105 protein-coding genes, 2 tRNA genes, 1 other RNA gene, 3 pseudogenes and 1 riboswitch (1 of these 112 running past the window's edge) are annotated in these 113,055 nt (G+C 59.3%); of the genes and pseudogenes, 67 read left to right on the top strand and 44 right to left on the bottom strand.

The features are described 5' to 3' along the window. Window positions 1-33 precede the first annotated feature (33 nt). The 4 genes and pseudogenes from AC07ZE_RS25060 to ddlA form a co-directional block, all read left to right on the top strand. Window positions 34-762: pseudogene (locus tag AC07ZE_RS25060) on the top strand (PAS domain-containing protein); the annotation flags it as partial. Next, entirely contained in the window at window positions 742-1,350 is a 609-nt protein-coding gene (locus AC07ZE_RS25055; protein WP_404940903.1) for a methyl-accepting chemotaxis protein, read from the top strand. The pseudogene AC07ZE_RS25060 and the gene AC07ZE_RS25055, both read left to right, overlap by 21 nt. 97 nt (window positions 1,351-1,447) lie before the next feature. Beyond that, complete coding sequence (locus AC07ZE_RS25050) at window positions 1,448-2,047, top strand: flavin reductase family protein (RefSeq protein WP_207267055.1); 600 nt, start codon at window positions 1,448-1,450, stop codon at window positions 2,045-2,047. Between the two features lie 47 nt (window positions 2,048-2,094). Then, window positions 2,095-3,189 (top strand): D-alanine--D-alanine ligase, encoded by a 1,095-nt coding sequence (gene ddlA / locus AC07ZE_RS25045; protein WP_207267054.1) that lies wholly within the window; start codon window positions 2,095-2,097, stop codon window positions 3,187-3,189. A gap of 65 nt (window positions 3,190-3,254) precedes the next feature. Here the strand turns inward: ddlA and ggt are convergent, their stop codons facing one another. Further along, window positions 3,255-5,087, bottom strand: a complete 1,833-nt coding sequence (gene ggt, locus AC07ZE_RS25040; protein ID WP_207267053.1) for a gamma-glutamyltransferase — start codon at window positions 5,085-5,087, stop codon at window positions 3,255-3,257. Window positions 5,088-5,252: 165 nt separating this feature from the next. Here ggt and AC07ZE_RS25035 point away from each other — a divergent pair, with 165 nt between their 5' ends. Then, window positions 5,253-6,362: a DUF2817 domain-containing protein gene (locus AC07ZE_RS25035; RefSeq protein WP_207267052.1), complete on the top strand. Its 1,110-nt coding sequence runs from the start codon at window positions 5,253-5,255 to the stop codon at window positions 6,360-6,362. 83 nt (window positions 6,363-6,445) lie between these two features. Here AC07ZE_RS25035 and AC07ZE_RS25030 read toward each other — a convergent pair. Continuing rightward, window positions 6,446-6,522, bottom strand: a tRNA-Met gene (locus AC07ZE_RS25030). 115 nt (window positions 6,523-6,637) lie between these two features. Beyond that, window positions 6,638-7,966, bottom strand: a complete 1,329-nt coding sequence (locus AC07ZE_RS25025; RefSeq protein ID WP_404940902.1) for a methyl-accepting chemotaxis protein — start codon at window positions 7,964-7,966, stop codon at window positions 6,638-6,640. A gap of 1,062 nt (window positions 7,967-9,028) precedes the next feature. Between AC07ZE_RS25025 and AC07ZE_RS25020 the strand changes: the two genes are divergently transcribed. After that, a complete protein-coding gene (locus tag AC07ZE_RS25020; RefSeq protein WP_207267050.1) occupies window positions 9,029-10,246 on the top strand; it encodes an MFS transporter in 1,218 nt (405 codons plus the stop codon). Window positions 10,247-10,350: 104 nt separating this feature from the next. Here the strand turns inward: AC07ZE_RS25020 and ychF are convergent, their stop codons facing one another. From ychF to AC07ZE_RS24980, 8 genes are all read right to left on the bottom strand, one after another. Continuing rightward, window positions 10,351-11,451: a redox-regulated ATPase YchF gene (gene ychF, locus AC07ZE_RS25015; protein ID WP_207267049.1), complete on the bottom strand. Its 1,101-nt coding sequence runs from the start codon at window positions 11,449-11,451 to the stop codon at window positions 10,351-10,353. A 22-nt stretch (window positions 11,452-11,473) separates the two neighbouring features. Then, entirely contained in the window at window positions 11,474-12,058 is a 585-nt protein-coding gene (gene pth / locus AC07ZE_RS25010) for an aminoacyl-tRNA hydrolase (protein WP_095192917.1), read from the bottom strand. 169 nt (window positions 12,059-12,227) lie between these two features. After that, on the bottom strand, window positions 12,228-12,827 hold the full coding sequence (locus AC07ZE_RS25005) for a 50S ribosomal protein L25/general stress protein Ctc (protein WP_207267048.1): 600 nt from the start codon (window positions 12,825-12,827) through the stop codon (window positions 12,228-12,230). A gap of 141 nt (window positions 12,828-12,968) precedes the next feature. Then, the gene (locus AC07ZE_RS25000) at window positions 12,969-13,910 is read right to left on the bottom strand and encodes a ribose-phosphate pyrophosphokinase (protein WP_003171603.1); all 942 of its coding nucleotides are present in this window, start codon (window positions 13,908-13,910) and stop codon (window positions 12,969-12,971) included. Window positions 13,911-13,957: 47 nt separating this feature from the next. Then, window positions 13,958-14,032, bottom strand: a tRNA-Gln gene (locus AC07ZE_RS24995). Window positions 14,033-14,068: 36 nt separating this feature from the next. Then, window positions 14,069-14,920, bottom strand: coding sequence for a 4-(cytidine 5'-diphospho)-2-C-methyl-D-erythritol kinase (gene ispE, locus AC07ZE_RS24990; RefSeq protein ID WP_207267047.1), 852 nt, complete (start codon window positions 14,918-14,920; stop codon window positions 14,069-14,071). A 1-nt stretch (window position 14,921) separates the two neighbouring features. Beyond that, the gene (gene lolB / locus AC07ZE_RS24985; protein WP_207267046.1) at window positions 14,922-15,539 is read right to left on the bottom strand and encodes a lipoprotein insertase outer membrane protein LolB; all 618 of its coding nucleotides are present in this window, start codon (window positions 15,537-15,539) and stop codon (window positions 14,922-14,924) included. Between the two features lie 4 nt (window positions 15,540-15,543). Continuing rightward, window positions 15,544-17,268 (bottom strand): tetratricopeptide repeat protein, encoded by a 1,725-nt coding sequence (locus AC07ZE_RS24980; RefSeq protein ID WP_207267045.1) that lies wholly within the window; start codon window positions 17,266-17,268, stop codon window positions 15,544-15,546. Between the two features lie 235 nt (window positions 17,269-17,503). Between AC07ZE_RS24980 and hemA the strand changes: the two genes are divergently transcribed. The 6 genes from hemA (at window position 17,504) to AC07ZE_RS24950 (ending at window position 22,873) form a co-directional block, all read left to right on the top strand. Next, complete coding sequence (hemA, locus tag AC07ZE_RS24975) at window positions 17,504-18,793, top strand: glutamyl-tRNA reductase (RefSeq protein WP_095192922.1); 1,290 nt, start codon at window positions 17,504-17,506, stop codon at window positions 18,791-18,793. After that, a complete protein-coding gene (prfA, locus tag AC07ZE_RS24970; RefSeq protein WP_095192923.1) occupies window positions 18,790-19,872 on the top strand; it encodes a peptide chain release factor 1 in 1,083 nt (360 codons plus the stop codon). The genes hemA and prfA overlap by 4 nt, the downstream gene beginning before the upstream one ends. Further along, a complete protein-coding gene (gene prmC, locus AC07ZE_RS24965; RefSeq protein ID WP_207267044.1) occupies window positions 19,873-20,703 on the top strand; it encodes a peptide chain release factor N(5)-glutamine methyltransferase in 831 nt (276 codons plus the stop codon). Next, the gene (locus AC07ZE_RS24960) at window positions 20,697-21,452 is read left to right on the top strand and encodes a molybdopterin-synthase adenylyltransferase MoeB (RefSeq protein ID WP_207267043.1); all 756 of its coding nucleotides are present in this window, start codon (window positions 20,697-20,699) and stop codon (window positions 21,450-21,452) included. The genes prmC and AC07ZE_RS24960 overlap by 7 nt, the downstream gene beginning before the upstream one ends. Then, a complete protein-coding gene (gene murI / locus AC07ZE_RS24955; protein WP_207267042.1) occupies window positions 21,445-22,236 on the top strand; it encodes a glutamate racemase in 792 nt (263 codons plus the stop codon). Before AC07ZE_RS24960 ends, murI begins: the two co-directional genes overlap by 8 nt. Window positions 22,237-22,354: 118 nt before the next feature. After that, window positions 22,355-22,873, top strand: coding sequence for an acyloxyacyl hydrolase (locus tag AC07ZE_RS24950; RefSeq protein ID WP_207267041.1), 519 nt, complete (start codon window positions 22,355-22,357; stop codon window positions 22,871-22,873). Window positions 22,874-22,987: 114 nt separating this feature from the next. Here AC07ZE_RS24950 and AC07ZE_RS24945 read toward each other — a convergent pair whose 3' ends face one another. From AC07ZE_RS24945 to AC07ZE_RS24920, 6 genes are all read right to left on the bottom strand, one after another. Beyond that, window positions 22,988-23,293, bottom strand: coding sequence for a YkgJ family cysteine cluster protein (locus AC07ZE_RS24945; RefSeq protein ID WP_207267040.1), 306 nt, complete (start codon window positions 23,291-23,293; stop codon window positions 22,988-22,990). Window positions 23,294-23,399: 106 nt separating this feature from the next. After that, window positions 23,400-24,176 (bottom strand): SDR family NAD(P)-dependent oxidoreductase, encoded by a 777-nt coding sequence (locus tag AC07ZE_RS24940; RefSeq protein ID WP_207267039.1) that lies wholly within the window; start codon window positions 24,174-24,176, stop codon window positions 23,400-23,402. 42 nt (window positions 24,177-24,218) lie between these two features. Continuing rightward, a complete protein-coding gene (phrB, locus tag AC07ZE_RS24935) occupies window positions 24,219-25,664 on the bottom strand; it encodes a deoxyribodipyrimidine photo-lyase (protein ID WP_207267038.1) in 1,446 nt (481 codons plus the stop codon). A gap of 11 nt (window positions 25,665-25,675) precedes the next feature. Next, on the bottom strand, window positions 25,676-26,617 hold the full coding sequence (locus AC07ZE_RS24930; protein ID WP_207267037.1) for a MerR family transcriptional regulator: 942 nt from the start codon (window positions 26,615-26,617) through the stop codon (window positions 25,676-25,678). Beyond that, window positions 26,617-27,576: a YbgA family protein gene (locus AC07ZE_RS24925; RefSeq protein ID WP_207267036.1), complete on the bottom strand. Its 960-nt coding sequence runs from the start codon at window positions 27,574-27,576 to the stop codon at window positions 26,617-26,619. Before AC07ZE_RS24925 ends, AC07ZE_RS24930 begins: the two co-directional genes overlap by 1 nt. 197 nt (window positions 27,577-27,773) lie before the next feature. Continuing rightward, window positions 27,774-28,760 (bottom strand): NAD(P)/FAD-dependent oxidoreductase, encoded by a 987-nt coding sequence (locus AC07ZE_RS24920; protein ID WP_137803742.1) that lies wholly within the window; start codon window positions 28,758-28,760, stop codon window positions 27,774-27,776. Between the two features lie 197 nt (window positions 28,761-28,957). Between AC07ZE_RS24920 and AC07ZE_RS24915 the strand changes: the two genes are divergently transcribed. Both AC07ZE_RS24915 and hemH read left to right on the top strand, forming a co-directional pair. Further along, window positions 28,958-29,860, top strand: a complete 903-nt coding sequence (locus tag AC07ZE_RS24915; protein WP_207267035.1) for a TIGR01777 family oxidoreductase — start codon at window positions 28,958-28,960, stop codon at window positions 29,858-29,860. A 13-nt stretch (window positions 29,861-29,873) separates the two neighbouring features. Next, on the top strand, window positions 29,874-30,899 hold the full coding sequence (hemH, locus tag AC07ZE_RS24910) for a ferrochelatase (RefSeq protein WP_207267034.1): 1,026 nt from the start codon (window positions 29,874-29,876) through the stop codon (window positions 30,897-30,899). Window positions 30,900-31,010: 111 nt separating this feature from the next. On the opposite strand, the gene AC07ZE_RS24905 is transcribed toward hemH, so the two are convergent. Together AC07ZE_RS24905 and upp are read right to left on the bottom strand one after the other, a co-directional pair. Then, the gene (locus tag AC07ZE_RS24905) at window positions 31,011-32,285 is read right to left on the bottom strand and encodes a uracil-xanthine permease family protein (protein WP_137803745.1); all 1,275 of its coding nucleotides are present in this window, start codon (window positions 32,283-32,285) and stop codon (window positions 31,011-31,013) included. A 2-nt stretch (window positions 32,286-32,287) separates the two neighbouring features. Beyond that, the gene (upp, locus tag AC07ZE_RS24900) at window positions 32,288-32,926 is read right to left on the bottom strand and encodes a uracil phosphoribosyltransferase (RefSeq protein WP_008060213.1); all 639 of its coding nucleotides are present in this window, start codon (window positions 32,924-32,926) and stop codon (window positions 32,288-32,290) included. Window positions 32,927-33,102: 176 nt separating this feature from the next. Here upp and AC07ZE_RS24895 point away from each other — a divergent pair, with 176 nt between their 5' ends. From AC07ZE_RS24895 to AC07ZE_RS24885, 3 genes are all read left to right on the top strand, one after another. Further along, window positions 33,103-33,660: a hypoxanthine-guanine phosphoribosyltransferase gene (locus tag AC07ZE_RS24895; RefSeq protein ID WP_095192937.1), complete on the top strand. Its 558-nt coding sequence runs from the start codon at window positions 33,103-33,105 to the stop codon at window positions 33,658-33,660. Window positions 33,661-33,775: 115 nt separating this feature from the next. Continuing rightward, window positions 33,776-34,261, top strand: a complete 486-nt coding sequence (locus tag AC07ZE_RS24890; protein ID WP_207267033.1) for a hypothetical protein — start codon at window positions 33,776-33,778, stop codon at window positions 34,259-34,261. Window positions 34,262-34,323: 62 nt separating this feature from the next. Further along, window positions 34,324-34,611 carry a PA4642 family protein gene (locus tag AC07ZE_RS24885; protein ID WP_137803747.1) on the top strand — a complete coding sequence of 96 codons (288 nt, stop codon included), beginning with the start codon at window positions 34,324-34,326 and terminating at the stop codon, window positions 34,609-34,611. Between the two features lie 73 nt (window positions 34,612-34,684). Here the strand turns inward: AC07ZE_RS24885 and mqo are convergent, their stop codons facing one another. Together mqo and AC07ZE_RS24875 are read right to left on the bottom strand one after the other, a co-directional pair. Next, on the bottom strand, window positions 34,685-36,193 hold the full coding sequence (gene mqo / locus AC07ZE_RS24880; RefSeq protein ID WP_137803748.1) for a malate dehydrogenase (quinone): 1,509 nt from the start codon (window positions 36,191-36,193) through the stop codon (window positions 34,685-34,687). Between the two features lie 739 nt (window positions 36,194-36,932). After that, on the bottom strand, window positions 36,933-37,166 hold the full coding sequence (locus AC07ZE_RS24875) for a hypothetical protein (RefSeq protein WP_207267032.1): 234 nt from the start codon (window positions 37,164-37,166) through the stop codon (window positions 36,933-36,935). Between the two features lie 207 nt (window positions 37,167-37,373). On the opposite strand from AC07ZE_RS24875, the gene AC07ZE_RS24870 reads away from it, so the two are divergent. After that, window positions 37,374-37,958, top strand: a complete 585-nt coding sequence (locus AC07ZE_RS24870; protein ID WP_207267031.1) for a YajG family lipoprotein — start codon at window positions 37,374-37,376, stop codon at window positions 37,956-37,958. A gap of 110 nt (window positions 37,959-38,068) precedes the next feature. Here the strand turns inward: AC07ZE_RS24870 and AC07ZE_RS24865 are convergent, their stop codons facing one another. Further along, complete coding sequence (locus tag AC07ZE_RS24865) at window positions 38,069-38,275, bottom strand: hypothetical protein (RefSeq protein WP_095192943.1); 207 nt, start codon at window positions 38,273-38,275, stop codon at window positions 38,069-38,071. Between the two features lie 193 nt (window positions 38,276-38,468). On the opposite strand from AC07ZE_RS24865, the gene AC07ZE_RS24860 reads away from it, so the two are divergent. Next, a complete protein-coding gene (locus tag AC07ZE_RS24860; RefSeq protein ID WP_207267030.1) occupies window positions 38,469-38,747 on the top strand; it encodes a hypothetical protein in 279 nt (92 codons plus the stop codon). Between the two features lie 70 nt (window positions 38,748-38,817). Here AC07ZE_RS24860 and AC07ZE_RS24855 read toward each other — a convergent pair whose 3' ends face one another. Further along, window positions 38,818-39,984 (bottom strand): 1-acyl-sn-glycerol-3-phosphate acyltransferase, encoded by a 1,167-nt coding sequence (locus AC07ZE_RS24855; RefSeq protein WP_207267029.1) that lies wholly within the window; start codon window positions 39,982-39,984, stop codon window positions 38,818-38,820. Between the two features lie 139 nt (window positions 39,985-40,123). Here AC07ZE_RS24855 and AC07ZE_RS24850 point away from each other — a divergent pair, with 139 nt between their 5' ends. From AC07ZE_RS24850 to AC07ZE_RS24840, 3 genes are read left to right on the top strand one after another with little or no spacing between them, the layout of a single operon-like run. After that, window positions 40,124-40,306, top strand: coding sequence for a CPXCG motif-containing cysteine-rich protein (locus AC07ZE_RS24850; protein ID WP_095192946.1), 183 nt, complete (start codon window positions 40,124-40,126; stop codon window positions 40,304-40,306). Window positions 40,307-40,314: 8 nt separating this feature from the next. Beyond that, window positions 40,315-40,575: a putative signal transducing protein gene (locus AC07ZE_RS24845; protein WP_207267028.1), complete on the top strand. Its 261-nt coding sequence runs from the start codon at window positions 40,315-40,317 to the stop codon at window positions 40,573-40,575. Window positions 40,576-40,611: 36 nt separating this feature from the next. Then, window positions 40,612-41,235 (top strand): SOS response-associated peptidase, encoded by a 624-nt coding sequence (locus AC07ZE_RS24840; RefSeq protein WP_207267027.1) that lies wholly within the window; start codon window positions 40,612-40,614, stop codon window positions 41,233-41,235. Window positions 41,236-41,365: 130 nt separating this feature from the next. On the opposite strand, the gene AC07ZE_RS24835 is transcribed toward AC07ZE_RS24840, so the two are convergent. Together AC07ZE_RS24835 and AC07ZE_RS24830 are read right to left on the bottom strand one after the other, a co-directional pair. Further along, a complete protein-coding gene (locus AC07ZE_RS24835; RefSeq protein ID WP_404940901.1) occupies window positions 41,366-42,109 on the bottom strand; it encodes a methyl-accepting chemotaxis protein in 744 nt (247 codons plus the stop codon). 111 nt (window positions 42,110-42,220) lie between these two features. Next, window positions 42,221-42,418: pseudogene (locus AC07ZE_RS24830) on the bottom strand (HAMP domain-containing protein); the annotation flags it as partial. 1,361 nt (window positions 42,419-43,779) lie between these two features. Here AC07ZE_RS24830 and AC07ZE_RS24825 point away from each other — a divergent pair. Beyond that, a complete protein-coding gene (locus AC07ZE_RS24825; protein ID WP_207267025.1) occupies window positions 43,780-44,595 on the top strand; it encodes a M48 family metallopeptidase in 816 nt (271 codons plus the stop codon). A 128-nt stretch (window positions 44,596-44,723) separates the two neighbouring features. Here AC07ZE_RS24825 and AC07ZE_RS24820 read toward each other — a convergent pair whose 3' ends face one another. From AC07ZE_RS24820 to AC07ZE_RS24810, 3 genes are all read right to left on the bottom strand, one after another. Next, entirely contained in the window at window positions 44,724-45,308 is a 585-nt protein-coding gene (locus AC07ZE_RS24820; protein WP_207267024.1) for a TMEM165/GDT1 family protein, read from the bottom strand. An 89-nt stretch (window positions 45,309-45,397) separates the two neighbouring features. After that, a riboswitch (yybP-ykoY riboswitch) is annotated at window positions 45,398-45,522 on the bottom strand. A gap of 39 nt (window positions 45,523-45,561) precedes the next feature. Beyond that, entirely contained in the window at window positions 45,562-46,560 is a 999-nt protein-coding gene (locus AC07ZE_RS24815) for a methyltransferase (RefSeq protein ID WP_207267023.1), read from the bottom strand. A 33-nt stretch (window positions 46,561-46,593) separates the two neighbouring features. Beyond that, entirely contained in the window at window positions 46,594-47,559 is a 966-nt protein-coding gene (locus tag AC07ZE_RS24810) for a 2-hydroxyacid dehydrogenase (RefSeq protein ID WP_207267022.1), read from the bottom strand. Window positions 47,560-47,650: 91 nt separating this feature from the next. Between AC07ZE_RS24810 and AC07ZE_RS24805 the strand changes: the two genes are divergently transcribed. From AC07ZE_RS24805 to AC07ZE_RS24775, 7 genes are all read left to right on the top strand, one after another. Then, window positions 47,651-48,280, top strand: a complete 630-nt coding sequence (locus AC07ZE_RS24805) for a LysE family translocator (RefSeq protein ID WP_207267021.1) — start codon at window positions 47,651-47,653, stop codon at window positions 48,278-48,280. Between the two features lie 151 nt (window positions 48,281-48,431). Then, complete coding sequence (locus AC07ZE_RS24800; protein WP_207267020.1) at window positions 48,432-50,114, top strand: fatty acid--CoA ligase; 1,683 nt, start codon at window positions 48,432-48,434, stop codon at window positions 50,112-50,114. Window positions 50,115-50,453: 339 nt separating this feature from the next. Next, window positions 50,454-52,340 carry a DUF1302 domain-containing protein gene (locus tag AC07ZE_RS24795; protein ID WP_207267019.1) on the top strand — a complete coding sequence of 629 codons (1,887 nt, stop codon included), beginning with the start codon at window positions 50,454-50,456 and terminating at the stop codon, window positions 52,338-52,340. A gap of 28 nt (window positions 52,341-52,368) precedes the next feature. Then, a complete protein-coding gene (locus tag AC07ZE_RS24790) occupies window positions 52,369-53,733 on the top strand; it encodes a DUF1329 domain-containing protein (RefSeq protein WP_207267018.1) in 1,365 nt (454 codons plus the stop codon). Between the two features lie 225 nt (window positions 53,734-53,958). After that, the gene (locus AC07ZE_RS24785) at window positions 53,959-56,697 is read left to right on the top strand and encodes a winged helix-turn-helix domain-containing protein (RefSeq protein WP_207267017.1); all 2,739 of its coding nucleotides are present in this window, start codon (window positions 53,959-53,961) and stop codon (window positions 56,695-56,697) included. An 87-nt stretch (window positions 56,698-56,784) separates the two neighbouring features. After that, complete coding sequence (locus AC07ZE_RS24780) at window positions 56,785-57,426, top strand: MBL fold metallo-hydrolase (RefSeq protein WP_095192959.1); 642 nt, start codon at window positions 56,785-56,787, stop codon at window positions 57,424-57,426. Window positions 57,427-57,529: 103 nt separating this feature from the next. Beyond that, on the top strand, window positions 57,530-58,258 hold the full coding sequence (locus tag AC07ZE_RS24775; protein ID WP_207267016.1) for a YiaD family glycine zipper/OmpA-like lipoprotein: 729 nt from the start codon (window positions 57,530-57,532) through the stop codon (window positions 58,256-58,258). A gap of 66 nt (window positions 58,259-58,324) precedes the next feature. Here the strand turns inward: AC07ZE_RS24775 and ehuA are convergent, their stop codons facing one another. From ehuA to ehuB, 4 genes are all read right to left on the bottom strand, one after another. After that, window positions 58,325-59,200, bottom strand: coding sequence for an ectoine/hydroxyectoine ABC transporter ATP-binding protein EhuA (gene ehuA, locus AC07ZE_RS24770; protein WP_404940875.1), 876 nt, complete (start codon window positions 59,198-59,200; stop codon window positions 58,325-58,327). Then, on the bottom strand, window positions 59,197-59,856 hold the full coding sequence (gene ehuD, locus AC07ZE_RS24765) for an ectoine/hydroxyectoine ABC transporter permease subunit EhuD (protein ID WP_095192961.1): 660 nt from the start codon (window positions 59,854-59,856) through the stop codon (window positions 59,197-59,199). The genes ehuA and ehuD overlap by 4 nt, the downstream gene beginning before the upstream one ends. Further along, window positions 59,853-60,512 (bottom strand): ectoine/hydroxyectoine ABC transporter permease subunit EhuC, encoded by a 660-nt coding sequence (gene ehuC / locus AC07ZE_RS24760; RefSeq protein ID WP_095192962.1) that lies wholly within the window; start codon window positions 60,510-60,512, stop codon window positions 59,853-59,855. Before ehuC ends, ehuD begins: the two co-directional genes overlap by 4 nt. Window positions 60,513-60,581: 69 nt before the next feature. After that, the gene (gene ehuB / locus AC07ZE_RS24755) at window positions 60,582-61,439 is read right to left on the bottom strand and encodes an ectoine/hydroxyectoine ABC transporter substrate-binding protein EhuB (RefSeq protein ID WP_207267015.1); all 858 of its coding nucleotides are present in this window, start codon (window positions 61,437-61,439) and stop codon (window positions 60,582-60,584) included. A gap of 291 nt (window positions 61,440-61,730) precedes the next feature. Between ehuB and ehuR the strand changes: the two genes are divergently transcribed. From ehuR to AC07ZE_RS24715, 8 genes are all read left to right on the top strand, one after another. Then, on the top strand, window positions 61,731-63,125 hold the full coding sequence (gene ehuR, locus AC07ZE_RS24750) for a MocR-like ectoine utilization transcription factor EhuR (protein WP_207267014.1): 1,395 nt from the start codon (window positions 61,731-61,733) through the stop codon (window positions 63,123-63,125). Window positions 63,126-63,231: 106 nt separating this feature from the next. After that, on the top strand, window positions 63,232-64,203 hold the full coding sequence (eutB, locus tag AC07ZE_RS24745; RefSeq protein WP_207267013.1) for a hydroxyectoine utilization dehydratase EutB: 972 nt from the start codon (window positions 63,232-63,234) through the stop codon (window positions 64,201-64,203). Window positions 64,204-64,238: 35 nt separating this feature from the next. Then, window positions 64,239-65,231, top strand: a complete 993-nt coding sequence (gene eutC, locus AC07ZE_RS24740) for an ectoine utilization protein EutC (protein WP_207267012.1) — start codon at window positions 64,239-64,241, stop codon at window positions 65,229-65,231. A gap of 56 nt (window positions 65,232-65,287) precedes the next feature. Continuing rightward, window positions 65,288-66,478, top strand: a complete 1,191-nt coding sequence (gene doeA, locus AC07ZE_RS24735; RefSeq protein ID WP_207267011.1) for an ectoine hydrolase DoeA — start codon at window positions 65,288-65,290, stop codon at window positions 66,476-66,478. A 3-nt stretch (window positions 66,479-66,481) separates the two neighbouring features. Next, window positions 66,482-67,483, top strand: coding sequence for a N(2)-acetyl-L-2,4-diaminobutanoate deacetylase DoeB (gene doeB, locus AC07ZE_RS24730; RefSeq protein WP_207267010.1), 1,002 nt, complete (start codon window positions 66,482-66,484; stop codon window positions 67,481-67,483). Window positions 67,484-67,618: 135 nt separating this feature from the next. After that, entirely contained in the window at window positions 67,619-68,080 is a 462-nt protein-coding gene (locus AC07ZE_RS24725; protein WP_207267009.1) for an Lrp/AsnC family transcriptional regulator, read from the top strand. 237 nt (window positions 68,081-68,317) lie between these two features. Next, window positions 68,318-69,790, top strand: a complete 1,473-nt coding sequence (locus AC07ZE_RS24720) for an NAD-dependent succinate-semialdehyde dehydrogenase (protein WP_207267008.1) — start codon at window positions 68,318-68,320, stop codon at window positions 69,788-69,790. A gap of 23 nt (window positions 69,791-69,813) precedes the next feature. After that, complete coding sequence (locus tag AC07ZE_RS24715) at window positions 69,814-71,199, top strand: aspartate aminotransferase family protein (protein ID WP_207267007.1); 1,386 nt, start codon at window positions 69,814-69,816, stop codon at window positions 71,197-71,199. Window positions 71,200-71,416: 217 nt separating this feature from the next. Here the strand turns inward: AC07ZE_RS24715 and AC07ZE_RS24710 are convergent, their stop codons facing one another. Beyond that, the gene (locus AC07ZE_RS24710) at window positions 71,417-71,851 is read right to left on the bottom strand and encodes a Z-ring associated ZapG family protein (RefSeq protein WP_047533043.1); all 435 of its coding nucleotides are present in this window, start codon (window positions 71,849-71,851) and stop codon (window positions 71,417-71,419) included. 144 nt (window positions 71,852-71,995) lie between these two features. Here AC07ZE_RS24710 and AC07ZE_RS24705 point away from each other — a divergent pair, with 144 nt between their 5' ends. From AC07ZE_RS24705 to zapE, 3 genes are all read left to right on the top strand, one after another. Then, a complete protein-coding gene (locus AC07ZE_RS24705) occupies window positions 71,996-72,625 on the top strand; it encodes an alpha/beta hydrolase (protein ID WP_207267006.1) in 630 nt (209 codons plus the stop codon). A gap of 24 nt (window positions 72,626-72,649) precedes the next feature. Next, entirely contained in the window at window positions 72,650-74,005 is a 1,356-nt protein-coding gene (locus AC07ZE_RS24700) for a tryptophan--tRNA ligase (RefSeq protein ID WP_207267005.1), read from the top strand. A 90-nt stretch (window positions 74,006-74,095) separates the two neighbouring features. Then, window positions 74,096-75,190 (top strand): cell division protein ZapE, encoded by a 1,095-nt coding sequence (zapE, locus tag AC07ZE_RS24695; protein ID WP_056853221.1) that lies wholly within the window; start codon window positions 74,096-74,098, stop codon window positions 75,188-75,190. 83 nt (window positions 75,191-75,273) lie between these two features. On the opposite strand, the gene AC07ZE_RS24690 is transcribed toward zapE, so the two are convergent. The 5 genes and pseudogenes from AC07ZE_RS24690 to AC07ZE_RS24670 all read right to left on the bottom strand — a co-directional run bounded on the left by AC07ZE_RS24690 (window position 75,274) and on the right by AC07ZE_RS24670 (window position 81,742). Further along, window positions 75,274-76,269, bottom strand: coding sequence for an asparaginase (locus AC07ZE_RS24690; protein ID WP_207267004.1), 996 nt, complete (start codon window positions 76,267-76,269; stop codon window positions 75,274-75,276). Between the two features lie 77 nt (window positions 76,270-76,346). Next, complete coding sequence (locus AC07ZE_RS24685; RefSeq protein ID WP_207267003.1) at window positions 76,347-77,546, bottom strand: threonine/serine exporter family protein; 1,200 nt, start codon at window positions 77,544-77,546, stop codon at window positions 76,347-76,349. A 17-nt stretch (window positions 77,547-77,563) separates the two neighbouring features. After that, a complete protein-coding gene (locus tag AC07ZE_RS24680) occupies window positions 77,564-78,451 on the bottom strand; it encodes a nitrilase family protein (protein WP_207267002.1) in 888 nt (295 codons plus the stop codon). Window positions 78,452-78,655: 204 nt separating this feature from the next. Continuing rightward, window positions 78,656-80,601: pseudogene (locus AC07ZE_RS24675) on the bottom strand (flavin monoamine oxidase family protein). Between the two features lie 220 nt (window positions 80,602-80,821). Then, window positions 80,822-81,742: a GlxA family transcriptional regulator gene (locus AC07ZE_RS24670; RefSeq protein WP_207267888.1), complete on the bottom strand. Its 921-nt coding sequence runs from the start codon at window positions 81,740-81,742 to the stop codon at window positions 80,822-80,824. Between the two features lie 220 nt (window positions 81,743-81,962). On the opposite strand from AC07ZE_RS24670, the gene AC07ZE_RS24665 reads away from it, so the two are divergent. Then, a complete protein-coding gene (locus AC07ZE_RS24665) occupies window positions 81,963-83,099 on the top strand; it encodes an acyl-CoA dehydrogenase family protein (protein ID WP_207267001.1) in 1,137 nt (378 codons plus the stop codon). A 102-nt stretch (window positions 83,100-83,201) separates the two neighbouring features. Here the strand turns inward: AC07ZE_RS24665 and AC07ZE_RS24660 are convergent, their stop codons facing one another. Next, window positions 83,202-84,242: an NADP(H)-dependent aldo-keto reductase gene (locus AC07ZE_RS24660; protein WP_207267000.1), complete on the bottom strand. Its 1,041-nt coding sequence runs from the start codon at window positions 84,240-84,242 to the stop codon at window positions 83,202-83,204. A 245-nt stretch (window positions 84,243-84,487) separates the two neighbouring features. Here AC07ZE_RS24660 and rplM point away from each other — a divergent pair, with 245 nt between their 5' ends. The 7 genes from rplM (at window position 84,488) to AC07ZE_RS24625 (ending at window position 89,377) form a co-directional block, all read left to right on the top strand. After that, window positions 84,488-84,916: a 50S ribosomal protein L13 gene (gene rplM, locus AC07ZE_RS24655; protein WP_003228062.1), complete on the top strand. Its 429-nt coding sequence runs from the start codon at window positions 84,488-84,490 to the stop codon at window positions 84,914-84,916. Between the two features lie 14 nt (window positions 84,917-84,930). Next, entirely contained in the window at window positions 84,931-85,323 is a 393-nt protein-coding gene (gene rpsI, locus AC07ZE_RS24650) for a 30S ribosomal protein S9 (RefSeq protein ID WP_003228056.1), read from the top strand. A 269-nt stretch (window positions 85,324-85,592) separates the two neighbouring features. After that, window positions 85,593-86,186, top strand: coding sequence for a ubiquinol-cytochrome c reductase iron-sulfur subunit (gene petA / locus AC07ZE_RS24645; RefSeq protein ID WP_207266999.1), 594 nt, complete (start codon window positions 85,593-85,595; stop codon window positions 86,184-86,186). Further along, complete coding sequence (locus AC07ZE_RS24640) at window positions 86,186-87,397, top strand: cytochrome b (RefSeq protein ID WP_095192982.1); 1,212 nt, start codon at window positions 86,186-86,188, stop codon at window positions 87,395-87,397. Before petA ends, AC07ZE_RS24640 begins: the two co-directional genes overlap by 1 nt. Further along, on the top strand, window positions 87,397-88,179 hold the full coding sequence (locus AC07ZE_RS24635; protein ID WP_207266998.1) for a cytochrome c1: 783 nt from the start codon (window positions 87,397-87,399) through the stop codon (window positions 88,177-88,179). Before AC07ZE_RS24640 ends, AC07ZE_RS24635 begins: the two co-directional genes overlap by 1 nt. A 150-nt stretch (window positions 88,180-88,329) precedes the next feature. Next, entirely contained in the window at window positions 88,330-88,947 is a 618-nt protein-coding gene (locus AC07ZE_RS24630) for a glutathione S-transferase N-terminal domain-containing protein (protein WP_007972581.1), read from the top strand. 16 nt (window positions 88,948-88,963) lie between these two features. Beyond that, window positions 88,964-89,377, top strand: a complete 414-nt coding sequence (locus tag AC07ZE_RS24625; RefSeq protein WP_095192984.1) for a ClpXP protease specificity-enhancing factor — start codon at window positions 88,964-88,966, stop codon at window positions 89,375-89,377. Window positions 89,378-89,455: 78 nt separating this feature from the next. Here the strand turns inward: AC07ZE_RS24625 and AC07ZE_RS24620 are convergent, their stop codons facing one another. The 4 genes from AC07ZE_RS24620 to AC07ZE_RS24605 all read right to left on the bottom strand — a co-directional run bounded on the left by AC07ZE_RS24620 (window position 89,456) and on the right by AC07ZE_RS24605 (window position 92,899). Then, window positions 89,456-90,034, bottom strand: coding sequence for a BON domain-containing protein (locus tag AC07ZE_RS24620; protein ID WP_095192985.1), 579 nt, complete (start codon window positions 90,032-90,034; stop codon window positions 89,456-89,458). Beyond that, window positions 90,031-90,624: a phosphoheptose isomerase gene (locus tag AC07ZE_RS24615; protein ID WP_095192986.1), complete on the bottom strand. Its 594-nt coding sequence runs from the start codon at window positions 90,622-90,624 to the stop codon at window positions 90,031-90,033. The genes AC07ZE_RS24620 and AC07ZE_RS24615 overlap by 4 nt, the downstream gene beginning before the upstream one ends. 101 nt (window positions 90,625-90,725) lie before the next feature. After that, window positions 90,726-91,088: a YraN family protein gene (locus AC07ZE_RS24610; protein WP_207267887.1), complete on the bottom strand. Its 363-nt coding sequence runs from the start codon at window positions 91,086-91,088 to the stop codon at window positions 90,726-90,728. Further along, window positions 91,088-92,899 carry a penicillin-binding protein activator gene (locus tag AC07ZE_RS24605; RefSeq protein ID WP_207266997.1) on the bottom strand — a complete coding sequence of 604 codons (1,812 nt, stop codon included), beginning with the start codon at window positions 92,897-92,899 and terminating at the stop codon, window positions 91,088-91,090. The genes AC07ZE_RS24610 and AC07ZE_RS24605 overlap by 1 nt, the downstream gene beginning before the upstream one ends. A 209-nt stretch (window positions 92,900-93,108) precedes the next feature. Between AC07ZE_RS24605 and rsmI the strand changes: the two genes are divergently transcribed. The 18 genes from rsmI (at window position 93,109) to lpxC (ending at window position 112,664) form a co-directional block, all read left to right on the top strand. Next, the gene (gene rsmI / locus AC07ZE_RS24600; RefSeq protein WP_207267886.1) at window positions 93,109-93,981 is read left to right on the top strand and encodes a 16S rRNA (cytidine(1402)-2'-O)-methyltransferase; all 873 of its coding nucleotides are present in this window, start codon (window positions 93,109-93,111) and stop codon (window positions 93,979-93,981) included. A 75-nt stretch (window positions 93,982-94,056) separates the two neighbouring features. Further along, an RNA gene (rnpB, locus tag AC07ZE_RS24595) (RNase P RNA component class A) lies at window positions 94,057-94,410 on the top strand. A gap of 446 nt (window positions 94,411-94,856) precedes the next feature. Next, window positions 94,857-95,312 carry a division/cell wall cluster transcriptional repressor MraZ gene (gene mraZ / locus AC07ZE_RS24590; RefSeq protein ID WP_003205355.1) on the top strand — a complete coding sequence of 152 codons (456 nt, stop codon included), beginning with the start codon at window positions 94,857-94,859 and terminating at the stop codon, window positions 95,310-95,312. Continuing rightward, window positions 95,309-96,256: a 16S rRNA (cytosine(1402)-N(4))-methyltransferase RsmH gene (gene rsmH / locus AC07ZE_RS24585; protein WP_404940874.1), complete on the top strand. Its 948-nt coding sequence runs from the start codon at window positions 95,309-95,311 to the stop codon at window positions 96,254-96,256. The genes mraZ and rsmH overlap by 4 nt, the downstream gene beginning before the upstream one ends. Then, window positions 96,253-96,546 carry a cell division protein FtsL gene (ftsL, locus tag AC07ZE_RS24580; protein WP_207266996.1) on the top strand — a complete coding sequence of 98 codons (294 nt, stop codon included), beginning with the start codon at window positions 96,253-96,255 and terminating at the stop codon, window positions 96,544-96,546. Before rsmH ends, ftsL begins: the two co-directional genes overlap by 4 nt. Then, window positions 96,546-98,285, top strand: coding sequence for a peptidoglycan D,D-transpeptidase FtsI family protein (locus tag AC07ZE_RS24575; RefSeq protein WP_207267884.1), 1,740 nt, complete (start codon window positions 96,546-96,548; stop codon window positions 98,283-98,285). The genes ftsL and AC07ZE_RS24575 overlap by 1 nt, the downstream gene beginning before the upstream one ends. Continuing rightward, on the top strand, window positions 98,285-99,748 hold the full coding sequence (locus tag AC07ZE_RS24570; RefSeq protein ID WP_207266995.1) for a UDP-N-acetylmuramoyl-L-alanyl-D-glutamate--2,6-diaminopimelate ligase: 1,464 nt from the start codon (window positions 98,285-98,287) through the stop codon (window positions 99,746-99,748). The genes AC07ZE_RS24575 and AC07ZE_RS24570 overlap by 1 nt, the downstream gene beginning before the upstream one ends. Further along, window positions 99,741-101,108, top strand: coding sequence for a UDP-N-acetylmuramoyl-tripeptide--D-alanyl-D-alanine ligase (locus AC07ZE_RS24565; RefSeq protein ID WP_207266994.1), 1,368 nt, complete (start codon window positions 99,741-99,743; stop codon window positions 101,106-101,108). Before AC07ZE_RS24570 ends, AC07ZE_RS24565 begins: the two co-directional genes overlap by 8 nt. After that, entirely contained in the window at window positions 101,108-102,190 is a 1,083-nt protein-coding gene (gene mraY / locus AC07ZE_RS24560) for a phospho-N-acetylmuramoyl-pentapeptide-transferase (RefSeq protein ID WP_008016698.1), read from the top strand. Before AC07ZE_RS24565 ends, mraY begins: the two co-directional genes overlap by 1 nt. A gap of 6 nt (window positions 102,191-102,196) precedes the next feature. After that, window positions 102,197-103,543, top strand: coding sequence for a UDP-N-acetylmuramoyl-L-alanine--D-glutamate ligase (gene murD, locus AC07ZE_RS24555; protein WP_207266993.1), 1,347 nt, complete (start codon window positions 102,197-102,199; stop codon window positions 103,541-103,543). Then, window positions 103,540-104,757: a putative lipid II flippase FtsW gene (gene ftsW / locus AC07ZE_RS24550; RefSeq protein ID WP_207266992.1), complete on the top strand. Its 1,218-nt coding sequence runs from the start codon at window positions 103,540-103,542 to the stop codon at window positions 104,755-104,757. Before murD ends, ftsW begins: the two co-directional genes overlap by 4 nt. After that, window positions 104,747-105,817, top strand: a complete 1,071-nt coding sequence (murG, locus tag AC07ZE_RS24545; protein WP_207266991.1) for an undecaprenyldiphospho-muramoylpentapeptide beta-N-acetylglucosaminyltransferase — start codon at window positions 104,747-104,749, stop codon at window positions 105,815-105,817. The genes ftsW and murG overlap by 11 nt, the downstream gene beginning before the upstream one ends. Further along, entirely contained in the window at window positions 105,810-107,270 is a 1,461-nt protein-coding gene (gene murC / locus AC07ZE_RS24540; RefSeq protein ID WP_207266990.1) for a UDP-N-acetylmuramate--L-alanine ligase, read from the top strand. Before murG ends, murC begins: the two co-directional genes overlap by 8 nt. Beyond that, window positions 107,267-108,223 carry a D-alanine--D-alanine ligase gene (locus AC07ZE_RS24535; protein WP_095192997.1) on the top strand — a complete coding sequence of 319 codons (957 nt, stop codon included), beginning with the start codon at window positions 107,267-107,269 and terminating at the stop codon, window positions 108,221-108,223. Before murC ends, AC07ZE_RS24535 begins: the two co-directional genes overlap by 4 nt. 4 nt (window positions 108,224-108,227) lie before the next feature. After that, window positions 108,228-109,094 carry a cell division protein FtsQ/DivIB gene (locus tag AC07ZE_RS24530; RefSeq protein ID WP_207266989.1) on the top strand — a complete coding sequence of 289 codons (867 nt, stop codon included), beginning with the start codon at window positions 108,228-108,230 and terminating at the stop codon, window positions 109,092-109,094. Between the two features lie 14 nt (window positions 109,095-109,108). Then, window positions 109,109-110,368 (top strand): cell division protein FtsA, encoded by a 1,260-nt coding sequence (gene ftsA / locus AC07ZE_RS24525; RefSeq protein ID WP_095192999.1) that lies wholly within the window; start codon window positions 109,109-109,111, stop codon window positions 110,366-110,368. Window positions 110,369-110,446: 78 nt separating this feature from the next. Continuing rightward, on the top strand, window positions 110,447-111,640 hold the full coding sequence (gene ftsZ / locus AC07ZE_RS24520) for a cell division protein FtsZ (RefSeq protein ID WP_095193000.1): 1,194 nt from the start codon (window positions 110,447-110,449) through the stop codon (window positions 111,638-111,640). Window positions 111,641-111,752: 112 nt separating this feature from the next. Further along, window positions 111,753-112,664, top strand: a complete 912-nt coding sequence (lpxC, locus tag AC07ZE_RS24515) for a UDP-3-O-acyl-N-acetylglucosamine deacetylase (RefSeq protein ID WP_027619572.1) — start codon at window positions 111,753-111,755, stop codon at window positions 112,662-112,664. A gap of 174 nt (window positions 112,665-112,838) precedes the next feature. On the opposite strand, the gene AC07ZE_RS24510 is transcribed toward lpxC, so the two are convergent. After that, a protein-coding gene (locus AC07ZE_RS24510) for a sensor domain-containing diguanylate cyclase (protein ID WP_207266988.1) crosses the window boundary here: on the bottom strand, window positions 112,839-113,055 show its end. It continues 1,283 nt past the right edge of the window; 217 of the gene's 1,500 nt are visible here — the last part of the coding sequence; its start codon lies off the right edge, out of view — the gene reads right to left on this strand; the stop codon is at window positions 112,839-112,841.

The raw sequence follows: 113,055 nt of genomic DNA, 5'->3' as shown, positions 1-113,055 counted from the left end.
TGCATATCGCTTTCTATCCCATCGGTGCGTCCCATGTTCAATAAACGCTTGAAGCAGGAGCTGTCGGCTCTTCGTGAAGAACTCTCCAGCCTTCAGCAAGTGAAGGAAAGTCTGGAAAGCGAGATGCTTGTGCTGACTCTCGATCCTGAAGGGCGGGTGCAATCGGTCAACCAGAACTTTCTCAGTGAGATGCACTACAAGAGCAACGAGTTGATCGGGCGACACATCGAAGACATCGTTCCGGATCATGTGAGAACCGACGAATTCCAGCAGCGTTTCAAAACTGCAATGAGCCGTGGCGAGCACTTCGCCGGTGCCGTGCGCCTGTTGCGTGGTACGGGTCAGGAGGCATGGTTGCGTTCGATACTGCAACCCGTGCGCTCGGCGGACGGCCGGATCAAGCATTTCTCGATATTCTCCAGCGACCTGACTCGCACCATCGAAGCCTCCCGCGAACATGAAAACCTGATTGGTGCGTTGGTGCGTTCAACCGCAGTGATCGAGTTCGACCTCAATGGCAACGTGCTGACAGCCAATGACCGTTTTCTCTCCGGCATGGGTTACAGCCTGGCGCAAATCAAGGGCAAGCATCACCGTACCTTCTGCCTGCCGGAGGAGTACAACAGTTCTGAGTACCAGAATTTCTGGCGTCGCCTGAATGCGGGTGAGTACGTGGCAGGCCGGTTCAAGCGTATCGACAGTCATGGTCGTACGGTTTGGCTGGAGGCGTCCTACAACCCAGTGGTCGATGCCAACAACAAACTCTACAAAGTAGTGAAGTTCGCCACAGTGATTACTGATCAGGTCAATCAGGAACAAGCCGTCGCCGACGCCGCGAATATTGCCTACAGCACGTCGCAGCAAACTGACCAGAGCGCCCAGCGTGGCAACGCCGTGGTGACGCAGGCTGTGAACGTGATGCGTGATCTGGCCAAGCATATGCAAACCGCCGGCGACGGTATCGAAGCCCTGAACGAACAGTCGCTGGTGATCGGCACCATCGTCAAAACCATCAGCGGCATCGCCGAACAAACCAACCTGCTGGCGCTCAATGCCGCCATCGAAGCCGCGCGCGCCGGTGAGCAAGGGCGAGGTTTTGCGGTGGTGGCGGACGAGGTTCGGCAACTGGCCTCGCGCACCAGCCAGGCCACCGATGAGATTGTGCTGGTGGTGCGTCAAAACCAGGACATGGCCCGCAACGCCGTGGCCCTGATGACCGACGGCAAGCTCCAGGCGGAGCAGGGGCTGGCGCTGGCAGCGGAAGCGGGCACGGTGATCGTCGAAATCCAGGACGGCGCTCAGAAAGTCGTGAATGCGGTAGGACAGTTCGCCAATCAGTTGTCGACTTGAGTCAGCGCTGCGATTCCCTGTGGAGCAGCATCGCTCCTATAGGTTTTTTGGGTTTTCATGCCGCTACAATCGGCTCTTTTCCCAGGAGCAGACATTCATGAGCGTTTCCCACCGCCGCCCGGTCCCTTTGCCCAAGGCTTATCGTCTGCTCAATCACGGGCCAACCGTGCTGGTCAGCGCAGCCCATGGCGGCGAGCGCAATATCATGGCGGCGGCCTGGGCCATGCCGCTGGATTTCGAACCACCGAAAATCGCCGTGGTGCTGGACAAGTCCACCTGGACCCGCCAATTGCTGGAAGCCTCGGGCACCTTCGTGCTGAACGTTCCTTGCGCCGCACAGGCCGATATCGTGCAAACGGTCGGTTCGACGTCCGGTCTGGAGCTGACTCGGGATCAGGGACGTGACAAGTTTCAGACGTATGCCTTGCAGACCTTCAATGCCGAGTTGATCGATGCGCCGATGCTTGAAGGCTGCGTCGCCTGGCTGGAATGCCGACTGCTGCCGGAGCCTGATAACCATCAGCAATACGATCTGTTCCTGGCCGAAGTAATTGCCGCTCAGGCCGACGAGCGTGTGTTCAGTGACGGGCGTTGGCACTTTGAAGGCCAAGACGCGTTGCGCACCTTGCACCATGTAGCGGGTGGGCACTTTTTGACTATCGGCGAGCCGGTGGACGGCAAGACGTTGCAACCGTAAGGTGGCGAAGACGAGAGCCGTTAGCACAATCACATCGAGGCTTGGCAATGAGTAAATTGCGTGTAGGCATTATCTTTGGCGGTCGCTCGGCAGAGCATGAAGTGTCGCTTCAGTCGGCGAAAAATATTGTCGATGCCCTGGATCGCTCGCGTTTCGAACCGGTGTTGATCGGCATCGACAAACAGGGTCATTGGCACCTCAACGACCCTTCGAACTTCCTTCTGAACCAGGAAAATCCGGCCCTGATTGCCCTCAATCAATCGAACCGCGAGTTGGCGGTCGTACCGGGCAAGGCAAGTCAGCAGCTGGTGGAAACCTCCAGTCAGGAGCTGCTGGGACACGTCGATGTGATTTTCCCGATTGTCCACGGCACCCTTGGTGAAGACGGTTGCCTGCAAGGCCTGCTGCGCATGGCTGATCTGCCGTTTGTCGGCTCCGATGTGTTGGGTTCGGCGGTGTGCATGGACAAGGACATCAGCAAGCGCTTGTTGAGGGACGCCGGGCTGGCGGTCACGCCGTTCGTGACCCTGACCCGCAGCACCGCGGCGCGCAGCCGATTCGATGAGGTGGTGGGCAAATTGGGCCTGCCACTGTTTGTCAAACCGGCAAACCAGGGCTCATCCGTAGGCGTGAGCAAGGTCGCCGACGAAGCCGAATATACGGCGGCGGTCGAACTGGCACTGGGCTTTGATGAAAAAGTGCTGGTCGAGTCCGCCGTCAGTGGCCGCGAGATCGAATGCGCAGTACTCGGCAATGACGACGCCATCGCCAGCGGTTGCGGCGAGATCGTCGTGCATGGCGGGTTCTACTCCTACGACAGCAAGTACATCGACGACAAGGCTGCTGAGGTGGTGGTCCCGGCCAATATCAGCGCAGAGGCCAGCGAGCGCATACGTGCCATGGCGGTCGAGGCGTTTCAGGTGCTGGGATGTTCGGGGCTGGCGCGGGTCGATGTGTTTCTGACCGACAACGGCGAGGTGCTGATCAACGAAATCAACTCGCTGCCGGGCTTCACCCGCATCAGCATGTACCCGAAACTGTGGCAGGCCACTGGAATGACCTACAGTGAATTGGTCACACGGCTGATCGAACTGGCCCTGGAAAAACATCAGGTCCGACGAGCGCTGAAAATCAGTCGTTAAAGGCTGTGTGATTTCGGGTCATTGATAAGAGGGCTTGCCACGCTGCAGGCCCTTACATTGATTGCTCAATCCCCCAACGCTTCACCCTCACGCCGAGGGTCGGCGCCTCCTGCCAGTGATGCGTTGCCCTGCGCGTCCTTGACCCGAACGATCGCCTGGGTGCCGCTGGTCATGTCGATCTCGCTTATGCTGTGGCCTTTTTCCTTCAAGGTCCGGATCAGTGCCGGGCTAAACTGCCCGCGCTCCAGTTCGGTCGGGCCGTTGCGGCTGCCGAAATTGGGCAGGTTGATGGCCGCTTGCGCATCAAGGCTCCAGTCGAGCAGGCCGACGGCGGTTTTGGCGACGTATTCGATGATTTGCGAGCCGCCGGGTGAGCCGACGCTGGCGACAAACTCGCCGCTCTGACGGTCGAAAATCAATGTTGGGGCCATAGACGAACGAGGGCGCTTGCCCGGTTCGATGCGGTTGGCCACTTTTTGCCCATTCTCTTCGGGGATGAACGAAAAGTCAGTCATCTCGTTATTGAGCAGGAAGCCTTGAACCATCAGGTGTGAGCCGAAGGCGGATTCGATGGTGGTGGTCATGGAGACGGCGCCGCCCTGCTCATCGACAGCCACCACTTGCGAGGTGGAGATTCGCAGCGGCGACCGATCCGGTGCGTAAGCCACCTGAATGCCCGGTGGCGTACCCGGTTGAGCCGTGCCCATGCTGCGCTCACCGATCAGAGCGGCGCGACTCGCCAGATAAGTCGGGTCGACCAGACCCTTGACGGGCACTGGCACAAAGTCTGTATCGGCCACGTATTGGGCGCGATCGGCATAGGCCAGGCGCTCGGCTTCCGATATCAGGTGCACTGCTTCGGCGGTCGGTTCGATGCCGGCAGGGGCATTGGTCTTGACCGGCTTCATGGGCGCCAGGCCAAAGCGTTTGTCGCGTGTCTCCAGGGCTTGCAGCGTGCCGAGTATCTGAGCGACGGCAATCCCGCCCGATGACGGCGGCGGCATGCCGCAAACCTGCCAGCGCTTGTAGTCGGTGCACAGGGGCGCGCGCTCCTTGGCACGGTAGTTTTGAAGGTCGCTCAGCGACAGGCTGCCCGGGTTGGCGTGGCCCTGAACCTTGGCCACGATCTCTTGGGCGATAGCGCCTTTGTACAAAGCATCTGCGCCCTCTTTGGCAATGCGCTGGAACACGACGGCCAAAGCCGGGTTTTTCAAACGTGTGCCTATGGCTTTCGGGCTGCCATCGGTATTCAGGAAGTACGCCGCCATCTCGGGTGAATTGCGCAACTTGGAGTCTGAGGCGATCAGTAAGTGAAGGCGCGGCGAGATGGCGAAGCCTTGCTGGGCGAGTTCGATGGCCGGTTCAAACAGCTGCGCCCATGGCAAGCGTCCGTGTTTTTGATGGGCCAGTTCGAGTGCGCGCAATACCCCTGGCGTACCCACCGAACGCCCGCCAATCTGCGCCTGGGTGAACGGCATCGGTTGCCCGTCGGCTTGCAGGAAAAGTTTCTCGGTAGCGCCGGCCGGCGCGGTTTCGCGACCATCGTAAGTGCGTACGGACTTGCCATCCCAGAGCACGATCAATGCGCCACCGCCAATGCCTGACGATTGCGGCTCGACCAGCGTAAGCACCGCCTGCATCGCAATCGCCGCATCGATGGCCGAACCACCGCGACGCAGCATCTCTCGTCCGGCTTCGGCCGCCAGTGGGTTGGCCGCTGCCGCCATGTGTTTGGTGGCGTGTCGGGTCTGCAGATCGGAGCGATAGCCGGAAGCGCTTTCCGGTGCGAGCGGCAGCGTCGACGACGGCGGGGCGCTGCAGGAAGCCAAGGCTAAAGCAGTGGCGATCAGCGACAGCGCTGTCAGGCGAAAGCGGCTCAAGTGGAAGGCTGAAAGCACGTTGGGCACTCCGTCCGTTGGATAAAGGGTCAGCGGACTTTATCGACCCCTACGGAGTGACGCAAACCGGGTCCCGTTACAAGACGCTTTTGTCCTTCATGAATGAGTGGAATTTCTGTAGGGTCGTTGCCAATAGTCAGGCCAGAAAATCAACACGAGGTAACCATGCAGACCGAGTTTCCGACTCAGCCAAGCTACCGTTCCCAGCGCGAACAATTCCTTGCCGCGGCGACTGCGGCCGGGGCGACGCTGACCGAGTATCCGCATCCGCTCAGAGGGCCGTTCGGCGAGCACTTGAGCACCGATGTGGCGGTGCTTGGCGATCCTGCTGCCAAACGCTTGCTGGTTGCGTTGAGCGGCACCCATGGTGTCGAGGGCTTCTATGGCTCGGGGTGTCAGGTCAAATGGCTGCAGGAGCTGGGTAAGCGCTCGCTGCCGGCCGATGTCGCCGTGGTGATGATCCATTCGATCAATCCTTGGGGCATGGCCTGGTTGCGCCGGGTCAACGAAGACAATATCGACCTGAACCGCAATCATCTGAACTTCGACGGTCCGTTGCCGGACAATGAGGCCTATGACGCGCTGCACGAAATCTATGCGTGCGCAAAATTGCACGGTCCTGAGCGTGATCGCGCCGATGCCTTGCTTGATGCGCAGATCCGCGAGCATGGCTGGCCGGCGGTGATGTCGATTGTCGAGGGCGGGCAGCATGCCCATCCCGATGGGTTGTTTTACGGCGGGCTGGCGCCAAGTTGGTCGAATCGCACCTTGCACCGGATCGTTCAGAAGCATGTAGCGCATGCCGATGTCGCCATGTGCTTTGACCTGCACACCGGTGCTGGCGAGTATGGTCATCCCATGTTGCTGACAATCGCCGAAGCGGCATATCCGGCGCTGGCCGATGCCCAGGCAATTTATGGTCCGTGGCTCTACACCTTACACACCGGTGCCGACACCCTGAGCGAAACCGGCGTTGCGGCCACCGCCACCGGTTATACCTCGCAGGCGTTGATCAATGCGTTGCCGCAAGTGCGGTTGATGCCGTTCGTCATTGAGTGCGGGACCTACCCAGGGGCGGATGTGCATCGTCATTTGCGTGACGACCACTGGCTGCATTTGCATGGCAACCCAAATGATGCCGCAGGGCGTGAAATCAAACTGAATCTGCTTGAGCAATTCTACCCGGCCGACAGCGATTGGCAGGCGATGGTCTGGCTGCGGACCTGGCAGATCTGGGAGCGGGCGTTGTCGGCACTGCCGGCGGTTCGTGGCTGAGGCTGTTTGGTGCAGGAGCGATCAGTCGCTTTTTTCGAGGCATAAAAAAACGGCCTACCTTTCGGTAAGCCGTTTTTAGTACTTGGTGGCTACACAGGGACTTGAACCCCGGACCCCAGCATTATGAATGCTATGCTCTAACCAACTGAGCTATGTAGCCAAGTGGCGCGCATTATTCACCGGTAATGCAGATGCGTCAAGCGTAAATCTAAAATATTTCTCTACACTTTCAACCGCTTATCATCCTGAACCGAAAAAAGGCTCAGGGGAGGGCGTCAATTGAGCTGAAACCTGCCGGTATTGGCACTCAAGGCCTTGCTGCCCTGGCTCAAGGTGTCGGCTGCAAGGTTCACTGCTCGTGCGCCTTCGAGCAAGCGGAGCGCCGCCTGATCGACTTGCTGGATGTTGCCGCTGACTTCGTCGGCGGTGCTCGCCTGTTCATCGACCGCCGTGGCGATCTGCGCGAGGGTGTCGGTGACACCCTGAACGGCGCTCGCAATTTCACCCAGGCGTTCACCGAGGCCGGTGACGGCTTGCGCATCGGATTGTGCCTGGCCGCAAGCCGCTTGCATCAAGCTCACCGCTTCGTTCACGGTACTGCGCAGGCTATCGACCGTTCCGGCGATCTGCGCGGTCGAGGACTGGGTGCGTTGCGACAGGCTGCGCACTTCGTCGGCCACCACCGCAAAGCCGCGACCCTGTTCTCCCGCGCGAGCGGCCTCGATCGCAGCGTTGAGCGCCAACAGGTTGGTCTGCTCGGCGACGCCGCGAATGGTGTCGACCACCAGTTGAATCTGCTGCCCTTGTTCACTGACTCGGCCCAGGGCCGCAGCAGTGTCGTTCAAGCGCTGATTGAGCTGCTGAATGCTCGCTGTCGTACGTTGGCTGTCACGACTGCTGTCGGCGGCAATGCGCTGGGTGTGCTGAGCGCTGCCAGAGGCCCGTTCACAGCTCGCGGCCACCCCTTGGGAGGTGGCGGCCAATTGCGTCGCTGCCGCGGCGATCTGACTGATCTGCAGTTGCTGCGCTTCAACTTCGCCAAGGGCGTCGCTGGAATGATGATTGAGGGTTTGCACCGCATTGCTCAGTTGCAAGGTTTCGTGATCGACACCCAGCAGGCTGGTGCGCAGTTGCAGGACGGCGACATTGAGGGCGGTGCTGATGGCCGCCAGTTCGTCCCGCCCTTGCACCGGCACTTGCAGGCCGAGATTGCCGTCGCGCAGGGCTTCAGCAAGCAAAGTGATACCGCTGGCACTGCGACGGATCGACGCCTGCAAACAGATGAACAGGTACAGCGCGGCCAGCAGCAGGACACCGAAAATACTTGCTACGATGATCAACTGGCGAATCGCCGAGTCATGGTAGTAATCCAGGCGCTGATCCAGCGACACCAGCGATTGCTGGCGCAGTGCGGCGAGGTTGGCGAGCAGGGCGTCCAGGCTACGCTCGAAGTCTTCCGGCTTGAGGTTGATGCTGCCGCCGAACACGCCGTCATCAAGGACTTTCAAACCGGCATCAAGGTGCTTGAGGCTGTCATGGTACTGCCCGGCCCAGGCTTGCAGGGCGCTGGGCAACCGCGCTTCGAGCAGCCCCGCGGTTTTCATCAACTGCTCCCGCGCGTCGCCGATCCGGCTACGCAAGTCGCGCAATTGCAGACGGCTTTGCAGCGTGAATTGCCCGGACACCACCGAGGCCTGGCCGACACTCGCCAGGCGGCCGACCCGTTCAATCAAATCGGGCGCATGTTGGGTGGAGATTTGCGTCAGTAAATAAGTCTCCAGCCACGGTGCCAGCGTCAAGCGGTTGTCCATGGCGATCTGTTCGCGCAAGGCTTGTACGGCGCTCAAGGCGCTGGTGAAGCGGTCATAGCCGTCCGGCCACCAGCCGACGCTGCTCAGACTCTTTGAGTCCAGACCGTTGAGGGCATTTTGTAGCGCTTGATAGCGGGCCAGGGTTTCGCCCTCGGAGCCTTCTTTTTGCAGAGCGTTGTTCAGATCCGAGATGGCCTGGGCGACAGCAGGCTGGACCGCATCGAACGCGGCCATGGCGGCAAGGGTCGCCGGGGTTGGCTGGCGATTGGTTTCGGTCGCGCGCCAACGTGCTGCACGATCACGCTGTGCCGCCAACAGGTTGTCGAGCGCATCAAGGGCAAGCAGTTGGCGAACCCCGGCACGTTCGCCGGAGATCAGGTTTAATTTGTCGCGATAATCCTGACTAATCATCCACAGGCTGCCGGCCAGCGGCAGGATAAACAGCAGAAACAACAGCTGGAATTTACGCGCAAAGCCAAAACGCCCCAGCAGTCCGATCCCCGGTGATAAAAACGCCTGCATGCCCCATGACTCCTTTGGACACCACGCACCATCGGCGTGCGTCGAGGTGCTTGCGACCTCGACTTGTGCCCTTTTAAAAGGCCTCGAAAGTTCACCTTTGCCAGCTCTGTAGGCCGACTCTGTAGCGAAACTTCCCATTCTCGGCCCCCTTTGTAAGGCGGCCGCGTTGAAGCGGATAAGCAAGGCAAGATTCAGACCATGGCCATGCGCTATCACCTGTTCGGCGATGAAAGTCGAGGTCGTTAGCAGGCTAAGGGGATGGCGTAGTTGCACTGAAAAATGGCACATTGGCGCACCTGCCCGTGTGCACCTCTCTGTTGTCCGGAATTTTTCATGGCTATCAGCAACGCTCAGTCCGTCCCTGCGTCGGCGCCCGTCACTTCCCAAAGCAGTCCGCTGGTCATGCGCATCATCGGCGCGGTGGCGCTGGCGCACTTGATCAACGACCTGATTCAATCGGTGCTGCCGTCGATCTATCCGATGCTCAAGGCCAGCTATGGCTTGACGTTCACCCAGGTCGGCCTGATCACCCTGACCTTTCAACTGACGGCCTCGTTGCTGCAACCCTGGGTCGGTTATCACACGGATCGCCATCCCAAGCCCTGGTTGTTACCCGCCGGCACGGTCTGCACCTTGATCGGGATTCTGATGATGTCGGTGGTGGGGAGCTTTGCGCTGATTCTGTTGGCGGCGGGGCTGATCGGTATCGGTTCGTCGACATTTCACCCGGAAGCCTCTCGCGTCGCAAGACTGGCCTCGGGTGGACGTTTCGGGCTGGCACAGTCGACCTTTCAGGTCGGCGGCAACGCGGGTTCGGCTTTTGGTCCGTTGCTGGCGGCGGCGATCATCATTCCCTACGGTCAGGGGCACGTGGCCTGGTTCGGATTGTTTGCGGTGTTCGCGCTGTTCGTGCTGTACCGGATCAGTCGCTGGTACGCCAACCACTTGAACCTGTTCAAGCTCAAACAAGGCCAAGCGGCGACTCACGGCTTGTCCAAGGGGCGGGTGATCGGCGCACTGGTGGTTCTCGGGCTATTGGTGTTTTCCAAATACTTCTACATGTCCAGTATCACCAGTTACTTCACCTTTTACCTGATCGAGAAATTCGATCTCTCGGTGGCCAGTTCGCAGTTGCACCTGTTCCTGTTTCTCGGCGCGGTAGCGGCGGGGACCTTCTTTGGCGGGCCGATCGGCGACAAGATCGGGCGCAAGGCGGTGATTTGGTTCTCGATCCTTGGCGTTGCGCCATTCACCCTGATACTGCCGCACGTTGACCTGTTCTGGACGAGCATTCTCAGCGTGGTCATCGGCTTCATCCTGGCGTCGGCGTTCTCGGCCATCGTGGTGTACGCCCAGGAACTGGTGCCGGGTAATGTCGGGATGATCGCCGGGGTGTTCTTCGGCCTGATGTTCGGCTTCGGCGGGATCGGTGCTGCACTGCTGGGACATCTGGCGGATATTCACGGCATTGAATACGTGTACTTCCTGTGTTCGTTCCTGCCGTTGCTGGGCGTGCTGGCGATCTTTTTGCCGCGCACCAGAAAGGCCTGAGCTCACACAAAACCCTTGTGGGACGTGGAAGTTAAATGTCAGGCACAAAAAAGCCGCGTATCAAACGCGGCTTTTTCTTGGGCGGGTGCTTCGCTTTGCAAAACTTAGACGTTGAAGCGGAAGTGCATCACGTCGCCGTCTTTAACGATGTAGTCCTTGCCTTCCAGACGCCATTTACCGGCTTCCTTGGTGCCGGCTTCACCCTTGTACTGGATGAAGTCGTTGTAGGCGATGACTTCGGCGCGGATGAAGCCTTTTTCGAAGTCGGTATGGATCACGCCAGCAGCCTGTGGTGCGGTGGCACCGACGCGAACGGTCCAGGCGCGGACTTCTTCGACACCGGCGGTGAAGTAGGTCTGCAGGTGCAGCATCTCGTAGCCGGCGCGGATCACGCGGTTCAGGCCTGGTTCTTCAAGGCCCAGGGCCTCGAGGAACATGTCCTTTTCTTCGCCATCGTCGAGTTCGGCGATTTCAGCTTCGATCTTGTTGCACACTGGTACAACCATTGCGCCTTCTTCTTCGGCGATGGCCTTGACCACGTCAAGGTGCGGGTTGTTCTCGAAGCCGTCTTCAGCCACGTTGGCGATGTACATGACCGGCTTGGTGGTCAGCAGGTGGAAGCCCTTGATCACCTGCTTCTCGTCAGTACTCATGTTCTTCATCAGGCTGCGTGCAGGCTTGCCTTCGGAGAAGTGAGCGATCAGTTGTTCCAGCAGGCCTTTCTGAACCACGGCGTCCTTGTCACCGCCCTTGGCGTTGCGCGCGACTTTCTGCAGTTGCTTCTCGCAGCTGTCGAGGTCGGCGAAGATCAGTTCCAGATCGATGATTTCGATGTCGCGTTTCGGGTCGACGCTGTTGGAGACGTGAATCACGTTCTCATCTTCGAAGCAGCGGACCACGTGGGCGATGGCATCGGTTTCACGGATGTTGGCCAGGAACTTGTTGCCCAGGCCTTCACCTTTCGAAGCACCGGCTACCAGGCCGGCGATGTCGACGAATTCCATGGTGGTCGGCAGGATGCGCTTTGGATTGACGATGGCTGCCAGGGCATCCAGACGTGGATCCGGCATCGGCACGATACCGCTGTTGGGCTCGATGGTGCAGAAGGGGAAGTTTTCGGCCGCGATACCGGATTTGGTCAGGGCGTTGAACAGGGTGGACTTGCCGACGTTAGGCAAGCCGACGATGCCGCAATTGAATCCCATGGTGTTTCCCCTCGGGTAAAAGTCAGGCCTTCTGGCTGTGCAGGTTTTTCATCGCGCGGTTCCATTCCCCGGCGAGGATATCCGGCAGCACGCCGAGGGCAAAGTCGATGCTGGCATCGAGTTTTTCCTGTTCGGCGCGTGGCGCACGACCCAGGACGAAATTTGAAACCATACTGGCAACGCCCGGGTGGCCAATGCCAAGCCGCAGGCGGTGAAAGGTATTCTGATTGCCCAGCTGCGCAATGATGTCGCGCAACCCGTTATGACCGCCATGGCCGCCGCCCTGCTTGAGTTTGGCAACGCCCGGAGGCAGGTCGAGTTCGTCGTGCGCCACCAGGATTTCTTCAGGCTTGATGCGGAAGAAACCGGCGAGTGCCGCTACGGCCTGGCCGCTGCGGTTCATGTAGGTGGTGGGAATCAGCAGACGAACATCCTGACCCTGGTGCGAATAGCGCCCGGTCAGGCCGAAATACTTGCGATCGGCCACAAGGTTTACGCCTTGTGCGTGCGCGACGCGCTCAACAAAAAGGGCCCCTGCGTTATGCCGGGTCTGTTCGTATTCAGCGCCTGGATTTCCCAGGCCAACGATCAGTTTGATGGCAGTCACGATAGGGGCCCTTCCCAGGAGTGGTGGATAACATCGCCGCAATCAGGGGAAGCGGCGAAAGTGGACGAAAATTGCTCATTTACCATGATGTAAACTCCGCGTTCTCGCCCGCTTTCTCGCTACGCTCTAGTCCGCGATGTTTCCGGTCACTCCGGCGTACAGAGTGAAATTACTCTGCAGCGCCTTCGGTAGCTTCTGGAGCAACACGTGGAGCGTGGACGTTGGCAACAGCCTTGTCATCACCGTGTGCCAGAGCAACGAACTCAACGCCTTTAGGAGCGGTGATGTCGGACAGGTGAACGATGGTGCCGATTTCAGCCTTGGCCAGGTCGACTTCGATGAACTCAGGCAGGTCTTTCGGCAGGCAGGAAACTTCGATCTCGGCAACAACGTGCGAGATTTCGCCGCCTTTCTTGACCGGTGCTTCTTCGTTGATGAAGTGCACTGGAACGATAGCGGTCAGTTTCTGGCCGGCTACTACGCGTACGAAGTCAGCGTGCATCACGTGGCCTTTGGCCGGGTGACGTTGCAGAGCTTTGATCACGACGTTTTGCTTGGTGCCACCAACGTTCAGCTCGATGATGTGGCTGTAAGCCGCTTCGTTTTCGAGCAGTTTGGCAACTTCTTTGGCCAGCATGCTGATGGATTCAGGGGCTTTGTCGCCACCGTAAACTACAGCTGGAACCAGGCTTGCGAGACGACGCAGGCGGCGGCTCGCACCTTTCCCCAGGTCGGAACGCACTTCAGCATTCAGAGTAAAATCGTTCATGTTGTATCTCCAAAATAACCACACTCGCCCCAGCGTTTGCGACCAGCGCTAAAGGCGATATGGGCAAAAAAGCCCCGCCCCGACAGGAATGCCGGGGCGGGGCGCTTTTCGTCAACGAAATGTTCGAAAAGGGCAGGGCCCTTAGCGGAACATCGCGCTGATCGATTCTTCATTGCTGATGCGGCGAACCGCCTCGGCAACTACCGGTGCGATATCCAGTTGACGGATACGCGCACAGGCTTGTGCTGCAGCGGACAGCGGGATGGTGTTGGTCACCACCAGCTCGTCCAGCACGGAATTTTCGATGTTTTCGATCGCCCGACCCGACAGCACAGGGTGCGTGCAGTAGGCGAAAACCTTGGCAGCGCCATGCTCTTTCAAGGCCTTGGCCGCATGGCACAGGGTGCCGGCGGTATCGACCATGTCATCGACCAGGATACAGGTACGCCCTTCGACATCACCGATGATATGCATCACTTCAGAGTGATTGGCTTTCTCACGGCGTTTGTCGATGATCCCGAGATCCACGCCCAGGGATTTGGCAACGGCACGTGCACGCACGACGCCGCCAATGTCCGGGGACACGATCATCAGGTTTTCGAAGCGCTGATCTTCAATGTCATCCACCAGAACCGGGGAGCCGTAGATGTTATCTACCGGAATATCGAAGAAACCCTGAATCTGGTCAGCATGCAGATCAACCGTGAGAACACGGTCGATGCCGACTACGGTAAGCATGTCAGCAACGACTTTCGCGCTGATAGCCACACGTGCGGAACGCGGACGGCGATCCTGACGGGCATAACCAAAGTAAGGAATAACAGCAGTGATACGAGTAGCCGAGGAGCGGCGGAAGGCATCAGCCATCACTACCAGTTCCATCAGGTTATCGTTGGTCGGAGCGCAAGTCGGCTGAATAATGAAGACATCTTTACCGCGGACGTTTTCATTGATCTCGGCAGTGATTTCGCCGTCGGAAAACTTACCGACAGAAATGTCACCGAGAGGGATATGCAGCTGACGTACGACACGCCGAGCCAGATCGGGGTTGGCGTTCCCCGTAAAGACCATCATCTTGGACACGCGCAGTACCTGAAGGCTGAGGGTATACCTGGATGAGTATAGGAAAATGGCAGGGGCGGCTGGATTCGAACCAACGCATGGCAGGATCAAAACCTGCTGCCTTACCGCTTGGCGACGCCCCTGTATCTGTTGCAACGAGTACCCTGTACTCGGTTCCTTTAGAGCAGACTTTGCAGTTTGCGATGCAACATCGAAACGTTGCTTCCTTTTGCTACAAAACCTGTAAGGGTCTCTGTCAGAAGGGCCGAGACTTTATCAGCTTCAGCTTTGCTTGGGAAGCCCCCAAACACACAACTTCCAGTTCCGGTGAGTTTTGCTTCGGTAAATTTACCTAACAAATTCAAGGCGTTACGTACCTCTGGATAACGTCTTGCTACCACCGGCAAGCAGTCATTTCGACTGTTTCCCTTGGGAACGGGGCGCACTTTAATGGGCGGCGAGTTACGTGTCAACAACGGATCTGAAAAAATTTCTGCTGTGCTAACAGAGACTTGCGGTACCAGCACGAGGTACCACGGTTCTTCAGGCTCGACGGGCGTAAGTTTCTCTCCCACCCCCTCCGCAAAAGCGGCACGGCCGCGTACGAAAACCGGGACATCGGCGCCCAGCGTCAGCCCCAGATTGGCCAGTCGATCCTCGTCCCAGCCCAGTCGCCACAGGTGATTCAGGCCGAGCAGGGTCGTGGCGGCATTGGAACTTCCGCCACCAATCCCGCCACCCATGGGCAGGATCTTTTCGATCCAGATATCGATGCCGAGCGAGCAGCCGGACTGCGCCTGGAGTTGTCTGGCGGCTTTGACGATCAGATTGCTGTCGTGGGGGACGCCTTCGAATTCGGTATGCAGACGAATGACGCCGTCATCGCGTACGGCGAACGTGATTTCGTCGCCGTAATCGAGAAACTGAAACAGCGTCTGCAGTTCGTGGTAGCCGTCTTCGCGGCGACCGAGAATGTGCAGCATCAAGTTGAGTTTGGCTGGGGAGGGCAGAGTCAGGCGGTTGGCCGGCATGTCATATCCCCAGCTTGCGTGGTTGCCAGACCTTGATCACCAGCGTGACATCAAGGTCGGTGCCATGCAGTTTGATCCGCTCGGGTAGCCAGTAACCGTTTTGTTCGGTATAGGCGGTGTACTCCACCTGCCAGCCGTCCTGTTCGAGACTGGCCAAACGACTGTCGCCGTCGAGGGTCAGGCGGCTTTTGCTATCCGGAGCCGGAAGCCCGCGGACCCACCAGGCCAGATTGGAAACAGGCAGCTTCCAGCCCATCTGCTCTTCAAGCAATGCATCCGGGCTCGGCGCTTCGTAGCGTCCCTGGTTGGCGACTTCCAGGGAAACCTTCCCGGGGCGTCCGGTCAGGCGTGCCGCACCGCGACCCAGAGGGCCCGAAAGGCGGATGTCGTAGTAATCCTGGCGTTGCAACCAGAACAACGTGCCACTGCCCGAGTCCTTTGGTGCGCGAATGCCGATCTTGCCGTCGATCTGCCAGCCATCAAGCCCCGTAAGTTGCTGTTTGTGTTCGCGCCATTGGGCGGGGTTGCCGTGACCCTCGAGCGATTCGCGGGCACCGAAACCCGCGCAACCGGCGAGCAGGGCGATGAAACTGAAAACGATGATGTGGCGCAAAAACATAATCTTAAAGAGTCTCTGATCCGGTCAGGCGCTTGATGGTGCTGCGCAGGATAGGGCTGTCGGGTTGTTCCTTGAGGAACTTGCCCCAGATTTGCTTGGCTTCACGCTGCTTGCCATTGGCCCACAGGACTTCACCCAGATGCGCGGCGACTTCCTGGTCGGGAAAGCGCTCCAGCGCCTGACGCAACAGGCGTTCCGCTTCGTCGAGATTGCCCAGGCGGAAATTCACCCAGCCGAGGCTGTCGAGGACCGCCGGGTCTTCCGGATTGATCTTGTGTGCCTGTTCGATCAGGGCCTTGGCCTCGACGTAGCGCGTGGTGCGGTCGGACAAGGTGTAGCCGAGGGCGTTCAGCGCCATTGCATTGTCCGGGTCGCGCTTGATGATCAGGCGCAGGTCTTTTTCCATCTGCGCCAGGTCATTGCGTTTTTCCGCTTGCATGGCGCGGGTGTAAAGCAGGTTCAGATCGTCCGGGTATTGCTGCAGGGCTTTTTGCAGGACATTCCAGGCTTTGTCGCCCTGTTTGTTGGCAGACAGGGTTTCGGCTTCGATCAGGTACAACTGAATCGCGTAGTCCGGTTGCTCGTCGCGCTCGGCGGCAAGTTTGCTCTGGGCTTCGGCGGTCTTGCCGTTGTTCATCAGGATGTCGGCCTGACGCAATTGAGCCGGCAGGTAGTCGTTGCCCGGGCCGACTTGACCGTACTCGATCAGCGCACCTTGTGGATCGTTGCGCTCTTCGGCGATGCGGCCGAGGTTCAGGTGCGCCGAATCGACGTGGCTTTCGCGGGCGATCAGGTCCTCAAGATAGCCTTTGGCCTCGTCCCAGGCCTTGGCTTCCAGGCATACCAGTGCCAGGGAATAACGCAGATCGTCGTCTTCCGGGTATTGCTGGACCAGGCTCGAGAATTCGGCCTTGGCGTCATCCATGCGGTCCTGTTCGACCAGCATGCGCGCGTAGGTCAGGCGCAGGCGCTTGTCGTCCGGGTATTTTTTGATGCTTTTTTGCAGCAGCGGCAAGGCTTCATCGCCGCGATCAAGGGATTGCAACAGGCGCGCGCGCAGCAGGATCGGGGCGATTTCGCCTTCCTCCGGCGGGTTGTCTTCCAGCAGGGCCAATGCGCCTCGGGAGTCGCCGTCCTGTTGCAGCAGCAGGGCCTTGCCGAAAATCAACTGGCTGTTGTTCGGGTGGCGCTGCAGCAAGCGGTCGAAACTCTTCATCAAGCCGTTGCGCGTATCCTGGTCGGTATCGGCCGCGGAAAGGGCGAGGAAGTCGAAATGGGTGTCGCCTTTGCCTTGCAGGACTTTTTCCATATAGGCCATGGAGTCGTCATAGCGCCCGGCCCGTGCCAGTTGCACGGCGGCGGCACGTTGCGCCTCGAGGTCGTCCTGGGCGTTTTTCGCCCAGATCAGCGCAGTATCCAGCGCCGCCTGATCGGCGCCCAGGTATTCGGCGATGCGGAATGCCCGTTCGGAGATGCCCGGATCCTGAGTGTTGATCGCCTGGGTGACGTAGTTGTCCAGGGCAATGTCGAAACGATTGCGCTGGCCAGCCAGTTCGGCACTCAACAGGCTGAAGATCGTGTCTTCACTGAACGAGCTGTAAACCTTGGGCTTTTCAGGTGCCGGGGTGCTGTCTTCGGCCGGCGGCGTACCGTCCGACGACACCGGTGCCAAGGCCTGGCAGCCGCTGAGGAAGACTAAAGCGAGAAGCAACGCGGAAGATCTATTCATATAGGAAGAGGACGACTAACCTGCGGTCGGATCATCATGACACAAGCCTCGGGGCAAACATAACCGGCCCGCCAATTTACCCGCTGCTCCTGTGCATGCAGAGGTCGAGCCCGCGTAAACGAGAACCGCTCGCAAGCACGGTCGTCGCCTACTGGCTCAATAGATATCGAGTAGTTGTTCTGAATCTGACGAAGTAGGACAATTGCCGGCTTCACGTCACCATCAGCGACTTTGAATGGCCTTCCTCGCACTCGGTATTAACCACAAGACTGCTTCAGTAGACGTCCGCGAGCGCGTGGCCTTTACCCCTGAGCAGCTGGTTGAGGCCTTGCAGCAGCTCTGCCGACTCACCGACAGCCGCGAAGCTGCGATCCTCTCCACCTGCAATCGCAGTGAACTCTATATAGAACAGGATCACCTGTCGGCGGATATCGTGCTGCGCTGGCTGGCCGAATATCATCATTTGAGTCTCGATGAACTGCGCGAAAGCGCCTATGTGCACGAAGATGATGCGGCAGTTCGTCACATGATGCGGGTGGCTTCCGGGCTCGATTCGCTGGTGTTGGGCGAGCCGCAGATTCTTGGTCAGATGAAATCGGCCTACGCCGTGGCCCGGGAGGCCGGCACCATCGGTCCGTTGCTCGGGCGGCTGTTTCAGGCCACGTTCAATGCGGCCAAGCAAGTGCGCACCGACACGGCCATCGGCGAGAACCCGGTGTCCGTGGCGTTTGCCGCGGTCAGCCTGGCGAAACAGATTTTCAGTGACCTGCAACGTAGCCAGGCCTTGCTGATCGGTGCCGGCGAGACCATTACCCTGGTCGCCCGTCATCTGCATGATCTGGGGGTCAAGCGCATCGTGGTGGCCAACCGCACGCTGGAGCGTGCAAGCACCTTGGCCGAGCAGTTCGGTGCCCATGCGGTGTTGTTGTCGGATATTCCGGCCGAGCTGGTGCGCAGTGACATCGTGATCAGTTCGACCGCCAGCCAATTGCCGATCCTCGGCAAGGGGGCGGTGGAAAGCGCCCTGAAGCTGCGCAAGCACAAGCCTATTTTCATGGTCGATATCGCCGTTCCGCGCGATATCGAACCTGAAGTCGGCGAGTTGGACGACGTTTATCTGTATAGCGTCGACGATCTCCACGAAGTAGTCGCCGAGAACCTCAAGAGTCGACAGGGCGCTGCCCAGGCTGCGGAGGAGATGGTGTCGGTCGGTGCCGAGGACTTCATGGTCCGCCTGCGGGAGTTGGCGGCAGTCGATGTGCTCAAGGCCTATCGTCAACAAAGCGAACGCTTGCGCGACGAAGAACTGCAAAAGGCCCAGCGCCTGCTGGCCAACGGTGGCAGCGCTGAAGAGGTGCTGGTGCAGCTGGCCCGTGGCCTGACCAATAAACTGCTGCACGCACCGAGCGTGCAGTTGAAAAAGCTCTCTGCCGAAGGTCGCCTCGATGCGCTGGCGATGGCCCAGGAACTCTTTGCCCTCAATGAGGGCTCATCGGAAAGCTTTTCGGATAAGAAACCGCAATGAAAGCGTCACTGCTCAATAAGCTGGACATCCTCCAGGACCGTTTCGAAGAACTGACCGCCTTGCTCGGCGATGGCGAGGTCATTTCCGATCAAAACAAATTCCGCACCTATTCCAAGGAATACGCGGAAGTCGAGCCGATTGTCGACACCTATAAACAGTTGCTCAAAGTGCAGGGTGACCTCGAAGGCGCCCAGGCACTGCTCAAGGACAGCGACCCGGACATGCGTGAAATGGCCGTGGAAGAAGTCCGCGAAGCCAAGGAGCGTCTGGTCGAACTGGAAGCCAGTCTGCAACGCATGCTTTTGCCCAAAGATCCGAACGACGGGCGCAACGTGTTCCTCGAGATCCGGGCCGGCACCGGTGGTGACGAAGCGGCGATTTTCTCCGGCGACCTGTTCCGCATGTATTCGCGTTATGCAGAACGTCGCGGTTGGCGGGTAGAGATCCTCTCGGAAAACGAGGGTGAACACGGCGGCTATAAAGAAGTGATCGCCCGGGTTGAAGGCGATAACGTCTACGGCAAGCTGAAATTCGAGTCCGGTGCCCACCGTGTGCAACGGGTTCCGGCGACAGAATCCCAAGGGCGCATCCACACCTCGGCCTGCACCGTGGCGGTATTGCCTGAGCCGGACGAACAGGAAGCGATCGAAATCAACCCGGCGGACCTGCGGATCGACACCTACCGCTCCTCCGGTGCCGGCGGTCAGCACGTCAACAAGACCGACTCGGCGATCCGCATCACTCACTTGCCATCCGGCATTGTCGTTGAGTGCCAGGAAGAGCGTTCGCAACACAAGAACCGCGCCCGAGCGATGGCTTGGCTGTCGGCCAAGCTCAATGATCAGCAGACCAGCGCCGCTGCCAATGCCATCGCCAGTGAGCGCAAGTTGCTGGTGGGCTCGGGTGATCGCTCCGAACGGATCCGCACTTATAACTTTGCCCAGGGTCGTGTGACCGATCACCGGGTCAACCTGACGCTGTATTCCCTCGACGAAATCCTCGCCGGTGGCGTCGATGCGGTGATCGAGCCGCTGCTGGCCGAGTACCAGGCTGATCAACTGGCCGCGATAGGTGAGTAAATGACGATCATTGCCAGTTTGTTGCGCGCCGCCGATTTGCCCGACTCGCCGACAGCACGTCTGGACGCCGAATTGTTGCTGGCGGCAGCGTTGGGCAAGTCCCGCAGCTTCTTGCACACCTGGCCGGAACGCATCGTCCCGAGCGAAGCGGCGCTGACGTTCGCCGAATATTTGCAGCGTCGTCGCAGTGGTGAGCCGGTGGCTTACATTCTCGGTCAACAAGGTTTCTGGAAGCTTGATCTGGAAGTGGCGCCGCACACGCTGATCCCGCGTCCGGACACCGAGTTGCTGGTGGAAGCCGCACTCGAATTGTTGCCGGTTACTGCGGCGAAAGTACTCGACCTTGGCACCGGTAGCGGCGCCATTGCACTGGCCCTGGCCAGCGAGCGTCCGGCATGGCAGGTCACCGCCGTGGATCGCGTGCTCGAAGCCGTGGCCCTGGCCGAACGCAATCGTCAGCGCTTGCATCTGAATAACGCTACGGTGCTCAGCAGTCATTGGTTCAGCGCCCTGGAAGGCCAGCGCTTTGAGTTGATCATCAGCAATCCGCCTTATATTGCCGCGACCGACCCGCACCTGGTGGAAGGTGATGTGCGCTTCGAGCCTGCCAGCGCCTTGGTGGCCGGAGCCGACGGGCTCGACGATCTGCGCCTGATCGTCGCCCAGGCACCGGATCAACTGGAAGCCGGTGGCTGGTTGATGCTTGAACACGGTTACGATCAAGCCGAGGCGGTGCGCGATCTGCTGCTGACCCGTGGCTTTGAAGACGTCCACAGTCGCACTGATCTGGGCGGTCACCAACGCATCAGTCTGGGGCGCTTGCCATGCTGAATGATCAGGAATTGCTGCGTTACAGTCGGCAAATATTATTGGCTCACATCGACATCGAGGGTCAATTGCGGCTTAAAGACAGCCGTGTGCTGATCGTCGGTCTTGGCGGTCTCGGTGCGCCAGTGGCGCTGTACCTCGCGGCTGCGGGCGTCGGTGAGTTGCATCTGGCGGATTTTGACACGGTCGATCTGACTAATCTGCAACGCCAGATCATCCACGACACCGATAGCGTCGGCATGAGCAAGGTCGACTCTGCGATCAAGCGCCTGACGGCCATCAACCCTGAGATTCAACTGGTCGCCCATCGAGCCGCACTGGATGAAGACTCTTTGGCTGCTGTGGTGGCCGGGGTGGATCTGGTCCTCGATTGTTCCGACAATTTTTCCACCAGAGAAGCGGTCAATGCCGCGTGCGTGTTGGCTGGCAAACCGCTGGTCAGTGGCGCGGCGATTCGTCTCGAAGGGCAATTGTCGGTGTTCGACCCGCGTCGGCCGGAGAGTCCGTGCTACCACTGCTTATACGGGCATGGCAGCGAGGCCGAATTGACCTGTAGCGAAGCTGGGGTGGTCGGTCCGTTGGTGGGACTGGTCGGCAGCTTGCAGGCGCTCGAAACGCTGAAGTTGCTGGCGGGGTTCGGCGAACCGCTGGTAGGACGCCTGTTGTTGATCGATGCGTTAGGCTCGCGCTTCCGAGAGTTGCGGGTCAAACGTGATCCGGGTTGCAGCGTCTGTGGGCCGAAGCATGCGTGACGCGCCGATTGGCGTGTTCGACTCGGGTGTCGGTGGGCTTTCGGTGCTGGCCGAGATCCAGCGGTTACTGCCCAATGAGTCTCTTTTGTACGTCGCCGATTGCGGGAACATTCCCTACGGCGAGAAAACCCCTGAGTTTATCCAGCAGCGTTGCAGCGTCATGGCCGGCTTTTTCCAGCAGCAGGGCGCCAAGGCCCTGGTGCTGGCCTGTAATACCGCCACCGTCGCCGGTGTTGCAGACCTGCGCCGCGATTACCCCGAATGGCCCATCGTCGGCATGGAGCCCGCGGTTAAACCGGCAGCGGCCGCTACCCGCAGTGGCGTGGTCGGGGTGCTGGCCACGACCGGCACGTTGCAGAGCGCCAAGTTCGCAGCGTTGCTCGACCGTTTCGCCACCGACGTGCGGGTGATCACCCAACCTTGTCCCGGGTTGGTGGAGCTGATCGAGAAGGGCGATTTGCACAGTCCAGCCCTTCGCCAGCTGCTTGAAAGTTATGTTGGGCCACTGCTTGGCGCGGGTGCTGACACCATTATTCTCGGCTGCACTCATTACCCTTTTCTCAAGCCCCTGCTCAAGTCGATGATTCCCGACAACATCAGCTTGATCGATACTGGCGCCGCTGTTGCACGGCAACTTCAACGCTTGTTGAACGAGCGCGAGTTGCTCGCCGATGGGCCAGCGCGAACTGCACAGTTCTGGACCAGTGCAGATCCGCAGCATTTCACAAATATATTGCCGATTTTGTGGAATAACGCCGGTGTTGTGCGAAGCTTTGAAGAGTAAGAAAGCTTTGGGGCGTCGTAAACATTGGGGTGAACTTCTGATAAATCGCCGACTTCTATAGCTGTGTGTGTCGAGCAACAAAAAAACCAAACGAAATCGTTCGGAAAAGGAAGTTTCTATGAAGCGACTATTCTGCTTGGCCGCGATTGCGGCCGCACTGATGGGGCACAGTTTTACCGCGCAGGCGGCAGGCGTGGAATTCGGGATTGGCCAGACCGGCGAATCGACCATGACTTATCGTCTGGGCATGCAATTCGATTGGGACAAGAGCTGGTGGCAAAGCGACGTGGGTCGCCTGACCGGTTACTGGAGCGGTGCCTACACCTACTGGGAAGGCGACAAAACCTCCGGCAACAACAGCCTGTCTTTCTCTCCCGTGTTTGTCTACGAGTTTGCCGGCCAGAGCGTCAAGCCATACGTCGAATTGGGGGTTGGTGTGGCGTTTTTCTCCGACACTGAAATCGAAAACAACAATCTCGGCAGTTCCTTTCAATTCGAAGACCGCTTCGGAGTGGGTCTGCGTTTTACCGGTGGTCATGAAGTCGGCATTCGTGCGACGCATTACTCCAATGCCGGTATCAGCAGCCCGAACAATGGTATAGAAAGCTACGCGTTGCATTACACGATGCCGCTGTAAATGTGGGAGCGAGCCTGCTCGCGAATGCGGTGTGTCAGTCGACATTAATATTGACTGATACATAGCATTCGCGAGCAGGCTCGCTCCCACATTGGGCTTCGATGAAGTTCGAAATTAGCGGTAAGCCGTCGAAATACCCTGTCGCTCATCAATGCATTCCGGTGCGCCCATCTCGAACTCCCGGCAAATCAGCGGGCGTTTTTCGTAGATGGTGCACATCATCGTGTCGCGATCGAGCGCGGCGCACCAGCCATCATCCAGGCGCAACATGACTTCCCCGCCCCAGTCATCGGTATCGATATAACGCTCGGGCACGCCTGTGTCGGTAATCAACATGACTTCGAGCTGGCAGCAGCAAGCTGCACAGGTCGAGCACGTAACGGCCGGCTCCGCAATTTGCAGGTGGGGAATGGTATTCATGGCGCGCAGTGTAAGGCAGTCAGTCGGTACTGTGTGAAAGCTCGGACGGACGCTGCGCCGCAGACGACGGGGGTTGTCGTGCGGCCTTGATTGACATTGCCCGCGTCTAGTCCTTGATCGGCGGACTGCTGCGTACTATGCGCTTGCCGATTGCCAACTTCACTGGGTTGGGCGTTTGCGAAAGCGGCCACAGAGCGGCCATGAACAACCCCGCAAAGGCGATTTCCAGCGGGCGTTCCCTGAGTTTGGCAAAAATGTGTCTGGCGGCTTTATCTGCCGGCCAGCTCAGGGGCATCGGGAGATCGTGTTTGACTTTCAGTGGTGAATCCACAAAATCGGGGCCGATCACGGTAACTTCGATGCCCTCGGGTGCCAGAGCAATGCGCTTGGACTCAAACAGCGTTCGCACCCCAGCGTTCGAAGCGCCGTAGGATTCAGCCTTGGGCAGGGGCAGATAGGTTACCGAACTGGCCATGCCGACCAAATGCGGGGCAATGCCGGCCCGCAATAACGGCGAGGCAGCTTCGATACAATAGCTGCTGGCGAGCAGATTGGTCCGCACCACGTGCTCGACGATCGAGGCGTCGAACTGCTGGGCATCCACATATTCACAGGTGCCAGCATTGAGGATCACTGTGTCCAGCGAACCCCACTGCTCGGCGATCTGCTCGCCGATTTCACGCACGGTCTGACCGTTGGTCAGGTCGCCGGCCACCACCAGTACCTGGCCCGGATATCGCTGGGACAAGACTTTCAACGGCGCCAACGAGCGTGAGCTGACTGCCAGGTGGGCGCCGGTTTTCAATATTTCTTCGGCCAACGCCGCGCCAATGCCGCTGCTGGCGCCGGTCAGCCAATATCGTCGTGGCGGCGTAAGGCTCATCCCCATCTCCTTGTTAGCCAGAAACTTGTCCGGCCCAACCCATTACTCATGGTAGCCTCCTGTGCCTTGTTGTTGTGGCAGATTTTTGAACGCAGCGAGGGCCCGTGTGCGCGACGCGTGCAGGTCGACAATCGGGGGAGGATAATCCGCGACCCCGAACAGTCCGCCGAGGCTCGCCGGGTTGTGCACTTCCTTTTTGTTCAAGCCTGCCAACTCCGGCAGCCAGTGCTTGATGAATACACCTTCGGCGTCGAATTTTTCCGACTGGCTCAACGGATTGAAAATCCGGAAGTAGGGCGCCGAGTCGGTGCCGGTCGACGCGCTCCATTGCCAGCCGCCATTGTTCGCAGCCAGATCACCATCGATCAGGTGGCGCATGAAAAAGCGTTCGCCTTCGCGCCAGTCGATCAACAGGTTTTTGGTCAGGAACATCGCCACCACCATGCGCAGGCGGTTGTGCATCCAGCCGGTTTCCAACAGTTGGCGCATGGCCGCGTCGATGATCGGCAAACCCGTGCGGGCCTGTTGCCAGGCCGCGAGTTCTTCCGGCGCATCGCGCCAGGCCAGGGCCTCGGTTTGCGGACGGAAAGCGCGGTGGCGAGAAACCCTCGGGTAACCCACCAATATGTGTTTATAGAACTCGCGCCACAGCAGTTCATTGATCCAGGTCACGGCACCGATCTTGCCGCTTTCGAATTCGCCTTGATTGCTTTGCAGCGCAGCGTGAAGGCATTGACGCGGGGATATCACCCCGGCGGCGAGATAGGCTGACAGTTGACTGGTACCGGGTTTCGCCGGGAAGTCCCGTTCGCTTTGGTAATAGTCGATCTGGGCATCGGTGAAGCTGTCGAGGCGGCGCCGGGCCTCGGCTTCACCGGCTGGCCACAATGCACGCAAGCGCTCGGTGGGTGGGGTGAACCCTGGGATGTGGGGCGGAATCTCATCACTGGCGATGTTCAGCGGCGTTTGCGCCATGGGAGCGCTGACCAGTCGGGGCAGCGACCGGTGGAGGCGTTCATAACAGACTTTGCGGAACTGACTGAAGACCTGGAAATAGGTCCCGGTTTTGGTCAGCACGCTACCAGGCTTGAACAGCAACTGATCGAGGTAGCTGTGAACATCGATACCTTGGGATTTCAGCGTCTGGGCTACCGCCGCATCCCGGCGGGACTCATGAATGCCGTATTCTTCATTGAGGTGAACGGCACCGACATTCAGACTTTGGCACAGGTCCAGCAGCACCTGTGGCGCGTCATCCCAGCGCGCTGCCTTACGGATCAGCAGGGGAATGTTCAGTTCGCCCAGTGTCTGTTTCAGTTCACCCAGGTTGCGCAGCCAGAAGTCCACTTTGCACGGCGCATCGTCGTGTTCCAGCCATTGTTCCGGGCTCAGCAGATACACCGCCACGCTCGGCCCCACCGCAGCAGCGGTGGCGAGGGCAGTGTTGTCGTGTACGCGCAAATCGCTGCGCAGCCAGATCAATTGCATGGAGGTGTCCATTAAATCAGTCCACGCTGAACGAGTGCCTGGTGTGCCAACAACGGATCTTCAGCCAGGTACAAATCAGCGATTACGAAGGTTCTGACGGACAACTCGGTATGGTGAATGCACACCGTTGGTCCGGCGATCATTTTTGGGCAACTGACGCCATTCAAAAGTTTCGTCAGCTGTGAAAGGTTTATGGCTTTGCTGGAATACAGCAGTACGCCTCGGGCTTGCAGACGGTCGACCGCCAGCGAAAGTTCGCCGGCAGGCAGCGGCCAGTCGAACACCTCCACCGGGCAATCGGTGCTACTGATCAACCATGCGGTGAGCCATAGATGAGGTTCCAGAGGCAAATCCGAGTGATTGATCAACAGCAGTGGGGCGGTGTTTAGCTGACGGTTGTTATGGTAGATGCGCGCGCCGAATTTGCTGCGTAACCAGGAATAAAAAAACACGCGTTCCATCTGGGCGCCGAACTGGCCCTGCCAGCGTTGTTCCAGTTCCGTCAGTAATGGCATCAGCAGTTGCTCGCACAAAGTGCGCGGCGGGTACAACGCCATGGCCTGATTGACGGTGTCGTCCAGCGTGCGTTCGTTCAATTGCGTAACCGTGTTCAGCAAGGTCTGGCGCAGCAGGTGCCAATCGTTTTCCACGGGTTCGCTAAAGGCTTGTGGGGTTTCGAGCAATTGCTTGACCTGGCTGACAGCGACACCGCGGTTGAGCCAGGTGAGGATCATCAGGATGCGCTGCACATGCTCGGCGGAGAACAGCCGATGCCCTTTGGGCGTTCGTTGCGGCACGATCAGGCCATACCGCCGCTCCCAGGCACGCAAGGTGATAGCGTTGACGCCGGTCTGCCGTGCCACTTCACGAATCGGCAGCCAGCCTTCGTCGAGGGCTTTCTTGAAGTCCATGCCTTGGTCTTCGCTGGCGCTGCTGTCGATAGGGGCTTTCATCAGATGGCGTTTCGCAAACTGAGGTTTTCCGGGTGCGGTTGCAGGTAAACCTGTTGCGCAATGTAAGGATCGGGGTGTTGACGAAAGTGATGCTTGAGCAGTGTCAACGGCACCACCAACGGCACGATGCCGTGGCGATACTGGCCGATGACGTGCTGCACTTCCTGCTTGTCCTCGGCGCTGATCGCCTGTTTGAGATAGCCGCTCAGGTGCTGCAAGACATTGGTGTGGGTGCGGCGCGTGGCGCATTTTTTCAGCGCGGCCATCAGCTCACTGAAGTAGCGTGGGCCAAGCTCTTGCGGATCGGTGTGTCCCATGTTGCCCAACAGATTGCCCAGGGTTTTGTATTGCACCGGGTTGTGGGCCATCAGCAAATATTTGTAGCGCGAATGAAAGTCCGTCAGGCCGCGACGGCTCAGGCCTTCTTTCAGGAGTTGCTGCCAGGCGCTGTAGGCGAATACGCGGGTCAGGAAGTTTTCTCGCAGTACCGGATCGTTGAGCCGACCGTCTTCTTCCACCGGCAGGTCAGGATGCAAGGCGCAGAACGCCCGGGCATAGATACCCTGGCCACCGCTGTCCTGCGGTGCGCCGTTGGCGTGATAGACCTTGACCCGTTCGATGCCACAGGAGGGGGACTTCTGCATGAAGATATAACCGCAGACATCGCCCAGTTCCGCCGCCATCTGTTGTCCGTACTCAGCCAGTGGCCGGGTAACGTTCAGCTGGCGATCGACCGTGCCGACGGCTTCAGGCTGATTCGGATCGCCCACCAGCCGGATCGGCTCGCGAGGAATGCCCAGGCCGATAGCGACTTCCGGGCAGACCGGCACGAAATCAAAGTAATCGGTGAGGATGCGGCTGCACAGTCGTGATGCCTTGTGCCCGCCGTTGTAGCGCACCTCGGCGCCCATCAGGCAGGCGCTGATGGCGATTTTCGGTTTCGCGGCGGGAAGGAACATTGGAGCACCTCGGAATCAGAACCTGTGCAGAAACAAAATCTGTACAGCATGGGTTCATCTTAGATTCAAAGGTGTACAAGTCAATTTTTTTGTATAAGTTTTTAGGGGCGCAATGAACGCGATCGCCCGGCGTCACTGTTTTCGTTGTTTAAGGGGGGGGCTGCTGTCCATCTCGACAGCAGCAAATGACGCAGGATTCACTGCAGATGCGCGTGCAGACGGCGAGCGGCTTCCTGGCCACTTAGCCAAGCCCCTTCGACACGTCCGGACAGGCACCAGTCGCCGCAGGCATACAGGCCCAGGTCGGCATCGGCCAGGGTGCCCCATTCATGACTGCTGGCCGGGCGGGCGTAGAGCCAGCGATGGGCGAGGCTGAAGGATGGCGCCGGCATGGCGTCGTGCAACAATTCGGCAAACGCACCGTGCAACTGCTCGATCACCGCTTCTTTTGGCAGGTCGATGTGCTGGCGACTCCAGGCGCTGGTGGCATGCAGCACCCAGGTGTCGAGGGTATTGTCGCGCCCCGGTTTGCTGCGGTTGCGCGCCAGCCAATCCAGCGGGCTGTCTTGCACGAAGCAGCCTTCCATGGGCGTATCCAGCGGAGTTTCAAACGCCAGTGCGACGGCCCAGGTGGGGTCCATTTTTACCCCGGCGGCAGCGCCGGCCAGCTTCGGCGCGGAAGCCAGCAACGCCGTCGCCTGCGGTGCCGGCGTGGCGATCACCACGTGGCTGAACGGGCCGTGGGTAAAGCCTTCGGCATCCTGCAGGTGCCAGTGTTCTTCCCCGCGATAGACCTCGGTGATCCGGCAAGCGAAATGCACTTCGAGATCACCGATCAAGGCGCGGGTGATGGCGCTCATGCGTGGCGTACCCACCCAGCGCGTCTGTTCGTCCGGCGACAGGTTCAGTTGGCCGCCATGGTAGGTGTAAAGCTGCGGTGTCCACTCGGCGACCCAGCCGTTGGCTTGCCAGCGCTGGACTTCTGTGACGAAGCGGCGATCCCGGGCAGTGAAATATTGCGCGCCCATATCCAGGGCACCCGCATCGCTGCGCTTGCTCGACATGCGTCCGCCACTGCCGCGGCTTTTATCGAAAAGTTGCACGACATGCCCTGCGTCTGTCAGGGCTTGTGCGGCTGAGAGTCCGGCAATGCCGGTGCCGATGATTGCGATAGGTACAGTCATAAGGGCCTCGTTTACCTTTCTGTACAGACTACGCCGGGGTTGAAACCTGTACAATGATGTTTTTCGGTATAACTTTTAGCGTTCTCGTTCCGACAGCTTGGCCTATTGTTAAACACAGAGTCTGCCCGATATCAAAGATCCCTTGCTTATAAAAATAGACTAGTGATCAGGGTAAAACGCCACGCGAGGAAGAAGTCATGCACATATTGCTGACCGGCGGTACTGGTTTGATAGGACGTCAGCTCTGCCGACACTGGTTGAGTCAGGGGCATCGCTTGACCGTGCTGAGTCGTACGCCGGAAAAAGTCGCGAAAGTCTGCGGCCCTCAGGTACGGGGCGTGGCACTGTTGGAAGAGATCGGACAAGAGGCGGTGGACGCTATCGTCAATCTCGCCGGTGCGCCGATCGCCGACCGTCCCTGGACGACCAAGCGCAAGGCGCTGCTGTGGAGCAGTCGCATCACCCTGACGGAAACCCTGCTGGCCTGGCTCGAAACTCGCGATCAGAAGCCGCAGGTATTGATTTCCGGTTCCGCTGTCGGCTGGTACGGCGATGGCGGTGAGCGTGAACTGACCGAGGACTCGCCACCGGTTATCGACGACTTCGCCAGCCAGTTGTGCATCGCCTGGGAAGAAACCGCCCAGCGCGCCGAAGCCTTGGGCATTCGAGTGGTGCTCATCCGAACCGGGTTGGTGTTGTCCGCTGAGGGCGGCTTTTTGTCGCGGCTGTTACTGCCGTTCAAACTGGGGCTGGGAGGGCCGATCGGCAACGGTCGGCAATGGATGCCGTGGATCCATATCAACGATCAAATCGCGCTGATTGATTTTCTCCTGCATCGCAATGAAGCCAGCGGTCCCTATAATGCCTGCGCACCGAAGCCGGTGCGCAATCGCGAGTTCGCCAAAACCTTGGGCAGCGTGTTGCACCGCCCCTCGTTCATGCCAATGCCGGCCCTTGTGTTGAAGGTCGGGCTCGGCGAATTGTCGCTATTGTTGTTGGGTGGCCAGCGGGCCACGCCGGCGCGCTTGCTCAAAGCGGGTTTCACTTTCCAGTTCACTGATTTGCGCGCGGCCCTGGACGATCTGTCCAGCCGCCTCTGAAATAGGACGTTGCATGACCGATCACGCGTTGCTTCTGGTCAACCTGGGCTCACCTGCCTCCACCTCGGTGGCAGATGTGCGCAGCTACCTCAATCAGTTTCTGATGGACCCGTATGTGATAGACCTGCCATGGCCGGTGCGACGTCTGTTGGTGTCGCTGATTCTGATCAAGCGTCCCGAGCAGTCGGCCCATGCCTACGCCTCGATCTGGTGGGAGGAGGGCTCGCCGCTGGTAGTGCTCAGTCGCCGTCTGCAACAAGCCATGACTGCTCAATGGCACCACGGCCCGGTGGAGTTGGCAATGCGTTACGGCGAGCCGTCCATTGAAGCGGCAATGCTGCGCCTGGCAGGCCAGGGCCATAAAAAGATCACTCTGGCGCCGCTTTATCCACAGTTCGCCGATAGCACCACGACCACGGTCATCGAAGAGGCCAAGCGTGTCTTGCGCGAGAAGCAACTCGACGTGCAACTGTCGATACTCCAGCCCTTCTACGATCAGCCGGAGTATCTGGACGCGCTGGTCGCCACGACCCAGCCGTATCTGCAACAGCATTACGATCACTTGTTGCTGAGCTTTCATGGTTTGCCGGAACGACACCTGACCAAGATCGACCCCACTGGTCACCATTGCTTCAAAAGCGAGAACTGCTGCCAGAACGCTTCGCCGGAAGTCCTGGCGACCTGCTATCGCGCACAATGCCTGCGCAGTGCTGCAGAGTTTGCCAAGCGCGTGGGCTTGCCCGATGGCAAATGGTCTGTGTCGTTCCAATCGCGTCTGGGGCGCGCCAAGTGGATCGAACCCTACACCGAAGCGCGTCTCGATGAGCTGGCCAAAAGCGGCGTTAAGAAGTTGTTGGTGATGTGCCCGGCATTCGTTGCCGATTGCATCGAGACGCTGGAGGAGATCGGTGATCGCGGGCTCGAACAGTTCCGCGAAGCGGGGGGCGAGGAGTTGGTTCTGGTACCGTGTCTCAACGATGATCCGCGGTGGGCAAAGGCCTTGAATACGTTGTGTGAGCGAGCACCGCTGGCGCTTTAAAGGCTTCGCGAGCAAGCCCGCTCCCACATTGGATCTGCGTCGTTCGCAAATTCCCTGTGGGAGCGAGCCTGCTCGCGAAAGCTATCTGATGGCGACTCAGACCTCAAGCCGTTACAACAGCGGCTCATCCGCCTTCTTGTGTTTCCAGCTGTCATTGCCCGGCAGGATCAGGTTCAGTGCAATCGCCACTACCGCGCACAGCGCGATGCCTTTGAGGCCGAAGTCATCGGGACCAGTGCCGGTGCCGACCAGTACGCCGCCAATCCCGAACACCAGGGTCACCGACACGATTACCAGATTACGTGCCTCGCCCAGATCGATCTTGTGGCGAATCAGCGTATTCATGCCTACCGCTGCGATCGAACCGAACAACAGGCAGAGAATCCCGCCCATCACCGGTACCGGAATGCTTTGCAGCAGCGCACCGAATTTGCCGATGAACGCCAGGCTGATGGCGAAGATCGCTGCCCAGGTCATGATTTTCGGGTTGTAGTTCTTGGTCAGCATCACCGCGCCGGTGACTTCGGCGTAGGTGGTGTTGGGCGGACCGCCGAACAGGCCGGCTGCGGTGGTGGCAATGCCGTCCCCCAGCAAGGTGCGGTGCAAACCCGGTTTTTTCAGGTAATCGCGACCGGTCACGCTACCCACGGCAATCACGCCGCCGATGTGCTCGATGGCCGGAGCCAAGGCTACCGGAACAATGAACAGGATCGCTTGCCAGTTGAATTCCGGTGCTGTGAAGTTCGGCAGGGCGAACCACGGTGCAGCGGCAATCTTGGCGGTGTCGACCACGCCGAAGTAAAACGACATGCCAAAACCCACCAGCACGCCGGAGATGATCGGTACCAGGCGGAAAATGCCTTTGCCGAACACTGCGACGATCAGGGTGGTCAGCAACGCGGGCATCGAGATCAGCATCGCCGTCTGGTAATGAATCAGCTCGGAACCGTCACCCGCCTTGCCCATCGCCATGTTGGCGGCAATCGGTGCCATGGCCAGGCCAATGGAGATGATCACCGGACCGATCACCACCGGTGGCAGCAGGCGGTCGATGAAACCGGTGCCTTTGATCTTCACGGCAAGGCCGAGGAAGGTGTAGACGAAACCGGCCGCCATCACGCCGCCCATGGTCGCGGCCAGGCCGAACTGGCCCTTGGCGAGAATGATCGGGGTGATGAAAGCAAAACTCGATGCCAGGAACACCGGCACCTGACGCCCGGTGACGACCTGGAACAGAATCGTCCCCAGGCCGGCGGTAAACAGCGCCACGTTCGGGTCAAGGCCGGTAATCAGCGGCATCAACACCAGGGCGCCGAAGGCCACGAACAGCATCTGGGCGCCAGACAGTACCGTGCGCCAGAGCGGATCGTTGAACTCTTGCTGCATGGTCACGCGTCCTTCTGCTTGGTGCCGAAGATCTTGTCACCGGCATCGCCCAGGCCCGGAATGATATAACCGTGTTCGTTGAGTTTTTGATCGATGGAAGCGGTGTAGATGATCACGTCCGGGTGGGCCTTCTCGACCACGGCAATGCCTTCCGGCGCGGCGACCAGCACCATGGCGCGGATGTCCTTGCAGCCGGCTTTCTTCAACAGATCGATGGTGGCGACCATCGAACCGCCGGTGGCGAGCATCGGGTCGATGATCATTGCCAGGCGCTCGTCGATTTCCGGTACCAGTTTCTCAAGGTAGGTGTGGGCTTCGAGAGTTTCCTCGTTGCGGGCCACGCCCACGGCGCTGACTTTGGCGCCCGGGATCAGGCTGAGCACGCCTTCGAGCATGCCGATACCGGCGCGCAGGATCGGTACCACGGTAATCTTCTTGCCGGCGATTTTCTCGACCGACACCGTGCCGCACCAACCCTCGATATCGTAGGTTTCCAGTGGCAGGTCTTTGGTGGCTTCATAGGTCAGCAGGGCGCCGACTTCCTGAGCGAGCTCACGGAAATTCTTGGTGCTGATGTCTGCGCGGCGCATTAGGCCAAGTTTGTGACGGATCAGCGGATGGCGGATCTCGAGGATGGGCATGGGGAAAGGCTCCGGCGGCGGGCAAAAAAACCGGCCTAGATTAATCTATCCGAGGGTGTTGTCCTATAGACATACAGTACGTTAGTCCATAAAGGCTTGATTCAGCCGTGCAGGATGCGTACCTTTGCCCGCTTTTCGCGACTATACCCCCCGCCAACCACCCCCTGGAGAGCGCCATGTCCGCTGATCTCGAGCATATCCGTCAAATCATGCGAGAGGCTGACTGCCTGTACACCGAAGCTGAAGTCGAGGCAGCCATCGCCCGTGTCGGTGCACAAATCAACGATCAACTGGCGGACAGCAACCCAGTGGTGTTCTGTGTGATGAACGGCGGGCTGATTTTCTCTGGCAAACTGCTGACCCATCTGCACTTCCCGCTGGAAGCGTCCTACCTGCACGCCACCCGCTATCGCAACGAAACCAGCGGCGGCGAGCTGTTCTGGAAAGCCAAGCCGGAAGTGTCGTTCATTGACCGTGACGTGCTGATCATCGACGACATCCTCGACGAAGGTCATACCCTGGGCGCGATCATCGACTTCTGCAAACACGCCGGCGCGCGCAAAGTGCATACCGCCGTGCTGATCGATAAAGATCATGATCGCAAGGCTCGTCCTGACCTGAAGGCCGATTTCGTCGGTCTGCCGTGCATCGACCGTTACATCTTCGGTTACGGCATGGACTACAAAGGCTACTGGCGCAACGCCAACGGGATTTTTGCCGTTAAAGGCATGTAAAACCCGCGCACCAAATCCCTGTGGGAGCAGGCTCGCTCCCACATCGGTTCTGTGTTCATCGGTCCATCGTCGTACACCCATGCTAGAGTGCTCGGCCCCGATTCCGGAGCCTGTCATGAGCCATTTGATCCGCAGCTGTGCCGCCTTGTTGCTGACCCTCAGCCTGCCCCTGGCCGCCGCTCCGGCGCCGATGCACGCACAGTTTCTGCCGCCGGATGATTTGACCCTGCGTGACGCGCAGCCCGAGCAGCAACAACTGTTGCAGGTCACCGAGTATTCGGTAGTGGTTGGCAGTCAGCGTCAATCCAATCAGCAGCCGATCCCGGTCACTTCGCCGCTGTTGATCCGTCTCAAGGGCAAGTCCTTGAACAAGGGCGCGACCATCAGCCAGGTGCTGGTCAATTTCGATGGCGAAAGCAAAAGCCTGAAAAAGCCGGTCTACGACGACCAGAGCAAAACCCTGACGCTTTACTACCCGCTGTCGCAGTACCGGGTGGTCATCGATTTGTTGCGCAATGACACGGTGTATTGCCAGTTCCTCAGTTATGCCAATGGCCATGTCTGGGCCGATCTGCACACCGGCAGCGTTCGTCCGCGTTGAGTGCCGGGCCTGCGCAGGGGTAAACTGCCCGCCCGTGAAATGTCTGCGAGCTGGAGTCGGCAATGCGTAAAGATAAGAAACAAGTGATTGGTGACGAGATCGGTGATGGGCAGATCAAGTTGTTCCTCGATTTCGAGCCGGTCGACGCCACTTCGCCTTCGTTGCACAAACTGATCAAGGCCTACCGTGGCCTGCGTATCGATGATTTCGAGCGTTTCCTGACGTTCTTCGTCGAAGCGGGCTACGATCTGGACGGCAAAGATGAGCACGGTAATGACTTCGTTGCCCTGATCAAGGATCAGCGCAACGCACCGGATTACATCGAGCTGATCGAAAAGGCCCGCGGCTAACCCGTTTCCTGCGGAGAGCCATAAAAAAACGCCCCGCTCTCATTGAAAGCGGGGCGTTTTTATTGGGGCTGGATCAAGCGTAGCTTTCGGTTTCGCTGCTGGCTTCAACCAGTTCCAGGGCGACGTTGTTCTGCGTGTTGATCTTGCGATACAACGCAGCGTCGGTTTCCAGGACTTTCTCGCGGGCCGGGAAGATCTCCGCCAGTTTGGCAGCCCATTCGCCCTTGGCTTTGCCCGGGAAGCATTTTTCGATCAGTTCCAGCATGATCGAAACGGTCACCGAGGCACCTGGCGAAGCACCGAGCAGGGCGGCCAAAGAGCCGTCCTTGGCCGCGACCAGTTCGGTACCGAACTGCAGGACGCCGCCTTTTTTCGGGTCTTTCTTGATGATCTGCACCCGCTGGCCGGCCACTTCCAGGCGCCAGTCTTCGGCTTTCGCTTCCGGGTAGAAACGCCGCAGGGATTCCAGGCGTTGTTCCATCGATTGCATCACTTCGCTGACCAGGTATTTGGTCAGGTCCATGTTGTTTTTCGCCACGGCCAGCATCGGTCCGATGTTGCCGGCGCGAACCGACATCGGCAGGTCCATGAAGGAGCCGTGCTTGAGGAACTTGGTGGTGAAACCGGCGTAAGGTCCGAACAACAGGGATTTCTTGCCGTCGACGACGCGGGTGTCCAGGTGCGGCACGGACATCGGTGGCGAGCCCACGGCAGCCTGGCTGTACACCTTGGCCTGGTGGTGCTTGACCACTTCCGGGTTGTCGCAACGCAACCATTGGCCGCTGATCGGGAAACCACCGAAGCCTTTGCTCTCTTCGATGCCCGAAGCCTGCAGCAACGGCAATGCCGCGCCGCCAGCGCCGAGGAAGACGAACTTGGCATCGACGTCACGGGTGTTACCGCTGTTGACGTCCTTGATGCTGACGGTCCAGCCGCCGTTGTTGCGCTTGAGGCCGGTGACGCGCTTGCAGTACTTGACCTGGGCATCGGGTGCGCTGGTCAGGTGCTTGAGCAACTGGTTGGTCAGGGCGCCGAAGTTGACGTCGGTGCCATTGATCACGCGGGTGGCGGCGAGGGTTTCGCCAGCGTCACGCCCCGGCATCATCAACGGCATCCACTCGGCCATCTTCGCCTTGTCTTCGGTGTATTCCATGTCCGCGAACGCGTGGTGCTTGCTCAGCACCTTGAAGCGTTCCTTGAGGAAGGACACGCCGCTGTCGCCTTGGACGAAGCTCAGGTGCGGCACCGGACTGATGAAGGACTTGCACGAACCGAAGGTGCCTTTTTTGGTCAGGTACGACCAGAACTGCTTCGACACCTCGAACTGGGTGTTGATGTGCACGGCTTTCTTGATGTCGACGGTGCCATCGGCAGCCTGTGGCGTGTAGTTCAGCTCGCACAGGCCGGCGTGACCGGTACCGGCGTTGTTCCATGGGTTGGAACTCTCGGCAGCACCGGAATCCATCAGCTCGACGACTTCCAGCTTGATCGCGGGGTCGAGCTCTTTGAGCAGTACCGCGAGGGTGGCACTCATGATGCCGGCCCCAACCAGTACTACGTCGACTGCTTCGTTATGCGCCATTTAACGCGTCTCCAAAATCTGCAGCACCAAATTGACGGCATGGCTGCCAGGAGTGACGGGGCGTGTCTGTGTGGCCCCAGGTACCCATGGCAGGATCGCCATGTCCGAATCTTCGCAATTTTTCGCAACTTCGACGGACGCTACCTGCCGGGTCTAATCAGAGTCCCATGAACTCATTTCAACGAGCGGCTGGCAATTCGACTTATGGTCGATACATCCGTTTGTGCAACCAAATCCGTAGCGGACAGGCTTCAGGCTCCGGTATTCGAGGCGTACTCGGTCCTGTGTCGTCGGGCTGTAGTAGACGCTAATGGTGCATGTTCAGACGCAAAACTATTCATTTGCTCGCCACACTCTTGTGAAGTTGTGAAAACCCGTTTTTTTCACGCTCTTTTGAAGACGTGAACCTCAAAAAGGGCTGCCCCAGCCTGGCACTGTGCCCCGGATGGCCTGCCACCAGGAGATACCGGGTGGCAAATCGGGCAAACAGCTCAGTGACCGAGCGTAATGACAGCTCTGCAGATTCGCGAAAAGTGGAGGTTTTGCTTGAGCAACAGCAAGCGCGCCAGCTTCACTCGATCTGGGTGGGCGGCTCTCTGTGGGCGGTGCGGGGTGTCAATACCAGGGCATTGACGATGCTGCGAGGCCCGATCAGGAGACGTCCTTATAATCGGGGGGAGATTGTAGCGAAGAAACGTAGGGAATTGGTCGTGTTTAATGACTTTTATTAGGCGTCTGGTCAGGTGGTCAACAGTGGCTGCGAACGTGAGCGGGGTTGGCGCTGGGTGACGCGGACGCTGGCGGGCAGGGGCTGGTGCAGCCAGTTCAGGCGGATTTCCTCGATTTCGACCCAGCCATCGCCCATCGGCTGAAGGCTGCATTGCTTGAAGGCCTGGCAATGGCCATTGCGATCCAGCAGGGCGAAGCAGCGGTGAAGAGGGCGAGGGGTGAACAATGAGATGAGCAAGCGCATGGCGAACTAGACCTTGTGGGTGATTACCGCCCACCTTGTCAAAAAGTCGTGACGTGCATGTGAAAGAAGGGTGAACGGTGCGTGACATCGAACCCCGATCTACAGGATTTGTCAGATATTTCAGTCATCGTTGCGAGACGCTAGTTCGCCGCAGTGGCGCACCGCTATACTGCCGGCCTGTTTGTGCCTGATTCTGGAGAGAAGAGCATGTTGCAACGCCTGTTGTTCGGTTTGATCACTGTGACCACCTTGACGCTGGTCGGCTGCGCCCACAGCCCGCAACAACTGAACCCGGAACCCAAGCTGACGGCGCAACTGGCACCGGTAGGACGCGGTCAGCCGGTTGTGGTGCGTGTGGTGGACGGTCGTCCGTCGCCAACCCTGGGCACCCGTGGCGGCCTGTATCCGGAAACCAGCGCGATTACCGTACAGGGCGCGCAGATCCTGCCGAAGCTGCAAGCCCAGGCTGAAGCCGCCGTGCGCCTGTTGGGTTTTACTCCGACGGCCAATGCGATGAACGCTCCACAACTGACCGTGACCCTGGCAGAGCTGAAATATCAGTCGCCTAAAGAGGGCATGTATGTGACCGAAGCCACCATCGGCGCGACATTCCGCTCCGATGTGCAAAATGCCAACCGTCGCTACAGCGGTCGTTACGGTGCATCTCTGGACCAGCGCTTCGGCATGGCGCCGAACCAGGAAACCAACACCAAGCTGGTCAGCGATGTGTTGAGCGATGCGTTGACTCGCTTGTTCAAGGATCCGACCGTGGGTCAGATTCTCGCCGAATAACCTTCTGCAAGATGCAAAAAAGCCCGGTGCCAGCGATGGCACCGGGCTTTTTCATGTCTGTGGGAGCGAGCCGCCCGGAGCCGGCTCGCTCCCACAAGGGAATCGCGGATTCAGGCGGCCTGCGAGTAAAAGTCCAGCACACTCACACCCGTCAGCAGATCCGCTTCCGGTAAATCTGCATGCTGATGACCGCCCAGTGCGCAATACACCAGCCAATGACGGTCTTGAACGTTGAAGGCGAGGCTGCCAACGAGGGTTTGTTGTTCTTCACTGTGACTGATGAGGTAGAGGCGATCCTGGTTTTCGGCGTGGAGCATGACGCAGTCCGTGTCGGTTTCGAGGGGGCACAGACTGGCCTATTCAGATGACGAAGCCGTGACGCAGGACAGCCTTTGGTCAATTGCTTCGTTTTTTGTCGGAAAGGGAGGGCAGGTATGAAGGCTTTCGGTAGAATCCGCGCCGCGGTCGTCCGTTCGGCGTCTGCCACACCTGATTTGCTTGAGGCTCGTGATGTCGCTGCATTTGATGACGCTGTTTACCGCCCATCCCGCCAAATTGATTAACCTGCTGGCCTTGTTCTTTGCCTTTCCGGGCGGCTGGCTGCTGCACGCCACCCGTCGTCGCGAACAGCGGGCGATGGCCAGTCTGCGTGCTCAACGCCAGAAACGTCCCAGCGAAGAACCCTCGCTGGATTGGGCGACCCTGCGCATGAACCGGTTTTTCTACCGCTTCGGCTTCGCCTGCATGGGGCTGGCGCTGCTGGTGTCGTGGATCAGCACGCAGGTCTAGTAAACAGTTGTAGGTCGCGATCTTTTGATCAAAAAAACGGCGCCCGAAGGCGCCGTTGTTGAATTCGGGATTAAAGCGGCAACCCCGCCTTCACTCGATACTGATTGCGCACCGGCGTCGCATATTGCAGCACCAGGAACGGGCGATGTTCCTCGGGGCAGGCGTCCAGGCGTTGCTGCCACTGCTCCTGGGCCTTGGTCAGTTCGTCGGCGGCAAACAGCTCGGCGGCACCGGGCACCTGCAATTGCGGGTCGGCATCTTTCCACTGGGCGTAAGCCAGGTAGTGCACCGGAAACAGGCGATAACCGCCCAGAATCTGCTTGTCCATCTCGACCGCCAACTGCTTGGTGTCTTCGAACAGCTCGGTGATCGGCGCGGCAAAGTTCACATGGACCCGGCCCTTGTAGCCGGTGATGCCCTTGGCGATGCTCACATCGTCCTCGCCTGGCGCCTTGGTGTAGGTGCCAGTGGTGGCGCGGATATAGAGTTCGCGGGCCTTGGCCTGGTCGCACGGGTCGTATTCGTAGCTGATCGAGACGGGGGTCAGGTTCAGCGAACGGATGACTTCGCCGAACGGTTCGTCCTTGCGGCTCATGTGAAACATCTTGAGAATCGCCGACTCGGTACGGTCGTCGCCGTCCTTGGCCCGGCCTTCGGCCTGGGCGATCCAGATCGAGGCGCAATCGTTGCGGATCGAATGGTTGATGTAGGCCGAGAGTAACTGATACGCCGCCATTTTCTCGCGGCGTCCGGTGATCGAACGGTGCACGATAAAGCTCTTGTTCAGGCGCATCAGGTCGCTGACGAAGGGCTTTTGCAGCAGGTTGTCGCCGATGGCGATGCGCGGGGTCGGCAGGCCGGCGTGGTACACGGCGTAGTTGACGAAGGCCGGGTCCATCACGATGTCGCGGTGGTTGGCGATGAACAGATAGGCGCTGCCGGACTTGAACTGCTCGACTCCGGTGTAGGTCACCCCATCCGTGGCGCGTTCGATGGTGTGGTCGACGTAATACTCGACTTTGTCCTGCAAAGTAGCCACCGACGTGATACCGGCGAACTCACGGCGCAGACGATGGGCTATAAGAGGTTTGAGTGCCCAGCCTAAAGCGCCGGCAAAACGCGGGAAGCGGAAGTGGGTGAGGATATCTAGAAACGCCTTGTCGCCAAGCAGTCGTGCCAGCACCGCTGGGACTTCACTGTCGTCGTAAGGTCGGATGGCATCGAATTCGCCCATCATGCTCTCTTGTTAGAAACGGCTAGGGTAAGTAAAGGTTCTGATCGAAAACCGGCGGGGCACGGTCTGAAAAAGTAGTCAGACAAAAATAGCCCTGCAAATAGACCGGCGATTATACGCACAAGTCACCTGGGAGACCGCGATGCTGGAAAATGCCGTTTATGAATGTCCTTATTGTGGTGAGGAAGTGGAAACCACTCTGGACCTGTCCGGTGGGGATCAGACCTATATTGAAGACTGTCAGGTGTGCTGCCGGCCGATAACCTTTGTGTTGCAGGTGCACGGCGAAGAATGGCATCTCGACGTATTCAGCGAGAACGAATAAGGGCATCTATGCAACGAATCTACGAGCCGGAAAACCTGATGGAAGGCGAGTTGCTGCAAGGCATGCTCGCCAGCGAAGGTATCGAGGCGCATCTGGTGGGACGCGATCTGGTCGGTGCCAGCGGCGAACTGCCGATCTTCGGTCTGTTGGGGTTGGCGGTGGATAACGACCAGGCCGAATATGCCCGCGAGTTGATCGATGCGTACAATGCCGCGCTGCCGCTTTCCGGTGATGAACCGGAGAGCTTTCCGGGCACGCTGGTCTGTTAGGCTGGCCGTTCGTTTGATCAAGAGCCGTGTTGCCCCATGTGTGGACGTTATGCCCTGTTTCGCTGGAACCCCGCGTTTGCAGCCCTGCCTGGCTTCCCTGCCGATCAGCAGGCCCAGTGGAACATTTCCCCCAATGATTCGGTGTTGATGCTGCGTGCCGGTGCGGACGGTCAGCGCGAGCTGGCGCGTGCGCGTTGGGGGCTGACACCGCCATGGCTGACCGATTTATCCCGCACCCCGGCCCATGCCCGGGCCGAAACCGTGGCCGAGCAGCCGATGTTCCGCCAAGCGCTGCGCGAGCGACGCTGCCTGTTGCCGGCCAACGGTTTCTACGAATGGCGCGGCACCACGCGCAAACGCCCGTACTGGCTGACGCCGGGAGAGGGCTCGTCACTGTTTTTCGCGGCGATCTGGGAGGCGTACCCAGTTCAGGAGCAGGTGTGGCTGAGCACGGCGGTCATTACTCAGCCGGCTGCCAATCAGCGGCGGCCGTTGATTCTCGATGCGGCGGGGCAAGACGCCTGGCTTGATCCGGAAACGCCGTTGCATGCCTTGCAGGCCCTGCTGGCCAGTGAACCCGCCGCGTTGCGCGAACGGGTGCTGGCCAACATGGTCAATGATCCGAAGCTCAATGGGCCGGAGTGTCTTACGCCGGGTTGAGTCATTTGGCGTCACTACTGACGCCTTCGCGAGCAGGCTTGCTCCCACGGTTGATCTCCAGTGAGTACGGAATTTATGTGTCACTCAGATCCAATGTGGGAGCGAGCCTGCTCGCAAAGGGGCCTCTGGATCAGACCTTGAACTGATTGATCAACCGCCGCTGCTGCTCGGCCAATTTGGTCAAATCCGCACTGGCCGCGCTCGATTCATCCGCGCCGCCCGCCACTTCGTTGGCCACTTGCCCGATGTTGATCACGTTGCGGTTGATGTCGTCCGCCACCGCGCTTTGCTCCTCGGCGGCGCTGGCGATCTGGGTGTTCATATCGTTGATGACCGACACCGCTTGCGTGATGGTTTCCAGGGCTTCGGCCGCTTTGGCTGCGTGTTGCACGCTCTCGTCGGTGCGGTTCTGGCTGTCCTCCATGACCCGCACCACATCCCGCGTGCCTTGTTGCAGCTGCTGAATCATGGTCTGGATTTCTTCCGTGGCCTTCTGAGTCTTCTGTGCCAGGTTACGCACCTCGTCAGCCACCACCGCAAAGCCACGACCCTGTTCACCGGCCCGGGCCGCTTCGATGGCCGCGTTCAGGGCCAGCAGGTTGGTCTGTTCGGCAATCCCGCGAATAGCCGTGAGGATCGCGTTGATGTTTTCGCTGTCCTTGGCCAGGGTCTGCACCACGCCGACCGCCCGGCCGATTTCCACGGCGAGGGCGCCAATGGAGTTCGAAGTGTCATGGACAATCTGCTTGCCCTGGCTGGCGGCCAGGTCAGCATGGCTGGCGGCTTGCGCGGCCTGGGTCGCGTTGCGCGCCACGTCCTGGGCGGTGGCGGTCATTTCCTGCACGGCGGTGGCCACTTGATCGATCTCGGCCATTTGCTTGTGCACGCCGGTGTTGGTGCGAATGGCGATGTCGGCGGTATGCTCCGATGAATCGCTGACACTCTGCACCGAGGTCACCACCTGGGTGATCATCGCCTGCAATTTGGCCAGGAAGGTGTTGAAGCCTTTGGCAATCGAGCCCAATTCGTCGGAACGGTCGCTGGTCAGGCGACGGGTCAGGTCCCCTTCACCTTGCGCGATGTCGTCGAGCATGGCGACCATTTGCTTGAGTGGACGGGCAATGCCGTGACCTACCAGCCAGATCACCAGCAGGCCGATACCGGCAATCAGCAGGCCGACCATGGCCATGCCAAAGGTGTCGGATTTGCGCTGGGTGTTCAGGTCGGCCTGAAGCTGTTGCAGGTCCGCCATCACTGCATTCAACGGCAGTTGCAGCATCAAGGTCCAGCGGGCGTCGGTCTGACCGATGCCGAAAGGCAGGTACAACTCGATCCGGCCTTGAGCCTTGTCGACGGTGTAGGTGACTTCGCCGCGCTTGAGATTGGCCATGTTGGCGATCTGCTGGCTGTCGAGGATGTCGCTGACCTTCTCGCCGAATTTGCTCGGGTCCTTGGTATAGGCAACGATCCGCCCGTTGCCGCCGATCAGGGCCATTTCCCCGGCGCCGCTGTAGAGTTTCTGGTTGGCGCCCAGGAGCATTTCCTGGATGAAGTTCACCGACAGGTCGGCACCGACGATGCCCTGGAAGGCGCCGTTGAGCATGATCGGTTCGATGAAGGAGGCGAGCATGACGATTTTGTCGCCGACCTTGTAGGGCGCCGGATCGATCACGCAGGATTTTTTGGTTTCTTTCGAGCACAGGTAGTACTCGCTGGCGCGCACGCCCGTAGACAAGGTTTTCTGGTCGTCCACGTCAACCAGTTTGTCCAGGCCGAGGCTGCCGTCCTCGTTGCGGAACCACCAGGGCAGGAAGCGCCCGTTGCTGGCATCGATGCCCACCACGTGGGTGCCGATGTAGGCCGCATCGTTGTGATCCAGTGCATCCTTTTCCCAGCCGATGTAGGTACCGAGGATTTTCGGATTCTTGGCCACGTTTTCCTTGATCAAACCAATCAACTGCTCGCGACTGAGACTCAGCGCAGGCTGCCCATCGGCACCCGGTGTGCCGATTAGCGTGTTGACGCGCACCAGCCCGCCGGCTATCAGCAACGGCGCTTCGAGCTCACGCTGAATCTGGCTGACCTGGGTCTGCGCCAGGGATGTGAGGCGTTGTTCGATGACTTGTTCGAATTGTGCCTGAGTCCGTTCCTGGACCATGTCTTGCGTCCGGGCGCCGGAAAACAGCGCGTATACCACCAGCGCTGCCACGACACTGAGAACGATGGCGCCGGCCAGGGCCGCCACGGAAAACTGGATTGACTTGAATTTCATGGGGGCTCCGCACGCAAAAGATCGTCTGCGGAGGTGTATCGGCAGAGGGTTCGACAGGCATGAGCGGATGCAGGAGAAATGGCTGTTTTTGCGTGTTGGATGTCGCAAATGAATCATCCCGGGGTGTTATCGATCGTGGATTACCCGGGTTTGTGAATTTTTTCCTACGGCGATGAGAGCTTTGTCTGAAATGTACGTCTTACGTTCGTTGTCTCTTGGCGCCGATCCCTATCCACGCCTAGGATATGAACATGTTTTCAGGGAGTTTTTTGATGAACAAGACATTGGTGTTGTGTGCGTTGAGCGCAGGTCTGTTGCTCGCCGGTTGCCAGTCGGTCAATACCACCAGTGGTGGCGCTGTGGGTGTCGAGCGCAAACAGTACATGTTCAGCATGTTGTCCTCGGAAGAGGTCAATCAGATGTACGCCCAGTCTTATACGAAGACGGTGGGTGAGGCGACCAACAAAGGCGTGTTGGACAAGACCAGCAGCGATGCCAAGCGCGTTCAGGTCATTGCCGACCGCCTCATTGCCCAGGCGCCGAACTTTCGCCCGGATGCAGCCCAGTGGAAATGGGAAGTCAATCTGATCAAGAGCGACGAACTCAATGCCAACTGCGGGCCTGGCGGCAAGATATTTGTGTACACCGGGCTGATCGACAGTCTGAAACTCACCGATGATGAACTGGCCGCGGTCATGGGCCATGAAATCGCCCACGCCTTGCGTGAGCACGGTCGAGAAGCGATGTCCAAGGCTTACGGTATCGAAATGGCCAAGCAGGGTGCTGGTGCCTTGCTCGGTCTGGGCCAGGGTAGCCTGGCGCTGGCGGACGCTGTGGCCAACTACGGCATGACGTTGCCCAACAGTCGTTCCAATGAAAACGAAGCCGATCTGATCGGTCTCGAATTGGCCGCCCGCGCCGGCTACAACCCGAACGCCGCGATCACCCTGTGGAACAAAATGAGCAAGGCCAGCGAAGGGGCTCCGCCGGAGTTCCTCAGCACGCACCCGTCTTCCGGCAGCCGGACTGCTTCGTTGCAGGCGGCGATACCAAAGGTGATGCCGATCTACGAGCAGGCCAAAAAATAACCGCCTTCGCGAGCAGACTCGCTCCCACAGTGAATCTTCATTGTTCGCAAATTTTGCATTCGCTGAAGATCAAATGTGGGAGCGAGCCCTCGCGAAGAGCGATGACGCGGTGTCACTGGCTTACCGCGTCAAACCCACCCACTGCTCTGCATCGCTTTGTACACCGCAACAATCGCCAGAACAAAGAACGCCGACGCCGCCAGGCGACGAATCAGCGTCAATGGCAGTTTATCCGCCGCAAAGTTACCCGCCAGAACCACCGGTACGTTGGCAATCAGCATGCCGGCGGTGGTGCCGATGATCACCAGCCACAATTCCGGATACTGCGCGGCGAGCATCACGGTTGCGATCTGGGTCTTGTCGCCGATTTCCGCGAGGAAAAACGCAATCAGCGTGGTCAGGAACGGTCCGAACTTGCGGGCGGTGCTGGCTTCGTCGTCATCCATCTTGTCGGGCACCAGGGTCCACAGGGCAGTCGCTGCGAAGCTCGCCGCGAGGATCCAGTGCAACAACGTGTCCGAAAAGAAACTGCCGACCCAGGCGCCCACCGCACCGGCTGCCGCGTGGTTGGCCAGGGTTGCGGCCACGATGCCGGCAATGATCGGCCATGGCTTGCGGAAGCGGGCAGCGAGAATGAGTGCGAGCAGTTGCGTCTTGTCGCCGATTTCGGCCAAGGCAACGATTGCGGTGGGTACGAGTAGTGAATCCAGCATCAGGGGTTTTCCTAAGGGGCGGGTCGACACGGCTATGACACGTACAGCCTTCCCGCCCCGGGTAAGGTGTTCGTGTCATAGGTCTTGTCAAACCCTGCGATCCGTCTGATGCGGACGCTTGGGTCGCATGCGCCATGGTCTTTTGACCAAGTATGTTGACGCATGCCGGACGAGCATGGCGCTCGTGGGAGACTACTCCCCTAGGACGGAGCGGATTCTGCCTAGGCAAATCCGATTGGGCAAGTACAAAATTTTACCCGCGTTTGGCCCGATAGATTCGAAAGCCCTGTCCTTCAGCCTTGATCGCACACACGCCCAAATGCTCTTCGATCAAAGGCTGGTACTTCAGGAAGCTGTTGGCCACCAAGCGCAGTTCGCCACCGTTTTTCAGATGTTTGGCCGCTTTTCGCAGCAAGTTCTCTGTTGCGTAATAGTCCGTGTGGACCCCGACATGGAACGGTGGATTGCTCAAAATCGCATTCAATCCCATCGGTGCCGCGTCAATGCCATCGCCAGTGATGACTTCGGCTTCCAGACCGTTGGCAGCGAGGGTCAGACGGCTGCTGGCGGCGGCAAACGCGTCGACATCCAGCAACGTCACCTGGTTATGTGGATAGCGACGTTTTACCGCAGCCCCCAACATCCCGGCACCGCAACCGAAATCCAGCAAATGGCCGCTCGGCAGTTTGTCCAGATGTTCCAGCAGCAGCGCGCTGCCGCGATCCAGCCGACCATGGCTGAAAACCCCCGGCAGGCTGATGACTTTGAGCGGGCCTTCGGCCAGTGGCAGTTCGTATTCCTGGGCCAGGCTTTCCAGCGGTTTGGCTTGCGGGGCGTTGGCCACGGTGACTTGCCAGAGCTGGCAATGCCGCGCGCTGTCGAGCTTGCGTGGCTTGCCGAAGGGGGTCAGTTGTTTGGCTGCACCTTCGATGCCGCTTTTTTTCTCGCCAACCAGGAACACCTCACGACCTTCCAGGCGCGAAGCCACGGCATTGAGGATGTAGTCAGTCAGATCCTTGGATTTGGGCAGGAACACTACGGCGGATTCGAATTCGAATTCAGGCGCGTTCACACCAAAATCGCTGCGCCCGGCAAAGCGTGCGTCCAGCGCGGCTTGATCGCCGGCATGCCAGCACCAGCCGCGAGCGGCGGGCAGGCGGCCGAGCAAATCATCGGCGGGCAAACCGGCCAGCAACACCGGCCCCTGGAATAATTCAGCCTGACGAAGCAGTACTTCACTGCGCGGATCCATAACTGCTCCTGTGGAAAAAAGTGCCGCAGTTTATCAACTGACGACCCGCAGCGCCTTACCGCTGAAGTATCCCAAGGCGTTTTCGGTCACCTGGCCAACGATTCGCTGCCGCGCTTCGCGACTGCCCCAGGCGTTGTGCGGGGTAACGATCAATCGTGGGATGTCGTGGGCCAGCAATGGGTTGCCATTGACCGGTGGCTCGACGCTCAGCACGTCGGTGGCGGCGCCGCCCAGATGACCATTGCGCAAGGCGTCGGCCAGCGCTTGCTCATCGATCAGGCCGCCACGGGCGGTATTGACCACAAACGCGCCGGGCTTCATCGAAGCCAGTTCACGGGCGCCGATGAAGTGTCGGGTGTGTTCGTTGAGTGGACAGTGCAGGGTCAGCGCGTCGATCTGCGGCAGCAGCTCGTCCAGCGGCAAGCGGTCGGAACGGGCAGGGCGCCCCGGGATCTGGCCCAGCAGCACACGCATGCCGAAAGCTTCGGCCAGTCGCGCGACTGCGCCACCGAGTTCACCGTGACCGAGCAAACCGAGGGTTTTGCCTTCCAGCTCGACGATCGGGTAGTCCAGCAGGCAGAACTGTTTCGCCTGTTGCCAGCGACCTTCACCGACGGCTTTCTGATAGTCGGCCAGGCGCGTCGCCAGGTTGAGCAGCAGCATGATCGTATGTTGCGCCACAGATGGCGTGCCGTAGCCCTGACAGTTACACACGGTAATCCCGTGGGCGCGGGCAGCCGCGAGGTCGACGTTATTGGTGCCGGTGGCGGTGATCAGGATCAGCTTCAGTTCGGGGCTGGCGGCGATAGCGGCGGCGTCGATCATGATCTTGTTGGTGATGGCGACGGTAGCGCCCTTCAGATGTTCGACCACTTGATCGGGCAAGGTCTGGGGAAACAGCTGCAACTGGCTGAAGCAGCCGCGAAGCGGGCTGAGGTCGAGATCGCCCAGATCCAGGGACGGATGGTCGAGGAAAACGGCGCGGCGAATGTTCGTCATCAACTGTACCTTTTGTGCAGTGAACTGAAGGCGTAATCTGCCCAGCCTACCAGATGAAATAAATAGTTACGCTTGGCCTGAAGGAGCCCTCATGTACTGGACCGAGTTCTTGACCGTTGCCCTGATTCACTTGCTGGCCGTGGCCAGCCCCGGCCCGGACTTTGCCGTGGTGGTGCGTGAGAGCGTGACCCACGGACGTCGCGCCGGTACCTGGACGGCGCTGGGCGTGGGCTCGGCGATTTTCCTGCATGTTGGCTATTCGCTGTTGGGTATCGGTCTGATCGTGTCCCAGTCGATCGTGCTGTTCAACGCCCTGAAATGGGCCGCCGCCGCTTACCTGCTGTACATCGGCTTCAAGGCGCTACGGGCGCAACCGACCAAGGCCGTGGCGGACGACCAGCACAAGGACGCAGGCGAGCGCACGGCCCGCGGCGCTTTCACCTCGGGTTTCGTGACCAACGGCCTGAATCCGAAAGCCACGCTGTTTTTCCTGTCGTTGTTCACCGTGGTGATCAATCCGCACACACCGCTGACGGTGCAGGCCGGTTACGGTATTTACCTCGCAGCGGCGACGGCGATCTGGTTCTGCCTGGTGGCGATGCTGTTCAGCCAGCAGCGCGTGCGCGCCGGTTTCGCCCGCATGGGCCACTGGTTCGACCGGACCATGGGCGCGGTATTGATTGCGATCGGCGTGAAGCTGGCGTTTACCGAGATGCACTGACTGTAACGTTCGGCGACTGCCCACAAATGCTGGCGCAACGCTAGTATTTATGCGGCTCTGCAAATCATTCCTTTGGCTGATTTGGCTGACGATCAGGGGCACTAAAGTGCTTACTTTCAGCCACGACCGTGCAGTCAGAAAAGGGATTCTTATGTTGCAGACACGCGTTATCCCCCCAGCCGAAGGCGCTTACCAGTATCCGCTGCTGATCAAACGGCTCCTGATGTCCGGTACGCGTTATGAGAAAACCCGCGAGATCGTTTACCGTGATCAGTTGCGCTATAGCTATCCGACCCTGATCGAGCGGGTCGCGCGGCTGGCCAACGTGTTGACGGCGGCCGGGGTCAAGCCCGGGGACACCGTGGCGGTCATGGATTGGGACAGTCATCGTTATCTGGAATGCATGTTCGCCATTCCGATGATCGGCGCCGTGATCCACACCATCAACGTGCGCCTGTCGCCGGAGCAGATCCTCTACACCATGAATCACGCCGAGGACCGCTACGTGCTGGTCAACAGCGAATTCGTGGGACTGTACAAGGCGATTGCCGGGCACTTGACCACCGTCGAGAAAACCCTGCTGCTGACCGACCTGCCGGAAAAAACCGCTGACTTGCCGAATCTCGTCGGCGAGTATGAGCAGTTGCTGGCCGCCGCGAGCCCGCAATACGACTTCCAGGACTTCGACGAAAACTCGGTCGCGACCACGTTCTATACCACCGGCACCACCGGTAATCCCAAGGGCGTGTATTTCACCCATCGGCAACTGGTGCTGCACACCATGGGCGTGTCGACCATCATGGGCGCGATCGACAGCGTGCGCTTGCTGGGTACCAACGATGTGTACATGCCCATCACCCCGATGTTCCACGTCCACGCCTGGGGGCTGCCGTATGTAGCGACCATGCTGGGGCTCAAGCAGGTTTATCCCGGCCGTTACGACCCGGAGTTCCTGGTGGAGTTGTGGCGCAATGAAAAGGTCACCTTCTCCCACTGTGTACCGACCATCCTGCAAATGGTCCTCAATGCCAAGGCGGCACAAAATACCGACTTCGGTGGCTGGAAAATCGTCATCGGTGGCAGTGCGCTCAATCGTGCGCTGTATGACGCGGCCAAGGCCAAAGGCATTCAATTGACCGCGGCGTACGGCATGTCGGAAACCGGGCCGCTGGTATCGTGCGCGCATCTCAACGACGAGTTGATGGCCGGTACCGAAGACGAGCGCACGACGTATCGGATCAAGGCCGGCGTGCCGGGGCCATTGGTGGAGGCGGCGATTGTCGACACCGAGGGTAACTTCCTCCCTGCCGACGGCGAGACCCAGGGTGAACTGGTGCTGCGTGCGCCGTGGCTCACCGAAGGGTATTTCAACGAACCGCAGAAAGGCGCCGAGCTCTGGAGCGGGGGCTGGTTGCACACCGGCGACGTGGCGACGCTGGACAGCATGGGCGTGATCGACATTCGCGACCGGATCAAGGACGTGATCAAGACGGGCGGCGAGTGGATCTCCTCCCTCGACCTCGAAGACCTGATCAGTCGCCACCCGGCGGTACGCGAAGTAGCAGTGGTGGGGATTGCCGATCCGCAGTGGGGCGAGCGGCCGTTTGCCTTGCTGGTGCTGCGCGAAGACCATCAGATCGGGGCCCGGGAACTCAAGGAACACCTCAAGCCATTCGTGGAGCAGGGGCATCTGAGCAAGTGGGCTATCCCCAGTCAGATCGCCCTTGTTACTGAAATTCCCAAGACCAGTGTCGGCAAACTCGACAAGAAGAAAATTCGCGTCGACATCACCGAATGGCAAGCCACCAACAGCACCTTCCTTTCGACGCTTTAACCCCCCCTCTGGCGTGCCCGAAAAGGCACGCCAGCCCCACCAAGCAAGCGCTTGGCTTGTCAAATCCGAAAATTGAGCCATCCTTGCCGTGCCGACGGGTGTCGGTCTGGCGAAAGGACTGTTCCAGAGTGGCTGGCGGGTGCAAATCACACTTTAGAGGGATCAAGCACTACTACCTGCTGGCTATAGTCCGCTCAAGGATTTTTAAGAACGGAGCAAACGCACAAACCGGGGCGATGCAACTTTGGAATGACTTTGGGATGCCATGACTCCCTGTCTTCCAAGCGTTTTTAAAAGTGCTCACTGCCATAACAATAAAATGCACATGGAGTAGCGTCGATGACATCAGTAAACCAGTTCTGGCGCCGGGCTAAACTGCCTCTGGCCGTCAGCCTTGCCTCTACGCTCGCCGGGCCTGCATTCGGCGTCAGCTTCAACGTTGGTGAAATCGAAGGTCAGTTCGACTCATCCCTGTCGATCGGTGCCAGTTGGTCTACTGAGAGCGCCAACAAGAACCTCATCGGCGTCAACAACGGCGGTCGCGGCCTGTCCCAGACCTCCGACGACGGTCACTTGAACTTCGAGAGTGGTAAAACCTTCTCGAAAATCTTCAAGGGCATTCATGACCTTGAGTTGAAATACGGCGACACCGGCGTTTTCGTCCGTGGCAAATACTGGTACGACTTCGAACTCAAAGACGAAAGCCGTCCGTTCAAAGACATCAGCGACAGCAACCGCAAGGAAGGCGCCAAATCCGCCGGCGGTCAGATCCTCGATGCCTTCGTCTACCACAACTACTCCATCGCCGATCAGCCGGGCTCCGTGCGTCTGGGCAAACAGGTGGTGAGCTGGGGTGAAAGTACCTTCATCGGCAGCGGTATCAACTCGATCAACCCGATTGACGTCTCCGCGTTCCGTCGTCCAGGTGCCGAGATCAAGGAAGGCCTGATCCCGGTCAACATGTTCTATGTGTCCCAGAGCCTCACCGACAATCTGTCGGCCGACGCCTTCTACCAGATCGAATGGGACCAGACCGTCGTCGATAACTGCGGCACGTTCTTCTCGCAGCCCGACATCATTGCCGATGGTTGCGACAACAACCTGCGCGTGCTGAACAGCCGCTCGACGATTCCTGCCGCAGCGCTGCCGACACTGACTGCGCTGGGTGTCGACGCCAACAACGAAGGTGTGCTGGTGCGTCGTGGCCCGGACCGCGATGCGCGGGACAGCGGTCAGTGGGGCATGTCCCTCAAATACATGTTCGATCCGCTGGACACCGAGTTCGGTGCCTATTTCATGAACTACCACAGCCGTGCGCCGATCTTCAGTGCCACGGGCGCTCCAGCCTCGACCTTTGCCAGGGTCGGTGCCTTGCCGGCGCAATTGCGTGCCCTGGCGCCGCTGATCGTCGCGGGTAACTCGAGCTACTTCGTCGAGTATCCGGAAGACATCCGCCTCTATGGCTTGAGCTTCTCCACCACCCTGCCTACCGGTACGGCGTGGAGCGGTGAAATCAGCTACCGTCCGAACGCACCGGTGCAGCTCAACTCCACCGATATCCTGTTCGCCGGTGTACGTCCTCTGGGCGGTGCGCTGACCAACGCTTCGCTGCTGGCCGGCGTACCGGGTCAGGACCTGCACGGCTATCGCCGCAAGGAAGTCACCCAGTTCCAGACCACCCTGACGCACTTCTTCGATCAGGTCATGGGCGCCAGCCGTCTGACCCTGGTGGGCGAAGTGGGCGTCACCCACGTCGGCGGCCTGGAAAGCACCTCCGACGTCCGTTATGGCCGTGATCCGGTCTACGGTCCTGGTGAATTGCCGACCACCGGCGGCGCCAATACGTGCGTGGCGCTCAACCAGAGCACCATCAACGGTGCCGGTCCGGGTACTCCGACCAACAACCTCAGCCGCAATTGCAACAACGAAGGCTTCACCACGGCGACTTCGTGGGGCTATCGCGGTCGTGCGATCTGGGAATACAACGACGTCTTCGCCGGTGTGAACCTCAAGCCGAACGTGGCCTGGTCCCACGACGTGGAAGGTTACTCGCCTGGTCCTGGCGGCAACTTCGAGGAAGGTCGCAAAGCGGTCAGCCTGGGTGTCGACGCCGAGTACCAGAACACCTACACCGCAAGCCTGGCATACACCAACTTCTTCGACGGCAAGTACACCACCGTGGATGACCGCGACTTCGTTGCGCTCAGCTTCGGCGTGAACTTCTAAGCACCGTATTTTCAGGACGAGTACACACATGAAAATAACAAAGAGTCTGTTCCACGTCGGTGTCCTTGGGCTTTCCCTGCTGGCGACCAGCGTAATGGCAGCGGTTCCGGCGGCCGAAGCGGACAAATTGGGCAAGAGCTTGACCCCGATGGGGGCTGAGGCGGCCGGTAACGCCGACGGTTCGATCCCGGCCTGGAAGCCGTTGCCGAAAAACGCCGGCACCGTTGACAGCAAGGGTTTCCTGTCCGATCCGTACGCCAGCGAAAAACCGCTGTTCACCATCACTGCGCAGAACGTTGACCAGTACAAGAACAAGCTTGCTCCGGGGCAGTACGCGATGTTCAAGCGCTACCCCGAAACCTACAAGATGCCGGTCTACCCGTCCCATCGCGGCGCCACCGTGCCGGATGACGTGTTCGCCTCCATCAAGAAGAACGCCACCAACACGGAGCTGGTCTCCGGCGGTAACGGGCTGAAAAACTTTGAAACCGCGGTACCGTTCCCGATTCCGAAAAGCGGCGTCGAAGTGATCTGGAACCACATCACCCGTTATCGCGGCGGTAGCGTGACCCGTCTGGTCACCCAGGCCACGCCGCAGGCGAACGGCTCGTTCAGCCTGGTGTATTTCCAGGACCAGTTCGTGTTCCGTGACAAAATGAAGGATTACGATCCGGCGAACCCGGGCAACATCCTGTTCTATTTCAAGCAGAAAGTGACCGCCCCGGCACGTCTGGCCGGTGGTGTGCTATTGGTACACGAGACTCTCGACCAAGTGGCGGAACCACGTTCGGCGTGGGTCTACAACGCTGGTCAACGTCGCGTGCGTCGTGCGCCACAAGTGTCCTATGACGGCCCGGGTACCGCTGCCGATGGCCTGCGTACCTCCGACAACCTGGACATGTACAACGGTGCACCGGATCGTTACGACTGGAAGCTCGAAGGCAAGAAAGAGATGTACATCGCTTCCGATGCCTACAAGCTCGATGATCCGAAACTCAAGTACGGCGACATCATCAAGGCCGGCCACATCAACCAGGATCTGGCTCGCTACGAGCTACGCCGGGTCTGGCATGTGGTGGCAACCTTGAAGGAAGGTCAGCGCCACATTTACGCCAAGCGTGACTTCTACATCGATGAAGATACCTGGCAGGCAGCGGTGATCGACCACTACGACGGTCGTAATCAACTCTGGCGTGTGGCGGAAGCTCATGCCCAGAACTATTACAACGTCCAGGTACCGTGGTACACCCTGGAGGCTCTGTACGACCTGCAATCGGGCCGTTACCTGGCACTGGGCATGAAAAACGAAGAGAAGTCGGCCTATGACTTCGGCTTCACCGCCGCCACTGCGGACTTCACGCCGAACGCCCTGCGTCAGGATGGTATTCGCTAAGCCATAGCAACCCGAGGCCGCATCCTCCTGAAACGCCCCGACTGGTTCGGGGCGTTTTTTTTAAAGATCGCAGCCTTCGCGAACGACTACGCTTCCCGAACCTGGCGTCTTGGTTCGTAGACTTTTTGTAGCCATTTGTAGCAATTGCCTTCATTCCCTTCTCGTTTACCGCTAGTCTGCGGACATCTGCAACGCCGCCACCCGTATTTCAAACAAGAGCCGGCCATGACTGATCTGTCCCCACCACCAGGTCCTGCAAGCGTCGCTGTCGCCGCGCTGGACGGGCGCTTTTTCCGACCGCCATTGCCCGACGGCCACGTGCTGCGGCCGCGCCTGTGCGAGCGTCTGAGTGCGGGGCTCGGCGGCAGGCTACTGCTGGTCAGCGCCCCGGCGGGGTTCGGCAAGAGTTCATTGGCGGTGGAGTTCTGCCAGGCGCTGCCGGCACATTGGCAGAGCCTCTGGTTGGGGTTGAGCCCGCGGGACAGTGATCCAGGTCGATTCCTCGAGCGATTGCTCGAAGGCCTTCAAGATTATTATCCGCAACTGGGCAGGCAGTCCCTCGGGCTGCTGAAAATGCGTCAGCGCCATCAGCCGTTCGCCTTCGAAGAATGGCTGGACGGCTTGCTCGACGAACTGGCCGTACACCTGTCGACGGCGACGCCACTGTTGCTGGTGCTTGATGACTATCATCTGGCCCAGGGCCCGGTACTCGATCGCTGCCTGCAGTTCTTCCTCAACCACCTTCCCGACGGCCTGCTGGTGATGGTCACCAGCCGTCAGCGTCCCGACTGGCATCTGGCACGGCTGCGCCTGTCGCGGCAACTGTTGGAGCTGCATGAACAAGACCTGCGCCTGACCCACGATGAAGCTTTGAGCCTGCTCGATCGGCACAGCAGCTCCTTGCGCGGTGAGGCGTTGGAGAACCTGATTGAACGTAGCGAGGGCTGGGTGGCGGGATTGCGCTTCTGGCTGCTGGCGGCATCGGAAGCTGGCACGCAGGGCGCATTGCCCCAGGCGCTTCACGGTGGTGAAGGCCTGATTCGCGACTACCTGCTTGAAGAGGTGATCGATTGCCTGCCGGCCGAGGTGCAGGCGTTTCTCTACGACACGGCGCCTCAGGAACGCTTCTGCAGCGAGTTGTGCGATGCCGTACGTGACGCCCATGACAGTGCCGAAATCCTGCGCTTTCTGGCGGCCCACCAGGTGTTTCTGGTGCCCCTGGACGAGCATGGCCACTGGTATCGTTACCACCATCTGTTTTCCGATCTGCTGCGCTCGCGGCCTGTCGCCCAGTCGATGGTGCCGGCTGCCAGTCTGCACCTGCGCGCCTGTCGCTGGTTCAATGCCCAAGGGCTGCTCGATGAAGCGGTAGAGCAGGCGTTGCGCGCCGGGCATCTGGACGTCGCGGCGAACCTGGTGCAAAACCTGTCGGAAGAACAACTGCTGGCCGAGCAGAATGTCGGCATGTTGCTGCGCTGGAAAATGGACTTGCCCGACAGCCTGCTGATCAGTACCCCACGACTGATCGTGCTCTACAGCTGGGCGTTGGGACTGGCCTGTCAGTTGGATGCCGCCGAGGAACTGGCCAGCCATTTGAGCCGTTTCCTGCCGGCACCGTCCGCCACCGCGCAGAAGTCGATGCTGGCGCAATGGCTGGCCTTGAGCGGGATCATTGCCCGTGGTCGCGGTAATCGTGAACTCACGCTGCGTTATTGCACCGAAGCGCTGGAGAGCCTGCCGTGCAAGCGTTACGGCCAGCGGCTGATGTGCCTTTCGACCCTGTCCAACCTGGCCATTGCCGACGGTGACTTGTGGCGTGCGCGCGGGTTGAATCGTGATTCGCTGGAACTGGCGCAACGGGTCGGCAACCCATTGTTCGAAGCGCTGGCCCACTACGACCGCGCACGTGTGCTGCAAGCACGGGGGGAAATCCTGCGCTCGCTGGATGTAGTCCGGCAGGGACTGCAACGCCTGCAGGGTCTGTCACCGCAACGGCTCTACGCCGTACGCGCACGTCTGACGTTGTACGAAGGTTTTCTTCTGGCACTGCGCATGCAACCGCAAGCGGCGCGAGTGCGCTTGCAGGCGGGCTTGAGCGAGGCGCGAGCCTGTCGTGACATCAGCGTATTGATCGGCCATTGCGTCATCGCCCGGCTTGAAGGCAGTTGCGGCGAATTCGCCAAGGCCTTTGCCGAGCTGGGTGAAGCCGAACGACTGATGCATATCTGGGACGTGCCGCCGATCTACTATCTTGCGATGATCACCTTGGTCAAATGTGAACTCTGGCTGGCCCAGGGGCGCATCGATCTTGCGCAAGCCTGGCTGGCGCGACTGGGGCAAACCTATAACGGTGGACACCCGGCGGCACCGCCGGAATTCCACCCGCAACTCCCCCTGCACATCGAGCTGCAACAGGCATTGCTGGAGGTCATTCAGGGGCAGCCGATGCTCGCCGAGGGGCGTTTGAACGCATTGCTCGAACAGGGTCAGCAATCCGGCCGACAGTTGCTCAGTGCGATGGCACTGACGCAGAAAGTCTCGTTGTTGCTGGGTAACGGGCGCGAACCCGAGGCGCGCAAGGCACTGAACCAAGCGCTGGACGCCGCTGCAGGCGGCGTGCTGCAACCGTTTGACAGACTATTGACCGAGCATTCGGACTGGCTTCGCGGACAACTGCAAAGCTGTGCACAGACGACCCTGTCTCAGGACCTTGCAGAGAAACTGCCTGCATTGGCAGCCAGACCTGCCCTGGAGTCCGCTCCCGCCACCGAACAACTCAGTACTCGTGAATTGGCGGTCCTGCGCCTGATTGCCCAAGGCTGCTCGAACCAGGAAATCAGTGATCAGCTGTTTATTTCATTGCACACAGTCAAGACCCATGCCAGCCATATCAACAGCAAGCTGGGCGTTGAACGGCGCACGCAGGCGGTGGCGCGGGCCAAGGAGTTGGGGGTGTTGGGTTAAGGAATTTGCACGTTACACGGCAGAACAAATCGCTGGATACTCATTTGTGCGAAAATCGCTCGTCCCCCGTTTATCGAGCAGGCCCCGATGTCTCAGCAACCTTCCCTGATCCGCGAAACCTTCCCCGTCGGCCCTTTGCAGTGCAACTGCACGATCATCGGCGATCCGATCACGAAAAAGGCCATCGTCGTCGATCCGGGCGGCAATCACGAGCTGATACTCGCGCGACTGGATGCCTTGGGCCTGAAAGTGGTCAGTATCATTCATACCCATGCACACCTCGATCACTTCCTGGCGTCCGGCCAGTTGAAGGAAAAAACCGGCGCCACATTGCACTTGCACAAGGAAGATCAGTTCCTCTGGGACAATCTGGAAATGCAGTGTCAGATGTTCGGTGTTCCCTATACGCCGGTGCCATCGCCGGATCGCTGGTTGGCCGATGATGAGGAGCTGGCGTGCGGTTGTGGCGTGGCGTTACACACACCCGGTCATACGCCGGGTTCCATGAGCTTCTGGTTTTCGGATGCCAAGCTGCTGATTGCCGGTGACACCCTGTTTCGTCGTGGGGTAGGGCGCACGGATTTGTGGGGTGGCGATCAGGCAACTATCGTGCGTTCGATCAAGCAGCGGCTGTATACGCTCGACGAAGAGGCGACGGTGGTGGCTGGACATGGTCCTGACACCCGTCTGGGGGATGAGATGCGCGAAAATCCTTTTGTGAGGGCCTGATTTGTAACGCGCGGAATTTTCATCCGCCGAAACGATCCAACGCCCGCAAAGGTTCAATGCTTACGTCCGTTGCACCACAGAATGTAAAAAGTAGGAGCACTTCATGTTCACCAAACGTCGTTTGATTATTGTGGCTACTGCCGTAGCGCTATTGTCCGGTTGCGCATCGCCCAACCCTTACGACAATCAGGGCCAGGCGGATGGCGGCTCCACGGGCATGAGCAAAACCGCCAAATACGGTGGCCTCGGCGCCCTGGCCGGCGCCCTGGCGGGTGCCGCCATCGACCACAACAACCGTGGCAAAGGCGCGCTGATCGGCGCTGCGGTAGTGGGGGCTTCCGCTGCCGGTTACGGCTACTACGCCGACCAGCAGGAGAAAAAACTGCGTGCCAGCATGGCCAACACCGGCGTTGAAGTTCAGCGCGAGGGCGATCAGATCAAGCTGATCATGCCGGGCAACATCACGTTCGCCACTGATTCGTCGAACATCGCTTCCAGCTTCTACCAGCCGCTGAATAACCTGGCCGGCTCGCTGAAAGAATTCAACCAGAACCAGATCGAAATCGTCGGCTACACCGACAGCACCGGCAGCCGTCAGCACAACATGGACCTGTCCCAGCGTCGGGCCCAGAGCGTCGCGACTTACCTGACCTCGCAAGGTGTCAGCGGTGCCAACCTGAGCGCCCGTGGCGCCGGCCCGGATAACCCGGTTGCCAGCAACGCAGACGTCAATGGCCGCGCGCAGAACCGCCGTGTCGAGGTCAACCTCAAGGCGATTCCTGGCCAGCAGTATGGCGGCCAGCAACAAGGCAACGTTCAGCAATATCCATAACACCTGCCCTAATGAAAAATGCCCGATTCAATGATCGGGCATTTTTTTGTGTTGCCTGATCTGGCCTCAGTTAGCCTCTTTCACCGCGCTGAGAAACGCGCAAGTACGCTCCTGTTGAGGGTGTTCGAAGATTTGCGCCGGTGTGCCCTGTTCATGGATCTGTCCTTTGTAAAAAAAGCACACGCGATCGGCGAACTCCCGGGCGAACCCCATCTGGTGCGTCACCATCAACATGGTCAGGTTGTGTTCGGCACCGAGTTTGCGGATGACGTTCAACACTTCGCCGCACAATTCCGGATCGAGTGCCGAGGTCACTTCATCGAACAGCATGACTTTGGGGCGCATGGCCAATGCTCTTGCAATCGCCACCCGTTGTTGCTGCCCCCCGGATAACTGCGAAGGGTAGTGCCCCAGTTTGCTGCCCAGCCCCACCATCTCCAGCAGATCCGCCGCTCGTTCGCGCGCTTCGGCGGGCTTCATGCCCAGCACCTGCACCGGTGCTTCGATGACATTTTGCAGCGCCGTCATATGCGGGAACAGGTTGAAGCTCTGGAACACCATGCCGATCTTGCCGCGCACGCGACGGATGTGCCGGTCATTGGCCGGTACCAGCACGCCGTTGCGATTGGGCATGTGCGTCAACAGGTCATCATCGATGCGAATCACGCCGTCATCGATGCCTTCGAGGGTCATCAATACCCGCAATAACGTGGACTTCCCCGAACCGCTGGGGCCGATGATCGCGACCTTTTCGCCTGGCGTGACATCCAGATTCAAATGGTCGAGTACCGTGAAATTGCCATAGCTTTTGGTGACGTCCTGAAAGCTGACAATCGGCTTGACCGGGTTGGGTGTCTGCATGGCCGTGGCCTCCTGCGGATGCAGCGGTGTCAGGTTGCCGCGCCGGGAAAGGTCGTTGGATGTCGAGAGTGGAGAGGTCATTTGCGTAGCTCCAGGCGCAGTTCAAGGCGCCGTACCAGATAAGCCAAAGCGATGCTCAGGGCGAGGAAAAACAGACCGACCATGGTGATGGGCTCCAGGTAACGGAAGTTTTCGGAGCCGATGTTCTTGGCCTGTTGCATGATTTCCACCACGGTGATGGCCGACAGCACTGGCGTGTCCTTGAGCATCGCCACCAGGTAGTTGCCCAGCGGCGGCAGGATGGGCCGCAGGGCCTGGGGCAGGATGATGTTGCGGTAAGCGTTGTACGGGGCAATGTTGAGTGCCGTAACAGCCTCCCATTGCGCCCGCGGCACGGCGTCGAGGCCTCCACGATAGACCTCGGCGATGTAGCAGGCGTAATGCACACCGATACCGATGATGCCCACCTGCATGGCGGTCATGCTCACACCGTAATTGGGCAGCACGTAATAAAGGAAATACACCTGGATCAGCAGCGGCGTGCTGCGAATGAACTCGATCACCCCGGCGGTTGGCCATGACAGCCACAACGTGCGGCTGCGTCGGCCGATGGCCAGGAACAGCCCGAGCACAATGGCGATCAGGAAGCCGATCAGGGTAATCCCCACGGTATTGAGCGATGCGCGCAGCAAATCGGGAAGGATCTGCCAGGCATAGGTCCAGTCGAACAGGGTCATGACAATCCTCCACGCATCCGACCGCGCGCCAGGCGCCGCTCAATGCCTCGCATCCCGATATTGATCGCCTGGGCCAGGACGAAATACATCACCAGCGCCAGACTGAAGATTTCCAGGGTCTGGAACGTCGCCTGATCCAGTTGCCGGGCCCGAAAGCTGAGATCGGACAAGGTGATCAGCGACACCAGCGAGGTGTTCTTCAACAATTCGATCAACAGGTTGGTGCCCGGTGGAATCGCCGCCAACAGCGCCTGGGGCAGAATGATTCGCCGAAAGCGTTTGTAACCACTGAAGTTCAATGCGGTCGCCGCCTCGTACTGCCCCTTTGCCACCGAGCTGATCGCGCCGCGCATCACTTCGGCGCCGTATGCGCCGATGTGCAGACCGAGACCGACAATGGCCACGCTGTACGGACTCAGTTCCAGGTTGAACGGCGGCAACGGCAACACGAAGAACAGCCAGAACAACTGCACCAGCAGCGACGTGCCGCGGAACACTTCGATGTACGCAATGGAAAACCAGCTCAGCGGACGCCATGGCGACATGCGCCCGAGGGCTGCGAGAATCGCCGCGACTATCGCCAGTATCGAGCCGAAGAAGGTCACCTGGAGGGTTACCCAGGCGCCTTGTATCAATAACGGAAGTAATTCACCCATGGTTCACACCTGGCCATCCGGATTAAGCAGGGAAATAGGCATCGCACCGAGGCGCCATGCCTGTTTCGACTATTGAGCGCAGAGCTCGGCAGCCGTTTTGCTTGTCACGTTGGATTTGTCGAAGCCGAACGGTGCGACCGTTTTCAGGTGTTCTTCAGAGCCCAGCCACTTTTTCAGTTCGGCGTTCACCGCGTCACGCAGGTCCTTGTCTTCCGGGCGGAAGGCGAGGGCGCCGTAACCGGTGTGCGACGGGTCGTCCTTGAACTCGATCACGGCCTGGACCTTGTCGCCGCCCTTGGCAGCCAGGCCTTTCATGGTCAGTTGAGTGCCCACCGCCGCATCGGCACGGCCGGCGCGCACGGCTTGCAATTGAGCGGTGGTGTCCGGTACCTGGAGGATTTGTGCATCCTTCACGCCGGAGTCCCGCGCATATTTCAGGTTGACCGTGCCGGCCATGATCGCCAACTTCACATCCGGGTTTTTGGCGATGTCTTCATAACTGTGCAGGTTCTTCGGGTTGCCTTTGGCGGTCAGCAATGCGTCCGGTAACTGGTACTGAGGGTCCGTGAACAACACCTGTTTGCAGCGTTCCGGGGTGATGTACATGCCTGCGGCAATCACGTCGAAACGACCGGCACGCAGACCCGGGATCAACGAGCCCCATTCGGTCAGGACGCCGTCGACTTCTTTGATGCCCATCCTGGCGAAGATAGCTTTTGCGATTTCCGGCGATTCACCGGTCACGCGACCATCGGTTTCGGTAAAAGCGAACGGGGTTTCGTTGGCATAACCGATACGGATGCTGCTGTTTTGTTTGATGGTTTCCAGCGTGGTAGCGGCGTGGGCACTGGCGGCCAGGCCCAGCATCGCGCAAGCCACGAACAAGCGGCGTAAAACATGGGGAGTGCCGGGAAAGGAATTGCTCATCGATAAAATCTCCTGTTTCTTGTGGACCCGTCGTTGGACGGCTCTGTGGTAGGAGGCAGTGTGACAAGAGCAAAGCGTACGAGAGCCGTTTCCTGTTGAGCCGAAGCTTGGGGGCACAGTTCCGGTACAGATCGATTGGTTGTTGTTGGAGGCTGGACAAGTAGCCTGTGCATCGACCTTGGACCGAGCATACAAAAGCCCTGTGCAACATTGCATTGCACTAGGACAATTGCTTTGCACGGATTCTCGCGGGATGCTGTCGGCACTGGCATGCACGCGGGTTTAGCGCCGATGGACAAGTGGAAAGCAGCACTGGAAATCGCCCGTAGCGGCGAGTCCAAATACAAGATTCTGGTACAGGCGATTGCCGACGATATCGAGCAGGGTGTCCTGGCCAACGATCAGCGTCTGCCACCGCAACGCAATGTTGCCGACGCCATGGGCATCAGCGTGCAGACGGTGACCAATGCCTATAAGGAGCTGGAGCGTCAGGGCCTGGTGCGCTGCGAAGTGGGGCGCGGCAGCTTCGTGTCGCGGCGCATGAGCGACCGTGTGGCCACCTACATTCTCGACAGCCCCGAGCGGGCGCTGGTGGATTTCTCCATCACCCGGATCATGCACACCCGCGAACATGACCAGTTCTGGCGCGAGACCTGCCGTGAGATGAGTACCGAAGAGGATCAACCGTGGATCCACGCGTTTCGCCCTATCGCCGGTTTCGAATCACACCGTGAGGCGGCGATGCACTGGATCGGGCGCCAGGGCCTGAAGGTCGAGCGTGATGACATCCTGATCACCAATGGTGCGGCCCATGGCATTTTCCTTGCGCTGGCTTCACTGGCCGGCCCCGACGATGTGGTGCTGTGTGAGGGGGTCACCGATCACGGTGTCATCGGTAATTCCCAGGTACTGGGCTTCACGCTCAAAGGCCTGGAGATGGATCGCCACGGTATTGATCCAGAGCATTTCGAAGACATGTGCAGCAATGAACGCGTCACTGCACTGGTCTGTACACCGAACCTGAACAATCCGACCACCAGCCTGATGCCGGACAGCCGCCGGCGTGAAATCGCCGACATAGCCCGGCGTTTCGGTGTGCATATCATTGAGGACGACGTATACGGCCCGCTGCTGGATGAGCGTCGTGCCCCGCCGATCAGCCACTACCTGCCGGAGCTGTCGTTCTATTGCACCAGCATGACCAAATCGGTGCTGACCGGCCTGCGCATCGGTTATCTGGTGATGCCCAAGCGGCTGGCCTTGCGCACTGAAAGCATATTGCGGGTCAACAGCTGGATGGCCACGCCGCTGGTCTCGGAAATTGCAGCGCGCTGGATACGCGATGGTCGCGCCGACACGCTGGTGGGCCTGCAACGCAAGCTATTGGGTGGACGCCAGGCGATGGTCAGCGAATACCTGGGCGAATACCTGCTTGGCCAGCATCCTCATGCTTTGAATGCCTGGATCGGGATACCGCCGCATTGGGAGCTCGACAGCCTGGTGCGGGCGCTGCGCCACAAGCATATTGCAGTCACTTCACCCGATCCGTTTACGGTACGCGGCACGCCCCGGCCCCGGGCGGTCCGTGTGTGTGTCGGCGCCGAATGCAGTGATCAGGAGATGCGTGAAGCGTTAATGGGCATGCGCGAGATCTTCGGCCAATACCCGCAAATCCATGATTTCTGACCCGGGAAAGTGCCCTGAAAAGTTTGTCGACTAAATTGCCCTAGTACATTCATCGCGACAATCGAGCCCTCTTAGACTGCGCCCAACACTTCAACGGGATGCGGTCATGTCAGCGCTGCAACTAAACGATATCTATCTGGCCCGCCAACGCATTGACTCGCTGGTGCGGCGCACACCCATGGAGTATTCGCCCAGTCTGTCCCGGCGAGTAGGGGTGGCGGTTTATCTCAAGCTCGAATCCCAACAAATCACTGGCAGTTTCAAATTGCGCGGTGCGAGCAATGCGGTGGCGCAACTCGGTGTCGAAGAAAAGGCCCGTGGCGTGGTGGCGGCATCGACCGGCAACCACGGCCGTGCCCTGGCGTACGCCGCGTTCCGGCAAGGCGTGAAAGCGACGATTTGCCTGTCGCACCTGGTGCCGGCCAACAAGGTCCAGGCCATTCGCGATCTCGGTGCCCAAGTGTGCATCGTCGGCCAATCCCAGGATGACGCCCAGCGCGAAGCCGAGCGGATTGCCCGTGAGCAAGGTGCGACGCTGCTGCCGCCGTTCGATCACCCGGCAATCATCGCCGGTCAGGGCACCCTCGGCCTGGAAATCCTTGAACAGCAACCGGACGTCGCTCAAGTACTGGTGCCGTTGTCCGGTGGCGGTCTGTTTGCTGGCGTAGCGTTGGCGATCAAACGGGCCAACCCGCAGATTGTCACCCACGGCATCAGCATGCAGCGTGGCGCGGCGATGCACGCCAGCCTGGCGGCGGGGCACCCGCTGGAAGTCGAAGAACTGCCGACCCTGGCCGATTCCCTCGGCGGTGGCATCGGCCTGGACAACCGTTACACCTTCCACATGACCCGCGACCTCTGCGATCAATTGCACCTGCTCAGCGAAACCTCAATCGCCAACGCCCTGCGCCACGCCTACCGCGAAGAGCGGTTGGTACTGGAGGGCGCGGCGGCGGTCGGGATCGCCGCGTTGCTCGATGGCCTGATCGAGCCGCGCGGACCGATTGTGGTGGTGGTCAGCGGGCGCAACGTCGATATCGATCAGCACTTGCGCGTCCTCGCCGGCGCGGATGCGTGAAACCAACAATAACGACTGAACGGAGTGCCGCGTTGATGAGTGAAGTCACCCTATTGAGCGAAACGGATCTGCGCGCTTGCGTGGCGCTGGATCTGCCGAGCATCGAAGCCATCGAACAGGCCTTCGTGCTACTGGCCACCGCCGCCGTGGCGATGCCGCCGATACTGCGTCTGGACATCCCCGAGCACAACGGCGAAGTGGACGTAAAAACCGCTTATCTGCCAGGTCTGGAGCGTTTTGCGATCAAGGTCAGCCCGGGGTTTTTCGACAACCCGAAACTCGGACTGCCGAGCCTCAACGGCATGATGATGCTGCTCTCGGCACGCACCGGACTGCTGGATGCCTTGCTGCTGGACAATGGCTACCTGACTGCCGTTCGCACCGCGGCGGCGGGAGCGGTGGCGGCGCGTGCGCTATCGCGGGCCGACAGCCGCAGCGTGGCGCTGATCGGCGCCGGTGAACAAGCGGCGTTGCAACTTCAGGCGCTACGACTGGTGCGGCCGATCACCCAGGTTCGTGTCTGGGCGCGCGACCGTGCCAAGGCTGAGGCGTTCTGTATCGAACTGGCCCGCGACAGCGGCCTGGCGGTGATGCCTTGCGCGAGCATCGACGAGGCCATGGCCGATGTGGACATCGCGATCACATGCACGCCAAGTCGCGAGCCGCTCATAGATGTACGTCACTTGCGTCCCGGTTTGCACATTACCGCCATGGGGTCTGACGCAGAACACAAGAATGAAATCTCCCCCCAGGTCCTGGCGCAAGTCGATCGCTACGTGGCCGATCGCCTGAGCCAGACCCGCGTCCTCGGCGAGTTGCACCACGCCCTCGTGGCAGGAGCCATCACCGACGAATCGAACTTCGCAGAGCTGGGTCAGGTGCTGGCGGGCCAGCGTCCCGGTCGCAGCGACCCTGCGCAAGTCACCTTGTGCGACCTCACCGGCACCGGCGCCCAGGATACGGCCATGGCCAATCTGGCATTCGAGCGCGCGCGTTCGGCGGGCAAGGGATTGCAGTTCGCAAGCTAAACCGTTTTTTCATCCGTGCGTCATTTATCACGCTTGATCTCTAAGAGGGCAGATGCATGTCTCAGATAGTCGTCAATCTTCCATTCGAACGGGAGGAATACGCTCAGCGTCTGGCAAAGGTGCGAGTGGCCATGCAGGCGCAGGGCATCGAGTTGTTGCTGGTCACCGATCCGTCGAATATGGCGTGGCTGACCGGCTATGACGGTTGGTCGTTCTACGTCCACCAATGCGTGCTGCTTGCCCTTGACGGCGAGCCGGTATGGTTCGGTCGCGGGCAGGATGCCAACGGCGCAAAACGCACGGTATTCATGCAGCAGGAAAATATCGTCGGTTACCCGGACATCTACGTGCAGTCCCGGGAACGTCACCCGATGGACTACCTGTCGCGGGAGGTCATCACGGCCCGCGGCTGGGATGCACTGACCCTCGGCGTGGAAATGGACAACTATTACTTCAGCGCCGCAGCCTACCTGTCACTGCAGAAAAACCTGCCCAAGGCCAAACTGATCGACGCGGTCGGGCTGGTGAACTGGCAGCGGGCGGTCAAGTCCCCGCAAGAAATCGTCTACATGCGCATCGCCGCGCGCATCGTCGAAAACATGCACGGACGAATCCTCGAACGGATCGAACCGGGCATGCGCAAAAATGAACTGGTGGCGGAAATCTACAGCAGCGGCATTCTCGGTGCTGACGGACATGGCGGCGATTACCCGGCCATTGTGCCGTTACTGCCAACGGGGGCCGATGCCAGCGCACCGCACTTGACCTGGGACGATTCGCCGTTCCAGAAGGGCGCCGGCACCTTCTTTGAAATCGCTGGGTGCTACAAGCGTTATCACTGCCCGCTATCGCGCACGGTGTACCTGGGCAAACCGCCGCCGCATTTTCTCGACGGCGAAAAAGCTGTGGTCGAAGGCATCGCCGCCGGGCTCGACGCAGCCAAGCCGGGCAATACCACGGGTGACATCGCCGTGGCGTTTTTCAAGGTGCTGGAGAAATTCGGTATCCACAAGGACAGCCGTTGCGGCTACCCGATCGGTATCAGTTATCCGCCGGATTGGGGCGAGCGCACCATGAGCCTGCGTCCCGGCGACACCAGCGTGTTGCAGCCTGGCATGACCTTCCACTTCATGCCGGGCCTGTGGATGGATGATTGGGGGCTGGAAATCACCGAAAGCATTCTGATCACCGAAACCGGCGTCGAAACCCTGTGCAACGTGCCACGCCAACTGTTCGTGAAGGATTGAGCCATGAACGAATTGCCTGACAACCCGATCAGCGCCACGGTGGATTTCACCCGTGAAGGCGTGCAGCACGGGTTTCTCAAATTGCCGTACTCCCGGGACGATTCGGCCTGGGGAGCGGTGATGATTCCGGTCACGGTGGTTCAGCGTGGTCAAGGACCGACCGCGCTCCTGACCGGCGGTAACCATGGTGACGAGTACGAAGGGCCGGTGGCGTTGAGCAAACTGGCCCATGGCCTGACGGCCGCGCAGGTCACTGGTCGGGTGATTATCGTGCCGTTCATGAACACTCCGGCGTTCCATGCCGGGCGCCGCACCTCTCCGATCGACAAGGGCAACCTCAATCGCAGCTTTCCCGGCAAACCGGACGGCACGGTGACCGAGAAGATCGCCGATTACTTCACCCGAACGTTGTTGCCGCTGGCGGATATCGTGCTGGACATTCATTCCGGTGGCCGCACCCTGGACTTCCTGCCTTTCGCTGCCTGCCATGTGCTGCCGGATAAAAACCAGCAAGCGCAATGCGAGGCCGGCATGCGCGCGTTCAATGCGCCGTACAGCATGCGCATGCTGGAGCTGGATGCCGGGGCGATGTACGACACCGCCGCCGAGCGCCAGGGCAAGGTGTTCGTCACCACCGAATTGGGCGGTGGCGGGTCGTCGAGTGCGCGCAGCGTGGCGATTGCCGAGCGCGGAGTGCGCAATTTGCTGGTGCATGCCGGGATTCTTGAGGGCGAGGTGCAGGCATCGGAATCGATCATGCTCGACATGCCCGATGGCGATTGCTTCATCGCCAGTGAGCACGATGGTTTGCTGGAAATGTGCCGTGATCTGGGCGACACCGTGAGCAAGGGCGAAGTCATCGCCCGCGTTTACGACGCCACCCGCAGCGGCGTGGCCCCGGTTGAATATCGCGCGGCGCGCAGTGGCTTGTTGGCGGCACGGCATTTTCCCGGTTTGGTGCAATGTGGCGATACTCTTGCGGTCATCGCCGATGTATTGACCTGACACAGAACACCTGTGGGAGCGGGCTTGCTTGCGAATGCGGTGTGGCATTCAGCATTTGTGTTAACTGGCACACTGCATTCGCGAGCAAGCCCGCTCCCACAGGGTTATTCCTAATATTCAGAGATCGCAGGCCCCATGCATAAACTTGATCGCTATGACCTGAAAATCCTGAGGATCCTCTCCGAAGACGGGCGTATCACCAAGTCGAGCCTGGCGGAGGCCATCAACCTTTCGGTAACGCCGGCGTGGGAACGGGTACGCAAACTCGAAACCCTGGGCTTGATCAAGGGCTACAGGGCGCAGATCGACTGGAGCGCGGTGTTCAAGTGTCAGCAGGTGCTGGTGGAAATCACCTTGGCCCGACATACCGCACAGGATATGCGGCGTTTCGAACAACGCATGAACGAGGCTGCCGAAGTCGCGTTCTGTTATGCCACCGGTGGCGGTGTCGATTACATGGCAATGATCCAGACACCGGACATCGACCATTACCAGCGCTTTATCGACCAGTTATTGCTCGACGACCTGGGCATCGAACGCTACTTCACCTACATCGTCACCAAAACCATCAAGACCGCCGGCGCCTTGCCGTTGTAGGAGCGAGCTTGCTCGCGATGGTCGTCAACGGTAACGCGTGAAACCTGACGCCCCGCGAAGCGCTAAGGTTTTTCGCGAGCAAGCTCGCTCCTACAGTTGAATCCCTGCACCGCAAAAATCAGCTGTTCACCCCCACCCAATCAGAAAAAACCACCTGCCGCACCCCGGTCAAACCCCAATTTCTTCAGGCCTAGCTGCCCTAGCATGGATTCACGCAAACGGATTGGAGTGAACGCCATGACTTACAAACATCCACTGCTGTTCAAGGCCCTTTGTTACGTCGATGGCCATTGGGTCCACAGCGACAGTGGACACAGCATTGCCGTGCACAACCCGGCCGACCGCAAATTGATCGGCCATGTACCCATGCTCGACCAGCCACAAATCGTCGCCGCCATCGGCGCCGCGCACCGTGCGTTTGCCGGCTGGCGCGAACAAAGCCTGGATGCCCGCGCAGCGATCCTGCGGCGCTGGGCGGCATTGATTCTCGAGCACCAGGAAGACCTGGCGCGGATTCTCAGCCTGGAACAAGGCAAGCCCCTGGCCGAATCCCGGGGCGAAATTGCCTACGCGGCGAGTTTCATTCCCTGGTTCGCCGAAGAGGCACGACGTCTGTACGGGCAGAACATTCCCAGCCACATTCCGGGCGCGCACCTGGGCACGTTCAAGGAACCGGTCGGCGTCTGCGCGTTACTGACGCCGTGGAATTTTCCGTCGGCGATGATCACCCGCAAGGCGGCAGCGGCATTGGCCGCTGGTTGCACGGTTGTCATCAAACCGGCGCACGAAACGCCTTACTCGGCGTTCGCCCTGGCGCAACTGGCGGAGGAGGCAGGCTTTCCGGCCGGTGTATTCAACGTGGTGCTGGGCGATCCGCAAATGGCCATGCAAACCCTGGTACAGGACAGCCGCGTGCGTTCGGTCAGTTTCACCGGCTCGACCCGCGTCGGTAAGCTGGTCCTGCAAGCGGCGGCCCGGGATGTGAAAAAGGTTTCGCTTGAACTCGGCGGTAACGCGCCGTTTATCGTCTGCGCCGATGCCGATCTGTCGCTGGCGGTGAGAATCGCGGTGCAGGCCAAGTTTCAGACCTCCGGCCAGGATTGCTGCGCGGCCAATCGGATCATGGTCGAACGCTCGATCTATCCGCAGTTTCTCGAGCGCTTTGCAGCGGCGGTGCGTGAGTTGCGCGTCGGACCGGCGCTGGTGAACGAGCAGGAACAAAACGTCGACATCGGGCCGTTGATGCACCAGGCGGCATTCGATGTCACTGCCGAGCGTGTGGCCGATGCCCTGCAACAAGGCGCACAACGATTGGTCGGCGGCGAGGCCCATGCCCTGGGCGGCTTGTTCTACCAACCGACAGTGCTGGCCGATGTCACACCTCAAATGCGCATCTACCGTGAAGAAAACTTCGCGCCAATTGCCGGGGTGATGCCATTCGACACCCTTGATCAGGCCGTCGAGATGGCCAATGACACCGAATACGGCCTGGCCGCCTACATTTGTTCCAATCGCCTGGACCTGATTTATCCACTGATTCGTCGTCTCGATCACGCGATGGTCGCGGTCAACGGCGTGAAGTTCACCGGCCATCCGATCCCGTTCGGTGGCATGAAAGCCTCGGGGCTTGGCCGCGAGGGCGGCACCGAAGGCTTCGAAGCCTTTGTCGAAACCAAATACTTCTGCCTGCACCATCAAGGCCAGTTCTAAGGCCAGTTCTCAGGAGACATGCCATGAATCAAGAATTCGATACGCTGTTCGAACAAGACCGCGCGCATTTCATGCACCCTTCGACCCACGCCCACGATCACGCCAGCGGGGCGCTCAAGGGACGCATCATCAAGGGGGCCTCGGGTATCCGCATTCGCGATCATGAGGGTCGCGAATTGATCGACGCTTTCGCCGGGCTGTATTGCGTCAACATCGGCTACGGCCGTACCGAAGTTGCCGATGCGATCTACAAGCAGGCCAAGGAGCTGGCTTACTACCACACCTACATGGGCCACTCGAGCGAAGCGATCATCGAGCTGTCGAGTCGCATCATGGACTGGGCTCCTGAAGGCATGAAAAAGGTCTATTACGGCCTGTCCGGTTCCGATGCCAACGAAACCCAGATCAAACTGGTGCGTTACTACAACAACGTGCTGGGGCGGCCGCAAAAGAAGAAAATCATCTCCCGCGACCGCGGTTACCACGGCTCGGGCATCATGACCGGCAGCCTGACCGGTCTGCCAAGCTTTCACCAGCATTTCGACCTGCCGGCCGAAGGCATCAAGCACACCGTGTGCCCACACTGGTACCGCAAGGCGCCGACCGGCATGGATGAAACGGCGTTCGTACGTTACTGCGCCGACGAGCTGGAAAAAATGATCCTTGCCGAAGGCCCGGACACCGTTGCCGCGTTCATTGGCGAGCCGTTGATGGGCACGGGCGGCATCATCGTGCCGCCGGCCGGTTATTGGGCGGCGATCCAGGCAGTTCTGAACAAATACGACGTGCTGTTGATCGCCGACGAAGTGGTCTGCGCCTTCGGTCGCCTCGGTTCGAAGATGGGCAGCCAGCGCTACGGCATGCGTCCAGACCTGATCACCACGGCCAAAGGCCTGACCAGTGCCTATGCACCGTTGTCGGCGGTGATCGTCGGCGAAAAGGTCTGGGACGTGATCGAAAAAGCCTCCCAATCCCAGGGGGCGATGGGCCACGGCTGGACCTATTCGGGACATCCGATCTGCGCAGCGGCAGCGTTGGCCAACCTCGATATTCTTGAGCGGGAAAACCTGACCGAGAACGCCGAGAAGGTCGGCGGCTACCTCAATCGTCGACTGCGCGAAACCCTCGAAGGGCATCCGTTGGTGGGCGAAGTGCGTGGTGACGGCATGCTGGCAGCGGTCGAGTTCATGGCTGATCGCGAGCAACGCACCCCGTTCGATGCGGCAATGAAGGTTGGGCCGAAAGTTTCGGCAGCGTGCCTTGAGCGCGGCATGATTGCCCGGGCGATGCCCCATGGCGACATCCTGGGCTTCGCTCCGCCGCTGATCCTCACTGAGGCAGAGGCGGATCTGATTGTCGATATCACCAAGGGGGCGATTGATCAGGTAGCGAGTGAGGTGTTGGGCTGAGTGCTATCAGTCTGAGCATTTTGCAGTGCTGATTCCGCCCCCTTCGCGAGCAAGCGCGCTCCCACATTGGACTGCATGTGTCTGACAAACCTCGGTCATCTGTGGGAGCGGGCTTGCTCGCGAAGGGACCCTGACAGACACCATCGGTACTGGCTCAGAAACAAAAGGCCCCCGGACAATCACTCGTCCGGGGGCTTTTTATTGGTACGAAGTCTAATTACTTCTTCAGGCCATAATGCTCATCGAGCATGCCCGGGGCGTTCGGGGCTTTGGGGGCGTAGTCGCGCGGTGGTTCCTGATTGCGCGGTGGCGTCAGGCGTTCCCGTGGAGCTTGCGCCGCGTCGGCGTGCAGGGAGGCCAGCAAGCGTTGGCGGGTCTGCTCGTCCAGGGCCAGGCGGTTGGCACCCTCGGCGAGATGATCCTGCACTTCCTGATAGCTCTGAGTCAGTTTCTTGACCAGTGTCGCAGTGCTGTTGAAGTGGGTCACCACCTCGTTCTGATAACTGTCGAAACGTTCCTGAATATCGTCCAGCTGACGTTGCGTGCTGCTAGGCGCGGCATTCGGCGCAAGGCGAGCGATCAGGAATCCAATGGCGACACCCACAACCAGGGCAAGAGTCGGCAACAACCAAACTAAGAGCGAGTGTTCCACGAGTCCTTCCTCTATAAACGGCTTTGCTTTACGTTAACGGCTCGAACCTGCGCTGTATACCGCGATTCACTCGCAATGGACAGCTACAGACAATTTGCTAGACGAGTCGACCCGATTCGAGGTCACGGAGTTCCTTCCTTGCTTATGCGTGAAACCCCTGTAGTGATTGATGGCCCGGTCGGGCAATTGGAAGCACTTTACCTGGACAATGAGCAGCCGCGCGGCCTGGCGCTGATCTGCCATCCGAACCCGGTGCAGGGCGGCACCATGCTCAATAAAGTGGTCTCGACCTTGCAGCGCACCGCTCGCGATGCCGGTTTGATCACGCTGCGTTTCAACTACCGTGGCGTCGGTGCCAGCGAAGGCTCCCACGACATGGGCACCGGCGAAGTCGATGATGCCCAGGCCGTGGCCGAGTGGTTTCGGGCCAGACACCCTGACTTGCCCCTGACCCTGTTCGGTTTTTCCTTCGGCGGTTTTGTTGCAGCAAGTCTCGGCGGACGCCTGGAAGCGCAAGGCGAACAGCTCAAACACCTGTTCATGGTCGCGCCGGCGGTCATGCGCCTGGGGGATCAGGATCAACTGCCGCAACTCGGCGAACTGACCCTGATCCAGCCGGAAACTGACGAAGTCATCGATCCGCAAGTCGTTTACCAGTGGTCCGACAAGCTCGAACGTCCCCATGAGCTGCTGAAAGTGGCAGAATGCGGACACTTTTTTCATGGCAAGCTGACTGATCTCAAGGATCTGATCCTGCCGCGTCTCTCGAATTGATTGCAGTCTGACAAGCGATTACCCATGACGACTCGTACCCGTATCCTTACCGGCATCACCACCACCGGCACGCCGCACCTGGGCAACTACGCCGGTGCCATCCGCCCGGCGATCGTCGCCAGCCGTGACAGCAATGCCGATTCGTTCTATTTCCTGGCCGACTACCACGCCCTGATCAAATGCGATGACCCGCTGCGCATCCAGCGCTCGCGCCTGGAAATCGCCGCGACCTGGCTGGCCGGTGGCCTGGATGTGGACCGCGTGACCTTCTACCGCCAGTCCGACATCCCGGAAATCCCCGAGCTGACCTGGCTGTTGACCTGTGTCGCGGCCAAGGGCCTGCTCAATCGCGCCCACGCCTACAAGGCTTCGGTGGACAAGAACGTCGAGACCGGCGAAGACCCGGACGCCGGCATTACCATGGGGCTGTACAGTTACCCGGTGCTGATGGCTGCGGACATCCTGATGTTCAACGCGCACAAGGTGCCGGTCGGTCGTGACCAGATCCAGCACGTGGAAATGGCGCGGGACATCGGCCAGCGCTTCAACCATCTGTTTGGCCGGGGCAAAGAGTTCTTCACCATGCCCGAGGCATTGATCGAAGAAAGCGTGGCCACGCTGCCGGGCCTCGACGGTCGCAAGATGTCGAAGAGCTACGACAACACCATTCCGCTGTTCAGCAGCGCCAAAGAGATGAAGGACGCGATTTCGCGGATCGTCACCGACTCCCGCGCACCGGGCGAAGCGAAAGATCCGGACAATTCGCACTTGTTCACCCTGTTCCAGGCATTTGCCACTGTGGAACAATCCGACGAGTTCCGCAGCGAATTGTTGCAGGGCCTGGGTTGGGGTGAGGCGAAGAATCGCCTGTTCCAATTGCTGGACAATGAATTGGGTGAGTCTCGCGAACGTTATCACCAGTTGATCGAGCGCCCGGCGGATCTGGAAGACATCCTGCAACACGGTGCGAAAAAGGCCCGTGCGGTGGCGACTCCGTTCCTCAACGAACTGCGCGAGGCTGTTGGCCTGCGTTCTTTCGTTGCCCAGGCGCAGGTGGCGACCACCACCAAGAAGAAAGCCGCGAAGGCCGCGCGCTTTGTCAGCTTCCGCGAAGACGATGGCAGTTTCCGCTTCCGCCTGCTGGCCGCCGATGGCGAGCAACTGCTGCTGTCGCGCAACTTCGCCGATGGCAAAACCGCCGGGCAAGTGACCAAGCAACTGCAATCGGGTCAGGCTCTGGACGTGCGCAATGAGGACCTGAGCTTCAGCGTCTGGCTGGAAGGCGAGTGCGTTGCCGATAGCCCCGCGTTCGCTGACAGCGCCGCTCGGGACGCTGCGGTAGAGGCGTTGCGAATCGCTCTGACGCCGGTTCAGGAATAATCCACGGCTCGGTCCTACCAAGGGCCGATTGCCATTCCCACGGGCCATCGCTACAGTGTCGGCCCGTTTTTGTTGCCTTGCTAACGAATTATGACGCCCCTAGAACGATATCAAGCTGATCTGAAACGCCCGGAATTCTTCCATGACGCCGCGCAGGAAACGGCTGTGCGTCATTTGCAGCGCCTGTACGACGACCTGGTCGCGGCCGAGCAGAACAAACCGGGCCTGCTGGGCAAACTGTTTGGCAAGAAGGATCAGACGCCGGTCAAGGGCCTGTACTTCTGGGGCGGTGTAGGTCGCGGCAAGACTTACCTGGTCGACACCTTCTTCGAAGCGCTGCCGTTCAAGGAAAAGTCCCGTACTCACTTCCACCGCTTCATGAAGCGCGTGCACGAAGAAATGAAGACCCTGGGCGGAGAGAAAAACCCGCTGACCATCATCGCCAAGCGCTTCGCCACCGAAGCCCGGGTGATCTGCTTCGATGAGTTCTTCGTCTCCGATATCACCGACGCCATGATCCTCGGCACGCTGATGGAAGAGTTGTTCAAGAACGGTGTAACCCTGGTCGCCACTTCGAACATCGTGCCGGACGGCCTGTACAAGGACGGCCTGCAACGCGCGCGCTTCCTGCCCGCCATTGCGCTGATCAAGCAGAACACCGAGATCGTCAACGTCGACAGCGGCGTCGATTATCGTCTGCGTCACCTCGAGCAGGCCGAACTGTTCCATTTCCCGCTCGACGAAGCGTCCCACGAAAGCCTGCGCAAAAGCTTCCGCGCGCTGACGCCGGAATGCACCGCAGCGATCGAAAACGATGTGCTGATGATCGAGAACCGCGAAATCCGCGCCTTGCGCACTTGCGATGACGTGGCCTGGTTCGAGTTCCGCGAACTCTGCGACGGCCCGCGCAGCCAGAACGACTACATCGAATTGGGCAAGATCTTCCACGCCGTGCTGCTCAGCGGTGTCGAGCAGATGAGCGTCACCACAGACGACATTGCCCGGCGCTTCATCAACATGGTCGACGAGTTCTACGACCGCAACGTGAAACTGATCATTTCTGCTGAAGTCGAGCTCAAGGATCTCTACACCGGCGGACGCCTGAACTTCGAGTTCCAGCGCACGCTCAGTCGTCTGCTGGAAATGCAGTCCCACGAATTCCTGTCTCGGGCGCACAAGCCGTAACACGGTTCAGCGCATAAAAAAGGGCCTGCATTTGCAGGCCCTTTTTTATGCGCTGAAGATCCCCTGTGGGAGCGGGCTTTGTGTCAGTGTTGAGGATCGATACCACTGCCGAGATACCGCGCCAACTCATCTTGTCGTTGGCAGCCAAGAAGCAACCACAGCAGAATTCTTGCCTTGCGCGGACAAAGAAAGCCCGCCATCCACGCGCCCTTGCGGATTAAATCCATCTCACCGCCACTAAAGCCGTAAGAGGCAAATGCGGTGGAGCCGGAACCGGTTCGGGTCGCAATGATCACAGGGATGCGTTCGCAAAGGTGCTCAATCACCGTCGCCCAACTCTGCGAGACATGGCCGGCGCCGAAACCACCAATCACCAGCCCGTCGTAACCAAGTGCAAGGATATTCTCCAGTAGCAGGGTGTCGGCTGAAAGTGATGTCTCAAGCATCGCAACCTTCTGTGTGGTCTGTTGCGGCCAGGGCAAAACCGTGCGTGGTCGCGGTGGGTGCAGGTAGCGAACATGGTTTTCCAGCAACAGGCCTGCGGGTCCGACGATCGGAGAGGAAAACGCCTGCAACGCCAGTGAGTCCACTTTACGTACGCTACAGGCTTGATGAATCTGTCCGTTCATCACCACCTGAACACCACGTTGTCTGCTGCTCTGCGCCAGGGCGACGCGGCAGGCATCCAGCAGATTCGCCGGGCCGTCGGCCCCCGGCTGTGCTGCCGAACGCATGGCACCCGTCAGTACCAAGGGGATGTCATGGGGCCACAAGTAATCAAAGAACACTGCGGCTTCTTCGAGTGTGTCGGTCCCTTGAATGACCACGACACCGTCGGCGCCTTGTTCGACCTGAAACTTCGCCCAGGACAGCACTCTCAGCAAAAAATCGAAATCCAGAGAAGCACTGGGCAGCATGCCGAGGGTTTCTACGGTCACCCGGGCTAGCGTCGTCAGCTCCGGTATGGAGGCCAGCAGAGCTTCACCGCTGACGGTCGGGATTACACCTTCACCGGCATGCCTTGCTTGCATGCTAACTGTGCCGCCGAGCGCCGCGATGGCCAGTTTGGGCAGGTCCATGTCATACCTCGCTTGTTTGTGATGAAAAGAGGCTGCATCGGGTTTCAGGTCGCGATGCAGCCAAATGGCGGAGTGCATCAGTTCGCTATCAGGTACCCGATCAGAGGGACGATGAGTAACGTGCTGATTGCCATCGACAGGACATTGGCGATGTAGGCGTGCATGTCGACCGGTAATCTTTTGGCAATCGCACTCGCCAGAGGTGGTGCGAGCAATGCTCCCAGCAGCGCGCTGGAAATGATGATCTGCCAACTGCCCCCATAGGCCAGGATCGCAGCGGGCACCACTGATACCAGAGGGATGTAGGTGGGGTACCAGCCGCACATCATCCATTGTCGACGCCAGATCAGCACACCGATGGCCGAGGTCAATGCCTGTGCACCAATGATATGCAGCAGCAGGTCCGACCCGTACGCCGGGCTCAGGGGATTCAAGCCGTACGCCAGCAATGCACCTACTAACAAGCCCAGACTGGCCAGCTCGTTGCCAAAGAACGGTGCTTCAGAAAAGTCCGCCAAAACCCGACGCATGGTCCAGACAACGCCATAGTCGGGAACCTTGATAACAGGGGCGGGCGTGGGGACGGGGGGCGTCTCGGATTGCCCGGACCTCACCAGGCTCGGACAGTAGCGGCAGAGCAGAAACGCCACGACGCTGGCAACCGCCATGCCCAGCACATTGCCGATCACTGCTGGCAAGGCCAATGGGTTACACACGTAGTTGACGATCAGCAAACACATCGGAGTGACGAATACAGCCCCCATGATTGCGCCGTTGAGGGTGACTTTCCAGCCACCGCCAAACATCAGCACCATCGCCGCAGGCAGGGAGACGAACGCGGCAAACGTGGGTTGCCAGCTATCAGCAGTCACCGTCCAGCCCCACATCAAGTTACTCAGCAGCAGCCCGAGCAACGAACTGGTGATCAGCCACGGCCACAATCCAGTCCCATAGGAAATGGCAAATCCTTGCCAGGATCTTGCTGTTCTGTTCGCCCAATAAGCCAAATAGGCCCCCGCCAAAAGACCGATCGAGGCGAACTCGTGTTTGTAGAAAGCCACTTCACTGATGTCGCCCAGCACCCAGCGCAACCAGGCACTTGGCTCGGGTAGCCCCGACACCATGTCGCTGTAACTCGGCCAATGAGCGGACCATAAGGAACGGTTAGTGAATGAAAGCCAAATAATCAACAACGTCGCGCCGACCATCAGCAAGGCGACTGCTGTATCAAATGGTGTTCTGCGGACTGGCTGTGCTTTGTCGGATGTGATTTCCATAAGTTCTGCTCCCTGAATCAGCGCGGGAGGCAGGAATGCTGGGTATAGCCGAGCATCTGATCGTAAAGATCGGCTCGGCGATCGCGATGCAGGTCGTTCAGATTGTTCCAGATGGGCGCACTGCGGGAGCTGGTCAGGTCGATATCGGCAAACAGGATTTCCTGCTTGTCCGCCGAAGCCACGGCACCCATGGGCCAGCCATTGGTCCCGGCTATCAACGAGCAACCTAGGTAGCGCGCGCCGCGCTCCTCGCCGATCCGGCTGGCGGCGGCGATAAACACGTTGTTGACGTGAGCGGCAGTCATCGTCAAATAGGAAGCCATGCACTTACCGGCATCATCGAAGAGCGGCGGCGGTGTCCAGACCCAGTTGTTCAGGCTGCAAATGATGTCCGCGCCTTGCTGGCTGAGGATTCGCGGGACCTCCGGGAACCAGATGTCCCAGCAGATCAACAGTCCGATGCGGCCAATGGGGGTTTCAAAAACCGGGAAGCCCGAATCTCCCGGTGTAAACCAGAGCTTTTCCAGGTTCCACAGGTGGGCTTTACGGTATTTACCGATGAATCCGTCGGGACCCAGCAGAACGCCGGTGTTGAAGAGCCGCATGCCGTCGCGCTCCACCAGGCCGGCTACGAGGTAAACGTTGTACTTGCGGGCGAATTCGCTCCAGGCCTGCACGCTTGGCCCGTCGGGAACAGGCTCTGCATGGGCGAAAGCGTCCTGTCGATTGCTGAAGAAATAGCCGGTATTGGAGAGCTCGGGCAGAACGATGAGATTCGCACCGCCGTTTACCGCTTCAAGTGCGAATTCCAGGCTGCGACGCAGGTTACCTTCACATTTTTCGATGCCGACTTGTGGATCGAATTGCACGACTGCTACACGAACTGGGCTTGTTGGCTCGCTCATTCTAACGACCTCTTCTTATTGTTTTACACGCTGTTTAATGACGTCGTTATAAGAGGGGAGTCGGGAACTTTGCGAAAGTCAGCTGCTTCCTTCTAGCTCGTAGTCCATTTCCCAAGATGGATGAGCGAGATGATCGGCTGCACTGTGTAGGAACGGAAAGAGGAGCCATGGATAATGTCCATGGCTCTGAAATGGGGGATGCAGTCAGATTTTGAGTTGGTAGTGCGGGTAATCACTCATGGAAAACCCGCCATTGAAGGACGCATCGGTTTTGTTGCAGATATGAATGACCGCATCGATGGCTCCGCGAAAACACGGCTCCGTCCAGCCGGCATCGACGGAAAATGATTCACCGGACAAATACAAACCTGATAGATGCGCAAAGTCCCGGTTGTACTTCATCAGGCCGACGGCATCGTAGTAGGTGCCAGGTCGGTATAATTTTGCACAACCCAAGGCGTTTTTATCGGTTATCCATCGTTGGACTACAGCTTGATCAATACCGATATAAGGGGAAATCCTTTCCTGGATATTGGTTGCGTTCATGAGGATGCGATCCAGCTCTTTAGCGCATTTGCTTACCAGTTCTTTATCGGTGAAAGTGGCAAGTTTGGTGGCATCGTCCTCCCATGTGTAACTTAGAAGGATGCAGTCATAGCTGTAATTATCATTGTAACGGTAGGTGTAAACATCATGGATAAAACTGTCGGTGACAATGGCTTGCGGGATTTTGGTGTTTGTCGAAAGAAATGATTTTTTAACGGCGCGAAAACCTTGCAGCTGGTTTCCCAGTGCGCCGTTTTGTAGGCATTGATTGTCTCGAATGGCAGCATCTCCTGATTGAAATTATCGAGCTTGATCCGAGTTTCGATCAGCCAGGAAGGGAGCGTTACGATGACCGAATCAAAATCATCGAAGCGCTCTTGAGTTTGTTCGGGTTGGCTGTGTTTCCAATTGAAGTACACCCGTGTTTTTTGGTTACTCAATTTCTTAAGTTTGGTAACTGATGAGTCGGTGAGTAGCCCGTTGTTCCTTTCGCGGCTGTATTCATAGACGGACTTGCCGGTTTGGTCGATGTCCATGAACATCAGGCATTCATCCAAAGCAGCGAGCCCAACGTAGCGAGGTCTGTCGAAACTCAGCCCCATCGAGTCAAAAACGCTTTCGCTGTTCAAGTGGGGAGAGTCCAGCGGGTTGCCCTTTGGGTCCACCCGACCATGTATCAGTTGCAGTTGGCTGCTGAATCCAAAAATGGCCGTACGCAAGGGATATAGGGAACAAACATCATAAAAGGCTCCCCAGCTGCCATCACCGATGCCTATCGCATAGAAAATAGCCGACTCCTCGGCGGACATGCCCATCCCGCCAAAATCACCGGGCGACCCTCTGTCCCAGGCTTGCAAGGCCGGCATACTGACCAGATCTCGAAATGAAACACTCTGATACTTGTCGACGATTGCGGCCCACATCGCCTCCCATTCGGGGCTGGCGTAAACCTCGGCGACGTGCCGGGTCATACGATCGGCAAAGGCTTTCCACTTGGCGTAGACCTTTTGAAGTTCTTCGCCGGGAGGAGGGGTCAAGCCATCCTGGTTTTTCCAGATCAACATTTGCGGTGCCGATCCACCGCCCACACTGCCTTCGCGAAGATAGATGCCTGTCGAGCTGACCCATTGGCTTCCGGGGTTGGCAAAGTCGGATAACACCAGGTCAAACGTTTTGGCGTAGTACGCCATCAGCGAACGGCCTTCTGTCGGTGCCTCGTCCGCCCGGTTGAAGAAGGGCATCCGCATGGCGCCCATTTCAAACGGTGTATGAGCCGCTGTGGCGTTTCGACTGCCAGGAACGGTCAGGTGCCTGCCGCCTATACGTCTGGATTGTTCGATTAGGGTGATATTGGTGAAGCCGCAACGATAAAGTTCTCTAGCGGCAGTCAGTCCTGTCACCCCGGCGCCGATGATGCAGATACTGTGCTGTGGGTCAGTTGCCCTTGCAATGCCATTTTCCTGTTCGACCAGCATTCGATAGTCAAAGCACAAGTCTGGTGGATTCGGGAAACGTGCTGCCCATTTGTTTGCAGTCGAGCGCTTCGTTCGAGCGCCATCGCGGGATACATATGAAGGGTAGTTGTAGCTTGATCCGATAGTCACTGTTGATCTTCCCTGATTAACTGATGGTATTTGCAGGGAAACAGCTTGGAGTTTTGGGCGATGTGCGAATATGAGCAAATTTCGGTTCTACAGCACACTGAATTCGATTTATTACGTAGGAAAAAGAAACCTGAAATAAGAAGGCCTGCATTGCAGGCCTTTTTTGTACGCTCTGTTTGGCTCACCACAACCTCTGTGGGAGTTGTGTTTACTTAAAGTGCTACGCCGCTTGCTGAAACTGCTGCCGATACTGGTTGGGCGACAGTTCAGTATGTTGGCGGAACAGCCGGGCAAAGAAACTCGCATCGTCATAACCTACTTCATAGCTGATGGTCTTGATGCTCTTGCGGCTGCCGGACAGCAGGCCCTTGGCGGTTTCGATGCGCAGGCGTTGCAGGTAGTGCAGCGGTTTGTCGCCGGTGGCGGTCTGGAAGCGGCGCATGAAGTTGCGGATGCTCATGCCGTGTTCCCGGGCGACGTCTTCGAAGCGGAACTTGTCGGCGAAGTGTTCTTCGAGCCAGTGCTGGATCTGCAGGATGATCACGTCCTGGTGCAGTTTCTGTCCACCGAAGCCGATACGTCCCGGCGAGTAGCTGCGCTGCACTTCATAGAGAATATCCCGGGCCACGGCCTGGGACACATTGGCGCCGCAGAAACGCTCGATCAGGTAAATGTACAGATCACACGCCGAGGTGGTGCCGCCCGCGCAGTACAGGTTGTCGGCGTCGGTCAGGTGTTTGTCCTGATTGAGGTGAACCCGTGGAAAGCGTTCGGCGAAGGCATTGAAGAAACGCCAGTAGGTGGTCGCTTCCTTGCCGTCGAGCAACCCGGCCTCGGCCAGCCAGAACACCCCGGTGGCCTCGCCACACAGTACCGCGCCGCGGGCGTGTTGCTGGCGCAGCCAGGGCAGGACTTGCGGGTAGCGTTGGCACAGGGTTTCGAAGTCGTCCCAGAATGCGGGAATGACGATGATGTCAGCATTTTCCAGCCCGCCGTCCACCGGCATGATCACATCGCTGAAACTGTTCACCGGTTTGCCGTCGGGGCTGACCAGCCGGGTTTCGAAGGCCGGGACCAGGCCGTGGCCCAGTTGTTTGCCATAGCGCAGGCTGGCGAGGTGGAAGAAATCCTTGGCTTGCATGAGGGTGGAAGCGAAAACCCGGTCGATGGCCAGGATGCTGACGCGCCGCAGGGGCGTGGAGGCTTGGTTAGACATAATTCAACTTTATTCTTATAGGGGAAAGTGGTCACCAGACGGCTGGATCGTCTTATTTTTTGTCGGATGTGTCCAGTGTCCTGTATCGGACGCGGGGCTTAGTCTCTGAAGGTCAATCTCTTCTAAAAATAACGACAGGTGCCGCATGATCCCCAGAACCTTGTTCAGTTCCGAGCACGAACTTTTTCGCGACAGCGTGCGAACGTTCCTCGAAAAGGAGGCCGTGCCGTTCCATGGGCAATGGGAAAAACAAGGCTATATCGACCGCAAACTCTGGAACAAGGCAGGGGAGGCGGGGATGTTGTGCTCGCATCTGCCGGAAGAATACGGCGGGCTGGGGGCGGACTTTCTCTACAGCGCAGTGGTGATCGAAGAAGTGGGGCGACTGGGGCTCACCGGCATCGGTTTCTCCCTGCATTCGGACATCGTTGCGCCGTACATCCTGCATTACGGCAGTGAAACGTTGAAACACAAATACCTGCCGAAACTGGTTTCCGGGGAGATGGTCACCGCCATCGCTATGACCGAACCGGGAGCCGGTTCCGATCTGCAAGGCGTGAAGACCACTGCGGTGCTGGATGGCGACGAGTATGTGATCAACGGCTCGAAAACCTTCATCACCAACGGCTATCTCGCTGACCTGGTGATTGTCGTGGCCAAGACCGATCCGACGGCGGGCGCTAAGGGTACCAGCCTGTTTCTGGTGGAGGCCGATACGCCGGGCTTCGACAAGGGCAAGCGCCTGGAGAAGGTCGGCATGAAGGCCCAGGACACGTCGGAGCTGTTCTTCCAGGACGTGCGGGTGCCCAAGGAAAACTTGCTGGGCCAGGCCGGGATGGGGTTCGCCTACCTGATGCAGGAATTGCCTCAGGAGCGTCTCACCGTGGCCATCGGTGGCCTGGCTTCAGCCGAAGCGGCGTTGCAATGGACGCTGGATTACACCCGCGAACGCAAGGCATTCGGCAAGGCCATTGCCGATTTCCAGAACACCCGTTTCAAATTGGCTGAGATGGCGACCGAAATTCAGATCGGTCGGGTCTTTGTCGATCGCTGCCTGGAACTGCACCTGCAAGGTAAGCTCGACGTGCCCACGGCGGCGATGGCCAAGTACTGGGGGACGGACCTGCAATGCAAGGTGCTCGATGAGTGTGTGCAGTTGCACGGCGGCTACGGGTTCATGTGGGAATACCCGATTGCCCGGGCGTGGGCGGATGCGCGGGTGCAGCGGATTTATGCCGGGACCAATGAAATCATGAAGGAGATCATTGCGCGCTCGCTTTGATTTGCAGTAGCTGTTAGATCGTTTTCGCGAGCGGGCTCGCTCCCACAGGTCAGATGGGTTCCTGTGGGGGCGAGCCTGCTCGCGAATGGAACCATGAATCAATCAAGGAGCAGGGTTCGGCTGATCCTTGTGAATCGCCTCGATCCCTTCCAGCACTTCATCCGACAGTTTCAGATCAAAACTGGCAATGTTGCTGTCCAGCTGCTCAAGCGTCGTCGCCCCGATGATGTTGCTGGTCACGAAGGGCTGTTGCGTCACGAATGCCAACGCCATTTGTGCCGGGTCCAGGCCGTGTTCACGCGCCAGTGCAACATAACGGCTGCAAGCTGCTTCCGACTGCGGGTTGAAATAGCGGCTGAAGCGGCTGTAGAGGCTCAGGCGGCCTTTTGGCGGGCGGGCGCCACCTTCGTACTTTCCTGATAGAAAACCGAACGCCAGCGGCGAATAGGCCAGCAAGCCGCATTGTTCGCGAATGGCAATTTCCGCCAGGCCGATCTCGAAACTGCGGTTGAGCAGGTTGTAGGGGTTCTGGATCGACACCGCGCGAGGCCAGCCACGGGCTTCGGCCAGGGCGAGGAAGCGCATGGTGCCCCACGGGGTTTCATTGGACAGGCCGATGTGGCGGATCTTGCCGGCCTTGACCTGTTCGTCGAGCGATTCGAGGGTATCCTCCAGCGGCGTCAGATTGGCTTCGATCTTGTGCTTATAGCCCAGTTGCCCGAAGAAATTGGTGCTGCGCTCCGGCCAGTGCAATTGATACAGGTCGATGTAATCAGTCTGCAAGCGCTTGAGGCTGGCATCCACGGCCTCGGTGATGTGCTGTCGATTGTGCCGCAGGTTTTTGTCGCGGATGTAGTCGATGGTATTGCCGGGGCCGGCGATCTTGCTGGCCAGGATCCAGTCGGATCGATCGCCGCGGCTTTTGAAGTAATTGCCGATGTAGCGTTCGGTGGTGGCGTAGGTTTCGGCCCTGGGCGGCACCGGGTACATCTCGGCGGTGTCGATGAAATTGATCCCGGCGCCCTTGGCTCGCTCAATCTGGGCGAAGGCTTCGGCTTCGCTGTTTTGCTCGCCCCAGGTCATGGTGCCGAGGCAGATTGCACTCACGTTCAGATTGGTCCGGCCTAGCTGGCGATAGTCCATCGGGTGCTCCTTGGGCAAAACAATCATAAAAGCAGGTTGAATTATTTTTCGCAATCTGCATAATTGCGCACCTCTTTCTGCAGTGGAAGTGATGCGCCGCCGCCGAAGAATCTTGCCGTTGAACGGACGCGCCGACCCGAGCCCCCGAAAGCGTCTGTATCCGGCTGCCTTTGACTTGTCAAAGTACGCACTATTCAGTAAGATCCGCCGTCTAATTTACAGGGCGGCCCCTGAGGCTATAAAGAATGAAAACTTTTACTGCTAAACCGGAAACAGTAAAGCGCGACTGGTTTGTCGTCGACGCTGCTGGTCAGACCCTGGGTCGTCTGGCCACCGAAATCGCGAGCCGTCTGCGTGGCAAGCACAAGCCTGAGTACACTCCTCACGTTGACACCGGCGACTACATCGTCGTTATCAACGCCGAGCAGATCCGTGTTACCGGTGCTAAAACCACTGACAAAATGTACTACTCCCACTCCGGTTTCCCGGGCGGCATCAAGTCGATCAACTTTGAAAAGCTGATCGCCAAGGCCCCTGAGCGCGTGATCGAGACCGCGGTCAAAGGCATGCTGCCTAAGAACCCGCTGGGTCGCGACATGTACCGTAAGCTGAAAGTCTATGCGGGCGCTGCACACCCTCATACTGCTCAGCAGCCCCAAGAACTGAAGATTTAACGGAATAGTTCATTATGTCGGCGACTCAAAATTACGGCACTGGCCGTCGCAAGACCGCAACCGCACGCGTTTTCCTGCGTCCGGGTACTGGTAACATCTCCATCAACAACCGTTCGCTGGATAATTTCTTCGGCCGCGAAACTGCCCGCATGGTAGTTCGTCAGCCGCTGGAATTGACTGAGACTGTCGAGAAATTCGACATCTACGTCACCGTGATCGGCGGTGGTGTAAGTGGTCAAGCTGGCGCAATCCGCCACGGCATCACCCGCGCTCTGATGGACTACGACGAAACTCTGCGCAGCGCTCTGCGTAAAGCCGGCTTCGTAACCCGCGATGCACGTGAAGTTGAACGTAAGAAAGTTGGTCTGCGTAAAGCGCGTAAGCGTCCGCAGTACTCGAAGCGTTAATTCGTTTCCACGTTCAAAAAAGAACGCCCAGTTTCCTCACGGAGCTGGGCGTTTTTTTTGTGCCTGCGATTTATCAAAGAATTGCGCTGTGACAACTTGCCACATCCGTAGAGGCCCTATACTACAAGGCTTGGCAGTGGTGTCCCGGGGTAATTACCTTGTCAGAATTGGGGCTTTTCATTACCATTCGGCAAAATTTTTATAAGTACAGAGTTTTACTTAGTAGATGCCTGATTTAACAGGCCACAAAGCTGATGGGAGAGGACTGAATGAGCAATGACGGCGTGAATGCAGGCCGGCGTCGCTTCTTGGTAGCAGCCACATCCGTGGTGGGTGCTGCAGGAGCGGTGGGGGCTGCGGTCCCGTTCGTGGGGTCATGGTTTCCCAGTGCCAAGGCGAAAGCCGCAGGTGCACCGGTGAAAGTGAATGTCAGCAAAATCGAGCCAGGCCAGCAGATGATTGCTGAGTGGCGCGGCCAGCCGGTATTCATCGTCCGCCGTACTGAGGAAATCCTGGGGAATCTGAAAAAGATCGAGGGCCAGCTGTCTGACCCGACCTCCAAGAACTCGACACAACCGACCTATGTCGATCCGGAAACCCGTTCGATCAAACCTGAGGTTCTGCTGCTGATCGGTATCTGCACGCACCTGGGTTGCTCGCCGACATTCCGTCCCGAAGTGGCTCCCGCTGATCTGGGCAAGGAGTGGGTAGGTGGTTATTTCTGCCCTTGCCACGGCTCCCACTACGACCTGGCTGGCCGCGTCTACAAGTCGCAACCTGCGCCTTTGAACCTGCCAGTTCCCCCGCATTCCTATGAGACCAATGACGTCATTGTCATTGGCGTCGATACGGAGAAAGCGTGATGAGCAAGTTCATGGATTGGGTTGATGCGCGCTTTCCCGCGACCAAAATGTGGGAAGACCATCTCAGCAAGTACTACGCCCCGAAGAACTTCAACTTCTTCTATTTCTTTGGTTCCCTGGCGCTGCTCGTTCTGGTCAACCAGATCGTCACCGGTGTCTGGCTGACCATGAGCTACACCCCATCGGCCGAAGAAGCGTTTGCTTCCGTCGAATACATCATGCGCGACGTCGAGTACGGCTCGATCCTGCGTCTGCTGCACTCCACCGGCGCTTCGGCGTTCTTCATCGTGGTCTATCTGCACATGTTCCGTGGCTTGCTCTACGGTTCCTACCAGAAGCCACGTGAGCTGGTGTGGGTCTTCGGCATGCTGATCTACCTGGCGCTGATGGCTGAAGCCTTCATGGGTTACCTGCTGCCGTGGGGCCAGATGTCCTACTGGGGCGCCCAGGTGATCATCTCGCTGTTCGGTGCGATCCCGGTCATCGGCAACGACCTGACCCAGTGGATCCGTGGTGACTACCTGATTTCCGGTATCACCCTGAACCGCTTCTTTGCCTTGCATGTGGTGGCCTTGCCGATCGTGATTCTGGGTCTGGTGGTGTTGCACATTCTGGCGTTGCACGAAGTCGGTTCGAACAACCCGGATGGCGTGGACATCAAGAAGCACAAGGACGAAAACGGCATTCCGCTGGACGGCATTGCCTTCCATCCGTACTACACCGTGAAAGATATCGTCGGTGTGGTGGTGTTCCTGTTCATCTTCTGCTTTATCGTGTTCTTCTTCCCGGAAATGGGCGGTTACTTCCTCGAGAAGCCAAACTTCGAGCCAGCCAACCCGTTCAAGACACCTGAGCACATCGCTCCGGTCTGGTACTTCACGCCGTACTACGCGATTCTGCGGGCGGTCCCGGACAAGCTCCTGGGTGTTATCGCCATGGGGGCGGCCATTGCGGTGCTGTTCGTCCTGCCGTGGCTGGACCGCAGCCCGGTCAAGTCGATGCGCTACAAAGGCTGGATGAGCAAGATTTGGCTGGTGGTGTTCTGCATCTCGTTCGTGATCCTCGGCATTCTGGGTGTTCTGGCCCCGACGCCAGGCCGTACGTTGCTGTCGCAGGTATGTACATTCCTGTACTTCGCCTACTTCATTCTGATGCCGTTCTACACCAGGCTCGAGAAGACCAAACCGGTTCCGGAAAGGGTGACTGGCTGATGAAAAAGCTATTTGCGGTATTGATGCTTGCTGCGCTGCCAGTGTTCGCGTTCGCTGCTGGACAAGGTGGCCCGGAACTGGAAAAAGTCGACATCGACGTGTCCGACAAGGCGGCCATGCAGGATGGTGCGCGTACGTTCGCCAACTATTGCATGGGCTGCCATAGCGCCAAATTTCAGCGCTACGAGCGTGTGGCCGATGACCTGGACATTCCTCATGAGCTGATGCTCGAAAAGCTGGTGTTCACCGGTGCCAAGATCGGCGACCACATGAACATCGGCATGCAGCCGGCTGACGCCAAGACCTGGTTCGGAGCGGCGCCGCCGGACCTGACCCTGGTGGCTCGCGTTCGCGGTACCGATTGGCTCTACGGCTACCTGAAGTCGTTCTATGAAGATCCGTCGCGCCCTTGGGGTGTGAACAACAAGGTCTTCCCGAACGTCGGCATGCCTAACGTCCTGGTCGGCCTGCAAGGTCGTCAGGTCATCGGTTGCAAACAGGTTCAGATCGTCGAAGACGGCAAGAAGCAATATGATCCGTTGACCGGTACGGCGCTGACTCATGAAGCGTGCGATCAGTTGACCATCGTGCCGAAGAGTGGATCTTTGACCGAAGAGCAGTTCGATGAGAAGGTCAAGAATCTGGTAACCTTCCTGGCTTACTCGGCTAACCCGGTTAAGCTGCAACATCAGCGCATTGGTACCTATGTATTGCTGTACCTGGCGTTCTTCTTCGTATTCGCTTACTTGCTCAAGCGTGAGTACTGGAAAGACGTGCACTGATAACGCTTCAAGCAATTGCTGTTAATCGCGCGCGCCCAAGGGCGTCTCTGAAGGTGTAACGAGTCTGGCTGGCCAGGCGTTACGGGAGACGCCCTCTGGGCGCGCTCGTTTTTCCGCTTTCGATTATTTTTACAAGCGAGGAGGATCGCCATGGGCGTGACCAATCGGTTGGCCTGTTACTCCGACCCCGCCGACCACTATTCCCACCGGGTGCGAATCGTACTGGCAGAGAAGGGTGTCAGCGCCGAGATCATTTACGTGGAAGCTGGCCGTCAGCCGCCTAAACTGATCGAAGTGAACCCTTACGGCAGTTTGCCCACCCTGGTCGATCGTGACCTGGCGTTGTGGGAATCTACGGTGGTAATGGAATACCTGGATGAGCGTTATCCGCACCCGCCGTTGCTGCCGGTTTATCCGGTGGCGCGTGCCAACAGTCGACTGTTGATACATCGCATACAGCGAGACTGGTGTGGTTTGGTGGATCTGATTCTGGATTCGCGGACCAAGGAGGCCGCTCGTGCCGTGGCGCGCAAGGAATTGCGCGAAAGCCTGACCGGCGTGTCGCCGTTGTTCGCCGACAAGCCATTTTTCCTCAGCGAGGAACAAAGCCTGGTGGATTGCTGCCTATTGCCAATACTCTGGCGATTGCCGATTCTGGGTATAGAACTGCCGCGGCCTGCCAAGCCGCTGCTTGATTACATGGAGCGCCAGTTTGCGCGTGAGGCTTTCCAGGCGAGTCTGTCTGGCGTCGAACGCGACATGCGCTAAGGCTTAAGGAGCCGCTATGAACTCCAGTCGACCTTATCTGGTCCGCGCGCTCTACGAGTGGATTGTGGACAACGATTGCACCCCGCACATGCTGGTCAATTCCGAGTATCCGTCGGTCCAGGTGCCGCAAGGGTTTGCCAGTGACGGGCAGATTGTCCTGAACGTATCACCGCAAGCCGTGCGCCATTTGCACATGGATAACGAGGCCGTGAGCTTTGAAGGCCGCTTCGGTGGTGTGCCGCATACGCTGTATGTGCCTATCGCGTCGATCCTGGGTATCTACGCTCGGGAGAATGGTCAGGGTATGGTGTTCGATCTGGAATCGCCTCTGGAAGATGAGGATGAGATCGAGCCGGATGATGATATCCCGCCACCTGACAGCGAGCCGCCGCGTCCCAGCGGTCGGCCGAGCCTGAAAGTGGTGAAGTAATAAAAAAGGCGATCCGCAAGGATCGCCTTTTTTATTACAGGGCGGTGGCAATTTCAGAATCACCACCGCCGAGAAGGCTCAGTCGATGTACTCAAACAGCTTCACGATCTTCTGAACGCCGGAAACACCTTGCACCAGATTAGTCGCCTGAGCCGCTTCCTGTTTGGTCAGCAAGCCCAGCAGGTAGACGATGCCATTCTCGGTGACAACCTTGATGCGCGAGCCGGGGATATTCGGGTCTGCGAGCATCTGGGTCTTGATCTTGGTCGTCAGCCAGGTGTCGTTCTGGCGTGCCAGCAGCGAGGAGGGCGGCAAAACCTGTAACTCGTTATGCACCGTCTTCACGCGCTGAACAGCGGCAGCAGCCTGTTCAGCCTTGGCCTTGAGGTCTGCGCGCGGCGTTTGCCCGGCGAGCAGCACGACGCCGTTGAAGCTGGTGACGACGATGTGCGAGTCGTTATCCAGTGCCGGGTCGGCCTTGGCGACGTTTACGCCAACCTTGGTGTCGATCAGGGAATCGTCGATCTTGCTGCCGAAGGTGCGGGTGCCACGGTCATCTTCAATCGGTGCTTCGCGGCTGGCTTTAACCACCGAGGTGCAGCCGCTGATGCCGAGGCACAGGGTCAGGGCCAGTAGGCCGAGGCGATTAGGGGTCATTCTTCACTCCCGAACAGTTGGCTGTCGATCAAATCGCAAAGGCAATGGATCGCCAGCAGGTGGACTTCCTGAATACGTGCGGTGACGTTGGCCGGTACGCGAATCTCCACGTCCTCGGGCAATAGCAGCGACGCCATGCCGCCGCCATCGCGACCGGTCAATGCTACGACAATCATTTCGCGATCATGTGCGGCCTGGATCGCTTGAATAATGTTCGCCGAGTTACCGCTGGTGGAAATTGCCAGCAGGACATCCCCCGGTTGGCCGAGGGCGCGGATCTGCTTGGAGAACACTTCGTTGTAGCTGTAGTCATTGGCGATCGAGGTGATCGTCGAGCTGTCGGTTGTCAACGCAATGGCGGGCAGGCTCGGGCGCTCACGCTCGAAGCGGTTGAGCAACTCGGAGGAGAAGTGCTGGGCGTCGCCGGCGGAGCCACCGTTGCCACAGGAAAGCATTTTGCCTTCATTGAGCAGGGCGTTGACCATGACCTGGCTGGCTTGCTCGATGTGCGGTGCAAGTACTTCCATCGCCTGTTGCTTGGTGTCGATACTGGCCTGAAAAAGCTGGCGAATTCGGGATTGCATGTCCATCTGTGTGACCTTAATGAGCGCGGCTGTCCGGCACGTGAATGTGCAGCCCGCAAAACAAAGAGCAAAAGTGTTGGGTGTTATCCGGTTCGGGGTGCAAGCGATCAGCTGTCGAAGGCATTCTGTAACCAGTTCAACTGATCGAGGTCGCTATCAATGGCAACCACGTCGAAACGGCAAGGGGAATTGGCCCAGCGCGACTCGCGCTGAAGAAAATACTGCGCGGCAACAATCAGTTTCTGCCGTTTGCGCTCATCAATGCTATCGAGCGCGCCACCCCATTGAGTGTTTTTTCTGTAGCGAACTTCAACGAATACTACTGTATCGCCATCTAGCATGACCAGATCAAGCTCGCCGCGTTTACACAACCAGTTCTGCGCCAACAGGCGCAGACCTTGCTGTTGAAGATGTCCGAGCGCCTGGCGCTCGGCATCCTTACCGCTTTGCTGGCGTGACCTGTCAGGCATCAGCGCGTAGTGTCCGGCAGGCGTTGAACCTGACCGTTGACGAACTCGGCCCATGGCAATTGCCGCACGACGCGTTGGTTCTGCGTCATGCCCAGGCTGCCTGATTGGCCTTCGATGCGGCTGTCCGGCAGAGCCTTGAGTTGGCCCAGGCGTGGTGCCAGGCGATAGGCGTCGACACCCATTGCGTACAGGCGACCCAGGCTGCCGGCTGCTTGAGGCCATTGTGCCGTGACCTGTTTGCGCAGCGGATCATTGGCATCCAGAAGCCATGGCGTTTCGCAGAAGCGAATGCCGTTCATGTCGTTGTACTGGTTCACGTCGCCGCTGGCGCTGAACACGTGGGACGTGGCGTAAACCGGAACATCGCCCGCGTACTGGAAGTTGAGGGTCGGTTTGATCTGCTGGGCCTGTTGCGGCGTGGCGGCCAGGAAGATGAACTCGATGTCCTGGCGACGGGAAGGCTGGGCGGCGACTTGCGAACCTACCGTGCTTTGCAGGCTCTTGGCGCGACCTTCGCTCTGGCGCAGCTGGAACATGTCGGCAATCTGCTGGGCCAACTGAACCGGCTGGTCAACACGTTCGGTGGCAACGATGCTGCCGCCATTGGCTTGCCAGTCCTGGTTGAACGCCCGCAGTACGCGGTCGCCCCATTCGCCTTTCGGCACCATGATGGCTGCGCGATGCAGGCCGTCGGCGCGGGCGCGGCGAGACACTTCACGGGCTTCGTCTTCGGCTGCAAGACCAAACTGGAACAATTGTGCCGGACCTTGTTCACCTTCGCTGTAGTTCAGTGCCAGGGTGGTGATCGGCAATTGCGGGCGAGTACTCAGTTGTTTGACCAGCGGCTTCTCAAGCGGGCCGACGACCAGTTGCACGCCGTCGGCCTGAGCCTTGCGATAGAACTCGTCGAGGGAGGTCAGGCGCGAGCTGTCATAGAACTCGATGGCGGGTGGTTGCTGTCCGGCTTGTTGTGCCTGGTAGTGAGCGGCCATGAAACCTTCGCGCAATGCTTTGCCGACCGAGGCCAGCGGGCCGTCTTGCGGCAGCAGCAGGGCGATCTTGCTCAGGGGCTGGCTGGCCAGTTCCTTGAGTTTGGTCAGTGGCAGCGGCAATTGAACGGCGGCTGGGTGTTTCGGGTTCTGCTTGCGCCAGTTGTCGATGGCGGCCTGTTGCTGTTCCAGGGTGCCGGCAGTTTTTACTGCCAGTGCCAAGGCCATCCAGCCGCCGAGGTCATCGGCGGTGCCTGGTTGCAGTTGGTCGGTCGGTAGCGAGGCGATCAGTACCCAGATGGCTTCGTGGTTTTTGCCGGCGGCGTCGCCGCTGAGCATCGGTGCGATGAAGATGCGTTCCCGGGCGGCAGCGAGGGTCTGGCCATCAGCTTCAAGTGCGCGGGCACGGACGGTGCCGGTACGGACTTGTTGCTCTTCCGGCAATTCCCCCAGGCGCTGCAGGCTCGGATGGCTCAGGGCCGTCAGCGCCGCTTTCGGCTGGTTGCGGGTCATGGCCAATTCGGCGGCCAGTGTGTTGGCGAATACCTGCTGACCGGGCTTGAGTTGCTCCACGGGCACTTGCTGCAGGATCTGTGCGGATTGGGCGGCGTTGCCCTGGCGATAGGCCAGGTCTGCTGCGCTCAGGCGTAGCAGGGCGGCGTCTTCCGGCGATTTGCTTTGGGCGGCCTTTTCAAGCAATTGCTCGATACTGGCATCCGGGGTCCGTGGAAGTTCGCCAAGGCTGGAGGAGGGCGAGCTGGCGCAAGCCGCCAGCAAGGCAGCGAGGCAGAGGGCAGTAAACAGCCGCAGGCAAGCGATCATGTAAGTGTTCCTGATACTCGATCAAATTAGCGTGGAATTGTACCCAAGCGCTGGCCGGGGCGCGATGTTGCTGGCGTGAATCGATCAATTTAGCTGGTGTAAATGTTGCGATGCGGCACAAACAGCTGCAAAACCTGATGGTGCTTGCACATATCGCCAGCGTCGCTACGCGTTACAATGGCGGCTTTATCGATCATGAGGTGTGCGCTTTGACTGCTCCAGGTGCTTTGAATTCCGCTGCTGGCTCGCTTTATGTGGTGGCGACGCCCATCGGCAACCTGGATGACATCAGTGCGCGCGCGCTGAAGATCCTGCGCGAGGTGGCATTGATCGCCGCCGAAGATACCCGGCACTCCCAGCGTTTGATGCAGCATTTCGGCATCCCTACGCCATTGGCAGCGTGTCATGAGCACAACGAGCGCGATGAAGGCAGCCGATTCATTACCCGCTTGCTCGCGGGTGACGATGTGGCGCTGATCTCCGATGCCGGAACGCCGCTGATTTCCGATCCGGGTTATCACCTGGTGCGTCAGGCTCGCGCGGCCGGGATCAATGTGGTGCCGGTTCCGGGCGCCTGTGCATTGGTTGCTGCATTGTCGGCGGCCGGACTGCCGTCGGATCGTTTCATCTTTGAAGGCTTTCTGCCGGCCAAGGCGGTGGGGCGACGCGCTCGTCTTGAGTCGATAAAGGAAGAACCGCGCACATTGATCTTTTACGAAGCCCCGCACCGCATCCTTGAATGTCTGCAAGACATGGAGCTGGTGTTCGGCGCCGACCGCCCCGCATTGCTGGCGCGTGAGCTGACAAAGACATTCGAAACCCTCAAAGGCTTGCCGCTGGCCGAGTTGCGCCAGTTCGTCGAGTCGGACAGTAATCAGCAGCGCGGCGAGTGCGTGGTGCTGGTGGCAGGTTGGTCGGCTCCCGAGAGCGAGGACGCTGTCAGCAGCGAAGCGATGCGCATCCTCAACCTGTTGCTTGAAGAAATGCCGCTCAAGCGTGCCGCAGCATTGGCGGCGCAAATTACTGGTGAGCGCAAGAATGTGCTCTATCAGGTTGCGCTGGATAAACAGAAGGGCGAGTAAAACCCGACGCACTGGCGTGGCTGAAGGCGTTTAGCGCTTGTTCTTCGGGCGCTCTGCCGTTAACCTTCGCGGCGGAGAGTCGATCGGACAGTCGCTGCCCTCTATGAAAATTAGGGGGGGGAGGAAAGTCCGGGCTCCATAGGGCGAAGTGCCAGGTAATGCCTGGGAGGCGTGAGCCTACGGAAAGTGCCACAGAAAATAACCGCCTAAGCGCTTCGGCGCCGGTAAGGGTGAAAAGGTGCGGTAAGAGCGCACCGCACGTCTGGCAACAGTTCGTGGCTAGGTAAACCCCACTTGGAGCAAGACCAAATAGGGTCCCAAGGCGTGGCCCGCGCTGGGACCGGGTAGGTTGCTAAAGATGTCCAGTGATGGCCATCGTAGACGAATGACTGTTCAAGACAGAACCCGGCTTACAGATCGACTCTCCACCTTTTTTCTACCCTCTGCTTAAATCATCTGAGCAGGGCGGTGATAGCCATTTCCCTTCGTGCAGATCACGATGGAAGGGGTTGTGTGATATCGATTGGCCTGCTCTGGTAACGAACGCATAAACTCCATGCGGTACCCGATTTCTCCCCCCTTTCAAAACGTCGGCATAAGCACTTTCGTAATACCGAAAAAATCTTACTCTTAATAAATTACTTTAACTTTCGAACGCAGTCTTCTGTGCTGATTCAAGTTATTGGGCGAATGCATCTGCCGGATTCTCGTTACCCCTCCTTTTATGCTCCTAAATCTCAGTTCTGTAAGGGTTTTCCTTCGATCCGCGCCTTGACGGTGTGGTGGGCGCATTCCTATAGTGTGCGCAAGTGGCGGAAAGTGGCATGAAGTGGGTTTTTTGAGCGCAAAACGCTATTATTTGGAGAAACGCTGACGTGTTTCGCGGAGCCAACGCTATCAGTCTCGATGCAAAGGGCCGTCTCGCCATGCCGAGCCGGTACCGTGACGAGCTCGTTTCGCGTAGTTCCGGTCAGTTAATCGTCACAATTGATGCCGTTGATCCGTGTTTGTGTGTTTACCCCCTCGATGAGTGGGAAATTATTGAAACCAAACTGCGCGCCCTGCCTTCGCTTCGCGAAGAGAACCGCCGTCTGCAACGTTTACTGATTGGTAATGCCGTCGACCTCGAGCTCGATGGCAGTGGTCGTTTTCTGGTTCCGCCGCGTCTTCGCGAATATGCCAAGTTGGATAAGCGCGCGATGTTGGTAGGCCAACTGAACAAGTTCCAATTGTGGGACGAGGATGCCTGGAACGCGGTTTCTGCCGCCGACCTGGCTGCTATTCAACAACCGGGCGCCATGCCTGATGAACTGCGTGATTTGATCCTGTGACTATTGATAGCGGCTTTAACCACATCACCGTACTGCTTGACGAAGCCGTCGAGGCTCTCGCCGTACGTCCTGATGGGTGCTATCTGGATGGCACGTTCGGGCGCGGCGGACATAGCCGGATGATTCTCAGCCGGCTCGGTCCTGATGGTCGGTTGCTCGGATTCGACAAAGATCCTCAAGCGATTGCCACCGGGCAGACGCTAGCGGCCGAAGACGGCCGCTTTGTCGTTGTGCAGCGCAGCTTTGCCGAACTCGGATCCGAAGTCGCAGAACGTGGCCTGCACGGCAAGGTCAGCGGCGTTTTGCTCGACCTTGGCGTTTCTTCGCCGCAACTCGACGATCCTGAGCGCGGCTTCAGTTTCCTCAACGACGGTCCTCTGGACATGCGCATGGACCCGTCCCGCGGGATCAGTGCGGCGGAGTTCGTCAATAGTGCGCCGGTGGAAGAAATCGCCCGTGTGTTCAAGGAATACGGCGAAGAGCGTTTTTCCGGGCGCATGGCCCGTGCCGTGGCCGAGCGTCGCGACATCAAGCCGTTCGAGCGCACCGCCGATCTGGCCGAAGTGCTGAAAGTCGCCAACCCGGCCTGGGAAAAGGGCAAGAACCCTGCTACCCGTGCGTTCCAGGGCCTGCGTATTCACGTAAACAACGAACTGGGCGATCTGGAAGCCGGCCTCGAAGCCGCGCTGGACTGCCTGGAAGTGGGCGGCCGTCTGGTGGTGATCAGCTTCCACTCCCTCGAAGACCGTATCGTCAAACTGTTCATGCGCAAGCTGGTGAAAGGCGAAGCCGACAACCTGCCGCGTAACCTGCCGGTTCGGCATGTCGCCTTCGAACCGAAAATCAAAATCCATGGCAAAGCGCAGACGGCCTCCGACGCCGAGCTCAAGGCCAACCCACGTTCCCGTAGCGCTGTCATGCGTGTGGCGGAGAAGCTGCGGTGAGCAAGCTTTTCGCCAAGCCACTGCCCGGCGGAAGCTTTTTCATGCTGCTGCTGTTCATTGGCGTGCTCATGTCTGCCATCGGCGTGTCCTACAGCGCGCACTGGAATCGTCAGCTGCTGAACTCGCTGTACAACGAGTTGAGCGTGCGCGACAAGGCCCAGGCCGAGTGGGGCCGGTTGATTCTTGAGCAGAGCACCTGGACGGCCCATAGCCGCATCGAAGTGCTGGCCACCGAGCAGCTGAAAATGCGCATTCCCGGTGCCGCCGAAGTGCAGATGGTGGCGCCATGATGAAGCTCGAAGGCGCACTCTTTCCATGGCGGTTTCGCCTGGTGCTGGGTCTGCTCGGTGTCATGGTGGCGGCGATTGCCTGGCGCATCATCGATCTGCAAGTGGTCGACCGTGACTTCCTCAAAGGTCAGGGTGACGCGCGCAGCGTTCGTCACATTCCGATTCCGGCTCACCGTGGTCTGATCACCGACCGTAACGGCGAGCCTCTGGCCGTCAGCACGCCGGTGACTACCCTGTGGGCCAACGCCAAGGAAATGCAGCTGGCCAAGGAAAAGTGGCCGGCGCTGGCTGCGGCGCTGGGGCAAGACCCGAAAGCCCTGGCCGAGCGTCTTGAAGCCCAGGCCAATAAAGAATTCATTTACCTGGTGCGCGGGCTGACGCCTGAGCAGGGTCAGTCTGTACTCGACCTGAAAGTGCCGGGGGTTTACGGCATCGAAGAGTTTCGCCGTTTCTATCCGGCCGGTGAAGTCACCGCCCACATGGTTGGTTTTACCGATATCGATGACCATGGTCGAGAAGGTGTTGAACTGGCCTATGAGGAATGGCTTGCCGGAGTGCCCGGCAAACGACAGGTCATCAAGGACCGGCGCGGCCGGCTGATCAAGGATGTCCAGGTCACCAAAAACGCCAAGGCCGGAAAGCCCTTGGCGTTGTCCATTGACTTGCGCCTGCAATATCTGGCGAACCGCGAACTGCGCAACGCAATCATCGAGAACGGCGCCAAGGCCGGCAGCCTGGTGATCATGGATGTGAAGACCGGCGAAATCCTCGCCATGGTCAACCAGCCGACCTACAACCCGAACAACCGTCGCAACCTGCAACCGGCGATGATGCGTAACCGCGCGATGATTGACGTATTCGAGCCAGGTTCGACCATGAAGGCGATCTCCATGAGCGCCGCCATCGAAACCGGGCGCTGGAAACCGACCGACAGTGTCGAGGTGTATCCGGGCACGTTGCAGATCGGCAAATACACCATCAAGGACGTCTCCAAGACCGAAGGTCCGGTGTTGGATATGACCGGCATCCTGATCAATTCCAGTAACGTCGGCATGAGTAAGGTTGCGTTCGATATCGGTGGTGAAACCATTTTCCGCCTGGCGCAAAAACTTGGTCTCGGCCAGGACACAGGCCTCGGCTTTCCGGGCGAACGCGTCGGCAATCTGCCGAACTACCGTGAATGGCGCAAGGCTGAGACCGCCACGTTGTCCTACGGCTACGGTATTTCGGTGACGGCCATCCAGCTGGTGCATGCCTTCTCGGCCTTGGCCAACAACGGTCGCCTCGCACCGCTGACACTGATCAAAACCGACAAAACACCGCAAACCACGCAGGTGTTGCCGGAAACGGTCGCGAAAACCATGCAGACCATGTTGCAACAGGTGATCGAGGCTCCGCGCGGTGTATTCCGTGCGCAGGTGCCGGCCTACCACGTGGGCGGCAAGTCCGGTACTGCGCGTAAAACCTCGGTCGGCACCAAGGGTTATGCCGAGAACTCCTACCGCTCGCTGTTTGCCGGTTTCGGTCCGATGAGTGACCCGCGTTACGCCATCGTGGTCGTCATCGATGAGCCGACCAAGGCTGGTTACTTCGGTGGTCTGGTTTCGGCGCCGGTGTTCAGCCGGGTGATGTCCGGCACCCTGCGCCTGATGAATGTCACCCCGGACAATTTGCCACCTGTTCAACAAGCCAACGCCACCCCGGTCGTTCCGCTGAAAGCCAATGGAGGGCGCGGCTGATGTCATTAAGTCTGAACAAGATATTCCCCCACGCCGGTCACGATCTGTTGATCCGTGAATTGGCACTCGACAGCCGCAACGTGCGTGCCGGTGACCTGTTTCTCGCGGTGCCGGGCGGCAGGTTCGACGGTCGCTCGCATATCGGCGACGCATTGCAGCGCGGCGCCGCTGCCGTAGCTTATGAAGTGGAAGGCGCCACTGTGCTGCCGATCACCGACGTGCCATTGATTCCGGTCAAAGGCCTGGCGGCGCAGCTGTCGGATATCGCCGGACGTTTTTATGGTGAACCCAGTCATCACCTGAACCTGATCGGTGTGACCGGTACCAACGGCAAAACCAGCGTGACCCAACTGGTGGCCCAGGCGCTGGACCTGCTTGGCCAGCACTGCGGCATCGTCGGCACCCTGGGTTCCGGTTTCTACGGCGCGCTGGAAAGCGGCCTGCACACCACGCCGAATCCGATTGCCGTGCAAGCGACCCTTGGCGACTTGAAAAAGGCCGGCGCCAAAGCGGTGGCCATGGAAGTTTCGTCCCATGGCCTGGACCAGGGCCGGGTCACCGCGCTGGCGTTCGATGTGGCGGTGATGACCAACCTGTCCCGCGATCACCTGGACTATCACGGCACCATGCACGCTTATGGCGAAGCCAAGGCCAAGCTGTTCGCCTGGAACGATTTGAAATGCCGGGTGGTGAACCTCGACGACGATTTCGGTCGGCAACTGGCCGCCGATAAGCGTGAGTCGCGTTTGATCACTTACAGCCTGCTCGACAAAAGTGCCTATCTGTATTGCCGCGAAGCACAGTTCGACGACGAAGGGGTGCGCGCCACGCTGGTCACGCCGCAGGGCGAACACCATCTGCGCAGCACCTTGCTCGGACGATTCAATCTGAGCAACGTGTTGGCCGCCGTTGGCGCCTTGCTCGGCCTTGACTACCCACTGGACGAAATTCTTAAAGTGTTGCCGAAGCTCGAAGGCCCGGCCGGTCGCATGCAGCGCCTCGGCGGTGGTACCCAGCCATTGGTAGTCGTCGATTACGCCCACACCCCGGACGCCCTGGAAAAAGTCCTGTCTGCCTTGCGCCCCCATGTCAAAGGTCGCTTGCTGTGCCTGTTCGGCTGCGGCGGCGACCGTGATCGCGGCAAGCGTCCGCTGATGGCCGAAGTGGTCGAGCGATTGGCCGACGGCGTGCTGGTCACCGACGACAACCCGCGTACCGAAGATCCAGCGGTTATTTTCGACGACATCCGCGCCGGGTTCACGGCTGTGGATAAAGTCACTTTCGTTGCCGGACGTGGCCAGGCGATTGCCCAGCTGATTGCTGGAGCGTCGGCCGACGACGTGATCGTGCTGGCTGGAAAAGGTCACGAGGATTATCAAGAAATCAACGGCGAGCGCCATGCCTTCTCTGATCTGGTCGAGGCCGATCATGCCTTGACCATGTGGGAGGTTGCCCATGCTTAAAGCCTTGAAACTCAGCGAACTGACCGGTGCATTGAGCGCCCGTTTAATCGGTACCGATGCCAGCTTCGACGGCGTCAGCATCGACAGTCGCGCAATCAAGCCGGGACAGCTGTTTATCGCTTTGGCCGGTCCGCGTTTCGATGGTCATGACTATCTCAATGACGTGGCGGCCAAAGGCGCTGTGGCGGCACTGGTCGAGCGCGAAGTCGCCGACAGCAGCTTGCCGCAATTGTTGGTGGGCGACACCCGTCAGGCATTGGGCCAACTGGGCGCATTGAATCGTTCGGCATTCACTCAGCCGGTTGCAGCCGTCACTGGGTCCAGCGGCAAGACCACGGTCAAGGAAATGCTCGCGAGCATCCTGCGTACCCGCGGTCCGGTACTGGCCACCCGTGGCAATTTGAATAACGACCTCGGCGTTCCGCTGACCCTGCTGGAACTGGCGCCGGAACACACCGCTGCCGTGATCGAACTGGGTGCATCGCGCCTGGGTGAAATTGCCTACACCGTCGCCATGACCAAGCCCCACGTGGCCATTCTCAACAATGCCGGGACTGCCCACGTTGGCGAGTTTGGCGGGCCGGAAAAAATCGTCGAAGCCAAGGGCGAGATCATTGAAGGGCTGGATGCCGATGGCGTCGCCGTTCTTAATCTGGACGACAAGGCGTTCGAGATCTGGAAGAAACGCGCAGCCGGCCGCAAGGTGCTGACGTTTGCCCTGAGCAACAGCCGCGCAGATTTCCATGCCAGCGATCTGACCACCGACGCGCGTGGCTGCCCGGCGTTCAACCTGCATACACCCGAAGGTGTGGAACGCGTTCAGTTGAATCTGCTCGGCACCCATAACGTGGCCAATGCCATGGCGGCCGCCGCCGCCGCCCATGCGCTGGGCGTGTCGCTGTTCGGCATCGCCACGGGCCTGGGCGCAGTGCAGCCGGTCAAGGGCCGCACCGTCGCGCAATTGGCCAGCAATGGCATGCGCGTAATCGATGACACTTACAACGCGAACCCCACCTCCATGTGTGCCGCGGTTGATATACTGGCCGGCTTTTCCGGTCGCACCGTTCTGGTGCTCGGAGATATCGGCGAGTTGGGCGATTGGGCGGAGCAGGGGCATCGCGACGTGGGCGAGTACGCCCGAGGCAAGGTTTCTGCGCTGTACGCGGTCGGGCCAATGATGCTTCACGCCGTCAACGCCTTCGGCCCACAGGCTTTTCACTTCAGCACGCAGGCTGAGCTGATCAAGGCCTTGGGCGCCGAGCAAGACACAAACACCACTATTTTGATCAAGGGCTCGCGCAGCGCTGCGATGGAAAACATCGTCGCCGCTTTGTGCGGGACCAGTCTGGAGAAACATTAATGCTGCTGCTGCTAGCGGAGTATCTGCAACAGTTCTACAAAGGCTTCGCGGTCTTCCAGTACCTGACCCTGCGCGGGATTCTCGGTGTACTGACCGCGTTGGTTTTGTCGCTGTGCTATGGCCCGTGGATGATCCGCACCCTGCAGAACCGTCAGATCGGCCAGTCCGTTCGCAATGATGGCCCGCAATCGCACCTGTCCAAGTCGGGCACCCCGACCATGGGCGGCGCGTTGATTCTGTCTTCCATTGGCGTCAGTACCCTGTTGTGGGCTGACCTGACCAACCGTTATGTCTGGGTCGTGCTGCTGGTGACCCTGCTGTTCGGCGCCATTGGCTGGGTCGACGACTACCGCAAGGTGATCGAGAAGAACTCCCGTGGCTTGCCGAGCCGCTGGAAATACTTCTGGCAGTCGGTGTTCGGACTGGGCGCGGCGATCTTCCTTTATATGACCGCCGCGACGCCGGTTGAAACCACCCTGATCCTGCCAATGCTCAAGGACTACAGCATTCCGTTGGGTGCAGGCTTCATCGTCCTGACCTATTTCGTGATCGTCGGTTCGAGCAACGCGGTCAACCTGACCGATGGCCTCGACGGCCTGGCGATCATGCCGACCGTGATGGTCGGCGGTGGCCTGGGGATTTTCTGCTACCTGTCGGGTAACGTGAAATTCGCCGAATACCTGCTCATTCCATACGTACCGGGCGCGGGTGAATTGATCGTGTTCTGCGGCGCGCTGATCGGTGCGGGCCTGGGCTTCCTGTGGTTCAACACTTACCCGGCGCAAGTCTTCATGGGCGACGTCGGCGCACTGGCGCTGGGCGCGGCCCTGGGCACCATTGCCGTGATCGTCCGTCAGGAAATCGTCCTGTTCATCATGGGCGGTGTGTTCGTGATGGAAACCCTGTCGGTCGTCATTCAGGTGGCGTCCTTCAAGCTGACCGGTCGCCGCGTATTCCGCATGGCGCCGATTCACCACCACTTTGAACTCAAGGGCTGGCCCGAGCCGCGCGTGATCGTCCGTTTCTGGATCATCACCGTAATTCTCGTGCTGATTGGCCTTGCCACCCTGAAGCTGAGGTAGAAACACGTGTCTCTGATCGCTTCTGACCACTTCCGCATCGTTGTCGGCCTCGGCAAGAGCGGCATGTCCCTGGTTCGCTTCCTGGCGAACCGGGGCGTGGCGTTTGCCGTGGCCGATACGCGGGAAAATCCACCGGAACTGGCCACGCTCAAGCGTGACTATCCGCACGTGGAAGTGCGTTGTGGCGAGCTGGACGTCGAATTCCTGTGCCGTGCCGACGAGCTCTACGTGAGCCCCGGCCTGGCGCTGGCGACCCCGGCCCTGCAGGCTGCCGCTGCCCGTGGCGTGAAACTGTCCGGCGACATCGAGCTGTTCGCGCGTAACGCGAAGGCGCCGATCGTGGCCATCAGCGGTTCCAACGCGAAAAGCACCGTGACCACCCTGGTTGGCGAGATGGCGGCTGCGGCCGGCAAGCGTGTTGCCGTCGGCGGTAATCTCGGCACGCCGGCGCTGGACCTGCTACGCGACGATATCGAGCTGTACGTGATGGAACTGTCGAGCTTCCAGCTCGAAACCACCGATCAGCTCAACGCCGAAGTGGCGACTGTACTCAACATCAGCGAAGACCACATGGACCGCTACAGCGGCCTGCCGGCCTATCACCTGGCCAAGCACCGGATTTTCCGTGGCGCCAAGCAGTTCGTGGTCAACCGCCAGGATGCCCTGAGCCGGCCGCTGATGGGCGAAGGCCAGCCCTGCTGGACCTTCGGCCTGAACAAGCCTGACTTCAAGGCCTTTGGTCTGCGCGAAGAAGACGGCGAGAAATACCTGGCGTTCGAGTTCCAGAACCTGATGCCGGTGCGCGAGCTGAAAGTTCGCGGCGCCCATAACCAGTCCAACGCCCTGGCGGCATTGGCGCTGGGCCACGCTGTTGGCTTGCCTTTCGACGCCATGCTGTCGGCGCTGCGCAATTTCGCCGGTCTCGAGCACCGCTGCCAGTGGGTGCGTGACCTGGACGGCGTGGGCTATTACAACGATTCCAAAGCCACCAACGTGGGTGCCGCCCTGGCGGCCATCGAAGGCCTGGGCGCGGACATCGACGGCAAAATCGTGCTGATCGCCGGTGGCGACGGCAAGGGTGCCGAGTTCAAGGATCTGCGCGGTCCGGTGGCGGCCAACTGCCGCGCCGTCATTCTGATGGGTCGTGACGCTGACAAGATCGGTGAGGCCATCGGCGATGCTGTGCCGTTGATCCGTGTCGGCTCGCTGGTCGAAGCCGTGGAACAGTGCCGCGCCGCCGCTCAAGCGGGTGACGTGGTTCTGCTGTCGCCGGCCTGCGCCAGCTTCGACATGTTCAAGAACTACGAAGACCGTGGTCACCAGTTCGTCCGCGTCGTGGAGGACCTGGCATGAGCCTCAGAGGCATCATCAAGCCCTTTCCATCGCCGCTCATCACCGGGCGCGGTATCGATCTCGACTTCCCGATGCTCGTCGGATGTCTGTCGCTGCTCGGCCTGGGGCTGATCATGATTGCCTCGGCGTCGACTGAAGTGGCGGCCGTGCAATCGGGCAGCCCCCTGTATTACATGATTCGCCACCTCATTTATGTGGTGCTGGGCCTGGGTGCCTGCATCGTCACCATGATGATTCCGATCGCCACCTGGCAACGCCTGGGTTGGCTGATGCTGCTGGGTGCCTTCGGTTTGCTGGTGATGGTGATCATTCCGGGGATCGGTCGTGAAGTGAACGGTTCGATGCGCTGGATCGGCTTCAGTTTCTTCAACGTACAACCTTCCGAAATCGCCAAGGTGTTCGTGGTGATTTACCTCGCCGGCTATCTGGTGCGCCGCCAGAAAGAAGTGCGTGAGAGCTGGATGGGGTTCTTCAAGCCGTTCATCGTTCTGCTGCCGATGGCCGGACTGTTGCTGATGGAGCCCGACTTCGGTGCCACCGTCGTGATGATGGGGGCTGCCGCGGCGATGCTGTTCCTCGGCGGGGTCGGGCTGTTCCGCTTTTCCTTGATGGTGGTGCTGGCGGTCGGTGCGGTGGTGTTGTTGATTCAAATGCAGCCGTATCGAATGGCGCGTCTGACCAACTTCGCCGATCCGTGGGCCGACCAGTTCGGTGCCGGTTATCAGTTGTCTCAAGCCTTGATTGCTTTCGGTCGCGGCGAATGGCTGGGCGTTGGCTTGGGTAACAGCGTGCAGAAACAATTCTATCTGCCCGAAGCCCACACCGATTTCGTGTTCTCGGTCCTTGCCGAAGAACTGGGTGCCGTGGGTTCGCTGTGCACGGTCGCGCTGTTCGTCTTTGTCTGCATCCGTGGCATGTACATCGGACTGTGGGCCGAGAAGGCCAAGCAGTTTTTTGCCGCCTATGTGGCCTACGGCTTGTCATTCCTGTGGATTGGTCAGTTCCTGATCAACATCGGGGTGAACGTCGGGCTGCTGCCGACCAAGGGGCTGACCTTGCCGTTCCTCAGTTATGGCGGCAGTTCGTTGGTAATCTGCTGCGCCTGTCTCGGCTTGCTGCTGCGCATCGAGTGGGAGAGTCGAACCCACCTGGGCAGCGAAGAGATGGAATTCCATGAGAGCGACTTCGCCGAGGAGCCGAACCATGGGCGCTAATGTATTGATCATGGCCGGCGGTACCGGTGGCCACGTGTTCCCGGCGCTGGCCTGTGCCCGCGAGTTCCAGTCCCGCGGTTATTGCGTGCACTGGCTCGGCACGCCGCGCGGCATCGAGAACGACCTGGTTCCGGCGGCCGGTATCGAGCTGCACCGGATTCACGCCAGTGGGCTGCGCGGCAAGGGCAAATTGTCCTTGGTCAAGGCGCCGTTCATGCTGCTCAAGTCGGTCTGGCAGGCGCGGGCGATCATTCGTCGGTTGCGGCCGGTCTGCGTGGTCGGCTTTGGTGGTTATGTGACTGGTCCTGGCGGTGTTGCCGCCAAACTGGCCGGTGTGCCGGTGATCGTTCATGAGCAGAACGCAGTGGCCGGTACCGCCAATCGGCTGCTGGTGCCGTTGGCCGCTCGGGTCTGTGAAGCGTTCCCCGACACCTTTACCCTGTCGAACAGCCGTCGGACCACCGGTAACCCGGTGCGCACCGAGCTGTTCCTCGAAACACCGCGACCAGCCCTGGCCGGTCGCAAGGCGCGTTTGCTGATCCTGGGCGGAAGCCTGGGCGCAGAGCCGTTGAACAAGTTGCTGCCTGAAGCCCTGTCGCAAGTCGCCGTCGACTTGCGCCCGGACGTGTTCCATCAGGCCGGCAAAAACCACGATGAAGTGACTGCAGAGCGCTATCGCGCGGCTGGCGTCGAGGCGCAAGTGCAGCCTTTCATCAAAGACATGGCCCAAGCCTATGGCTGGGCCGACCTGGTGGTATGTCGCGCAGGCGCGCTGACCATCAGCGAACTGGCTGCCGCCGGTCTGCCCTCGATGCTGGTGCCCTTGCCCCATGCGATCGACGATCACCAGACTCGTAACGCCGATTATTTGGCCCGCGAAGGCGCTGCCTTCCTGATGCCGCAAAGAACGACTGGCGCAGCGGATCTTGCCGCTCGCCTGACAGAGGTCCTGATGCAACCGCAACGACTCAATGATATGGCCACTGCGGCCCGCCGCCTGGCCAAACCCGATGCCACCCGTAACGTGGTCGATACCTGTCTGGAGGTGGCCCATGGTTGAGAACAAGAAAGCCATGCCACAACCGGAGATGCGTCGCATCCGTCGCATCCACTTCGTCGGAATCGGCGGCGTGGGCATGTGCGGGATTGCCGAAGTGTTGCTGAACCTGGGCTATGAAGTGTCCGGTTCCGACCTGAAAGCGTCCCCGGTCACCGAGCGCCTGGAATCCTTCGGCGCGCAGATTTTCATCGGCCACCGCGCCGAAAACGCTGCCGCGGCCGACGTGCTGGTGGTGTCGAGTGCCGTGAACACATCCAACCCGGAAGTTGCCACTGCGCTGGAGCGCCGCATTCCAGTAGTGCCGCGTGCAGAAATGCTGGCCGAGCTGATGCGCTATCGCCACGGCATCGCGGTCGCCGGTACCCATGGCAAAACCACCACCACCAGCCTGATCGCTTCGGTGTTTGCCGCCGGTGGCCTGGACCCGACCTTCGTCATCGGTGGCCGTCTGAATGCCGCGGGAACCAATGCCCAGCTCGGCACCAGCCGTTACCTGATCGCCGAGGCCGACGAAAGCGATGCCAGTTTCCTGCATCTGCAGCCGATGGTGGCCGTGGTCACCAACATCGATGCTGATCATATGGCGACCTACGACGGTGACTTCAACAAACTGAAGAAAACCTTCGTCGAGTTCCTCCACAACCTGCCGTTCTACGGTTTGGCCGTGGTGTGCCTGGACGATCCGGTGGTGCGTGAAATCCTGCCGCAGGTCAAACGTCCGACGGTAACCTATGGCTTTGGCGATGACTGCGACGTACGCGCCATCAATGTCCGCCAGCAGGGCATGCAGACCTTCTTTACCGTGCTGCGTCCGGATCGCGAGCCGCTGGATGTCTCGGTGAACATGCCGGGCAACCACAACGTGCTCAACGCGCTGGCAACCATTTGCATCGCCACCGACGAAGGTGTCAGCGATGAAGCCATCGTCCAGGGCCTGTCCGGGTTCCAGGGCGTCGGCCGACGTTTTCAGGTCTACGGCGAACTGCCAGTAGACGGCGGCAACGTGATGCTGGTCGACGACTACGGCCATCACCCGACGGAAGTCGCGGCGGTGATCAAGGCTGTGCGCGGTGGCTGGCCGGAACGCCGGTTGGTGATGGTTTATCAGCCGCACCGCTATAGCCGTACCCGCGATCTGTACGACGACTTCGTCAATGTACTGGCCGACGCCAACGTGCTGTTGTTGATGGAAGTCTATCCGGCCGGCGAAGAGCCGATCCCGGGTGCCGACAGTCGCAAGCTGTGCAACAGCATCCGCCAGCGCGGCCAGCTCGATCCGATCTACATCGAGCGGGGTGTCGACCTCGCGCCGGTGGTCAAGCCGCTGCTGCGCGCCGGCGACATTCTGCTGTGCCAGGGCGCCGGTGATATCGGCGGTCTCGCACCGAAACTGTTGAAAAGTGAGTTGTTCGCCGGCGCCGTGGCTGCGTCGGTCGAGGGGAAGTTGAAATGACTGCTGCCTACGCCAACCTCGTCTCCACTGTCGCGCCGAAAGACTTCGGCCGGGTCGCCGTGCTGTTCGGTGGCAAGAGTGCCGAGCGTGAAGTGTCCCTGAAGTCGGGCAACGCCGTTCTCGATGCGCTGCAAAGTGCGGGTGTGGATGCGTTCGGCCTCGACGTGGGCGATGACCTGCTGCAGCGTTTGCTGAGCGAAAAAATCGACCGCGCCTTCATCATCCTCCACGGTCGTGGCGGTGAAGACGGCAGCATGCAGGGCCTGCTCGAATGCCTGGGCATTCCTTACACCGGCAGCGGCATCCTCGCGTCGGCGCTGGCCATGGACAAGCTACGCACCAAGCAGGTCTGGCACAGCCTGGGCATTCCGACGCCTCGTCACGCCGTGTTGAGCAGCGAAGCCGACTGTATTTGCGCGGCAGCGGAACTGGGCATGCCTTTGATCGTCAAACCGGCCCATGAAGGTTCAAGTATCGGGATGGCCAAAGTGACTTCCGCGTCCGAGTTGATCGACGCTTGGAAAGCGGCCAGTACCTACGATTCGCAAGTGTTGGTCGAGCAATGGATTCAAGGTCCGGAGTTCACCATCGCCACCCTGCGTGACCAGGTGTTGCCACCGATTGCCCTGGGCACGACGCACAGCTTCTACGACTACGACGCCAAGTACATCGCCAACGATACCCAGTACCGCATTCCGTGCGGCCTGGACAGCGTCAAGGAAAAGGAACTCATGGATCTCACGGCGAAAGCCTGTGAGGCGCTGGGTATCGCCGGTTGGGGCCGGGCCGACGTGATGCAGGACGCCGACGGGCAGTTCTGGTTCCTGGAGGTCAATACCGCACCGGGCATGACTGATCACAGTCTGGTGCCGATGGCGGCCCGTGCCGCCGGCCTGGACTTCCAGCAACTGGTTCTGGCGATCCTGGCAGCAAGCATTGAGGCGCGAGGATAAAACGATGCAAGGCGCACAGCTACGTCATCAGCCATCCGCACCCGGTCGCAAGCCGGTGCCGCGGGGTGCCAGCCGAATGGTGGCCAAAGAGCCGATGTCCGCGCGCCTGCCGAAAGCCAATTTTGGTTTCCTGAAAAGCCTGTTCTGGCCAGTGCTGTTGGTTGCACTGGGGTTCGGTACTTACGAAGGCGCGCAGCGTTTGCTGCCGTACGCCGACCGGCCGATCACCAAAGTCAACGTGCAGGGTGACTTGAGCTACATCAGCCAGCAAGCGGTGCAACAGCGAATCGCCCCGTATGTGGCGTCGAGCTTCTTCACCATTGACCTGGCGAGCATGCGTACCGAGCTGGAACAGATGCCATGGATTGCCCACGCCGAAGTGCGCCGGGTATGGCCGGATCAAGTGGTGATCCGCCTGGAAGAACAACTGCCGGTTGCCCGTTGGGGTGACGAATCGCTGTTGAACAACCAGGGGCAGGCGTTCACCCCGCGTGAACTGGCCAATTACGAACACCTGCCACAACTGTTCGGCCCACAGCGGGCTCAACAGCAAGTGATGCAGCAATACCAGGTACTGAGCCAGATGCTCCGGCCGTTGGGCTTCTCGATTGCACGCCTGGAATTGCGTGAACGAGGCAGCTGGTTCTTGACCACTGGCCCCGGTAGTGCGGGCCCCGGAATCGAGCTGCTGCTGGGACGCGGCAACCTGGTAGAGAAGATGCGCCGTTTCATTGCCATCTATGACAAGACGCTCAAAGAACAGATTACGAACATTGCGCGCATCGATCTGCGCTATGCCAACGGCCTTGCTGTTGGCTGGCGGGAACCTGTAGCGCCGACGACAGCCGTACCCGCTGTCGCGAAGAATTAAGAGAGGCAGGACCCATGGCAAACGTGCAAAGCGGCAAAATGATCGTCGGTCTCGATATCGGCACCTCCAAGGTGGTGGCATTGGTAGGCGAGGTCGCGGACGACGGCACGCTCGATATCGTCGGGATCGGTACGCACCCGTCCCGCGGCCTGAAGAAGGGCGTGGTGGTGAACATCGAGTCCACCGTGCAGTCGATCCAGCGCGCCATCGAAGAAGCGCAGCTGATGGCCGGTTGCCGTATCCACTCGGCGTTCGTTGGCGTGGCGGGCAATCACATCCGCAGCCTGAACTCCCACGGTATCGTGGCGATTCGTGATCGCGAAGTCAGCTCCGCCGACCTCGAACGCGTACTCGACGCTGCCCAGGCCGTGGCGATCCCGGCCGACCAGCGCGTGCTGCACACCCTGCCGCAGGATTACGTGATCGATAACCAGGAAGGCGTCCGCGAGCCCCTGGGCATGTCCGGTGTACGTCTGGAAGCCAAGGTTCACGTGGTGACCTGCGCCGTCAACGCTGCTCAGAACATTGAGAAATGCGTGCGTCGCTGCGGTCTGGAAATCGACGACATTATTCTCGAACAACTGGCGTCCGCGTACTCGGTGCTGACCGATGACGAGAAAGAACTGGGCGTATGCCTGGTGGACATCGGCGGCGGCACCACCGACATCGCGATTTTCACCGAAGGCGCGATCCGTCACACCGCGGTGATCCCGATTGCGGGCGATCAGGTGACCAACGACATCGCCATGGCGTTGCGCACCCCGACCCAGTACGCCGAAGAAATCAAGATTCGCTACGCCTGCGCCCTGGCCAAGCTGGCCGGTGCCGGCGAAACCATCAAGGTGCCAAGCGTTGGCGACCGTCCGCCGCGCGAGCTGTCCCGTCAGGCCCTGGCCGAAGTGGTCGAGCCGCGTTACGACGAGCTGTTCACGCTGATCCAGGCCGAACTGCGCCGCAGTGGCTACGAAGACCTGATCCCGGCCGGCATCGTGCTGACCGGCGGTACCTCGAAGATGGAAGGCGCTACCGAACTTGCCGAGGAAATCTTCCACATGCCGGTGCGCCTGGGCGTTCCGCATGGCGTGAAAGGCCTCGATGACGTGATCCGCAACCCGATTTATTCCACCGGTGTCGGCCTGTTGATGTACGGCCTGCAGAAGCAATCCGACGGCATTTCGTTCTCGGGTATCGGCAGCCGCGACAGCTACAGCAACGAAGAACCGAAAGGCGCCTTGCTCGATCGCATCAAGAGCTGGGTGCAGGGCAATTTCTAAGATTCACCGCAGCACCGTTACACCGTTGTAGATACAGGCAGTAGGCGAAAAAACTAGAGAACGTAAAGGAGAGGGAAAATGTTCGAACTCGTAGACAACATCCCCGCAAGCCCGGTTATTAAAGTTATCGGTGTTGGCGGTGGCGGCGGCAACGCCGTGAATCACATGGTCAAGAGCAACATTGAAGGCGTTGAGTTCATCTGCGCCAACACTGATGCCCAGGCGCTCAAGAGCATCAGCGCGCGGACCATCCTTCAACTGGGTACCAGCGTGACCAAAGGTCTGGGCGCCGGTGCCAACCCTGAAGTAGGTCGTCAGGCCGCTCTCGAAGACCGTGAGCGCATTGCCGAAGTCCTGCAGGGCACCAACATGGTGTTCATCACCACCGGCATGGGCGGTGGTACCGGTACCGGTGCTGCGCCGATCATTGCTGAAGTGGCCAAGGAAATGGGGATCCTCACCGTTGCGGTGGTGACCCGTCCGTTCCCGTTCGAAGGTCGCAAGCGCATGCAGCTCGCCGACGAAGGCATCCGCCTGCTGTCGGAAAGCGTCGACTCGTTGATCACCATTCCCAACGAGAAGCTGCTGACCATCCTCGGTAAGGACGCCAGCCTGCTGTCGGCTTTCGCCAAGGCTGACGATGTATTGGCCGGTGCCGTTCGCGGTATCTCCGACATCATCAAGCGTCCGGGCATGATCAACGTCGACTTTGCCGACGTACGCACCGTGATGAGCGAAATGGGCATGGCGATGATGGGCACTGGCTGCGCCAGCGGTCCGAACCGTGCACGTGAAGCGACTGAAGCGGCCATCCGTAACCCGTTGCTCGAAGACGTGAACCTGCAAGGCGCACGCGGCATCCTGGTGAACATCACCGCCGGTCCTGACCTGTCCCTGGGTGAGTACTCCGACGTGGGTAGCATCATCGAAGCCTTCGCTTCCGAGCACGCCATGGTCAAAGTCGGTACCGTTATCGATCCGGACATGCGCGATGAGCTGCACGTGACTGTGGTTGCGACCGGTCTGGGCGCTAAAATCGAGAAACCTGTGAAGGTCATCGACAATACCGTTCACACCTCGATGGCTTCCCAGCCGCAACAACAAGCCCCTGTTCGTCAGGAAGCTCCAGCGGTGAACTACCGTGACCTGGACCGTCCGACCGTCATGCGCAACCAGGCTCAGGCCGGTGCTGCGACTGCCGCGAAGATGAATCCGCAGGATGATCTGGATTACCTGGACATCCCGGCTTTCCTGCGTCGTCAGGCCGATTGATGAAATGTATCAGGGCTATGAAGGTGATTGGTGTTCAGCAAAGGCGTGGTCTGCTATCATCGCCAGCCTTTGTTGATACCAGTTCGCAATTTGCGCTGAAGCGGCCCAAGCCATGATTAAACAACGCACACTGAAAAATATTATCCGTGCCACAGGTGTAGGTCTGCACTCCGGGGAGAAGGTTTACCTGACCCTCAAGCCCGCGCCGATCGACACCGGCATCGTCTTTCGCCGTGCCGACCTCGATCCCGTGGTCGAGATTCCGGCTCGTGCGGCCAACGTCGGCGAGACAACCATGTCGACGACGCTGGTCAACGGTGACGTGAAGGTGGATACGGTGGAGCACTTGCTCTCGGCCATGGCTGGCCTGGGCATCGATAACGCCTACGTCGAGCTCTCCGCGTCCGAAGTCCCGATCATGGATGGCAGCGCTGGACCCTTCGTATTTCTGATTCAGTCGGCAGGCCTGGAAGAACAGGACGCCGCCAAGAAGTTCATCCGTATCCTGCGGGAAGTGACAGTGGAAGACGGCGACAAGCGCGCCACTTTCGTCCCTTTCGAAGGTTTCAAGGTGAGCTTCGAGATCGATTTCGATCACCCGGTTTTCCGTGACCGCACACAAAGTGCAAGCGTGGATTTTTCCAGCACTTCGTTCGTAAAAGAAGTCAGCCGCGCCCGTACCTTTGGTTTCATGAGTGACATCGAGTACCTGCGCAAGCACAACCTCGCACTCGGCGGCAGCGTTGAAAACGCCATCGTGGTCGACGCGGATGGTGTACTGAACGAAGACGGTCTTCGCTACGAAGACGAATTCGTGAAGCACAAGATCCTCGATGCAATTGGTGACCTCTACCTGCTGGGCAATAGCCTGATTGGTGAGTTCAAGGGCTTCAAGTCCGGCCACGCACTGAACAACCAGCTGCTGCGCAAGTTGATTGAGCAGACAGATGCCTGGGAAGTCGTGACGTTCGAAGACGCCAGCACTGCACCGATCTCTTACATGCGCCCTGTTGCGGCCGTGTAAGTAAAAAACCTCTCTAGTTTTTTAAAGGCTACCTTCGGGTGGCCTTTTTTTATGCGTGGGTTTTGTTGTGTCTGCACCGGCCCCTTCGCGAGCAGGCTCGCTCCCACATTCAGTCCGCGCCCTCCTGTGGGAGCGAGCCTGCTCGCGAAGGGGCCGGTTGGTACAATTCAAAACTCAGGCGCAAACCACCCGATTTCGCCCCCGTTCCTTGGCCTGATACAACGCCTTGTCTGCCGCAAACAGCAGTTGCTCCAGGCTGATGTCGCTCTCTGTCGTCCAGGTACTGATGCCGATGCTGACGGTCATCGGCTGTTCATCGCCTGCCACCGTTGGCAACTGCTCCACCTGCATACGGATGCGCTCGGCAATCTGCCTTGCACCTTCGTTGCCG

It is taken from the genome of Pseudomonas sp. GW101-3H06, assembly GCF_059424605.1.
Note: the sequence above shows the minus strand (reverse complement) of the source record. Positions and strands in the feature narration are given on the sequence as shown.

Excerpts from the sequence above, each read along its gene's own strand:
- AC07ZE_RS25050 (WP_207267055.1), top strand. The coding sequence starts at position 1,448 with ATGAGCGTTTCCCACCGCCGCCCGGTCCCTTTGCCCAAGGCTTATCGT.
- ddlA (WP_207267054.1), top strand. The coding sequence starts at position 2,095 with ATGAGTAAATTGCGTGTAGGCATTATCTTTGGCGGTCGCTCGGCAGAG.
- AC07ZE_RS25035 (WP_207267052.1), top strand. The coding sequence starts at position 5,253 with ATGCAGACCGAGTTTCCGACTCAGCCAAGCTACCGTTCCCAGCGCGAA.
- AC07ZE_RS25025 (WP_404940902.1), bottom strand. The coding sequence starts at position 7,966 with ATGAAAACCGCGGGGCTGCTCGAAGCGCGGTTGCCCAGCGCCCTGCAA.
- AC07ZE_RS25020 (WP_207267050.1), top strand. The coding sequence starts at position 9,029 with ATGGCTATCAGCAACGCTCAGTCCGTCCCTGCGTCGGCGCCCGTCACT.
- ychF (WP_207267049.1), bottom strand. The coding sequence starts at position 11,451 with ATGGGATTCAATTGCGGCATCGTCGGCTTGCCTAACGTCGGCAAGTCC.
- AC07ZE_RS25005 (WP_207267048.1), bottom strand. The coding sequence starts at position 12,827 with ATGAACGATTTTACTCTGAATGCTGAAGTGCGTTCCGACCTGGGGAAA.
- ispE (WP_207267047.1), bottom strand. The coding sequence starts at position 14,920 with ATGCCGGCCAACCGCCTGACTCTGCCCTCCCCAGCCAAACTCAACTTG.
- lolB (WP_207267046.1), bottom strand. The coding sequence starts at position 15,539 with ATGTTTTTGCGCCACATCATCGTTTTCAGTTTCATCGCCCTGCTCGCC.
- AC07ZE_RS24980 (WP_207267045.1), bottom strand. The coding sequence starts at position 17,268 with ATGAATAGATCTTCCGCGTTGCTTCTCGCTTTAGTCTTCCTCAGCGGC.
- hemA (WP_095192922.1), top strand. The coding sequence starts at position 17,504 with ATGGCCTTCCTCGCACTCGGTATTAACCACAAGACTGCTTCAGTAGAC.
- prfA (WP_095192923.1), top strand. The coding sequence starts at position 18,790 with ATGAAAGCGTCACTGCTCAATAAGCTGGACATCCTCCAGGACCGTTTC.
- prmC (WP_207267044.1), top strand. The coding sequence starts at position 19,873 with ATGACGATCATTGCCAGTTTGTTGCGCGCCGCCGATTTGCCCGACTCG.
- AC07ZE_RS24960 (WP_207267043.1), top strand. The coding sequence starts at position 20,697 with ATGCTGAATGATCAGGAATTGCTGCGTTACAGTCGGCAAATATTATTG.
- murI (WP_207267042.1), top strand. The coding sequence starts at position 21,445 with ATGCGTGACGCGCCGATTGGCGTGTTCGACTCGGGTGTCGGTGGGCTT.
- AC07ZE_RS24950 (WP_207267041.1), top strand. The coding sequence starts at position 22,355 with ATGAAGCGACTATTCTGCTTGGCCGCGATTGCGGCCGCACTGATGGGG.
- AC07ZE_RS24945 (WP_207267040.1), bottom strand. The coding sequence starts at position 23,293 with ATGAATACCATTCCCCACCTGCAAATTGCGGAGCCGGCCGTTACGTGC.
- AC07ZE_RS24940 (WP_207267039.1), bottom strand. The coding sequence starts at position 24,176 with ATGAGCCTTACGCCGCCACGACGATATTGGCTGACCGGCGCCAGCAGC.
- phrB (WP_207267038.1), bottom strand. The coding sequence starts at position 25,664 with ATGCAATTGATCTGGCTGCGCAGCGATTTGCGCGTACACGACAACACT.
- AC07ZE_RS24930 (WP_207267037.1), bottom strand. The coding sequence starts at position 26,617 with ATGAAAGCCCCTATCGACAGCAGCGCCAGCGAAGACCAAGGCATGGAC.
- AC07ZE_RS24925 (WP_207267036.1), bottom strand. The coding sequence starts at position 27,576 with ATGTTCCTTCCCGCCGCGAAACCGAAAATCGCCATCAGCGCCTGCCTG.
- AC07ZE_RS24920 (WP_137803742.1), bottom strand. The coding sequence starts at position 28,760 with ATGACTGTACCTATCGCAATCATCGGCACCGGCATTGCCGGACTCTCA.
- AC07ZE_RS24915 (WP_207267035.1), top strand. The coding sequence starts at position 28,958 with ATGCACATATTGCTGACCGGCGGTACTGGTTTGATAGGACGTCAGCTC.
- hemH (WP_207267034.1), top strand. The coding sequence starts at position 29,874 with ATGACCGATCACGCGTTGCTTCTGGTCAACCTGGGCTCACCTGCCTCC.
- AC07ZE_RS24905 (WP_137803745.1), bottom strand. The coding sequence starts at position 32,285 with ATGCAGCAAGAGTTCAACGATCCGCTCTGGCGCACGGTACTGTCTGGC.
- upp (WP_008060213.1), bottom strand. The coding sequence starts at position 32,926 with ATGCCCATCCTCGAGATCCGCCATCCGCTGATCCGTCACAAACTTGGC.
- AC07ZE_RS24895 (WP_095192937.1), top strand. The coding sequence starts at position 33,103 with ATGTCCGCTGATCTCGAGCATATCCGTCAAATCATGCGAGAGGCTGAC.
- AC07ZE_RS24890 (WP_207267033.1), top strand. The coding sequence starts at position 33,776 with ATGAGCCATTTGATCCGCAGCTGTGCCGCCTTGTTGCTGACCCTCAGC.
- AC07ZE_RS24885 (WP_137803747.1), top strand. The coding sequence starts at position 34,324 with ATGCGTAAAGATAAGAAACAAGTGATTGGTGACGAGATCGGTGATGGG.
- mqo (WP_137803748.1), bottom strand. The coding sequence starts at position 36,193 with ATGGCGCATAACGAAGCAGTCGACGTAGTACTGGTTGGGGCCGGCATC.
- AC07ZE_RS24875 (WP_207267032.1), bottom strand. The coding sequence starts at position 37,166 with ATGCGCTTGCTCATCTCATTGTTCACCCCTCGCCCTCTTCACCGCTGC.
- AC07ZE_RS24870 (WP_207267031.1), top strand. The coding sequence starts at position 37,374 with ATGTTGCAACGCCTGTTGTTCGGTTTGATCACTGTGACCACCTTGACG.
- AC07ZE_RS24865 (WP_095192943.1), bottom strand. The coding sequence starts at position 38,275 with ATGCTCCACGCCGAAAACCAGGATCGCCTCTACCTCATCAGTCACAGT.
- AC07ZE_RS24860 (WP_207267030.1), top strand. The coding sequence starts at position 38,469 with ATGTCGCTGCATTTGATGACGCTGTTTACCGCCCATCCCGCCAAATTG.
- AC07ZE_RS24855 (WP_207267029.1), bottom strand. The coding sequence starts at position 39,984 with ATGATGGGCGAATTCGATGCCATCCGACCTTACGACGACAGTGAAGTC.
- AC07ZE_RS24850 (WP_095192946.1), top strand. The coding sequence starts at position 40,124 with ATGCTGGAAAATGCCGTTTATGAATGTCCTTATTGTGGTGAGGAAGTG.
- AC07ZE_RS24845 (WP_207267028.1), top strand. The coding sequence starts at position 40,315 with ATGCAACGAATCTACGAGCCGGAAAACCTGATGGAAGGCGAGTTGCTG.
- AC07ZE_RS24840 (WP_207267027.1), top strand. The coding sequence starts at position 40,612 with ATGTGTGGACGTTATGCCCTGTTTCGCTGGAACCCCGCGTTTGCAGCC.
- AC07ZE_RS24835 (WP_404940901.1), bottom strand. The coding sequence starts at position 42,109 with ATGGCCGAGATCGATCAAGTGGCCACCGCCGTGCAGGAAATGACCGCC.
- AC07ZE_RS24825 (WP_207267025.1), top strand. The coding sequence starts at position 43,780 with ATGAACAAGACATTGGTGTTGTGTGCGTTGAGCGCAGGTCTGTTGCTC.
- AC07ZE_RS24820 (WP_207267024.1), bottom strand. The coding sequence starts at position 45,308 with ATGCTGGATTCACTACTCGTACCCACCGCAATCGTTGCCTTGGCCGAA.
- AC07ZE_RS24815 (WP_207267023.1), bottom strand. The coding sequence starts at position 46,560 with ATGGATCCGCGCAGTGAAGTACTGCTTCGTCAGGCTGAATTATTCCAG.
- AC07ZE_RS24810 (WP_207267022.1), bottom strand. The coding sequence starts at position 47,559 with ATGACGAACATTCGCCGCGCCGTTTTCCTCGACCATCCGTCCCTGGAT.
- AC07ZE_RS24805 (WP_207267021.1), top strand. The coding sequence starts at position 47,651 with ATGTACTGGACCGAGTTCTTGACCGTTGCCCTGATTCACTTGCTGGCC.
- AC07ZE_RS24800 (WP_207267020.1), top strand. The coding sequence starts at position 48,432 with ATGTTGCAGACACGCGTTATCCCCCCAGCCGAAGGCGCTTACCAGTAT.
- AC07ZE_RS24795 (WP_207267019.1), top strand. The coding sequence starts at position 50,454 with ATGACATCAGTAAACCAGTTCTGGCGCCGGGCTAAACTGCCTCTGGCC.
- AC07ZE_RS24790 (WP_207267018.1), top strand. The coding sequence starts at position 52,369 with ATGAAAATAACAAAGAGTCTGTTCCACGTCGGTGTCCTTGGGCTTTCC.
- AC07ZE_RS24785 (WP_207267017.1), top strand. The coding sequence starts at position 53,959 with ATGACTGATCTGTCCCCACCACCAGGTCCTGCAAGCGTCGCTGTCGCC.
- AC07ZE_RS24780 (WP_095192959.1), top strand. The coding sequence starts at position 56,785 with ATGTCTCAGCAACCTTCCCTGATCCGCGAAACCTTCCCCGTCGGCCCT.
- AC07ZE_RS24775 (WP_207267016.1), top strand. The coding sequence starts at position 57,530 with ATGTTCACCAAACGTCGTTTGATTATTGTGGCTACTGCCGTAGCGCTA.
- ehuA (WP_404940875.1), bottom strand. The coding sequence starts at position 59,200 with ATGACCTCTCCACTCTCGACATCCAACGACCTTTCCCGGCGCGGCAAC.
- ehuD (WP_095192961.1), bottom strand. The coding sequence starts at position 59,856 with ATGACCCTGTTCGACTGGACCTATGCCTGGCAGATCCTTCCCGATTTG.
- ehuC (WP_095192962.1), bottom strand. The coding sequence starts at position 60,512 with ATGGGTGAATTACTTCCGTTATTGATACAAGGCGCCTGGGTAACCCTC.
- ehuB (WP_207267015.1), bottom strand. The coding sequence starts at position 61,439 with ATGAGCAATTCCTTTCCCGGCACTCCCCATGTTTTACGCCGCTTGTTC.
- ehuR (WP_207267014.1), top strand. The coding sequence starts at position 61,731 with ATGGACAAGTGGAAAGCAGCACTGGAAATCGCCCGTAGCGGCGAGTCC.
- eutB (WP_207267013.1), top strand. The coding sequence starts at position 63,232 with ATGTCAGCGCTGCAACTAAACGATATCTATCTGGCCCGCCAACGCATT.
- eutC (WP_207267012.1), top strand. The coding sequence starts at position 64,239 with ATGAGTGAAGTCACCCTATTGAGCGAAACGGATCTGCGCGCTTGCGTG.
- doeA (WP_207267011.1), top strand. The coding sequence starts at position 65,288 with ATGTCTCAGATAGTCGTCAATCTTCCATTCGAACGGGAGGAATACGCT.
- doeB (WP_207267010.1), top strand. The coding sequence starts at position 66,482 with ATGAACGAATTGCCTGACAACCCGATCAGCGCCACGGTGGATTTCACC.
- AC07ZE_RS24725 (WP_207267009.1), top strand. The coding sequence starts at position 67,619 with ATGCATAAACTTGATCGCTATGACCTGAAAATCCTGAGGATCCTCTCC.
- AC07ZE_RS24720 (WP_207267008.1), top strand. The coding sequence starts at position 68,318 with ATGACTTACAAACATCCACTGCTGTTCAAGGCCCTTTGTTACGTCGAT.
- AC07ZE_RS24715 (WP_207267007.1), top strand. The coding sequence starts at position 69,814 with ATGAATCAAGAATTCGATACGCTGTTCGAACAAGACCGCGCGCATTTC.
- AC07ZE_RS24705 (WP_207267006.1), top strand. The coding sequence starts at position 71,996 with ATGCGTGAAACCCCTGTAGTGATTGATGGCCCGGTCGGGCAATTGGAA.
- AC07ZE_RS24700 (WP_207267005.1), top strand. The coding sequence starts at position 72,650 with ATGACGACTCGTACCCGTATCCTTACCGGCATCACCACCACCGGCACG.
- zapE (WP_056853221.1), top strand. The coding sequence starts at position 74,096 with ATGACGCCCCTAGAACGATATCAAGCTGATCTGAAACGCCCGGAATTC.
- AC07ZE_RS24690 (WP_207267004.1), bottom strand. The coding sequence starts at position 76,269 with ATGGACCTGCCCAAACTGGCCATCGCGGCGCTCGGCGGCACAGTTAGC.
- AC07ZE_RS24685 (WP_207267003.1), bottom strand. The coding sequence starts at position 77,546 with ATGGAAATCACATCCGACAAAGCACAGCCAGTCCGCAGAACACCATTT.
- AC07ZE_RS24680 (WP_207267002.1), bottom strand. The coding sequence starts at position 78,451 with ATGAGCGAGCCAACAAGCCCAGTTCGTGTAGCAGTCGTGCAATTCGAT.
- AC07ZE_RS24670 (WP_207267888.1), bottom strand. The coding sequence starts at position 81,742 with ATGCAAGCCAAGGATTTCTTCCACCTCGCCAGCCTGCGCTATGGCAAA.
- AC07ZE_RS24665 (WP_207267001.1), top strand. The coding sequence starts at position 81,963 with ATGATCCCCAGAACCTTGTTCAGTTCCGAGCACGAACTTTTTCGCGAC.
- AC07ZE_RS24660 (WP_207267000.1), bottom strand. The coding sequence starts at position 84,242 with ATGGACTATCGCCAGCTAGGCCGGACCAATCTGAACGTGAGTGCAATC.
- rplM (WP_003228062.1), top strand. The coding sequence starts at position 84,488 with ATGAAAACTTTTACTGCTAAACCGGAAACAGTAAAGCGCGACTGGTTT.
- rpsI (WP_003228056.1), top strand. The coding sequence starts at position 84,931 with ATGTCGGCGACTCAAAATTACGGCACTGGCCGTCGCAAGACCGCAACC.
- petA (WP_207266999.1), top strand. The coding sequence starts at position 85,593 with ATGAGCAATGACGGCGTGAATGCAGGCCGGCGTCGCTTCTTGGTAGCA.
- AC07ZE_RS24640 (WP_095192982.1), top strand. The coding sequence starts at position 86,186 with ATGAGCAAGTTCATGGATTGGGTTGATGCGCGCTTTCCCGCGACCAAA.
- AC07ZE_RS24635 (WP_207266998.1), top strand. The coding sequence starts at position 87,397 with ATGAAAAAGCTATTTGCGGTATTGATGCTTGCTGCGCTGCCAGTGTTC.
- AC07ZE_RS24630 (WP_007972581.1), top strand. The coding sequence starts at position 88,330 with ATGGGCGTGACCAATCGGTTGGCCTGTTACTCCGACCCCGCCGACCAC.
- AC07ZE_RS24625 (WP_095192984.1), top strand. The coding sequence starts at position 88,964 with ATGAACTCCAGTCGACCTTATCTGGTCCGCGCGCTCTACGAGTGGATT.
- AC07ZE_RS24620 (WP_095192985.1), bottom strand. The coding sequence starts at position 90,034 with ATGACCCCTAATCGCCTCGGCCTACTGGCCCTGACCCTGTGCCTCGGC.
- AC07ZE_RS24615 (WP_095192986.1), bottom strand. The coding sequence starts at position 90,624 with ATGGACATGCAATCCCGAATTCGCCAGCTTTTTCAGGCCAGTATCGAC.
- AC07ZE_RS24610 (WP_207267887.1), bottom strand. The coding sequence starts at position 91,088 with ATGCCTGACAGGTCACGCCAGCAAAGCGGTAAGGATGCCGAGCGCCAG.
- AC07ZE_RS24605 (WP_207266997.1), bottom strand. The coding sequence starts at position 92,899 with ATGATCGCTTGCCTGCGGCTGTTTACTGCCCTCTGCCTCGCTGCCTTG.
- AC07ZE_RS24575 (WP_207267884.1), top strand. The coding sequence starts at position 96,546 with ATGAAGCTCGAAGGCGCACTCTTTCCATGGCGGTTTCGCCTGGTGCTG.
- AC07ZE_RS24570 (WP_207266995.1), top strand. The coding sequence starts at position 98,285 with ATGTCATTAAGTCTGAACAAGATATTCCCCCACGCCGGTCACGATCTG.
- AC07ZE_RS24565 (WP_207266994.1), top strand. The coding sequence starts at position 99,741 with ATGCTTAAAGCCTTGAAACTCAGCGAACTGACCGGTGCATTGAGCGCC.
- mraY (WP_008016698.1), top strand. The coding sequence starts at position 101,108 with ATGCTGCTGCTGCTAGCGGAGTATCTGCAACAGTTCTACAAAGGCTTC.
- ftsW (WP_207266992.1), top strand. The coding sequence starts at position 103,540 with ATGAGCCTCAGAGGCATCATCAAGCCCTTTCCATCGCCGCTCATCACC.
- murG (WP_207266991.1), top strand. The coding sequence starts at position 104,747 with ATGGGCGCTAATGTATTGATCATGGCCGGCGGTACCGGTGGCCACGTG.
- murC (WP_207266990.1), top strand. The coding sequence starts at position 105,810 with ATGGTTGAGAACAAGAAAGCCATGCCACAACCGGAGATGCGTCGCATC.
- AC07ZE_RS24535 (WP_095192997.1), top strand. The coding sequence starts at position 107,267 with ATGACTGCTGCCTACGCCAACCTCGTCTCCACTGTCGCGCCGAAAGAC.
- AC07ZE_RS24530 (WP_207266989.1), top strand. The coding sequence starts at position 108,228 with ATGCAAGGCGCACAGCTACGTCATCAGCCATCCGCACCCGGTCGCAAG.
- ftsA (WP_095192999.1), top strand. The coding sequence starts at position 109,109 with ATGGCAAACGTGCAAAGCGGCAAAATGATCGTCGGTCTCGATATCGGC.
- ftsZ (WP_095193000.1), top strand. The coding sequence starts at position 110,447 with ATGTTCGAACTCGTAGACAACATCCCCGCAAGCCCGGTTATTAAAGTT.
- lpxC (WP_027619572.1), top strand. The coding sequence starts at position 111,753 with ATGATTAAACAACGCACACTGAAAAATATTATCCGTGCCACAGGTGTA.